Below are 114,347 nucleotides of genomic sequence, written 5' to 3'. Positions count from 1 at the left end.
AAGAGGCCGGCCCCAGCGAGATCGATCTGCTGACCGAGATTCGCGTTTCTCTGAAGAAGTGAGCCCCGCGGCGGTCTAACTTGGGCGCTCCGCCACCGCAGGAGAGCCCCGTGCAGATCGCCGTATTCGGATTCGCTCCGACCATCGAAGCCCTGACCCATGAGCTGAAAACGACTCGCGGTCAGGGCTTTGCTTCTTACTGGATGCCCCAGATCTTTGGCCTGGATGCCCTGACGGCCCTGGCGGTGGCCGCGCGCGAGGTGCCCGACATCGAGGTGGGCACCTCGGTGATTCCCACCTATCCGCGGCATCCGATGATGCTGGCCCAGCAGGCTCTGACCACCCAGCAGGCCATCGGTGGACGGCTGGCACTGGGCATCGGCTTGTCTCACAAGCCCGTGGTCGAGGGTATGTGGGGCTATCCGTTCGACAAGCCGGTGCGGCACATGCGTGAGTACCTGAGCGCCCTGGTTCCACTGCTGCGCGACAAGCGAACGTCATTCGGGGGCGAGACCATCGTCAGCCGCGGCCAGATCGAGGTCGAAGCGCCCGCCCCGCCAGTGCTGGTGGCCGCGTTGGGGCCCCAGATGCTGAAGCTCACCGGCCAGATGGCCGACGGCACCATCACCTGGATGGTCGGGCCGCGCACCCTGGCCGAACTGACCGTGCCGACGATCTGCGAGGCGGCCCAGGCTGCCGGTCGGTCTGCGCCCCGTATCGTCGCAGGGGTGCCAATTTGTGTGACCGAACAGCCCGACGCGGCCCGCGAGCGGGCCGCGCGCGACTATGCGGACTACGGTCAGCTGCCCTCGTACCGTGCGATGCTGGACCACGAGGGTTTGGGCGGGCCCCAAGACCTGGCCCTGATCGGAACTGCCGACGAGGTCGCGTCCCGAATCGAGACCTTCCGAGAGGCCGGCGTCACCACACTTGCGGCGTCGGAGTTCGGTTCGCCGGACGAGCGAGCGGCGACCAGACAGTTGCTGGTCTCACTTCTATGACCCGACCTGCGCGCCTCATATCGACCACCGAAGGCCGCAGCGACGAGGCCTTCGCTTCCGTCGACTGGCTCTTGTTGGTGGGCATCAGCCTCACCTGGGGTTCGTCGTTCCTGTTCATCTCGATGGGGCTCGACGCATTCGACCCCGGCGTGATCACCCTTGCAAGGGTGGCATTTGGAGCCGCCACGCTGGCTCTGCTGCCCAGGTCGCGAGTGCCGATCGATCGCGAAGACATGCCAAGGGTGGCCCTGTTGTCGGCGACGTGGATAGGCATACCGCTGACGCTGTTTCCGATAGCCCAGCAGTGGATCGCCAGTTCGGTTGCGGGAATGCTGAACGCGTTCATGCCCGCGTTGACGGCCGTTGTCGCTTCGGTGTTGTTGAGGCGCCCGCCAGGGCCCCGCCAGCGCATGGGGATAACGGCGGGGTTCGCCGGCGTGGCCTGCATCAGCCTGCCGACCATCGGCGAGGGCGACACCGCCTGGCTGGGGGTTTTGCTGGTGCTCGCCGCTACCGCCTGCTACGCAGTTTCGGCCAACATAGTCACACCCCTGCAGCACAAATACGGGTCTTTGCCGGTGCTGGCACGGGTGCAAGCCCTGGCCGCTCTGCTGGTGCTGCCCTACGGCATCTACGGACTGCCCAGATCGAACTTCGAATGGCCTTCGATGCTGGCCGTGGCAGCCCTTGGGGTCATCGGAACCGGCCTGGCCTACAGCGCATTCGGAACCCTGATCGGCAACGTCGGCGCAACGAGGGCGTCGGTGGTGACCTACCTGATTCCTGTCGTGGCGGTGGTACTGGGCGTGCTCGTTCGCGATGAGAGCATTGCCGCTCTTGCCATAGTGGGATGCTGCCTGGTGTTGACCGGTGCCTGGCTGAGCAGCCGGCAGGGTCACTGACCGGGCTTACCCCACTCCTGCGGATCAGTGCAGGTCTTGCTGTGAGATCTTCACGCAGTTGCGGCCGGCCGACTTGGCCTCGTACAAGGCTGCGTCGGCTGCCGCCATGAGCTTCTCGGCGTCTGCCATGTCGGTGGGTGCCGACATCACGGCACAACCGAATGAGGCCGTGATGGTGAGAATGCCCTGTTCGGTCTCGACCTCGATCAATTCGACCAGCTTGCGAAGACGCTCTGCCGCTTTGGCCAGCTCCTCTGAAGTCGCCAGCGGTGCCAGCATCACGAACTCTTCGCCGCCGTAGCGGGCGATGGTCTCCTCGGTGCGAGATGCGGCCTTGAGCACCGAACCCATCTCGCGCAACACCTCGTCGCCGATCCCATGGCCGTAGGTGTCGTTGACGTTCTTGAAGTGGTCGACATCGATCATCACGACGCCCATCGGCTTGGCCAGGCTGTCGGCGGCACGAATGCGAAGCCGCATCTGCTGCTCGAGGATCTCGTCGAAGGCCCTGCGATTGGGAAGGCCGGTGAGCGAATCACGCAGTGCAGCCTGCTCGAGCTCGCGGTTGACGGCTTCGAGGCTTTCGCGGCGATCACGCTCGTGGCGCAGTTCGACATCGGCCGCCAGGGTCAACTCGATCAGTTGCGTCCTGGCGCCCGCCACGATCGCGGCCTGGTCGGTCTCGCTGACCTCGAGCTGCAGCTGGCTCGCCAGCTCGAGGATGGGCTCCTGCAGCTCGTCCAGCAGCTCGTCGGCCTGGTCACCCGTCAGCCCCACCGCGTTCGCGTCTGCCAAGACCTCGCGTAGCACGTAGCCACTGTCTTCGCCGGCCTGGAACATCTCGGCGATCTTGACAGCGAACTGGACGATGCAGCCGATCTGGGCCTCCTCGTCCGAGCTCAGATCGGACGCCTCGACGGCTGACAGTGCGTTCGTGAACAACTCGGGCAGCTCCCACTTGCGAAGGAGCTCCTCGGTGACGTCTCGAGAGTTGACCCCGAAGCTGCGGTCTTCTGCATCGTTGGTGGGCCAGCCGTGTGCCTGCTCGACCAGTGCCTCATATTGCTCGGAAGCCGATCGGGCCAGCAGGACTCGACCCAGGTCCGAGACCAACCCGGCAAAGAATGCCTCTTCCTGTAGCTCGGGCAGGACGCGGGCTGCGACGGCCTTGGCCGCAACCGCCGCTGTTACCGAGCGAACCCAAAAGACCCCCAGCCTGAGGCCGCCGATCTGGCCGGTAGTGGGCATCGTTCGAGTGATCGAAAAAGCCAGTGCGAGGGTGACGACGCTGCGGACGCCTACCTGAGCCACCGCGCGGTCGAGCGAGGTCACCTCACGCGCGCGGCGATACATCGGGCTGTTGGCGGCTGCGATGACCTTTGCCGTCAAAGCCGGGTCCATCGACACCGCATCGACGAGTTCGCTGAGACCCGCCTCGGGGTTGCGGTTGACCTCGAGGATGTGCAGCAAAACCGTGGGAGGCGTCGGGACGTCCTTGGAATTGACGATCTTGTGTATGTCGACGGCTGCGACCACAGCGCACTCTCCCTTCCACAAACGGGTCGGCACTATGGGTTCAGAGTTGAATGCCCCGATGAAGATTTAGGAAATCGGCTTCGGGCAACTCAGACCGTGACCGGAACCCGCTCGACCAGAGCTGACTCGACCACCACGTACTCGCCGTCGTCATCGGCCGACGCAAAGGGAGCGAACAAGGCGTCCCATCGCTGGCTCCAGAGTGCCGTTGACCGGACGGTGTCTGCCGCAGCCTCGCCCATCTCGCGCAGACCCTGCTGATCGGCCAACAACATCGGCACCAGTTGAACGACGTCGGCGTCACTGACGAAGGTGGCGATGTCGGATCCCGGTGAGAAGACCGAGCTGATTCCGCCGCGCTCGAGCGTCAGCGTCGGGGTCGCGACGGCGGCGGCGTCGAGAGTGCACTGAGACACCGGCGCTTCCCAAGCCGAGATCTGGGCGAGCGCCTGGCTCGACACGTGGGCAGGCAACTCGAGATGCAGCGCTGCGCCCGCCAAGACGTTCCCCAACTCAGAGTGGGCAACCCGACCAAACGAGTGCTCGACCAGGTCGGGGTGGAGGCTCCAGCCAGATCCGTAAAGCCGCACGGAGACGCCGGCCTCGAGGACCATGCGGGCGATGTCGGCGCCGCGATCATCGGGTTCACCGATGATCACCACACCGTCGCGCCGCTCGGGTTCGATCGCCCGATCGAGCATCGAGGGTTCGACGGCCGGCGCCAGCATCGAAAGGCGATAGCTGCCGTAGGGGGCAAGGCGTTGATAGACGGACGGATCGCACACCGTCGTGAGGTCGTACTCGGCCAACGCCTCTTCGACGTCATGGTGACGGGTGACGGCATCGGCGAACACGGTCGACGTGTGGACAGCTACGGCCACGGTGCCCGTCTCGGCGGTGGCCAAGCGAACCTGGCGAGCAGACAGATCGCCCGGGGTGGGAACGTGCACCAGGATGTGCGGTCCATAGGTGTGGAGGAGATGGCGCAGCGCGCCCTCGGCATCAGACCTGATGAACCCGGATTGGCCAACAGCCACCGGATCGAAGGTGATGACCTCGTGGCCCAGTTCGCGAAGCGACCCGACGACATGTGCCGACACGGCGCTTCTCGGATCTGCGGCCCCGCGGCCGCACACCAAAACACGCATTAGTTTCCTCCCAACAGGCTGTGATCTCGAAACGAGGCCTGGCTGGTGGCGCCGAATCGAGCGCCACCAATGAGTACCGCGTTCCAAGTCATGACGGGGTGACCAATCGAGAACTTTTCTCGCCTACCGTGCCCGGGCCCGCACCGAGGGTGACGAGTTCGGTCCGAACGAAGATCTGCTCGACCCCGTTCTGGTCGGGTCGACGGACTAGACCGCCTTCGGTGGATCGCAGGGCGGTCAGCGCCTCCGACCAGGCCGCAGGCTCGGGGCGACACGCATCGGGCAGCAGCACCGACTCGCTTCCCCAGCACCAACGCAAGCCGTCGGCCAGCGGATCGGGTTCCGAGCCGGGGCTCATCGGAACCCTCAACACCAGGCCGCCCAGGGTGTCCAAGAGGTCGGCCAGGTCGGGGTCGTGTCCGGTGTCGATCACTATCAGCTGCGGCGCCTCGCGATCGGGCGCTGCGTCGAGCACCCGATGCAGGCACTCGAGCGTCGAGGCCCCCTCTCGACCGACGACCACCACACTGAGCGACGGACGGTCAGGCCTTTCGAGGAGCCTGCCCGACCGGGCCCAAGATGCTGCCAAGCCGTCGGAACGACCCGCAACCCGCTGCCACTGGGCTATCTCGAGATCTTTCGGAAATGCCGGGGCCGGCAGACACGCCTGGGGCAGCCACGCCGGGTGCATGGCCCGCACGATGCGGTCGACATCTTCGACCCATCCTCGCCAGATGTCGGGCGACACATCGCGGCCGGGAAGCAGCCGCGACCGAGCCGGGCTGACGAATCGGCGGTCTACCCCCAGCGCTCGCCCGGAGGCGGTGTGAGACACCAATACATCTGCAACGCCGACCCCAGTCCAGAAGACGGTTTCGTGATGATTGACGACCACAACCGGCGGTCGCGATCGCCAACCGGCAAGGGCGAGGGTCATCTCGACCGCCTGGGGTTCGGTGTGCAAGAACACCACCTCGGCCTCGTCGATCTTGCGCCTCAGCTCAGCGGCCCGAGCCAGTGGGTTGGTCGAGGGTTCGACGATGACCACCTCGGAGTGGTCAGCGGCCACCAGTTGCATCTTTTCGGCAATGTCGAAGACCGGCCCAGGCGCAGCGACGTCTACCAGGTGTATGTGACCACATCTGGGAACCTCGCTGGTGGCGACGGAGATGGTGCCTCCGAGCTGAATCAGCATGCGCTCGAGGTCGGGGTGAGCGAACCAGCCTGGATGGTGGCGCGAGGCGAAGTCGGCGGCCATGGCACCAAGCGCTGCTGCCGCTTCGTGGCGACCCCTGACGATGGCTGTTTCCATGCGGACCAGCAGATCGCCGAAGGCCTCTCGGTGGAGTTCGATGCTCGCAAGCTCGCCGGTGGGCACGGTCACCGTTGAGAAGTCGACCCGAGGGGCTCCGACTTCAGTGGCCGAGCCCGGTTGAAGCGGGGGTTTGGGGCACAGCGGCCACCAGCGGCCGAGATGTGTCGACGAGACCGCCGGACAGAAAAGCGATCACTCGACATTTCTCCTCACAATCGCGCAGAGGGTGACCGATGGAAGGAGGGCCGACACGGATGTCGGTGCGAATCGCAGTACAGGAGGTCACAAGAAGTGACGCGAATCAATCAGAACATTTCGGCGTTCAACGCCTTCCGCAACCTCTCGACGACCAACAGCAGCATGGGTAAGTCGCTCGAGAAGTTGTCGTCGGGCTTCCGGATCAACCGGGCCGCCGATGACGCAGCAGGACTCGTCAAGTCCGAGCGTCTGCGCTCTGAGATCAACGGCACTCGTCAGGCCATCTCCAACGCTCAGGACGGCATCAGCTTCGTCCAGACCGCTGAAGGTGCACTCAGCGAGGTCCACTCGATCCTTCAGCGCATGCGCACCCTGGCGGTTGACGCGGCCAACACCGCGACCTCCGACGGCAGCGCCCAGCAGGCTGAAATGGACGAGCTCCTCGCCGAGCTCGACGCCATTGGCTCCCGCTCGACGTTCGCCGGCAACCAGGTGTTCCAGGACTATGGCACCACCTCGCTGACCTTCCATGTTGGCGCCAACAACGGCGCCACCAACCGGATGGCCATCAGCGACGACCTGACGCTTACCTCGGCTGACGTCTTCAGCACCGACATCTCTGGTGTCGATCTGACGTCGGACGCCGACGGCGCCATCTCCACTCTGGACAATGCCATCGATTCGGTCTCCGACATCCGGTCGACCCTCGGTGCTACCCAGAACCGTATGGAGCACACCATCGCGAACCTCCAGGTCGCACAGGAGAACCTGTCGGCCTCCGAGAGCCGCATCCGTGATACGGACATGGCCATGGAGATGGTGTCGTTCACACGCCACCAGATCATGGCTCAGGCCGGTACCTCGATGCTCGCCCAGGCGAACGCATCGCACCAGTCGATCCTGTCACTGCTCTGACGTAGTCTCGCATCGCGTCTCAAACGGCGGATCGCCCTTCTGGGCGGTCCGCCGTTTGTGCTTTTTGCACCGCCACGAGAAATTTCTGGATTTGTTTGGCACAAATGCTTGCCTGATATCGACCCCCGTCGACGAACTCCCTCGGAGCCGGACGGAATCGGCTCGAACACGTCACACGGAGGTGTGTGTTGAGAATCAACCAGAACATCGCGGCGTTCAACGCCTACCGGAACTTGTCCGGCACCAACATCTCGATGGGCAAGACCCTCGAGAAGTTGTCGTCAGGCTTCCGGATCAACCGTGCCGCAGACGATGCGGCCGGCCTCGTCAAGTCCGAGCGGTTGCGCTCTGAGATCAATGGCAGCCGCCAAGCGATCCAGAACGCCCAGGACGGCATCAGCTTCGTGCAGAACGCCGAAGGCGCCCTCAGCGAGGTCCACGCAATGCTGCAGCGCATGCGGACCCTGGCAATCGATGCCGCCAACACCGCTACCTCTGACGGCGTTCCGCAGCAGGCAGAGATCGACGAGCTCCTCGCCGAGCTCGACGCCATCGGTGCCCGCTCGACGTTCGCCGGCAACCAGGTGTTCCAGGACTACGGCACCAGCTCGCTCACGTTCCACGTGGGCCCCAACGCCGGCGCCATCAACAAGATGGAGATCACCGACGACCTGACCATGGCTTCGAACACCGTGTTCAGCGTCGACATCTCAGCGATCGACGTCACCACAGACGCCGACTCGGCCATCACCACGATCGACAACGCCATCTCGGCTGTGTCGGACATCAGGTCTGTTCTGGGCGCCACCCAGAACCGCATGGAACACACCATTGCCAACTTGCAGGTCGCACAGGAGAACCTGTCGGCCTCCGAGAGCCGCATCAGGGACGCCGACATGGCCCTCGAGATGGTTGCGTTCACCCGCCACCAGATCATGGTCCAGGCCGGCACGTCGATGCTTGCCCAGGCAAACGCCCAGCCACAGTCGATCCTGTCGCTGTTGGGCTAGGCGAAGCTCGCTCGCCGGAACGATCCCCTTGAATAGGGGCGCGCTCCGCCGACGGGAGACCAGCGGCTCGACCGGGTCCTGCACCCACCGGCGCGTGAACACGACGCCGGAGTGCGGAAAGCAACGAAGCATGATCGGACAAGCGAGGCAGAGTGCGCGCTGAGTACGTACGACAATCGGTGACAACGGCGAGCCCTGCTCGTCTCATCACGATGCTGTATGACCGGCTACTGCTCGGCCTCGACAGATCGCTGGCAGCACTGGACACGGGCAAAGACCCGTCGACGGTTCACGCCGAACTCGTGAGAGGACAATTGATCCTCGACGAGCTCCGATTCTCACTCGATCACGAGGCTGGAGGCGAGATAGCTGCCAACCTGCGTGACTTGTACGACTACTGCTACGAGACCATGGTCAAAGCCAATGTCGAGAAGTCGGGCGATGGTCTGGTGACCGTCCGCCAGATCATCGGCGAGCTTCGCGACGCCTGGTACCAGGGGGTCGAGCAGGCTCAGGCCTGACGACCCTTAATCAACTGCGACTCCGGTCGACCATCCCACCGAATTCGGATTGCACCGACCACCAAGAGGGTGTCGGGCCGAATCTAGGGAGGGAACCCGGATGCGCATCAACCAGAACATCTCGGCATTCAACGCCTTTCGCAACCTGACCACCAGCAACGCGACCCTCGAGCGCTCGTTCGAGCGTTTGTCGTCTGGTGAGAAGATCAACCGAGCAACCGACGATGCCGCAGGCCTCGTGCGCTCGGAAGGTCTGCGATCGGCGATCAGCGGCACCAAGCAGGCCACCGTCAATGCCCAGGACGCTGTCAGCTTCCTGCAGACGACCGAAGGTGCCCTGGGCGAGGTGCACTCGGTGCTTCAGCGGATGCGAACCCTCGCAATCGATGCCGCGAACACCGCTGGGACAGACGGAACCCCCCAGCAGACCGAGTTGGATGCCCTTCGCGACGAGATCTTGTCGATCGAACAGCGAACCCGGTTTGCCAACGTGCAGGTGTTTCGCGACCTGTCGGCCGATCCGCTGGTGTTCCACATCGGCGTCGGATCCACCACAGGCGACGAACTGTCGATCTCTCGCGACCTCCGGCTCGACCCGACCATCCTGGCGGGTGGTGGTCTCGACGCCGTCGACCTCTCGGTCGATGCTGACGGCGCTATCGGTGTCATCGACCTGGCCATCGAAGAAGTCTCATCGATGCGAAGCGACCTGGGCGCAGCCACCGGTCGTCTGGAACACGTCATCGACAACCTGCTGGTGGCCCAGGAGAATCTGACCGCGTCCGACAGCCGGATCCGCGATACCGACATGGCGCTAGAGATGGTCAAGATGACCAGCAGCCAGATCTTGTCCGAGGCCGGCACCGCAATGCTGGCTCAGGCCAACGTAATGCCCCGCACCGTCGCACAGCTGCTCCAGCAGTGACCACGATGAGTGATTTCGATCCGGTGAAATACCACAAAAGCGGTCAAGGCGGCCCTGACGCCTGCCGATTGGAACTTCACCTCTAGTAGAAGACCTCAACGGCGATGGTTTCACCAACGGTTTCGTTCAGTGGAATAGCGTCTGGGCTTGACACAGGCGCATTGATCGACAGTCTCATGACGGTCGAGCGCGCCCCGATCTCACGGATGCAAGCTCGGCGTCAGGAGTACGACCAGAAGCTTGCTGCCTGGACCTCTATCACCAGCAAGGTCTCAGAACTGCGAACCAGCACCGATGCTCTGCGCTCGGTCAGCGACTTCAACAGCTTCGTCAAGGTCAAGAGCGGAAACGAGGACGCACTCAGCGTCTCGATCACCGGTACTCCCCCCGCGTCGGGCGTGAACGTGACCGTCAACCAGTTGGCCGCCAACCACCAGGTCGCCACCGGCGCCGGATTCGGGGCGCGCGACACCCTCGTGGGAGCGGGGTCGTTCTCGATATCCACCTCCGAAGGTGACATCGACATCACGACCGATTCCAGCACCACACTGGAGGGACTGGCTCAGCAGATCAACAGCGCCAACGGCAAGGTCACCGCCTCGGTCATAGAGGTGGGCATGAACGACCACCGGCTGCTGCTGACCGCCAAGGACAGTGGGCTCGATTCGCAGTTCACCATGACGAGCGACCTGGGCGGGTTTGCCTCGTCGGAGGTGCTGACGACCGGAGCCGACGCGAAGATCCGTATCGGAGATCCGGTCACGGGGCTCGAGGTCACCAGGTCCTCCAACACCTTCGACAACGTCATGGACGGTGTGAGCTTCGAGGCCAAGCAGGTAACCACCGAGCCGGTGCGCATCGAGGTCACCCGCGATACCGAGTCGACGGCCGATGCCATCAAGTCGATGGTCACGGCCACCAACGCTCTGCTGAAAGAACTCGAGCGCCAGACCAACTACAACGCCGAGTCGAACACCTCTTCGCCACTGACCAACGACTCGACCGCACGCGACATGATCCTGTCGATTCGCGACGCCATGAGCGAGGTCGTCTCCAACTCGGGCAACTTCCGCACCATCGGCGACATCGGCATCGAGTTCGAGCGCGATGGCAGCTACTCGGTCGACGAGACCAAGCTGAACGACGCGCTCAGCTCGGACTTCGAGAGCGTGGTGGCCCTGTTCGCCCGCAACGGCTCTTCCGACTCAGGCAAGGTGTCGTACGCCAACGCCACCTCGGCAACCCAGCCAGGAACCTACGGTGTGGTCGTCGACACCGCCGCGACGGCTCCGACGGCGGTGGGCAGCGTCTTCCAGTCGCCAGCTCAACTGCAGGAATTCAACATCCAATACGGCGGAGTCAACGCCCTGGTGACCGTGGCCAACGGCTCGACCCTGCAGCAGGCCATCGACTCGATCAACTCCGATCTCGCCTCGTACGGTCTCGAAGAGGTGTTGGCCGACAGCGTCGCCATCTCGGGCGGCGACGCGCTGCGGATCAGCGTGCCCGATGCGTTCGGGTCACAGTACGAGCTGGCCATCTGGAACGACTCGGCGTTCGGCCTGAACGCCACGGCCGCCGGAACCGACGTCGCCGGAACCATCGGCGGGCAGGCCGCAACGGGCAGTGGCCGCATTCTGAAAGCCGACGAAGGCGACCCGGCGGGCCTGTCGGTGCAGGTCACAGCCAGCTCGGACGATGTGGGCGCCGGCAACTACACAGCCGGCAGCGTCACCATCTCCCAGGGTCTCAGCGGCCGACTGGACGCCTGGCTCGACTCGTACGAAGGCGTCGACGGCGAGATCGCCCGGGCCCGCTCGGAGTGGGACACCCGAATCACCGACGTCAACGAGTCCATCACAGCGATGGAACAACGAATGGCGCTGCGCGAGGCACAACTGCGGCGCGAGTTCACGGCAATGGAAAGCGCCCTGGGTCAGCTTCAGGGGCAAGGCAACTACCTCGCCAGCCTGCTGCCCACGCTGAACCGATAGAGCGGACTCTGCATGACGACGTGGGATGACCTTCTCGACGACTACGAGCGCCGGATAGAGGCGATCTCGTTGGCGTTGGCCACCGACTCACAGGTGCCCACGCACGCGTTCATTCCGCCACGATCTTCGATCGCCGACCCGACCCCGCAGCAACTGCAGCGCTTCCAGGCCCTTCAGGCCAAGGCCGCCATAGCGGCGGGCTCTCTGCTGGAGAAGCTAGAAGCGACCCGAGGCGAGGTCGAGCACAGCCGAAAGGCCACCGTCGCTCATCGCGCCTACATGGTTGCCGACAGCCTGACGTGAGCGCTTGATTGGTCCCCGGCGCGGCCGACGAACCATCGGGAACTGAACAGCTCACGGACGAGCCTCACGCCGGCAGACTCACTCTGCCGAGGTCTGGTGCATGGCCGATACATCCGCAAGCCCGAGAGATCGCCTGATTGCCGTAGGCAAGGCGATGCCCATCGCCCACAGGTTCATGGTGGGTGCTGCCATTGCCGTTTTCGGATTGGCCGCTGTGCTGTTCTTCAACTGGATCTCCAGCCCCTCCTATTCGGTGCTGGCCGCCGACGTTCCGGCTTCGGAGCTGGCCGACATCACCAACGAGCTCGACCGCCTCGGCGTCGACTATCGGGTCGAGGCAGCGGGCACCAGGGTCATGGTCAACAGAGCCGACCTGAACTCGGCGCGGGTCGGGCTCAGCGCCGCAGGTCTCGACACCAGCGAAGACATGACCCGCGATGGGTATGAACTGCTCGACAACCAGGGCCTGGCTGTCAGCAGCAATCTGGAACGCATCAACGTTCAACGCGCCCTCGAGGGCGAGTTGGCCCGAACCCTTTCCGAGTTCGACCGGATCAACTCAGCGACCGTTCACCTGGTGATACCCGACGCCGGTCTGTTCGGCGATGGGGCGGCTGCCGAAGCCTCGGTGATAGTCGACGTGCCATCGGACTTCTCGTTGTCGGAGACCGACGCTGTCGCCCAGTTGGTGGCAGGCGCAGTCGAGAACCTCGACATCGGCTCGGTGAGCGTCATCGATTTGCAGGGCCGCACACTGAAAGCCGCAGACGATGGAGCAGACCCAGCAACCGCCAACGGACGCGACGTACTTCGCACCGTCGAGTTCGAGCAACGCCTCGAGCAGGACATCACCCGACTGCTGGTGACCGCGGGAGCGGGCGACCGCGCATCGGTGATGGTCCGCGCCGACCTGAGCTTCGACCAGGTCGAGTCACGCCAGGAGACCTACGACCCCGAAACTGCAGTCGCCATCCGCGAGAGCAGCGTCACCGAGACCTTCACCGGACCCGGTTCGGCTGCCCCTGGAGGCGTGACAGGCGTCGACGGCGTAAACCCCGACGGCACTGACGACACCAGCACGATCGACTACGAGAAGCAGGAACTGGCCACCGAGTACGGGATCAACAACGTCATCACCAACACGGTAAAGGCGCCAGGTGATGTCGAAGCTCTGCACGTCGGCATCGTGGTGGATGACGGCTCGCTGACCGGCAACCCTGTTCCAAGCCCCGAGGCCCTCCAATCCCTGATCGCGGCCAGCATCGGCATCGTTCCAGAGCGCGGCGACACCATCGTGGTGACGGCCGCACCGTTCGCCGTGCCAGAAGAAGGCACCGCCGACCCGCTCACCACAGCCCAGGCCCCGGCCTCGAGCATGTTCGACCTGATACCCCAGGTGGCGGGCGCGCTGGCCCTGCTGATCGCGGCCGTGGGGCTGATATTGGTGGGTCGCAAGCGCACGAAGCCTTCCGAGGATGCCATCGAACTGGCTGAGGGAACGCCGGCACCGGCGTTGGCAGCTGCGGTCGCCGGCGAACTGGGCGAGACCAGCATCGATCGCGACAGCGATGACACCTCGGTGCGCACCGAGGTTCTGGACCTGGTGCAGCGCCAACCCGAAGACATCGCCACCCTGCTGCGTGGCTGGCTGGCTGAGGGCTAGACGAGATGACCGAACTGGCCGAGATGACGGCGCGTCAGAAGGTGGCCGCCTTCCTGATAGCCGTCGGACCCGAGCGGGCCGCGACGATCCTGGCGTTCATGGACGAGACCGAGGTGGAGGCCGTCGCCCAGGAGATATCGCGCCTTGGTCGGGTACCTTCCACCACCCTCGACGGCGTGCTCGACCAGTTCTACAGCGATGCGATAAGCGGCAACGTGAACTCGGTCGGCGGCATCGACTACGCACGAACCCTTCTCGAGAGTTGGAGGGGCGGTCGCAGCGAAGAGATGATCCAGAGGCTGCTCGACGCAGCCCAGAACCGGCCGTTCGGATTCCTCGCCCAGTTCGAGGCCGACCACATCCTGCAGTTCATCATCGACGAGCACCCGCAGACCGTGTCGCTTGTGATCAGTCATCTGCCCACATCGCTGGGTGCGAAGATCCTGACCTCTTTGCCCAAGGACCTGCAGTGCGACGTGGCACTGCGCATCGCCAGGCTGGAACCGGCCAGCCCCGACATCATCCGCGCCGTTGAGATCAGCCTGAGAACGCGGCTGGGCAACGTGACGGGTGCAGACCTCTCGTCTGGGTCGGCGGGCGCGGAAGGCCTTGCCGGCCTGTTGAACACCACCGACCGCACGACCGAGAAGAACATCCTGGGACATCTGGCCGAAGCCGAACCCGAACTGGCCGAAGAGGTCCGCACCCTCATGTTCATCTTCGAGGACATCGTCGGCATGTCGGACAAGGACCTCCAAGAGGTCATGCGCACCGTCGACACCAAGGAGCTGGCCTTGGCGTTGAAGGGCGTCAAGGACGAGGTCAAAGACGCTGTGTTCCGCAACCTGTCCGAGCGCGCCAAGGCCTCGCTGCAGGATGAAATCGAATTCCTCGGTCCGGTGAAGGTCAGCGAGGTCGAGGGAGCTCAGACCTCGATCGTGGCCGTCATCCGCAGGCTCGAAGAAGAGGGCAGGGTCACCATGCGAGCCGGCGCAGACGGCGGGTTCATCGAATGAACCGCCGATCTGGAGGCGTCGTGCGCCAGGGCGCATTTGCGATCCCACAGCCGAACAAGCCAAACGACGTGCCGCAGGCCCCATCGGGGCCGCGCACCGTCACCCAACCGGGCATCGACGAGCTGTCGAGGCTGGACCCGAGGTTTGCAGCCCAGCTCGACGAACGGCTCGACCAGGCCCGGCGCGAGGGCTACGACCGCGGATTCGCCGAGGGCATGACCCGCGCGTCGGACCGCATCGAGTCGCTGTCGAACAGCATCTCGTCTTCGGCTACCGCTCTGGCGAACCTCGACGACCGTTCACGCCGACAGGCCACCGAAGCCCTGATCGATCTCGCCATCGAGATAGCCACCAGGGTGATGGATCGCACACCACACGATGGCGGTCAGGCGCTGGCCAACCGCCTTCAGCTAGAGCTCGAGTCGCTGCCCTCGGGGCCTGTGACCATCGACGCCAACCCAGAAGACATCGCCTTGCTGGCAAAGGCCCTACCCGGCGACGCCATCGTTGTGGCAGCCGACCCGACGCTGAAGCCGGGCGAGGCCAAGCTGAGAGGCGAATGGGTCATGGCCGACATGACCCGCGAGGCGGGCTGGAAGGCCGTCAGGCGAATCATCGAGGACGCCTGTCAGCAGGGCTGACAGCGCCCGGACCTGGGTCAGAAGACGACCAACGAGGTCTCGCCCGACGACAGGTGCTCGGAGATCGTCTCCAGCAAGACCATCGCGTTCGTCTGGTGAGCCGGATCGACCACCGAGATCGCACAAAGGCCAGGCTCCAGCGAAGACTCGGGCAGGCCGGCGACCTCGACCAGCGCCCCAAGCGTGCCGCGGGTGCGGTCTGTAACCGTGGAGACGTGGTCGGTTGGAATGTTGGCCAACACTGCGACGAACGTGGTGTCGTCGATGCGACCAACCCGGTCGACGTTGCGCAACCCGGCGGCCAGCAGCGCGCCCAGATCACGAACGGCGTCGATGCGAAGGTCGTCGTCGTTCAGTTCGTTGAGCTGCGGGAACCGCACGCCGACGACGGCAAAGGGCTCGCTCATCCGGGGCAGCCGGTTGATCGCCACCTCGATCGAATCGACGATGCCAGCCCTGTTGGCAAGGCCCGTGACCGGATCGGTCGAGGACATGATCGCGAGCTGCAAACGCAGGTGCGCATTCTCTGATTCGAGATCGCGGATGCGCTCTTGCAGCCGTTCCTCGACGTTGGTCAATTCGATCGTGTCGTCGTTCATGGTCCCTCCCTGGGTCGACGATCGACGCAATTGGCGCCGGGTGTCTCATCGACAGTGGGTCACTGTCGACCGCAAGTTCTGTTTCTGAAGCGATTCCGGAAGAAAATTTTCGCACCGGGCCGGGCCCGCTAAACCGATGGGGCCCTGCGGTCGACAACCCCATTGTGACACCGCAGGTCCATCCCGGTGAGGCATCTCATCGCGACATCGACGTCGCTGGACCTGGCGCGCCCGGGCCGGCGACCGAATCGACCCAGCCCTTCGACGTGCTGGCGTCGCAGGTCGATGCCGTGAGAGAGGCGCTCGACGAGCTCAACTATCGCTCGACGGTACTGGCGCTACACGCGGCCAGCGACGACCGCAGCCATCTGGATCTCCTGAGCAACGAGATGACCTCGTCGCTGGCGCGGTTTCGCATTGCGGCCGAACGGGCGATAGACACCTCGCGCCGCGTTTCGACCGCCTACAACCTGCCGCCTGACTCGCAGACCCTCGTCGGTCTGGTCAGCCGATCACCCAACGATCGCCGCGACGAGCTGGTCGAACAACTCATCGAACTCGACTCGCTGGTGGCCAAGACCCGCGATCGCTTGGCACGGGCCGGGGGCGTCGTCTCATCGAATCACCTCCTGGTGATGAGGACCCTCGACTCGCTCATAGGTGCGGGCAAAGACAAGGTCACCTACTCCGAACCCGTGGGCTCGAGTCCCCGACTCCTAGACCACAGAGCCTGAGGAATCATGCCCATTCAGTCTCTGCACACCGGCTACTCCGGCCTGAATGTCGCCCAGATCGGCATCGATACGACGTCCAACAACGTCGCCAACGCCAACACCGAGGGTTACGCCAGGCAGCGCATCGACCAAAGGGCGCTACCCAACATCGACAAGATCGTCGGGCGTCTGGGCACCGGCGTGAAGGTCGACGACATCACCGCTGCCCGCGATCTCTTCTTGGACGCGAGGGTGCGCGACGCGCGGGCCCAGACCGCCGGCTACAGCGCCAACGCCGAACTGCTCGCCAGGGCCGAGGGCCTGTTGGGCGAACCGGACTTTGGCATCGCCTCTGCCCTGGACGACCTGTGGAATGGCCTCGAGGACTTGTCGCTCGACCCGAGCGATGCGGGCAAGCGAACCACCGTCAAGAACCAGCTGGAGGTGATCGCCGGTCGTTTCAACGCGATCGCCGAGGGCATGGACGACCTGGTCGCCGACACCGGAACACAGCTGACCAGCGAGCTGAAGGACATAAACCTCGTCATCGACGAGATTGCCGAGCTGAACGGTTCCATCCAGCAGGTGATCGCCTCGCGATCGACACCGAACGACCTGATCGACAGACGCAACCTGTTGCTGGACGAGCTGTCCGAGAAGCTCGGCGTGCACGTCACCCACCTGGACAACGCGTCGGTGAGAGTCAGCCTGAACGGTTTGGCCTTGGTCGACGGGCAGAGCGCCAAACACGTCAGCTGGGACGCCAGCTCGCTTCAACTGCTGCACGCGAACGGAAGCGCACTGCGCGCCGGGGGTTCTGTGGGTGGGTTCCAGAGCTTCATCGTCGATGATGCCGCATCGATCAACACACAGCTCGACCAGTTGGCCATCGACATCCACGACGCCATGAACACCCGTCACGCTGCGGGCTTCGTCGACAGCGGTGTGGCGGGCGGAGCCTTGTTCAGCTACGACATCACCGACCCGGCGCGGACGCTGACTTCGGTGCTGGCCAGCATCGACGATCTCGCCGTGTCCGGAGTGGACGGCACACCATTCCCGATCCACGACGGCGACAACGCCAGGTTCATGGCCGAGTTGCGCAACGAAGCGCTCGGACCCGGCTCGCCGATACTGCTCGAGTCGGCACGAGGCCTGGTCACCGACATCGGCAGCCGCACGGCCCAGGCGCTGGCGTCAGCCGATGCCAACGCCGATCTGCAGCTCTCGGCCGAACTTCAGCGCTCGGGGGCCACGGGCGTGAACATCGACGAGGAGATGGTCGCCCTGATCCAGTACCAGAGGGCCTACGAGGCCGCCGCTCGCGTGATCACGGCCGCAGACGAGGCGTTGAACACGCTGATCAACCGCACCGGCCTGGTCGGCCGATGATCGGAGGTAGACGATGAGAGTCAGCTCAGAGACGATGGTCGCCCAGACCCTGAATCGTCTGCAGAGCCGTTTGGCTTCCTTCGACAGGGCACAGAACCAGCTGGCCAGCGGAAAGAACTTCCTCAACTCATCCGAGGACGTATCGGGAATGAACACCTCGCTGGCCCTTCGGTCGGAACGCCGGTCGGTAGAGCAGGCCAGCCGCAACGCCGAAGACGCGATGACCAGGATCAACCTGGCCGACTCGAAGCTTCAGTCGATGCTGTCGACGATGCGTCGTGCTCGCGATCTGGCGATCCGCGGAGCCAGCACACTGCAACCGTCCGAACGCAACGCGATCGCCGAGGAGATCACCTCGATCCGAGACGAGATGGTCGAACTCTCCAACAGCAGCTTCTTGGGCCACGGCCTGTTTGCCGGCACCGCCGCCGGAGACGCTGTGGCCGACGTCGCCGGAACGTGGACCTACACCGGTGACTCAGGCACCCTGCAGCGCCGCATCAGCACAACCGAGACCATCTCGGTGAACCTGCTGGGCAGCGAGGTGCTGGGCTTCGATGCCGGCGAATCGGCGTTCGATGTTCTCGATCAGTTGGCCGCCGACGTGACTGCAGGCGACACTTCCGCTGTGGCGTCGGGACTCGACGCCATCGACCGCGTGACAGGGCGAATAGAAACCGGTCTTGCAAGACTCGGTGCCGCGGGCAACCGCATCGAAACCGCGCTGGGCCGCAACCTCGAAATCGACGAGACCCTGCAGCGGCAGATTTCACAGGTCGAAGACGTAGACCTGGCCGAAGCGATCATGAAGGTCAATACCGAGGAGGTCGCACTTCAGACCACGCTCGGCGCCATCGGTCGTGCTCTTCAGCCTTCACTGCTCAACTACCTCAGGTGAGGATTACTCGGTGATCACCCAACTAGCAGAAGTTTCGCGAGACAATGGCGAGACCGTGAACTCCCCGAACCCAACGATCCTCACCTTCGAAGACGGCATCATCGGCCTGCCCGCTGTGACACAGTTCGTGCTCACCGAGGTCTCGCCCGACGCGCCCGAAGACGCACTGTTCCAACTGTTGCGCTCGCTCGACGGCGAGCTGTCGATGGTGGTGACCCAGCCGTGGATCCTGTTCCCCGACTACGCACCCGACGTTCCCGACTCTGAACTCGAGCGCATCGGCGCCACCAGCGAGGACGACGTCACCATCTTCAATCCGGTGACATTGAACGCCGAAGAGGGTTGCGTGTACGTGAACTTGCTCGGGCCGTTCATCGTCAACCTGAAGACCTTCCAGGCCCGCCAGGTCGTACTGGCCGAGTCCGAATACCCTGTTCGGGCGCGGGTCGACCTGACGGAAAGCTGATCGATGCTCGTTCTCTCACGCCGCAAGGGCGAAGCGGTGATCATCGGTCATTCGGTGACCGTCACCATCATCGATATCCGAGGAGATCAGGTGCGGGTCGGAATCGACGCCCCTCGCTCGGTTCCCGTTCACCGTGAAGAGATCTATCGCCAGGTGGTCGAAGAGAACGCCGCCGCGGCCCGCTCGGCCGACATCGCATCTCCCCTGCTGAACCGCACCGCACCCAAGCGCCCCAAACAGGGCTGACAGCGCCAAGGGTGGCGTCTTGCGATACCTGCGAGGTCGGGGCGCAGTGGCGCTCGCCTCACTCATCTTTTTGGCGTCCGGTTGCGCCCCCTCCGAACCCAGCGACGTTGCACTACTCGCCGGAACCGAAGTTGAAATCGTCGTGCACACGGAGTGGGAGTCACAGTTCGAGGACGCCGGCGTAGTAGGCACGTTCGTTCTTCACAGGCTCGAGTCAGACGTGGTTGACGTTGGCGGGAGCAATCGCTGGAGCGAACGATTCACCCCGGCGTCCACCTTCAAGATCATCAACTCGCTGATCGCTCTCGACACGGGGGTGATCAGCACCGTCGACGAGATAGTGACGTGGGACGGTGTCGAGCGCGACGTCGATGTGTGGAACCAGGATCATTCCCTGCGCACTGCGATCGAGTTCTCGGCGGTTTGGGTCTATCAGGATCTCGCTCGCAGGGTGGGAAGTGAGCGGATGCAGCGACTTGTGTCCGAGGTCGACTACGGGAACTCCGACATCGGCGGACCCATCGATTCGTTCTGGCTGCGAGGCGACCTGCGAATCTCGGCGATCGAACAGGTCGACGTGTTGGCAAGACTCATGGTCGACGGGCTCCCGTTTGACCCAGCCGATCAGGCTTCGGTGCGAGAGATATTGGTACGAGAAGCGGGTCCGGATTGGGTCTGGGGCCACAAGACTGGCACCGCACTGGCCGAAGAACCCGTGATCGGGTGGTTGGTCGGCTTCACCGAATTCGACGGCGCGAGCTGGGTGTTTGCACTCAACGTCGACCTACCGGTCGACCCGGACCTCGCCGCCCAGATCAACCCTGATTACAGGGTCAGCATCGCCCGCGAGATTCTGGCCTCGGCCGGAGCTCTACCTCGCCATCAGCGTGCTCGGTAGGTGACCTCGCCCCGCTGGGCGCGTTCGAGTTCGCTGCGGCGGCGGGCAACCGACTCTGATCGGGTCGCGACCAGTTCCTTGATCGTCTCGCTGACGGCCATGTACTCGTCGAGCAGGTCGCGTGCGCGGTCGAAACGTTCGCCTATCAACGACGACACCTCAGCCGGAGCGGTGGCGACCAGTTCGGATGCCGTCTGGGGCTCGATGTCCCACTCGACCTTCGCTGCGTCGATGGCGTTGGATCGCTCTATCGAACAGCGGTCCAGCAGTACCGAGGCCTGATCCAGCTCCGAGCTGGCACGGCCGACGAAGTCGATGGAGCCGGTGGCGTGTAGCAGCATCAGGGTTCGCGAGCGCAAGACAACCAGGTCGAGCGCCTCGGTCTCTCGGTCGAGCGCACCCAGAAGATCTGCGGCCGCCTGACTGGAACGATCTACGAACTCAACCATCAGCTCCCCAACCACTCGACCGGATCAATCGCCTCACCATCGACCCTCACCTCGAAATGCAGGTGCGGTCCTGTCGAACGGCCGGTGGATCCGACAGCCCCAATCGCCTGGCCTGCCTCGACCCGATCGCCGGCCGCGACCCCTACCTGGCTCTGGTGCGCATAGCGGGTCTCGACGCCGTCACCATGATCGATGATCACGATGTTTCCGTAACTACCCCACTCGCCTGCGAACGTGACGGTTCCGGCCTGGGCCGCGACTATCGGAGTGCCCATCGGGGCCCCGACGTCGACGCCCTTGTGCATGCGGGGTTCGCCAGTGAACGGATCAGACCGAATACCGAACGGAGAGCCTGCCGATTCGCCGGGCACAGGAAAGACGCGATCGGCAACCGGCGTAGCAGGCTGTGAGATCCGAGCATCGGCTCGTTGAACTGCCAGCAACTCCAGCAACTCGGCCGGATCGACACCTGCGTTCGACGCAGCCTGATTGATGTCGTCGAGTAGGCCCGACTCGATCAACAGCGCTTCGTCGGCCAGCGGCGCATAGTCCGCGACCGATGGGGCCGCGTAGAAGCTCATCGGCGACAGACCGAACCGTGTCTGGATCGACGAGATCCGTGACATCACGTCTGACACACTCACTATCGATTCTCCGATGCGGGCGTGGACATGCAGTTTCTGTCGACCGCAGCCCACTCTGGTGAAGCTCGGGCACAACGCACGCTCCACCAATATGTGGACATATTCGGGCACACTGTCTGGTCGATCATCCGATCTGACGAAATGTGGCAGAACGCCTCAACTCTGTGCCCCATCGTCCGACAGACACCACGCATCAGTTGCCGGGGCGGGCCCCGGAAACCTGGAGGGAGGGCGGCTGCAGTGCCTAGACGCTCGAATGACACCACCGAGCTAGACGATCCGAATTCACTGGCGGCTCAACACATCGATTTGATCCATCCGATAGTCACCCAGGTGGCATCACGGTTCCCGCGTCACGTCGACCGCAGCGAGCTGTGGAGCGCCGGTGCGATCGGGTTGGTAGAGGCCTCGCGGTCGTACAACCCCGAGACCGGCGTGCCATTCAACCGCTACGCCTCCATTCGAATCCGTGGCGCGATGATCGACTCGACGCGCAAGCGCGACTGGGCGGTGCGTTCGCTGCGCCGCCAGATGCGCGAACTGCACGAGGCCGAACAACACATCGAGACGACCAAGGGGCGTCACGCCACCGATCTCGAGATCGCCGATGCACTGAAGATCACCCCAGAAGAGGTCGAGCAAAGGCGCGCCGCTTCGGCGGTTTCTTCGCTGCTTCACCTCGACCAGGAAGACCCCGACCGCGTCTCGCTCGGCGAACGCATCGTCGAGGAAGAATCCGAGCGCCTTCCAGAAGAACACCTAGCAAGTCGCGAGATGGTCGGAACCCTACGCACAGCCATCGAGGGATTGCCGGAACTGCAGCGCGATGTCGTTCGCCGCTATTACCTCGATGGCGAGATGCTGCAGACCATCGCCACCAGCCTCGGTGTCACCGAGGCCAGGGTGTCTCAGATCCGCGCCGAGGCTGTGAACGCCATGCGCAGCTACTTCACCACCCTCTACCAGGGTGTTGCCGAGGTTCCAGAAGATGCCCCCGGCCGCAGGGGCAGGGCCTCTTACCTGGCCACCATGGCGACCCGCTCGACATGGCTGACCCGCCTCGAAGCTGCCGAGCCCTCACAGACAAAGGGTCAACGAGCGGCAGGTTGAGCCGATAGGAGCAGATGACCGAAGAGTCATCCGCGCCTCAGCGACCATCCGGCGGCAAGCCCGCCACCATCGCAGCCCTGTGGTTGTCGCCAGCGTCGCGCGAACGCGTCGAGGCCGCCATGGCGTGCAAGATCAGCGACGGTGTAGAAGCGGCCAGCGGAGCCGACATCGTGTTGATCTCGACCCGGCTGCCGCGCGTGCGTATGGCCTCGGTGATGCAGCGCCTGGTCGAGATCGTCGAATGCCCCATCGTCGCCGTATGTCATGCCGGTGGCGAGGAGACCGCGTCAGACCTGGTCAGGTTGGGCGCAACCATGATCCTGGCCGAGGGCAACGAGGCGACGATCAGCCGTTACCTGCAGGCCCCACCAGGCAAGGCACCCGTCGACGAAGACGGCGCCGAGATTCCGATGCGCGAGCCCGATGCAGAACCGCTCGTCAGTGGGTTCACGCTGGCCATCGATTCGTCCAGCAGCGGAGGTCGGCTGGCCAGCAGCATCGATCCGGTCACCCGCCTTCCGCTCAGCGCGGCCTTCACGCTGCGCTTCGCCGACATGATCCAGTCCGAGAGCCTGCCGAGAATCGGGTTCATACGGGTCGCCAACCGTCGCGAAGCGTTCGGCCGTCTCGACCGACACGCCCTCGATCTGGTGCGGCGCCGGCTGGTGATGCAGTTCCAGAACGTGCTCGCCGGCCTGCCCATCGAGTTGTTCCAGATGGAGGATCTCGAGTTTGCGTTCATCTCACAGTCGATGTCATTGAAGGATGCGGAGCATGTGGGCAAGGCTCTGATTCAGATCGCCCGGGGTTTTGCTCCATCGGGAGCAGCGCCGCTCGAGCTGGCGATAGGCCACGCCGGACCCGAGGTTGCCAACGAACCGCGGACATTGCGCGAACTCGCGACGCGCGCTGTCGAGGCGGCCCAGACCCACGGCGGGGCGATCGTCAGCGGCGATGAACTGGCTCTGTCCGAGGCGAACTCGACCGAGAACGACGCCGTAAACGCCATGGCCCGCTGGGTGGATGAGCATCGCCATGGCGGCTCCAACCACCACGGCCGCGTGGCTCAGATTGCCGTGGCCGTCGGCCGCGAGCTGGGAATCGATGGCATCGAGATGATCCGTCTGAGATTGGCGGCCAGTATCCACGACATCGGCATGATCTCGCTGGGCGAGGAGCTGGTTGCCAAGGACCCAGCCGAGCTGGCAGGAGAGGAACTGGAGCGCTATCGCTCTCACCCGACTCTGGGGGCCAACTTCGTCGCTTTGTCGGCTGGCGAAGAGGTGGTGGGCGCCATCAAGCATCATCACGAGAACTGGGATGGCAGCGGCTACCCAGAGGGCATCGAGGGCGAAGACATCCCCCTGATGGCCAGGGTGGTGGCGATGGCAGAACACATCGAGGAACTGATCGAGCAGGGGATGACCCCAGACCAGATGGTCGCAGAGCTCGAGGTCAGCTCGGGCTCACGCCACGACCCCGCTGTGGTGTGGACCGGCGTCACAATCATCCGCGACGGCGTGCTCCACGAGCTGTTGTCGGCGGTCTGAGGCACCGACCACGGGCCGGGACACGGTCACGATTCGACCGACGACTCCAGCGACTCGGCCAACATCTTGAGACCCGAACCGGCGAGCTTCATCACGACGATGACGCCAACCAGCACCCCGATGGCGCGAACGCCCGCATCGGGAAGCGACATGTCCCCTGTGACCAACGCGTAGCCGATCAGGGCGATGGCCGCCATGCCGAGCAGCGTCACGAAACGCCTGATCTGAGCCACGCGCTACTCCCTTGGCAGTAGGGCGCGTACGGCCAGCGCCAGCTCGAACGGGGTCACGCGGGTAACCGATTCGCCGTCGATGTGGAACCCGAGCGTCGAACCGGTCGAGATGGCCACGTGCATGGCCTCACATACCGAGGTGTCGGCCCACGAAACCACCGATATGGCACCCCTGACCGACAGAGGGCCATCGTCGACGACGAGGTGCACCTCGCGCCCGGCAGCGATGCGTTGTACATAGTCAAAGGCCGCGGCGTCGAAATCGCCAGCGACAGCCAGGTCGCCCTCGAACGGGGGCACCTCGTTGGTGGCGAACACTCCGAACCCGAGGGATTCGGCCAGGCGGACAGCGGCCCGTCCAACCAGCACAGAACCGGAGGCTGGAAGTGGCCCACAAAGGGGCGCAGCCGCCTCGGCGAAGCGGTAAACCCAGGCCAGCTCATCGTCTGGATCGAGATCGCCGAGTGGGGCTATCAGGCGGTACGGAACGCCCAGGCGCGACAGCGAATCGACCGACCACATCACCCTGCCGGTGCCCGCGGGGCAGCCCTCGGCCGGGCGGGCCAACGGTGCTCGCGTCGCCTGGGAAGCGATGGGTACGGCATCGGCGGCGGCGGCGCCGACCTCCCGAGCAGGAGCGGCGACGGCGCCAGACGAGACGGGAGTGCTGTCGACAACATCGGCCCACGACATCGCGGGGACCATCACCGAGTCGCGAAGATCGATGACGGGCTCAGGGGCCATAGATGTGGCCGTGGCCTCGGGTGCGGGTGCGGGTGCCGGCTGCTTGGGGCGGTTCTGGAGCTGAGCGCGCAACACATCGCCGAAGGTTCGGCCATCGTCAGAGTCGCCCTGCTCGATCTGTTCGAGCACGTGGTCCACGGCAGCCAACTCGTCACTGATGCCCGAATCGTCTGGCATCGACGCAAGATCTGACGCAACAGCGGTTGCTGCTTGGGCCATCTGAGTGGGCGCGGCGGGAGTCGCGTCGGCCTTCACCGTCACCCTGTAGCTCTGCTTGGAGAAGAACCCTCCCACTCCGCGCGTGTTGAGGCGTTCGGCGTCGATGATCGTTGCATTGGGGCCGAACCTGCGCTCGACGGCCTCGAGGGCCGCTTCGACGCTTGGAGCCTCGACGACGACCGTGCCGTCCGAGCGCTCTTCGACTTCTTCTCGTGTTGCCATTTGTCTTCTCCCCCGTCATCGGCTCCGTCGCCGTCAACCGACCTCGAGCATCGGAGACTGCGGCGCCGTGCCGATCACGGCAATACCCGTCATGTTCACTGTCGACGGAATCTCCGGATAGGCAAGCACCGGCAGGCTCAGGCCGTGCGCGGCCAGGAACCGCTGGAGCGGACGTCTCAGGCCGGGTGCACAGATGACCGCAGGCGCAGGATCACCCGAGATGCGGCTGGCCACGGCGGAGTTGATCTGGGCGACTATCTGGTTTCCTCGTTCTGGGTCCAGGACCAACCGGCGCTCGCCGTCGATGTCGCGCAGGGCCTCGTGCAAAGAGACCTCGGTCATCGGATCGATGGTTATCGACGCCAAGCGGCTCTGCGGGTCGATCGACCTGACAATGGCGCCACCCAGAGCCACGCGGCCGGCCGAAACCATGTCGTCGAGCGGCTTGTCGGCGGTGCCAGAGACCGCGTCGACGATGCGTGCGAGCTGACGTATCGACACACCTTCTTGCAGCAGCGCTTGCAGTACCCGATGCAACGTTCCGAGCGGGACGACATCGTTGTCGATGTCTTTCACCAAGATCGGGTGGTCATAGCGAAGACCATCGACCAGCATCTGAACATCCTGGCGAGTCAACAGTCGGTCGGCGGTGGCCCTCACGACTTCGGCCAGGTGTGTGACGACCGCCGTCGAACGATCGACCACGGTGCCACCCAGCGCCGAGGCCTGCCCCGAGGCCGATTCGGGAACCCACCACGCCTTGAGCCCGAAGGCCGGCTCGACGGTCTCGATGCCGCCCAGATGGCGCAGGTCGTCGGAGTCAGATGCCGGCAGCACCAGCACCTGGCCCCTCGGCGCGCTGCCGGTGGCGATCTCTGCACCGTCGACCTCGATGGCGTAGGTCGACGTCGCCAGTCCGACATCGTCGCGGGTGCGCACCAGCGGCATGACTATGCCCAGTTCCATCGCAATCTGACGACGAAGCGCCTTGACCCGGTCGAGCAGGTCGCCACCCATGGACGGGTCGACAAGGTCGAGGACGTCGTACGACAGGCGCAACTCGAGCGGCTCGACCCGCATGTCGTCGATGATGGCCTCGGTCGAACCGGGTTCGACCACGATTTCTTCCTCTGGTTCGGGGACGACCTCGGTCGGGACCCTGCCGCTCAAGATCCACAGGGTCACCGCAACGGTGACGAAGGGGATCCACGGAAGGCCGGGCAGCAAGGCGATGGCACCGATGACGTAGGAGGCCATCCGCATGGCCTTCCTGGCGGTCAGCAACTGCTGGGCCAAGGCCGCGCCCAGATCTTCGTCACCACCGACCCTGGTGACCAGAAGGCCTGCCGAGATCGACGTCATGATCGCAGGTATCTGGCTGACCAGGCCATCGCCCACCGTCAAGAGGGTGTAGGTCGAGATGGCTTCGCCGACGCTGAGACCCTGGGCCAACATGCCCATGGCCAGGCCGCCGAACAGGTTGATCAACACGATGATCACACCGGCCAGGACGTCACCCTTGACGAACTTGGAAGCACCGTCCATGGCTCCGTAGAAGTCGGCCTCCTTGGCGATGCGCTCGCGCTTCTCGCGGGCCTGAGCCTCGTCGATCAGGCCGGAGCTGAGGTCGGCGTCGATGGCCATCTGCTTGCCCGGCATGGCGTCGAGGGTGAACCTGGCGGCGACCTCGGCTACGCGGCCCGCACCGTTTGTGACCACTGCGAACTGGATGACGATCAAGATCAAGAACACGACCAGGCCCACGATCACCGAGCCACCCACGACGAAGCTGCCGAATGTGGCGATGACCTTGCCGGCGTAGCCGTCGAGCAGGATCAGTCGGGTCGAAGAGACGTTCAGGGCCAGTCGAACCAGGGTCATCACCAACAACAGCGCCGGGAAGATCGACAGGTCGAGGGTGTCGGACAGGTTGATCACCGTCAGCATCAGCAGCACGCCGAGTGCGATGTTCAACGCCAGGAAGAGGTCCAGCACCAACGGCGACACCGGGATGATCATCATCACGATGGCGCCGAGCACAAACATCGGCAACATCAGGTTGGCTGTACGAGAGTTCATGTCAACTCACCTCAGGAAGCGACCATGGCGGGCCGACGGCGACGGTTGCGGGCTCGAAGCACTGCAGCCAACACCACTGCAACGGCTTCGTAGAGTTCGGGTGGAATCATCTGACCGACTTGGCAGCGGCGATAGATCGCTCGGGCAAGCGGCTTGTCCTGGCGCACGGCCACGCCGTGGCGATACGCCTCACTCCTGATGCGGCGGGCCATGACGCCCATACCCTTGGCCACGACGATCGGTGCGAGATCACCGTCTCGATAGCGAAGAGCCACGGCAAGGCGTACCGGGTTCACAAGCACCACGTCGGCTTCGGCGACCGAGGCGATCATGCGGTTGCGGCTCAGCTCGCGAGCCTTGGACCTGCGCATGCCCCTGATCAGCGGATCACCTTCTTGCTGCTTGCTCTCGTCCTTGATTTCCTGCTTGGTCATCTTCATGCCGGACATGAGCTCGCGCTTGTTGTACGCGTAGTCGGCCACAGCGATGATGACGGCCAGAGCGGCGGCACGGGTCAGCAACGTCTTCAGCGAATCGATGGTGACCACGAGCCATTGGTCGAGGCCTCTGGTGGTGTCGATGTGGTGGGTGGCATCTCGAACGGGCCCAATCAGCACCAACAGCAACAAACCCAGCTTCAAGAGCATGTGCCCGGTCTCCCAGGCCATCTTCTTGGGTGCGAAGCGTGAGAACCCGTTCTTGGGACTGATCTTCGACCACTTGGGTTTGATCGCTTGGGGCGAGTACACGAAACCGACCTGGCCCACGTTGGCGACCAATCCCATCACCAGCGCCAAGATCAGCATCGGGCCGATACCGAAGGCCAGCATTCTGGGCAGTTCCTGGGTGAGGGCGGGTGCGCTGAGCCCTTGTTGCGACCCGATCAGCAACGCCTGCATGCCGTGCCTGAAGGTCTCGAACATCATCGGCGCGACCGTTCGTACCAGGATCAGGGCCGCGACCAGAGAAAGCGCCGCAGGAACGTCCTTACTGCGTGCGACTCGACCCTCGCGGCGATACTGGCGCTTGCGCCTGCCCGTGGGCTTCTCGGTCTTCTGATCCTTCTGTGGACCGGCCATTCACCCCTCGAATGGGGCCGTGCCGTCCTGGCGAGCTGGACCGAGCTTCCGTGCGCGGTTCGGACAAAGACACAAGTCGACTGGCGACAGGGTCGATCAAGGTCGGCGACACATCGCCGAGGCGGCGTCAGGCGTTTGACGTGTTGCGCCTGGCAGCGCTTTCGACCTCGTCGAGGCGCAGGTCGATGATGTCGACGCTGGCAGCCAAGTCGTGCCACGCGGCGAGCAGTTCGTTCACCGGGTTGCGCAGGCGCTCGAAGCCAGTGGTGGATGCCAGCAGATCCAGAGCCTGCAGACACTGGCGTCCGGTCGATCTGGCCACACCGTCGCGCAGAACCACCGCCGAATAGCTCGAGTCACGCAGCAGGCGTGACAGACCTTCCACCTCGCGCACGAGCTGGCTGTCGATATCGAAGGGGGTCGTAGACATCACCCGTTCAGTCGACGCGCGGCCTGTTCGATTCAGCGACGTCGGGCGATTTCGCGCAGAGATTCGCAGATGGCCTGGCGCCGCCGGCTCACAACGAGTTGATCAGGCCGACGAGCATGCGTTCCATCTCGTCGATTCCGCCGCTGACATAGGTCGGAAACGTCAACAACACAACCCCAGCACCAACGATGGCCACCAGCACACGGGCGGGCAGGCCCAAAAGGAACAGGTTTGCCTCGGGCATCATCCTGGCCGCGATGCCAAAAACGATCTCGGTGAGGAACAGGGCGGCCATGGCCGGCATGGCGATCTCGAGGCCGGCCACGAAGAACCGACCCACCATCTCCACCACGGCATCGGCAACCGAGCTGTCGATCTGAGGAGCTTCTGCCAGCGGTACGGCAGCAACCGATCCGGCGATGCCGGCAACCAGCAGATGGGGGCCTCCGAGGATGAAGAACATGGTGACCGCGGTCAGGTCGAACATGCGCTCGAAGACCGTCGAAGGCCTGCCGGTCAGGGGATCGAAGATCGACGACAGGGCCAGACCCGACGACAGGTCCAGCAGGCCACCGGCAACGATGAACATCTGCAAGATCAGGGTCGACGCGAATCCGAGCAACAACCCCACGACCAGGTTGACCACGATCGCCGAGATCATCCTGGCCAGGGTCATGGCCTCGACGGGCAGAGGTACGGCTAGGAAGAGTCCAACCGCTGTCGCCAGCGCCACACGGCCTGTCGTCGGCAACCGTCGCGAGAACTGGGGCGCGCCGAGAAGCACGCCGGCCACCCGCGTGATGGCCATGAGAATTCCAGCGATCGACTCGGCGTCGACGGTGAGTTCGGTCACCGTCTCGGATCAGGTGAGCTTGGGGATCGAGGTCCAGAGATCCTCGACCCAGCTGGTGAGCTCGGCCAGCATCCAGCCGCCGCCGAGAACGATGATCAACGCCACGCCGACGAGCTTGGGCACGAACGTCAGGGTCATCTCCTGGATGGAGGTGACCGTCTGGATGAGGCTGACGAACACGCCGACCACCAGGGTCACCAACAGAGCCGGCCCGGCAAGCTTGGCGGCTACGACGAGTGCGTCTGTTGCTATCTGGACTGCGGCTGCATCTGTCACTGCAATAGACCTCCGGTTATGTCGTGTTCACCGACGAGACGAGCGATACGACGATCAGGCCCCATCCGTCGACCAGCACGAACATCAACAACTTCACGGGCAACGAGACGAACACCGGCGGCAACATCACCATGCCGAGCGACATCAGCACCGACGAGATGACGATGTCGATCACCAGGAACGGGATGAAGATCACGAATCCGATGGTGAAGGCGGTGCGCAGTTCGCTCAGCACGAACGCCGGAATCAGCACCGACGCGCTGACATCCTCGATGTTTTCGAGCTCCTCGTTGCGGATGTCGAGGAACAATCTCAGGTCGTCTTCACTGGTCTGCTTGAGCATGAAGTCGCGCATCGGCGCATAGCCGGCCTCGAAGGCCTCGCCCTGCTCGATCTCGCCGTTCAACAGTGGCTGGATTGCAGCGTCGTTGACCTCGGAGAAGGTCGGCGCCATGACGAAGAAGGTCAGTATCAGCGCCAGGCCGATCAACACCTGCGTGGGCGGCACCGACTGGGTGCCCAAGGCATTGCGGGTAAGCGACAGCACTATCGCGAACCGGGTGAACGAGGTGGCCAGCAACAAGATCGAAGGCGCGATCGAACCAATCGTCAGCAACAAGATGATGACGACGGTCTGCGTGAGGCCGGTGCTCTGGGTGTCGATTGTTATGGCGACGTCGGGCTCGGTGGGCTCGGTCGGCTGGGTGGGCTGAATGGAGCTCTCGCCGTCTGGACCGGTCGGCTGGGCCCTGACCACAGGCTCGACGGGCTCTGTGTTGGGAACGGGCTGCTCGTCTGGCAGCGGTGGGTTCACGACCGTGCTGTCGGGCGCGGTACCGGGCTCGACCTCCTGGGCGGCAACACCCGACGTGAAGGCGATCGTGGCCACGAACACGGCAACGAACACAAGGGCGCGCACCGCTATCAACGCAACACGGCGGCCGGTTGTCGCCCGTCGCTCGGCTGCCGATGGAATCTCGCTCGGGTGGTCAGTCGTCGAGACCATGGATCCGGACACCTTGCGGCACGCGCGTCGTCATACGACGCAGCTGAGCAAGGACACCGATCCGTGGTGTCTCTCCTCTGTTGGACATCGGGGTGCGTCTCGTTCGAGAGAGCACACCCGTGGGCTCCCCGATTCCGTTCGGGGCTCCTTGGTCTTGGGTCGGCCCGGTCGCCACCACGGCGCCCAGTTCTGCACCGGCGTCGAGTTCGGCGATCAGGTTGACCGACTGTTCGGCCGTACCGAGCAGATAGCGCTTGCCCGCCACGTCGACCACGACCACCGAGGTCGAGCGGCCCAGCTGAGCCCGCGCCACGACATCGATGCCGCGTCCGCGCGGCCCGCCGCGCAGGCTCCACCAGCGAACGAGCAGCAGGCCACCCACGACAACCGCCAGGGCGATCACCAGTCGCAGGACGACCTCGAGGGTCAGCATCAGACGATGCCACCTTCCACGTCGTGAACCGAGGTGATACGCACCCCGAGGACGTCGTCGATGACCACGACCTCGCCGGCGGCCACGAGGCTGCCGTTGACCAACACGTCGACGTAGGCGCCTACTTGGCGGTCGAGTTCGACAACGCTGCCCTCGGACAGCTCGAGAACGTCCTTCAGCCGCATGGTGGTGCGGCCCAGTTCGACCGTGACCTCCAGCGCCACGTCCGACAGGAACGAGATCGGCGACGCCGGAGCCGATCCGACGCCCTTGCCCAGTTCGGGGTACTCGACGGGCTGTGCAACCTCAGCTGGTTCGGCGGCTTCGGCTTCGGGAATGATCCACACGACCGAGCCCGTTGTTTCGTCCGACGACGTGACGCTGGTGATGACGCCGTCCAGGCGATGGGTCTGGGCCAGCTCGCCCAGTCCTTCCAGCGGGGTTGCCCGGTCGACAGGGCCGACCAGGGCTCCACCGGCCGACATCGAGGCGACGAAGGCGCGTGCAGAACCGAGACAGAGGTCAGAGACGTAGCGCCATGAAGCGTCGGCATCCTCGGGGTCGTTCCCTGCTCCGACGACCCAGGCCTGCGCCAGGCTCTCTGATACGCCAACTATCAGCTTGCCCGTGGGGCCGCTGGTCTGAACGAAGATCATGTTGGCGAGCGACGGGTCGTCGAGATCGAGTTCACGCCCGTCGTCGCCGGCCAGAGCCAGACCGGTGAAAACGGCGATCGCCTCGAGCGCATCGCTCAGCGATCCGAGCATCAGCCGCAGCTTCAAGCCCGATGTCGAAGCAGTCTTCACGGAGTCCTCCAACTAGAGATCTGGACGGCCATTCGCCGACCGTTTCGGCCGAGCCGACCCAAGAGCACGGGGTCACCACCGACCACACCAATGGCGGGCTCGTCGACGCGGTGGTCTGTCTTTATGACATCGCCGGGGGCCAGGGTGGCCAGCTCGCCCGCTGCGATCGATGCCGACCTCAGCTGGAACGAGATGGGAACCATGACCTCGGGCACCAAGGGTTCGATGCTGGGTGCGCCCTCGCTGACGGGCACGCCCTGGATACGGACCTTGCGGTCGAGACGGTCGAGAACCGGCTCGATGGTCTCGAACGGATAACAAACGCTGACCAGCCCCTCGGCGCCGCCGTTCAGCACCACCGAATAGGTCAACAACAGAACCATGTCGTTGGGCTGAATCGCCTGAACCAGCCGGGGGTTGAACTCGATCGACTCCAGCTCGGGCTCGACGGCCTTGACCGGCTCGAGGGTTTCTTCGAAGGCGTCGACGATGGGAGCCATCAGCTGGCGAACCAGGGCGGCCTCTATCTCGGTGGGCCCGCGCAGAGGAACCGACGCGCCGGTGCCACCGAGCACCCGGTCGACGAAGGCCAGGGCCAACTGCAGGCTCATCTCGATGATGATGACGCCCGGAAGGGTCTTGGGATCGACGGTCGCGACCACGGACGGCGTGGGCATCGAACGCTGGAAGTCTTCATAGGTGATCTGGTCTGTCGAGAAGTGCGACACGGTCACGACGGTGCGCAACCGATGGCTGAGGCCACTGGAGACCCGTCTGGCGAACACCTCGTGCACGGCCTCGAAGCCGCGCATGTGCTCGCGCGAGAACTTGCTGGGCCGCCTGAAGTCGAACGGCTCGATAGCGGTGCCCGATCGGGCCGCGGGGCTCAGTGCTCGAGCCATGTCACTGCACGAGCAGATCGGTGAGCACCACTCGCTTCACGACCCGCGTCATTTCGTCGTTCAACAACTCGATCGCGTCGGCTGTCAGCTCGCTGCGCAGGCGTTCTTGACCTGCGCTGGTGCGCAGTTCGGCTGCGGTGTAGTTGGAGAGCCGCTTCAGGGCCGCGTCCAGCAACAAGGGCAGCTTGGGCTCGATGGTTGTCGGGTCGGTGCCCTCGACCAGTACTACCGAGAATGCAACGCGACCGAAGTGCGGTTGCTCGTCGGTGAGGTTCACGGTGAGGCTGCCCACCGGCAGGATCGCCCCGTCGGCCAGGTCGGCCAGTGCGATGGTGGTGGTCGGTGCGGCCGAGGTCTCACCGCCGCCCCCGCCGAAGAGGAAGTAGCCAGCGCCGAGGGCAACGACGCCAACGATGACGAACTTGAGCTTGCCCATCAGGCCGCCCTTGCCGCCCTCCTCCTTCTCCTTCTCATCGGCCATGCGCGTCTCCTGCGATGTATTGCTACGAACATCGGAAGAGTCGACCGAATCGGATGCGAGTTCAGCTCTTTGGCCTCATCCGACGATTCGCGACAGGTCGCCGCCCAGATCGACCCTGATGCCGTCGATGGCATCGGCAGGCGGACCGGTTTGGGTTGGAACCTGGGTTGGGTCCTGCTGGTCGGGCTCGATCGAGTCGATCATCGAGTCATCCAGCGGATCTATCGACACCACTATCTCGACACGACGGTTCTTGGCCCGATTCTCATCAGAGTTGTTCTCGACCAGCGGCCTGGTGTCGGCGTGTCCGACCACCTCCATGCGGGTGGGCGAGATGCCGAACTGCTCTATCAACAGATCGCTGACCGCAATGGCGCGAGACGCTGACAGATCCCAGTTCGAGTAGCCGGGCTGATCGAGGGGCACGTCGTCTGTGTGACCGTGGACTTTTATGGGGTTGTCGAAGTCGGCGAGCACGCCGGCGACAACTCCTACGAACTCTTGGCCCATTCCCGCTTCGAGGTCGGAGCTGCCGCTTCGAAACAAGATGTCATCGGTCGACAACACGATGGTGAGACCTTCGGCGCTTATGCGTGTTGTGACCGAGTCTTCGATTCCCAGTCGGGTGGTGGCCTCGAGAAGGGCAGCCTCGACCTCGACCAACTCTGACAGGTCGAGCACCCTAGGGTTGTCGACCTCGTCTGGGTCTTCGGTACTTGAAGACGGCTCGGACTCGGTGGCGTTGCGAACGGCCTCGGCGATCTCTGACAGGTCGCGGTCGATGGCCACCACGGTGATGGCCCCACCGGCTGTGGGGCTGGGCGATCCGTTGGGCTGGTTTGCCCCGATGAGCGAAGGCCCACCCTGGAGGATGAACTGTTGATAGGCCGAATTGCCGAAGGCCTCCTCGAGGCCCTTCAGCATGGTCAAGAACTTGGCATCGTCCACCGAAGACATGGCGAACAACATGACGAAGAACGCCATGAGCAGGGTGACCATGTCGGCATAGGTGGTCAGGAACCCCTCGCCGGCATCTTCGGCCTTCTTCTTTCGTTTCGCCACGCGGCCCCCTTAGGCCGACTTCTCGAGGCGGGCCTTCGAGCCGATGCGCAGCTCTGGCTGCAGGTAGGCCTCGAGCCGCTCGACCAGGTGTCGTGGAGTGGCTCCCTCGCGGATCGCCAGGATTCCCTCGACGGTCAGCTCCTTTGATGCCAGCTCCAGTTCGTTCAGCACCGACAGCTTCTGGGCCACAGGACCGAAGATGACGTTGGCGAAGAACACGCCGTAGAGGGTCGTCAACAGGGCCAAGGCCATGCCGGTACCCAGAGCCGACGGGTCCGACAGGTTGCCGAGAATGTTGATGAGGCCGATGACGGTGCCGATCATGCCCAGGGTCGGGCAGTACTCGACGATCTTCTTGAACAGACCGATCATCGACTCGTGCCTGGCTTCCATGGCGATGATCTCGGCCTCCATCACCTGGCGGACCTCCTCGCCTTCGAGGCCGTCCACTACCATCTGCAGGCCCGACCGCAAGAACTGGTTCTCCAGATCGTCGAGGCCTTCTTCGAGGGCGAGGATTCCCTCGCGCCTGGCAGCCTCGGCATAGTTCATCAACTGGGTCACCAGATCGTCTGGATTGTCAGGCGATCCCGTGAAGGCCACGATGAAACCCTTGGGCAAACGCTTTGCGTCGTCCATTCGATAGCCGGACAGCGCAGCACCGAGGGCGCCGAACAACACCAGCACGAACGAGGACGGGCCTATCAGGGGGCCGAACGAGTTGCCGTCCATGATCGTCGAGACGATGATGGCGACGAATACGAGGCCCAGCCCGATTAGCGTGAGTGGATCCATCAGGAATCACTCCTCGTCTGATCGCAGCAGGCTCAACGCCGGCGCCGATTCCTGCCTCAGCTGATCCGTCACAGCGATTACCGAAGCCCTGAACATCTTGGAACGCTCGACGATCTCGTGCGGGGCCTCGGCAACAACCATCTTGCGGCCATCGGCCAGCGTGATGACGGTGTCGGGCGTGGCCTCGATGAACTCGATCAGATCGGCGTTGATGTACATGGGCTCACCCTTAAGCCGATGCACGAGAATCATCTGTCACCTCCGTGTTGACGAGGACCATCCATGTCCCAGGGGTTCGTCGACTCCCAGGACCCGGGCATAAGTGGTTAGGTCCGAACACAATCACTGATACGACCACTAAGAGTGCTAACTCAACCGGCTTCTACTACCGCTTGATGTTCACGAGATCAGACAACAGCTCGTCAGTAGTCGTGATCACACGAGAGTTCGCCTGGAAGCCGCGCTGGGCGATGATGAGGTTGGTGAACTCGCGCGACAGGTCGACGTTCGACATCTCGAGCGTGCCGCTCGACATGAGCCCGCGATTGCCGGTGCCTGGCATGCCCACCAGAGGCTCACCCGAGTTGACCGACACCTGATATGTCGAGTCGGTGGCCCTCAACAAGCCGGCAGGGTTCGAGAACGAGGCGGTGGCAATCTGGCCCAGGGTCTTGCTCTCGCCGTTCGAGAACTGGCCGTCGATGACGCCGGTGTCCGAAATCGAGAATCCCGTCAGGTGACCGATGGCCTGGCCGTCCTTGTTCTTGGCCTCCATAGTCGACTCGCCACCGAACTGAACGAGAGGAAGGCTCGAGCCCAGTTCGATGTCGAAGGTCAACGCCGCAGCGCCGGGAGGGGTATAGCCGGACAGGGCCAACGTTGGGGCGCTGGTGAGCTGGCCGGAGGTGTCGAACTGCACGACGGCGGGGGCGAGCGTTGCCGCGTTGCCGTCGATGGTGCCTGCGACGCTCCAATCGTTCAGCGCCGTCTTGGTGAAGGTGAGCATCAGCTCGTGGGCCACGCCCAGCGAGTCGAAGATCTCGATCGAAGTTGTCGCCACCCCACCGATGGCGGTATCCGACGAAAGGCTGCCGCCCACCGAAACCTCGCTGGTCGGAATCGGGTCGATCACCTGACCCAGCGGAACCTGCAGGTTCTGCACCGGTCCATTCGTGTCGATAGCTCCACTGGCGTCTGCCTGCCAGCCCTGCACGAAGGCTCCGGCACCGGTGGCCAGCATGCCCAACTCGTCGAATGTGAAAGAACCGAGCCTGGTATAGGCGCGGCCTCCGGCACCGTCATCGACGATGAAGAACCCGTCGCCCTGGATGGCGAGGTCGGTGTTGCGGCCGGTCGCCTGGCTGGCGCCCTGTGTGAACACACCTTCGATCTGGGCCACCTTGACACCCAGACCGATCTGGGCCGGGTTGATTCCGGCGCGGTCGGCCGATGTGCCCGAAGCGCCTCTCAGTACCTGAGAGATCGACTCCGCAAAGGTCACGGTGCTGGCTTTGAAGCCGGCCGTGTTGACGTTCGCGATGTTGTTGCCGACAACGTCCATGACCGTCTGATGGCTCCGAAGGCCGCTGACTCCGGCAAACATTGATCGCAGCATTTTGTCGTTCCTTCTGTGGTGGGGTTTGGGTTCTTGGTTTGAGTGGGTGACTGGCTGGTGGATGATCGAGGGCTAGGCGTCGGCCCGCACTTCGAGGACTTCGTCGATGGACACCTCGTAGCCGTCGACGCTGAGAATCGGCCCGCTTGGTGACGCCCTCACAGCGGACACCACGCCGGTTATCTCGCCGGCAGCCGGGTGGTCGGCCACGACGGTTCGCCCGATCATGGCCGAGGCGGTACTGAACTGGCCGATGCCGACGATGTGCGACTGGAGGCTCGCAAGTTGTTGCACAGCCTCGACGTTGGCCAACTGGCTGGTCTGCTGCAGCAGCGCCGAACCATCCATGGGTTCCATTGGGTTCTGATGCCTGAGCTGGGCAACCAGCAGCTCCATGAACAGGTCTGTGCTCATGGAGCCGAGACCGGTTGATCCTTCGGCCGATTTGAGACTGGGCGTTATCGAGCTGATCATGTTGTGCTCCTCTAGAGCCTTCCGTCGAACGAGCCCGGGCCCGTCGACTGCGCAACCAACGAGCTGATCGACGCAGATCTGTTCATGAAACGGGCCGAGTTGTCGGGCCCGGCGGCGCGCACGCCAGCCGTTGCCCCCGCGGCGACTGCCGCGCTTTCGAACCCGGCGCTGTTGTTCTGGCGCCGTTTGTCGAGCATGTCCGACAGGTCGCGCTGCCACCGGTTGGCATCGGCCGTGCCGGCGCCGGCATCGTCGACCGTCACGCTGACCCCGCCAGGCTCCGACACGACCCGAATCTTGATGCCGTGCTGCTCCTCGAGATCCAGCGTCACGGCGCGGGGTGGCGGCAACGACGCTGCTCTGTCCACCGCGTCGAGCACACGCTCGACCAACATGGCCGCGCTGCGGGAGATCCCCGAGCTGGCCAGTTCGAACCCAGAGCGCAGTATGTGGGCAGGGCTCTGCGGGGGCCTGGATGCAGCTGCAAAGTCGGCAGCCAACTCGGCGGCCTGATCCATCGCGGCCTGCGAGGTGACCGGTGCCGCATCGAGTTGGGCGGTCTCGGTCGAACCGTCTCCCGAGGCGAGTTCGTCGGCGGCGGTGTCGCCCGCCATCTCGTTGGAAACTGCTTCGGTGGCGACCGCTTCGTCGGGAACTGCTTCGTCGGAGACTGCTTCGTCGGAGACTGGGGTGCGGAGTTCGTCGGTCGAGTTGATCGCCGACCCGGCGGCAGTGGTTACGGCCTCCGCGGCACCTACCCCAGGCGTTGCATCTGCTGCAGAGCTCTGGTCGGTTGCGACCGGCGGATCGGAGGGTCCCGATTCGAGAAGCTGGCCAGCCGCAATTGCCGTCGTCGAAGCAGCTTGCTGAGCCTCGGATCGAGCTGCAGCCGCATCGCCGGCCGCGAGGTCGTTGTTGTCCTCGCCGTCGGCTGACGAAACCCCGCCGACCGCAGCAGCGGGCTCGTCCGAAGCATCGCTACCCTTCGCGGCCTTGCGCGCCTCGGCCAGGGCCCTGTGGACCAGCGCCATGGTCGGGTTGGCTGGGTCTGGGTCGATCGGTTCACCAATCGATTTCGCTTCGACAGACGCGAGCTCGTCGAGGCCAACGTCGGAGGCCCCAACCTCGACGGGTCCAGCGTTGTCGACCCCAACCGCGGACCCACTCGTGGGCACGTCAGTGTCGAGGGGTTCGGCGCCAGCCGCAGACGAAGCTGTGGCGGTCGGCTCGTCCGCAGCATCCACGTCCTGAGCGGCGGGGGTGTCCTGGCGCGACCACATCGAGGCCGCCACTTCGCCCGCCTCGGCGGCGTCTGGGTCGGCTTTCGCCTCGTTGTCATCTCGGCCGTCACTGCTCGGGGTTCGCTCACCCGAGCGCTGCGCCTCGTGTGCGTGCGGGCGATCGACCGGTCGATCCTGGTCGCGCGACGGGTCGACGTTGGTGTGGTGAGACCAATAGGGCACGTCGCCCATGAGGTCACCGAACGATTCGGCGACGCGCGAGCGCGAAGATGCGCCAAGGCCGGGCCGAGGCAACGTTGCCAACGCAGGGGAAATGGCCGATGTCATGCTTCTCCTGTCGCCGGTTGCCCGGGCTGGGTGCTGTCGGCGATCGCTCCGTCGGCCCGACCCTTGAGGGTCTCGAACCGAGACGAGACGATGCGCACGTAGGCCTGTGTTTCGGCGATGTTGGGGATGCCACCCGAACGCTCGACCCTGCCCGGCCCGGCGTTGTAGGCCGCCAGGGCCAGATCGACAGAACCGAACCGATCGAGTTGTTGGCGCAGATACCTGGCAGCTCCGTCGAGGTTGGCCACCGGATCGTTGGGATCGACACCCAGGCCGGCCGCGGTTCCCGGCATCAGCTGACCCAGGCCGATCGCACCCGCGGGGGATACGGCATCGGGCCTGAAGGCCGACTCGGTCCACACCAGGGCAGTCAGCAGGTTTGGGTCGAGCCCGTAGCGTGCGGCTGCGGATTCGATGTGGGAGATCCACTGACCGGCTCGCTCTGGCAGCGCCCCGACCGCCCCACTAGACAGTGTCGAACCGCCGACGATGCCAGGAATGGATCCGGCGTTGGGAGCCCAGGCAGGAGCCAGCGCGGTCGGCTCGAGTTGATCGGGAAGGTTCAGCTCTGGGCCCATCGGCTGCGCGGTGGCCAGCAGGTCGGCAAACCGAACCAGCCCGGTCATCCGCGAGATGGTCGGCAGTGCTGCCTGCGACGAGATGCGGGAGATCTCAGTCATCCATCCAGCTCCTGTCCTTCATGGCTTCCCTCATGATCACGAGCTCGTCCAAAGCGGCTTGGGACGCACGGGCCGCCACCGCAGCGGACGCGAGCCGCCTGCGCTCTGCCAGGTTCTCGACCGCCTTGCGACGGCTGGTGGCGTGGCGCACCGCCTCCATCGCCTCGGCGACTTCGGCGTTGGTGTGGCGAAGCTCTTCGGCCGCCAGCTCGAACTCTTCAGCGCTGCGGATGCCCTGGATGCGCAGGGCCATCAGCTTCACGACGTCGAGGTGGTCGTCAGCTTCGAGAGCAGGCTTGCGCAGCTCTTCGATCTTCTCGTGGGCGCGCTGGTAGCGCAGCTGGGCGTCGGCCAACTGTCGCTGGGCGCTGCGTTCGCGGAGCCGCCGAATGCGGGCCACGACATCGAGGCGAGATTCCCGGCCGCTCATCGGACCCTCTCGACGATCGCCTTGGCCCGTTCACGCGACTCATCGGCGTGTACCAGATCATCGGGGGCCTGACCGAGCAAAGCCCTGATGTCGGCCTCGATCAGCAGGCCCTGGTCGGCGGTGGGGTTCGAACCGGGTGCGTACGCGCCCACTTCGACGAGGTCGCGCACCTCTTCGACCGCCGCCATCATGGCCCGCAGAGATGTGGCCGCAGCGGCGTCTTCGGGTTCGCTGATGGCCGAAGCCAGGCGACTGATCGATGCCAAAGGATCGACCGCGGGGTAGCGACCCTGGTGGGCCAGACGTCGATCCAGCACGATGTGGCCGTCCAGAATCGACCGGGCGCTGTCGGCGATGGGGTCGTTCATGTCGTCGCCGTCGACCAGCACTGTGAACAGGCCGGTGATCGAGCCCCGCTCGCGCGGGCCGGTTCGCTCCAGCAAGGCGGGCAGCAGTGCGAACACCGAAGGGGTGTAGCCACGCGCGGTCGGTGGCTCACCTGCGGCCAGACCCAATTCGCGCTCGGCCATGGCCAGCCGGGTCAGAGAGTCGAAGAACAATGTCACGTCCGAACCGGCATCGGCGAAGTACTCGGCCAGTCGCACAGCCAGCTCGCCGGCGCGTCGACGCATGATGGCAGGCTCGTCGGAGGTCGCGACCACGACAACACTGCGCGCCATACCCTCTGGGCCCAGCTCGTCTTCGATCATCTCGCGGACCTCTCGGCCGCGCTCGCCGATCAGGGCGACGACGTTCAGATCCGAGTCGACACCGCGGGCCATCATGCCCAGCAAGGTCGACTTGCCCACACCTGAGCCACCGAACAGGCCCATGCGCTGGCCCTTGGCCAGCGGAGTCATCACATCGATCACACGAACACCGGTCGACAGCGGCTTGTCGATTCGCGTACGGCGCAGCGGGTTGGGCCGTTCGTTGCGAAGCTCGACCCGCTCGCCGACCAGCGGGCCCTTGTCGTCGAGCGGCCGGCCAAGCGCGTCGATGACCCGACCCAACAGGGCAGCACTGGCCCGCACGGGTGGATCGTCGATGAGGCGCACCTGGTCGCCCTGGCCCAAGCCGTCGCTGACATCGAACAGGGCCGCTATCGCCCCATGGGGTGTCACCGCGATCGTTTGGGCGAGAACCTCGTGGCCCTGGCCCGATATGGCCAGCATGTCCCCATGCCTGACCTGAAGACCTCTGACCTCGACCCTGCCCTCTGTGACCCGGGCCAGGCGACCGCGCCTGTCGACGGTTTCGACGGCTGCGACACTGCGCGTCAGATCGCTCACCACCTCGATGGGGTGGCGAGAAACCGCAGTGGATTCGCGGGCGCGGTCGGTCAACATCACAGCTGCAGGCTCGCAATCTGCTGGTACGCCGAAACCGCCTGGTCTCTCACCGTCACCAGCAACTCGACCGCCAACGCGGCCTCGGTGGTGGCCACCGCCACATCGCTCAACTCGACGTCTTCGCCGGCGGCCAGCGCGGTGACCATAGAGTCTGCGGCTCGTTCCTTGTCCGACACCGACTGGAGTGCGCCCTGAAGCGCGTCTCCGAAGCCCGCACCCGCGGCCTGCGGAGAAGCCATGCGACCGACGGCTGCGCCGCCGATGCCTGAAACGGACGGAATCATCACGGCCTCCCGATACCCAGCGCCGCCTGGTACGCCTCTTCGGCGGCCCTGACGACCTGCAGGTTCAGCTGGTAGTGCCGGCTGGCGAGGATCATGTCCGACATCTGGCCGGCCACGTCGATCAGAGGTCCTTGGACCAATCCATCCTCGTCGGCCAGCGGATTGTCGGGGTCGTATCGCAGTGGGGCATCGCCGGCTACAGACACGATGTCGGCCATGTCGACGCCCTCGCGGCGCGAGTTCTCCTTGACAATCAGATACTTGGCCCTGAAGGGCTCTTCGCCGGTGCGGGTGGTCGTGTTGACGTTGGCCAGGTTGTGGCCCAGAACGTCCATCCATGTGCTCGCCATAGACGCACCCGTCGCGGCGAACTCGATCGCATCAAAGGGCCCGCTCATGCGTTGTTACCCATCGCTCGGCGCAGGATTCCGACCTTGTAGTTGAACCCGTTGATGACCGCCTGGAACAGCAGGTTGTCCTGCACCAGATTGGTCGTCTCCATCTCGAGATCGACGCTGTTGCCGCGCTCGTCGATGAAGCCATCGGCCAGGTGAACCGAATGGCTGCGCTCGGCCATTGCGTCGAAATCTCGGTCGGCGATCTTTTCCCGCAGGGACGTCTCGAAATCGACCGTGGACGCGAGGAAGTTCGGCGTGGCGCTGTTGGCCACGTTGTTGGCCCGAACCTCAGCGCGCCGGGTCAGACCGTTCAGAGCGTATGAGGTGATGTCGAGCAGACCATCGCCAAGTGCGATTCCAGCCATGTCGAATCCCATCGATTCGTCTGCTCTTGCGAGCAGACACGAACTTGTTTGCCTTTCGGCATCCGTGCCGATGTCATCGATCCATGGCAGACCGGGGTGGGCCCTCAGAGCCGACCTCGTCTGTGTGGTACAGACCCCGTCGACCGTCCGTAGGGCCGGTTTAGCTCCGACGATGGTTTAGGTCACCGATTCCGCGGAAGCCTCGGGCAGGCGGCTTCGACTGCGGTTGCCGTACCAGATCAGCCCCGCTGCGACGGAGCCGACGATGATGCTGGTCCACACATTCAGCCGAACGCCGAGAACCTTGTTGGCCGAGTCGATTCGCATCAGCTCTATCCAGAGCCGGCCGATCGTGTACAGGAACACGTAGGCGGCGAAGTGAAACCCACGCCTCAGGTTGGGCAACACTCGTGGCACCACCCAGATGACCGCCGCAACCACCGCCAGATTCCACAGGGCCTCGTACAGGAAAGTCGGGTGGAACGTCTCGAAGGCCTCGTATCCGGTCGGGCGGTGTGCGGGGTCTATCTCGAGCGCCCAGGGAACGTCGGTAGGACGCCCGAACAGCTCCTGATTGAAATAGTTGCCGAACCGGCCGATGGCCTGGGCCAAAGGAATCGCCGGCGCGGTGGCATAAAAGAGGTCTCCGAGGTCGTAGCCGCGACGCTTGGCGACCACGTAGGCACCGACGGCTCCACCAGCAACGGCCCCCCACACGCCAAGGCCGCCTTCCCAGATCTTGAAAGCATCGAGCCACTGGCCTCGAAACCGCTGGTTGTCGGTGATCACGTGATACAGCCGACCACCCACGACACCCGCCGGGACGGCCCAGGTAGCCACGGTGGCGATGTCGTCGGGGTCGTGGCCGCAGCTGGCCCACCGACGCTGAGACAACAGCACTGCGGCGATGACGCCAAGCCCGATACAAATGCCTTAGGCGCGCAGCGGAATCGGGCCGATGTCCAAAACCCCCGACGAAGGGCTCGGAATCGACGAGAGCAACGCGCTTGAGATCGACAGGGTCATCACCGCAGAAACCCTACAAAGTCGCTCGGTTCTTCCTTCGGCCGCCAGCCGCCTTTCGACCGGCACGGGCTTCTAGGATCAACTGATGTCCTCGGCCAGAACCCCCGCCTCATCGGGCCTCACTGCCCAAGAGGTCGAACAGCGCAAGCGCGAGGGGCGAGTGAACGTCGCACTCGACGGCCCCAGCCGAACCATCGCCCAGATCTACCGGGCCAACATCTTCACCACGGTCAACATGATCATGGGCACCTTGTTGGTGCTGATCCTGGTGGCGGGCAAGCCCGGCGACGCCCTGTTTGCCGGCGTCATCGTGTCGAACTCGGTCATCGGCATCGTGCAAGAGATTCGCGCCAAGCGCACACTCGACGAGCTCGCCCTGCTGAACGCGCCCGTGGCCCGGGTCGTACGCGACGGCCAGGAACTGCACGTCGCGGTAGACGAGGTGGTCGAGGACGATCTGCTCGTAGTGGGCCCGGGCGACCAAGTCGTTGTCGACGGCACGGTCATAGAGGCAGTGGGGCTCGACATGGACGAGAGCCTGCTGACCGGCGAATCCGATGCCGTCTCCAAGTCGGAGGGCGACGAGGTCCTGTCAGGAAGCTTCGTGGCCTCCGGATCGGGCCGCTTCGTGGCCACCCGAATCGGAGCCGGCAGCTACGCCAACAGCCTGGCCCAGGAAGCCAAACGGTTCACTCTGGTAAACAGCGAGCTGCGCAACGGGATCTCTCTGATCCTCAAGTGGCTCACCGTGATCATCCCACCGGTGGGCATCTTGTTGTTGTGGCGCCTGCTGGACGCCGAACCAACGTGGCAGCTGGCGCTTCAGGGCACCGTGGCGGCGGCAGTGGCGATGGTGCCGGACGGTCTGGTTTTGCTTACCAGCATCACCTTCATCGTGGGCATCCTCGCCCTTGCCAAACGACAGGCGTTGGCCAAGGAGTTGGCATCGGTCGAATTGTTGGCCCGTGTAGATGTGTTGTGCCTGGACAAGACCGGCACCATCACAACCGGCGAGATCGCCTATGGCGCGCTGGACATAGTCGAGGGCGACGAGCCCACCATCGAAAGCGCGCTGGCTTCGCTGGCGGCGGCCGACCCAAACCCCAACGCAACGCTGGCCGCCATAGCCAGGGCGCATCCCGACGCGCCGACCTGGGACGCCACTGCCGTCGTTCCGTTCAGCTCGGCCCGCAAGTGGGCTGCAACCTCGTTCGGAACCCACGGCACCTGGGTGCTCGGCGCTCCTGAGATGGTCATGACGACCTTCGACGAAGATCGTCTGGCCCAGCACACGCAAGCGGGCCGCCGGGTGGTGATGCTGGCGTCCAGCGCCCAGCCTCTCGACCCCGACGCACCCGAGCTCCCATCCGACCTGACCGCACGCGCTCTCGTCCTGCTCGAAGACGAGGTCAGGCCCGATGCGCCCGAGATCCTGAGGTTCCTCGTCGAGCAAGGAATCTCTCTTCGGGTCATATCCGGAGACCATCCCGCCACGGTCGCAGCCGTTGCGGCTCGAGCCGGAGTTCCCCAGACCGAGTCCGGTTTCGACGCCCGCGACCTGCCAGACGACGAAGACCAGCTGGCAACGATCCTGACCACGTCCGCAGTATTTGGTCGCGTAACCCCTCACCAGAAGCGAGCCATGGTCAAGGCGCTGCAAAGTCAGGGACACGTGGTTGCCATGACCGGCGACGGCGTCAACGACGTATTGGCCCTGAAAGACGCCGACATGGGCATCGCCATGGGCTCGGGCTCGGCAGCCAGTCGGTCGGTCGCCCAGTTGACCCTGCTGGACAATCGGTTCTCTACGCTGCCGCTGGTGTTGTCCGAGGGCCGCAAGGTGATCAACAACATCGAGCGGGTTGCGACCCTGTTCGTAGCCAAGGCCGCGTACGCGGTCTTGCTGGCGCTGGGCTCGGGCCTGTTCGGTTCACCGTTTCCGTTCCTGCCGCGTCATCTGACCCTGATAGGCACGTTCTCGATCGGTGTGCCCGGTTTCTTTCTGGCGTTGGCTCCCAACGACACCCGCGCCCGATCCGGGTTCATCAAGCGCATCGTCTCGGTTGCTGTTCCGACCGGTGCCGTGGCCGCAGTGGCAACTTTCACTGCATACGAAATCGTGCGGCGCAGCGACGCGACACTGACCGAGGCCCGTACCGCCGCCACCGTGGTGTTGCTGTCGGTGGGTCTAGCGATTCTGGCCGCGGCAGCCAGGCCCATCAACAAGCGTCGCGCCCTGCTGGTCTCGTCGATGGCCGCCGCCTACACCCTCATCAGTGCGATCGGGCCGCTCAACACGTTCTTCGAACTCGACGCCCCGCCCGCCATCCATTGGCTGACGATGCTCGTTGCATCGAGCGTCGGAGCTGTGTTGGTCTTGTTGATAGCCCACCGTGTAGACCCGCGTCCGTTCCGAACAAGGTGATCCCATGACCGTCGACTATCCAACGATCATCGAATCCGAGACCGCAAGGCTGGTCGATCTGGCACAGACAGCTCCGCTCGACGCCAACGTTGCGACCTGCGGTAGCTGGTCTCTTTCGGACCTTATCTCGCACACCTCGCGCGTTCATCGCATGGCGGCTGCGGCTCTTCGAGGCGACGAACTAGTCAACGGATCTCCCCAGACCCACAGCTTCGACCCCGCTTCGCAAAGCCTCGCCGACTACGTCCGCTCTGGTCTCGACGAACTTCGCAGCGCAATCGCCCAAACCGACCCCCAAGCCCAGACCTGGACCTTCGCAGGGCCGCGGCCGGCTCGCTTTTGGCCCAGACGCATGGCGGCCGAAACAGCCGTGCACCGCTGGGATGCCGAGAACGCCATCGGTGTGGCCGCCGGCTTCGATCCCCAGCACGCCGTCGACATGATCGACGAGTTCTTCGATGTGTATGTTCCCCGCAAGCCGCCCGAAGCCTTCGCCGACGAGCGCGGTCGCACGCTTCACCTTCACGCCAACGACGCCGACGGCGAATGGGTCATCACGCGTCACCCCGACCACATCGACATCGAGAAGGCACACGCGAAAAGCACCACCGCTGTTCGCGGTGGTGCTTCATCACTGGTTCTATTCGTCTGGAACAGGCCCATTCAGCCCGACATCGAGATATTCGGTGACACCGAACAACTCGACGACTGGGCCAGGGCCTTCAGCTTCTGACGTCGACTTCTAGCGTCTCGTGGCTCGGAAGATCGACCACTCGATCCTTCCAACTGCTGGCCTCGCTGATCGCAGTCGCGTATTTGGCCTTTCGGCGTGCAACCCGACCCTTGACCTCGTCGGGTGACTGCACCGTCCCGTCGTACTGGGCCTCGATGCCTTCACGCAACATGATCAAGGCCTCGGATCTCAACTGACTGATCCGGCTCTCGGTCACGCCCAGATAGCGAGCCAACTCGAGCGACGTCGCACCTTCCAGGAAGTATCCGACGATCACCGCCCTGTGACGCTCTGGCAGCAACTTCACCGCATCGCGCAGATACCCGCGCATCTCTCTCAGCTCGACATCTGCATCTGGCTCCAGGGTCACCGAGTCGGCCAACACGTCGACGAGAGTCAACTCTTCGTCGTCGTCCGGAGCGACATAGTGGTCCAACGCCAGAACAACAGACCGATGAACACGGTCCTGTAGCCGATCGAGCCTCTCTCGATCCATGTCCAGCTCTTCGGCCAACTCATCTGCGTTGGGTAGTCGACCCAACCTGTTGGCCATTCGCTGTTCAGCAAGTTCCAGCTTTCGGGCCAGATTTCGTACCGAACGAGGCGCCCAGTCGGCTGCACGCACCGAATCGAGGATGGCTCCTCTGATTCGCTGAGCTGCAAACCGCTCGAAGGGCACACCCCGGGACGCGTCGTAGCGTTGAGCCGCCTCGACCAGTCCCAGTGCGCCCGCACGAGCGAGCTCTTCGCGTTCTACATGCCGGGGAAAGTGCACCGCCACTTGAAACACAACGTGCTTCACAAGTTGCAGGTTCGCCTCTATCCGGGCCACGACATCCTTGTCCTCGCCCATTCAGCAACAGCTCCCTCTGTTTCTGTATGTCACGGGCCGAACAGGCCCGCACGACACCATCGGCACGCGCGGGTGTTGTCTTTACCTTTTGTGTTGATACAGAGGGAGATAAATCGCGGGTCAGGCGAGCCCGCTGAACGTGGCGGCGCGAACCCCGCGGCGATACAGCTCGTCGAGCCAAACCTTGGGCTCGTCGACCGAGGCCAAGCCGCGGGCCCCGGGACGGCCCCAGGTGCCTGCGACGACATGGTCGACGGCCACTGCAGCCACGATTGCAGCAGCAACAGAAGGATGGTCGACCGCGCCCAACACCTCGACGGCGTACTGGTCGTCTCTGCGGCCACGAAGCTCGACACGAATGGCGCCAGGGCCACCATCGGGGTGCGGCCTTCGCATCATCGGCAGCAGTGCGGTCAGGCGATCTCGGCGAGTTGCAGACATACGCCCGGTAACCCGTGACACTCCGGAGAACTCGGGTGCGATCAACAGAGCATCGGGCAGGGCGGCCCGATAGCAGTCGCGCCCGCCGATCGGCTCGGGGAAGAACACCAACTCGCGGCCGCTGCGGCCCCGCCTGTCGACGAATACTCCGTCGCGCCAGTCGACCGCATCACCGCTGAGCGCCTTGTGATGCTGCCGGGCACAGGCTGGTCCGCCGGTTCCGGCCTTGGCGACGTGGATCTCGTCGACATGGTCGAACCCCGACGCCGCATACTTGGCAAGCAGGTCCGAGAAGCCAGGAGCCATTCCGGCCCCGACCACCACGTGGCGGCCCAGTTCGCGCGCCTCGGCGTCTAGTCCCCGCAAACCTCGGGCGTCGCCAACCGAATCACAAACCGACACCACGTCGGCCCCGAAGTCGAGGGCCCGCCTGGCCACCTGAAGATGGTCTCCGGGAGCCGATGCGATCACTACGAGGTCGGCATCATCGGGCGAGCCTGGCGTTACCGGCTCGCCGATCGCGTCAGCCACCTCGGAGGCGCGGCCTGCTCGGGTATCTGAGATCAAGATCTGGTCGATGGCGTCGTTGGACGACAACTGCCGGGCGATGCGGGTGCCGACGTTGCCGACGCCGATGATGGCTACCTGCACGCCTTCAGTCCGAATCCGAGGGCTTGAGCTCGCGCCAAGCGCCCTGACGAGGAGGCACGCCGCCACTTCCGCGAAGGCGCAGGATCGCTGCCACGATAGATCCGACACCCATCGCGAGCAGCGCTCTGCGAACGAGTCTGATCACCGTTACCACTCCTGTCGGCGAATCCGGCTGCGGCAGGACTCGCGATTCTGCGGAACGTGGGGCTAGCTGGAATCGAACCAGCGACCTCACCCTTATCAGGGGTGCGCTCTAACCGACTGAGCTATAGCCCCGCAGAAGCGAAGATGGTACTCGCCGCACCGGACGAGTGAAACCCCGAATCCGCGTCTTTTGGAGCCGAGCGGCACCCGGGCGCAAGCGTCAACGACGAGCGGGACGCCCCAGATCTTCCTCGAGAATCGTCACCCGCACTCCGCCGGTGAGGTCGCTTATGAGGTTGAACAGGATCGTCAGGACCACGCTGAGCGCAGCGCCGGCGGCCACCATGACGACACCGATTATGGATGCAGCACGAAACAGTGTGTCGCCCTCGATGACGAAGGTCTCGAACACGCCCACGTCCTCGACGAAGGACTGGAACCGTTCGATGATGCCCGAGTCGACCGCGGCGTTCCAAAGCAATACGCCGGCGGCCATCGCCGCCACATAGACGCACGCAAACAAGATCAGCGAGACCTTGAACACCGACCAGGGATCGATGTGACGAATGGTTCGCCGGACCCGACGCACCCGCATCCGACGGCGCCGCCACCAGGCCAAGGGACTCGATTCGTTGGTAGGCGCCGGGCTGACACCCACGATGGGCCGTTGGGTCGGAGCGGCAACCTGGGGTGAACGAGCCGGCGCTTGTGCGGGAGTGGGGCCCGTGTGTTGAGGAGTGATCGTCGGTATCGGACCGGTGGCCTCGTCGACGCGCGCCGAGCTGGCGCCGACCTGGGTGGCAGCGGTGGCAGAAACACCGGCGTCAAAAGCCGCTCCGCTGCCGATCGCCGCGGCCGCGGCGTCAGCGGTTTCGGCAGTGACCAGCGGACGTCCGGTGGTGTCGGGCCGAGGCTTTCGGCGCAGCGACCACTTCGAGCCGCCATCACCGTCGGGCGTCGATAATCCGATGGCCGCGGCGAACTTCGCGTCGTCGCCACCGGGGGAGTTAGAGGCGCCACCGTGAGCCGCCTGAGTGGCGGTGTGGGCGCTATCTGTGTTCACCGGGGATTCGGGCACACGATGAAGTGTACGGGATCATCCACTGGGAGTGGGTGGCACAAGCCCGAGGCGCTCGCGACCGCAGCAAGAGTGGGTACAAACGACAACGGCACATCGATGGCCAGGCCAAGCTCGTGGCGACTGGTACCTGGCCGCGCGACCGGGTAGGGATTGGTGTCGCGGTTGTCCCAAAGCCGCTGCTGGTCGGCCGGGCTTCGATAGCCCGACACGATCGGAACCGGCGAGCCGATCAGCTCCTCGGCCCGGGACAGAGCGGCCAGCATCGCTGGGGACAACCCCGAACGCGCACCATCTCCATAGGACACGCGCCTGGCCGTGGCCCTTGCAACCTGTCCCTGAACCACCACAGAAGCCGTGTGATCTGTGCCGCCCACCGCCAACGACCCAAGCGTCGCAGCGTTGGTGCGGGCCAAGGCGGAAGCGCCAGATTGCCCATCGAGCGCAGCCGCCAAAGCGGCAGCGTCGGCCGCAGTGCGCGCCTGGGCAGCGTCGAGCGCTTGCCGGCCCAAAGTGGCCATTGCCGCCAACACAATCGAGGCCGCACCCAGCACGATCATGATCGTCAAAGGCGCCGAGCCCGTTTCGGGCCGCGTGTACATGAGCTCCCCCTAACAGGAGTTGTGACTTTCTGTTACGGGGGAAGTGGCTGAGCTCTACTGATCGGCGCTTTCAGCGCCGGGCTGATCGGCACCCCCGACGCCGGGCTGATCGGCACCCTCGGCGATGGGCTGCTCTGCAGGCGGTTCGTCGACATCTGGTTCGGGAGCCGGGGTTGGGGCCACCGCTGCGACCACTTCACCAGCTGGCACGTTCATGACCCTGACACCAGAGGCGTCTCGACCTTGAACCGAGATGTCGCCGACGCGGGTCTTGATCAATGTGCCGCCGGATGCGACGAGAACCACCTCGTCGTCCTCGGCCACCATGTGCGCACCAACCACGCGCGCGCCGTCATTGCGAAGGCGGATACCGATGACGCCCATGGTGCCGCGTCCCTTGCGGGGGTAGCGATCGAGAGGTGTCCGCTTGCCCAAGCCGTCGTCGCTGATGATCAACAACGATGTATCGGGGCGAGCGACGTCGCAGGCCACGACGTAGTCGTCGCCACGCAATCGCATTCCTCGAACACCTGCGGCGGCCCGACCCATGGCCCTGACCTCGTTCTCGTCGAAGCGGATGGTCTGGCCCGTGCTCGCGACCATGAAGACATCATCGTCGCCTGTGGTGCGCACCACGCTGACCAACTCGTCTCCGTCGCGCAGATTCACCGCTATCAGGCCATCGGCACGCGACTTGTCGTACTCGGTGAGGAGTGTCTTCTTGACGACACCGTCCCGGGTGGCAAACAACAGGTGCTTGTGGGTTTCGTAATCGCGGGTGTCGATGATGGCTTGAACACGCTCGTCGGGGTCCAGTTGCAGCAGGTTCACCACAGCAGTGCCACGAGCGGTGCGGTCCATCATCGGGATCTGATGGGCCTTGAGGCGATAGACCTTGCCCTTGTTCGAGAAGAACAACAAGTAGGCGTGGGCGGTGGTGGCGACCACGTGGGTCAAGACATCTTCGTCCTTCAGCCTTGCGCTTTGGACACCACGTCCCCCCCGGGCCTGGGTGCGGAAGGCATCGATCGAGACCGTTTTGATGTAGCCGCGGTCTGACATCGTCACGACCAAAGGCTCGTCGTCGATGAGATCCTCGTCCTCCATGTCGCCCGGGTCGAACGTGATCTCCGAACGGCGAGCGATGGCGTGAGCCTGCTTGACCGCCTGGAGTTCGTCCTTGATGACGGTCCGCAGCAGCTGGTCGTCACCCAAGATCGCCTCCAGTTCGGCGATCTTGGTGGTGAGCTTCTCGAGCTCTTCCTCGAGCTGCGACCGACCGAGCCTGGTCAGACGCCCCAACTGCATGTCGAGGATGTGGTTGGCCTGACGTTCGCTGAACTCGAAGGGCTCCACCTGCAGCGCCGCTAGGGCTGACGAACGATCGTCGCTGGCGCGGATTGTGGCGATGATCTCGTCGATCAGGTCGAGCGCCTTCAAGAGGCCTTCGACAATGTGGGCACGATCCCTGGCCTGCCTGAGCCGGTACTCGGTGCGGCGTGTAACCACCTCGATCTGGTGGTTCACATAAGCGACCAACGCCGATCGCAGGTTCAGGGTTCGGGGGACACCATCGACGAGGGCCACCATGTTGACGGCGAAGCTGCTCTGCAGTGGCGTGTGCTTGTAGAGGTTGTTGAGAACCACCAGGGCCGGGGCATCGCGCTTCAGCTCGATCACGAAACGTGTCTTGCCCTTGGCTGATTCGTTTCGAAGCGCCCGAATGCCGTCGATGATCTTGCGGTCGACCGCCTCGGCGATCTTGGTCTCGATGTTCTCGACCGACTGCTGGTAGGGAATCTCGGTCACAACGATCTGCGACGAGTTGCGCACCTCGACAATTTCGGCCCTGGCGCGAATCCGAACCGAACCCCGGCCGGTCGTGTAGGCGTGGTAGATGCCCGAGCGGCCCATGATCAGACCGCCGGTGGGGAAGTCGGGCCCGTGGACGAACTCCATCAGATCGGCAACGGTGGCATCGGGGTTGTCGATGAGGTGTGTGGTGGCGTCGATGACCTCGCCGAGGTTGTGGGTGGGAATGTTGGTGGCCATGCCCACCGCGATTCCCTGACTGCCGTTGACCAGCAGGTTCGGAAAACGCGACGGAAGAACTTCGGGCTCGTCGCGTTCGGAGTTGAAGTTGGGCGCAAAGTCGACGGTGTCCTCGTCGATGTCGGCGACCATGTGCATGGCCAGTTGTTCGAGCTTGCACTCGGTGTAGCGGTATGCGGCAGGTGGATCGCTGGGGCTGCCGAAGTTGCCCTGGCCGTTGATCAGCGGATGACCCAGGCTGAACGACTGGGCCATTCGAACCAGGGCGTCGTAGATGGCACCATCGCCGTGAGGGTGATAGTTGGCGATCACGTCGCCCACCACGGTGGCGCTCTTCTTGTGAGGCCGCTCGGGCCGCAGCCCCGAGTCGTACATCGACCACAGGATCCTGCGGTGCACCGGCTTGAGGCCATCGCGCGCATCGGGAAGCGCGCGTGATGTGATCACCGACATCGCATAGGAGAGGAAGGATTGCTCCATCTCCTGCTGGATCTCGATGTCGCTCACCGAGATGCGGATCTCTTCTTCGGTCTCCTCGACCGTGTCTTCGGGCGGGTTGTTTTCTTCGCTCACGTTCGGATCGTTTCCGGTTCTGCTCAGATGTCGAGGAAGCGCACGTCGCGTGCGTTGGTCTGGATGAATTCCTTGCGCCGCTCGACGTCGTCGCCCATGAGGGTGCTGAACACCTCATCGGCGATGGCCGCTTGCTCCATGGTGACCCTCAAGAAGGTGCGGGTGTCGGGGTCCATCGTGGTGTCCCAGAGTTGGTCGGCGTTCATCTCGCCCAGGCCCTTCAGGCGCTGGAACTCGTTCTTGTGGTTGGGGCGCTCGACCAGGAAGGCGTTCTTTGCGGGATCGTCTTTGAGGTAGACGGTCTCACTGCCGACCTTGGTCGAGTAGAGAGGCGGCTGGGCGATGTAGACGTAGCCACGTTCGATCATCTCGCGCATCTGACGGAAGAAGAACGTGAGCAGCAGGGTTCTGATGTGGCTGCCGTCGACGTCGGCGTCGCACAACAGAACGACCTTGTGATACCGGATCTTGTCCGCGTCGAAGTACTCGCCGACACCGGCACCGATGGCGGAGATGAGTGCCTGGACCTCGGTGTTCTTGAACATCCGGTCGATGCGGGCCCGCTCGACGTTGATGATCTTTCCGCGGATGGGAAGGATGGCCATGATGCGCGGATCTCGCGCTTCTTTGGCCGACCCGCCGGCCGAGTCGCCCTCGACGATGTACAGCTCGGACTCTTCGGGATCGCGAGACGAACAGTCTGTGAGCTTGCCGGGTAGGCCGGCGCCGTCCAGGGCGGACTTGCGGATGGTGTTCTTGGCCTTCTGGGCCGCCAGGCGCGCTCGGCGAGCGTCGGTGGCCTTGCCGACCATTCGTTTGGCCTCTGCGGGATGCTCCTCGAGCCAGTCGGCGAGAGCTTCGTTGGTGGTCTTTTGAACCAGCGACCTCATGGAGGTGTTGCCGAGCTTGCCCTTGGTCTGACCCTCGAACTGAGGTTCTTGCAGACGCACGCTGACGATGGCCGTGAGACCCTCGCGTATGTCGTCGCCCTGGAGGTTTTCGTCCTTTTCCTTCAGCAGATTCTTGGCGCGCGCGTACTTGTTGACGGTGGCGGTCAGGGCTGTGCGAAAGCCCTCTTCATGCATGCCACCCTCGATGGTGTTGATGCCGTTGGCGAAGCTGTGGATGCCGTCGAGGTTGTAGCCGGTGTTCCATTGGAACGCGATCTCGACCTCGTCGCCTTCTTCTGAACCCGAGTACCAGCCGACAGCGTCGAACAGGGCTTCTTTGGAGTCGTTGAGGTGGCGGACGAAATCGCGAATGCCTCCCTCGTACTGGTACGAGATCTGCGACTCCTGACCCTCGCGCTCGTCGCGGAACTCGATCCTCAAACCGGCATTCAGGAACGCCATCATCTGGAAACGATCGGTGAGGGTCTTGGCACGAAACTCGACGGTCTCGAAGATGGTCGGGTCTGGGGCGAACGTAACGGTGGTGCCGGTTCGCCCACCCGGGGCTTCGCCCACAACCTCCATGGGCCCAACGGGGTCGCCTCCGTCGCGGAACTCCTGGCGATGCCTCTTGCCGTCGCGATCGACCTCGAGCACTACAGAACTCGACAGTGCATTGACCACCGAAACGCCAACACCGTGCAGGCCGCCAGAGACCTTGTACCCCCCACCACCGAACTTGCCGCCGGCGTGAAGCACGGTCAAAACGACCTCGGCCGCGGACTTGTCTGGGTACTTGGGGTGTGGGCCAACCGGTATGCCGCGCCCGTCATCGACAACACGGCATCTGCCGTCGGGCAGGATCGTGACCTCGATGGTGGTGCAGTGCCCGGCCATTGCCTCGTCTACCGAGTTGTCGACGACCTCGTACACCATGTGATGCAGACCCGTGGGGCCCGTCGATCCGATGTACATGCCCGGGCGTTTGCGTACCGCCTCGAGTCCTTCGAGGACCTGGATGTTGCTCGCCTCGTAGCTAGCTGATGCAACGTCGGTCACTGATGCTTGCCCCTTGTAGATCGTTACGGACCGACCCATGGTCGCAACAGGGTGTGACAGCGGATCGACCCGATCGGTTTGACTCGCTGTTCAGCTCTGCGCTGGTTCGGTGCCGCCAGGCTCAGAGCCTGTAAGACCGTTTGATTGTATCAGTGTGGAGGGGGGTATTGGTCGACGTTGTATGCACTCAGAGGGGCTTTCAGCGCCCCGACTGGCGTTTCGACACCCGCACTTCGACTTTTTGGATGCCAACCCCGAGCGTCTGTGAGGCCGAGGAGACGATAGTCGATTCGAGGAATCTCATCTGGGTGGCCCAACGCGGATCGTCGACTTCGACGACCAGATGTCCGTCCACGAACCTGACGGGGTGGGAGTGTTTGGCAACCGCCTCCCCGACGATTTCCTGCCAGCGGTCGTGAAGGTCTACCAAACTCGAGGTGGTGGGCCCGAGGCCACCGAGCAGACGGTCTAGGGCAGAGCCCAGCGGCCGCGGCTCGCTCATGTGGACGGGTCCGGTGCGAGCAGGGTCACCACCCCATCGGAGATCGAATAAGACCGGGCGGCCGCCACACCCGACGGAACACTTCCCGTGGCCGTGGTCAGGATCGTCTGCGTAGCCGGCAGTTGGTTCATCAGTGCCTTCGTCCGCCGGTCGTCGAGCTCGGAGAAGACATCGTCGAGCAACACGATCGGCTCGGTTCCGACGGCGGTCGCGATCACCCGTTGTGATGCCAACCGCAGGGCCAATGCGATGGTTCGTTGCTCGCCTTGCGACGAGTGGGTCCGCGACAACAACCCGTCGAGCCAGATCTCGAGTTCGTCTCGGTGAGGGCCGACCGTGGTGACCTTGCGCTTGAGGTCGTCGGTTCGCGCAGCTGCCAGAGCTGCGGCCAGGTCGTCACTCCACGACCGCTGATAACACATCTCGACGCGCGACCCCGAGCCCCCCAGCGTTCGATAGACCTCATCGACCAACGGGTTCAGCATCTCGACCAGGCGTTCGCGGGCTGTTGCGACACGTTCTCCCGTTTCGGCGAGCTTCGTGTCCCAGACATCGAGGGTGGCATCGACGTCTGACCCTCCTCTGGGACCGGCCTGCTTCAACACGGTGTTTCGTTGTTTGAGAATGCGGTCGAGGTCGGCGCGGTCAGACATCGCGCGCAGGTGGGTCGACGCCAAACACTCGTCGAGGAATCGTCGCCGCTCGGACGGACCCGCTTTGACGATTTCCAGGTCGTCGGGCGAGAAGACAACAACCCTCATGGTGCCGAACATGTCGCGGGCCCTGCGCAAGGGCTGCTTGTTGACCTGTATCCGATTGCGTCCGCGGCGGCTCAGCTCAGCTTCGATCAACCGTTCGCGCCGACCGACCTCGACGGTCATTCGTATGACGGCAGACTCGGCTCCGACCGCCACGAGGGTGTCGGTGCTGGCACCACGAAAGCTCGACTGTGTGGCCATCCAGCCGATGGCTTCCAGCAGATTGGTCTTTCCCTGACCGTTGTCGCCTGTGATGACGGTGAGTCCTGGAGAGAACGTGACCCTGGTCGAGCGGTGATTGCGGAAGTTGTCGAGACTGATCTCGCGCAGCACGACCTCGTCGGCGCGCTCTTCCTCATGCATGTCAGGCCGATTCAGGACACCCGCACAGGCATCAGCAGGTACAGGTAGTCGGCTCCCTCGGTGGAACGCAGCACAGCAGGCTTCAAGGCGTCGAGAGTCTGCAACACGACCTCGTCTCCGGTGGCCGCCTCTACACCCGCGATGAGGAAATCGGGGTTGAATGCAACGGTCAGCTCTGTGCCGTTGTAGGTGGCATCGACCTCTTCGTGGGCCTGGCCGACGTCTTGGGTGACAGCCATGAGCTCGAGAGAACCGTCTCGCTGGGTGAGTCGCAGGGGAGTGGCCTCGCGAGCCATCAGCTTCACCCGCCTGACGGCATCGAGCAGTTGTTCGCGGCCGACGCGCAGCTCGTTTGGGTACGAGGCTGGAATCAACTGCCTGTAGTTGGGGAACTCTCCCTCGATCAGACGGGTGGTCAGCTCGATGCTGACGCCATCTTCGGGTTCAACGTAGAAGGTCACGTCGCGTTCTCCGAGTCGCACGTTGACCTCCTTGGCGTGGCCGAGAACGCGCACGAGTTCGCCGAGAGCGCGCGACGGCACCAACACCTTTTGACCCTCACCCAACACCGTCGCGTCGGGCAGGTCACGAACCGCCAGACGGTACGAGTCGGTGGCGACCAGGCGCAGGCCTCCCTCCTCGGCTGTCATCAACACACCGGTCAGGATGGGCCTGGCGTCATCGGAACTGGCTGCCAGAACCACCTGCTTGAGACCCGACGCAAGCTGATCGGCCGCAACGCTGACCTGATTACCGGATGGCTCGTCGAGATGAGGAAAGTCGTCCACGGGAAGGGTTCGGACCGAGAACTGGCTGCGACCGGACGAGATGCGTGCCTCGTCTCCCTCGATCTCGACGTCGACAGCTCCGTGATCGAGCGATCGAACGATGTCGTTGAGCAGCCGAGACGGAAGCACGGCCGTGCCCGCTTCTGAGACATTGACCGTTACCGATGAGCGGATGGTCAGATCGAGGTCGCTACCCGTCACCTCGATGCGGTCGTCGGATGCGTTGATCCGAACACCGGAAAGAACGGGTAGCGCGCCACCGCGACCGGTGACCGCACGTCCAGCGGTCGACAGGGCGTCGACCAGCAGGTCTCGTTCGCATCGGAATTTCACAACAAGTCCTCGTTTGGAGATTGAATCAGGCAGTAGGGGTAGTAGGCGTGTGGATTGTGGACAAGCAGTCGTCTTCCCAGGTCGGAGGCTGTTTCGCTGTCCGACCTGTTTCCCCAGCCTTCCACACCCGTGGGACGTTTGACACGCCCCTCGTGGTTTGCCTGTGGATTGATGGCTTGTGTCCACAGGACAATCCGGAAGGAGTGCTGGGTGTTTTCCACAGGTTGTTCGCGCGCTGTGTAAAAACCGCGGCACGGTTCGTGGTCGTAGCGGTCATGCCGCCTTGATGTCCTGGATGAGTGCGGTGACCTGGTCGTAGATCTGGCGACGCTCGGCCATCTGTTTGGAGATCTTGTCGACGGCGTGGATCACGGTGGTGTGGTCACGGTTGCCGAACTCACGAGCTATCGACGGATAGCTGAGGTCGGTGAGCTCTCGACAGACGTACATACAGATCTGGCGGGCGGTCACCAGCGCCCGATGGCGTCGCTTGCCCAACAATTCTTCGCGGTTGAACCCGAACATGATGACGGTCGCGTCGATGATGCGATCGATGGTGATGGGACGTGACTCGCCGTCGGTGACGATGTCGGCCAGAACCTTGGTCGCCAGCTCGATGTCGAGTGGTTCGTGGGTCAACGATGCGAACGCGGCGACGCGGATCAGCGCCCCCTCGAGCTCGCGGATGTTGTTCTTGATGTTGGTGGCGATGAACTCGAGAACGTCGTCGGGCACCCGACTGCCTTCGGCCTCGGTCTTCTTGCGAAGGATGGCCAGGCGGGTCTCTAGGTCGGGGGGCTGAATATCGGTGATGAGGCCCCACTCGAAGCGGCTGCGAAGACGGTCTTCCAGCGTGGCGATAGACCGGGGAGGCCGGTCGGACGAGAGCACGACTTGGCGACCTGCGCCGTGCAGGCTGTTGAAGGTGTGGAAGAACTCTTCCTGCAACCCTTCCTTACCCTCCATGAACTGGATGTCGTCGACGAGCAGCACGTCGACGTCTCGGTAGCGACGCTTGAAGGCGGCTTGGCCCGTCGTGCGGATGGCCTCGATGAACTCGTTCATGAACGACTCGGTCGAGACGTACCTGACGCGGTGGCCGGGATAGTTGCGTCGGATGTAGTGAACGATCGCCTGAAGAAGGTGGGTTTTGCCCAGCCCGGCTCCGCCATGGATGAACAGAGGGTTGTAGCTGCGGCCCGGTGTCTCGGCGACCGCGAGCGCGGCGGCGTGGGCGAAACGATTGGAGGTTCCGGTTACGAAGGTCTCGAAGGTGTAGCGCTCGCTGAGGCTGTCTCCGTGACCGGGTGCAGGCTGGGGTTCGGGTGTGGGACGACGTATGGCGTTCTTGTGGTCGCGATGAACCTGTTCTTCCAGCAGCGTCTCGGTATCGACCATGTCGTGAGCGAACGGAATCTTCGCGTCGGGTTCGTCGACGACGATTCGAACCGATGAGGTGCTGCCTGCGTCTCGAACGGCGGCCTCGACCATCGAGCGATAGCGATCCTCGATGCGCTCTCGGGTCAAAGAGCTGGTGACTGCCAGCAAGAGCTCGCCGGCTTCGGAGCCCAGCGGTTTGACCTCGGCGAAGGTCGAGTGCCATACCGCCTCGGAGACCTGTGAACGAAGGGCGGCCGACACACGGAACCAGAGCTCGTCATCGATGGGGGAGGGCGTGTTCATTCGGTTGTTCCCTCGACCCTCCGACGGCCCGGTTTCCACAGTTGTGGATAACTCTGTGGGAAGAGTATGGCCAATTTGTGGGTCCGGTGCTCGATGACGTCGTGAACTCGGCGGTCCGATTCGGAGGTGGTGACCCACCGTGGTGTGCTTTGGCGGCGTCAGAGCGGCGATTCGGACTTGTCCAGACCGGGCAACCTATCACCAGCGCGTGGGTTGAACGCAAGGGCTTGGCCGAGCCGCTCGAAACCGGGCGGGTCTGTGGATTCAAAGCGTTGTGACCCTGGCATTGCCGAATCGTGTTTGGGGCTCTACCCTGATGCGCCGTCGGTCGAGAGCCGACAACGCGGTCGCGCCCTTTCCGCCGACCGTGCCCACGTCGGGCGGCCCAACACCCCTTGGCTGCCCTGGAGGTTCTCCGTGAAGCGTACGTTCCAGCCCAACAATCGTCGGCGTGCTCGCCGGCACGGCTTTCGTCACCGGATGTCGGATCGCGCCGGTCGCGCCGTCATCCAGGCCCGCCGCCGCAAGGGACGCAAGCGTCTGAGCGCTTGATCGAGCGGTGTCGGCATCGAAGCGACTTTCGTCGTGTCGATGCCGAGGGACGTCGCCGAAGTGGCCGCTACATCTGGGTCCGTGGCGTCGTCGACGAGTCGCTTCGCGCCCCGCGTGTCGCATTTGCCATCGGTCGTCGCAATGGAAACGCCGTCACCCGCAACCGAATCAGACGCCGTCTGCGGGCGGCGCTTTCGGCGCGCTCTGCCGCTATTGCGCCTGGTATCTACCTCATCGGATGGCGTTCTTCGGGGTCTCAGGAGCCCGATTTCCCCGAGTTGCTCGAAGACGTCGATCAGACGTTCGGCGCGTTGTCAACGCCTGCTCGTCGTGGATGAATCGCGGTGAGCCCCGTCGGACGCGGACTGGTGTGGATGGTGCGTGCGTATCAGAAGCTGCCGCGTCTGCGTCCTCCGGTTTGTCGCTTCGACCCGACCTGCTCGAGTTTTGCTGTCGAGGCGATCGAGGTGCACGGTGCCTTTCGGGGTACGTGGTTGGCGCTGCGTCGCGTCGGAAAGTGTCACCCGTGGGGTCCGACCGGTTGGGATCCGGTTCCCCCGAGGAGGGGTTCTGTCGAACCCCCCGAAGCCCAACAGAAACTCGGCGTAGGCGCCGAGGGAAAGGCCGTGTGAGCCGATGGGAGTGATCTTCGACCCCATCTTCAAGGGAATAGCCACGCTGCTGGCTGCCTGCTACTCGTTCACGCACAACTACGCGCTGGCGATTGCGGTGTTCACCTTGATCATCATGGTGGCGTTCACGCCGCTGACCTTGAAGAGCACCCGCTCGATGATGGCGATGCAGCGCTTGCAGCCCGAGATCAAGCGATTGCAGGCCAAACACAAGGACGATCGCCAGACCCTCAACACCGAGATGATGGCGCTGTACCAGGCCGAGGGGGTCAACCCGCTGGGTGGCTGCCTGCCGATGCTGGTGCAGATTCCGATCTTCTTCATCTTGTTCCGTGTGCTGCGTGGTTTGACGACTATCGGCGACGACGGGCTGTTCGATCCCGACTATCTGGATCAGGGCACCGAGCTCTACAAGGATCTGCACCGCACCGACGAGATGTTGTCGTTCGGTATCGACCTGGCCCGCCACGCCAACGACGTGGTGCAGGAAAGCATCACAAAGTCGATTCCTTTCCTGGTGCTGGTCGCCATCACGGCCGTCACCTCTTGGTATCAGCAGCGCCAGATGGCCGCGCGCCGCACCGGCGAGATCCCGGCCCAGCAGCAGATGTTGATGAAGATCATGCCGTGGATGCTTCCGGTGTTCTCGTTTTTCATGCCCGCAGGCCTGGTGGTGTACTTCATTGTCTCGAACCTGTACCGGGTTGGGCAGCAGGCCTACATTCACAAGAAGATGCCGCCGCTCGACGTTTCGTCGGCCGTCGTCGAGGTCGAAGAGACCTCGACCAAGAAGGACAAGCCCCGCCGCGAAGACAGCGCGGCAGAAGCCCCCAAACGTGCTCCTCGGCCTGCCGACAAGCGCGCCGGACGTGAGCCGTCGCGGCCGCGCCCCCAGCCTCGACCTCGCACGCGCAGGCCTGCGGCTCCGAGCGACTCGGATGGTTCTTCGAAGCGTGGCCAGCGCCAGCGTCCCCAAACCAGTGGCGGCAGCAGGCCGCGACCGACGTCTCGCACAGGCGGAGCCGACGGCATGAATCGCCCCTCGAAGAAGAAGCGGAAGCGCTGATTCCTATGGAGTGGGTCGAGATTGCAGCCGCCTCGGTAGATGAAGCCAGGGAGATCGCCCTGGATCGCCTCGGAGTTACAGCTTCTGAATTGGAACTAGAGATTGTTCAGGAGGCGTCGTCGAGCCTGTTTGGGCTGAGGCGCACCGACGCCCGTATTCGTGCCCGTGTGAAACCGACCAAGCCACCGTCAAAGGTCGGCGAGGCGAGGCGGGACAACGATCGGCGCCGCTCGGGGCGTCGTGGGCAGAAGGATTCTCGCCAGGCAAAGCGCGGTGGTGGCAAGACACCGGCCGGGGACGCAGGCGCGCCTGCGCGCACTGGTGGGTCCAAGCCCGCTGCCGAACCGGCCACTGCCAAATCGAGCACTGCCAAATCGACCACTGGGGGCAAGCCGGTCACTGGCAAACCGACGGCTGCTGCTCCGGCCTCGCAAACCGCCGACGCCGGCCAGGGCACACGCCGTCGCAGGCGCAGAGGAGCGTCTTCGCGCCCGTCTTCGTCAGAGGACGTTGGTCGCAAGTCACCGAGCAGTGGCAATGCTTCGGCCCCGGTTACCGAAGCGCCAGGCGACTCGCCTGCGGCGTCATCGCCGAAACGTATCCGTCGCCTCGCGGACAGCCGTCCGGGCGGCAACACCGACAACACCAAGAACAAGGATCAAGACATGAGCGAAGAACTCAGCCTCGAGGAACAGGGCGGTCTGGTTGTGGAGTTTCTCGACGGCGTCGTCGAGTCTTTCGGCCTCACCGGCAAGGCATCGATAACCGCAGTCGACGAAGACTGGATCGATGTGTCGATCGAGGGCGACGATCTGGGCCTGCTCATCGGTCCCGGGGGACGCACCCTTTCGGCTCTGGCTGAGGTTGCCAAGACGGCCCTGCAGCGCCACGTGGGCGACGGCCGTCGCGGGCGAGTTCGTGTCGACGTCGCGGGCTACCGCGAGTTCAGGCGCGAAGCCCTCGGACAATTCGCTCGCGAGCAGGCAGCTGCGGTCGCGGGCGATGGCAAGTCGCGTGTCCTCGAGCCCATGGGCTCCGCCGATCGCAAGATCGTGCACGATGCAATCATCGACGTCGAGGGTGTCTCATCCACCAGCGAAGGCGACGAGCCTCGTCGTCGGGTGGTCCTGGTACCTGCAGACTGATCGAAGTGAGACCATCCCTCGGGGAGGTTCTTGATCAACTCGAGCGCTCTAGGCACTTGGGGTTTCTCGGAGACGGTCCCGTCGGCGATCACGCAGCACACGCTCTCGAACTACTGGGGGCAGCACTGCGGGTCGGGGGCGGGACCGTTCTGGATCTCGGTTCTGGTGGTGGGGTGCCGGGACTGCTGGCTCTTCTCGAGCCGGCATGGACTCGTGTTGTGCTGGTCGACCGTTCACAACGAAGATGTGCCTTTCTGCGATCCTGTGTGGCCGAGCTCGGCGTCGGCGATCTTGTCGACGTGGTGGTGGGGGAGGCCGAGATAGTGGCCAGACGTGATGAATTGCGCGAGCGGGCAGATTGTGTGGTGGCCCGCAGCTTTGGTCCTGCGGCAGCGACTGTCGAGTGTGCGGCGCCGTTGGTGCGCGTGGGAGGTCTTGTGATCGTGTCGGACCCTCCGACCGGCCGGTCCTGGCCCGAGGACGGCCTCACAGCGCTGGGTCTGTCGGAACTCGAGCACGATGGTCATACCAAACTCTCGATCTTCGAGAAGACCACGCCCACCGACGAACGCTTCCCTCGGCGTGCCGGGGTTCCGGCTCGTAAGCCCCTCTGGAGCTGATGTGCCGCTCCTCGGGTGGCGGCCAGAACCGACGATGTTTCACGTGAAACTTTCACTTGAGGGCCTGGGAGCCCGGCCTGGCATGTTTCACGTGAAACTCGGCCAACTCGATTCCTTGACCTGACGCCGCCGCTTCGGCACCCTTTGTCGGTACGGTGCTGATCTTCAGTGCACCAATGTTCGCCGGAAGGAATCGCCTTATGGCAGCTCGCGTCATCGCGATCGCCAACCAGAAGGGTGGCGTCGGGAAGACGACCACATCGGTCAACTTGTCTGCGGCGTTGGCCGAGATCGGGTATCGGGTACTTCTGGTCGACCTCGATCCGCAGGGAAATGCCACAACGGGAGTCGGCGTAGACCCTCGAACACTCGACGGGTCGATGTACGAGGTCTTGATGGGTTCGGTCGACTTGGAGGACTGCATCGAAGGAACGTCGGTTCGTCACCTGTTCGTCGCGCCCGCATCCCTTGACCTCGCAGGCGCGGAGATCGAGCTGGTGCCGATGTTCTCTCGCGAGCTCCGTCTCAAGCAGGCTATCGATGGGGCCGCAGACGAATTCGACTTTGTGTTCATCGACTGCCCCCCGTCACTGGGCCTCCTAACGGTGAACGCTTTGGTCGCCGCAACTGAGATCCTCATACCAATCCAGTGCGAGTACTACGCGCTCGAAGGACTGGGCCAGTTGCTGGGCAACGTGAGTCTCATACAACAAAGTCTCAATCCCGACCTGGTCATTTCGGCGATCGTTCTGGTCATGTACGACGCGCGCACGAAGCTGGCCGAGCAGGTGGCAACTGAAGTCAGGAACCACTTCGCCGACAAGGTGTGTAGAACGGTTGTCCCCCGAACCGTGCGATTGTCCGAGGCGCCGTCCTTTGGGCAGCCAATCACCGTGTTCGACCCGGTCAGCCGAGGCGCTATCGCATATCGCGAACTCGCCAAGGAGGTTGTTGATGCAGCACCGTGATGGTCGAGTGAACGCGGTCGAAGCTGGAGGTTTGTGCCAATGGTGAGGCAGGGAGGGCTGGGGAAGGGCCTCGGTGCGTTGATTCCCGGAGCAGACGTAGTCTCGGCCACGGCAGAGGCAGCAGGAGCGTACAGAGAGATCCCGCTCCGCAACATAGTTCCGAATCAGTATCAGCCGCGCGAACACTTCGATGAGGATGCGCTCGAGGCCCTCACCGCATCGGTTCGCGAGCTCGGGGTGCTGCAACCGATCCTGGTGCGCGAGCGACAGGGCGGATACGAGCTCATTGCCGGCGAGCGACGTTGGCGCGCGGCCCAGAGGGCGGGCCTCGATGTCATCCCGGCGATCGTCCGCGAGGTCGACGACCTGTCTTCGCTCGCCCAGGCGGTAGTCGAGAACATCCATCGCCACGATCTTCATCCGTTGGAAGAGGCCGCTGCTTACAAGCAACTCCTCGAAGATTTCGGGCTGACTCATGAAGAACTCGGCCTTCGTATGGGCAAGTCCAGGGCTGCCATCACCAACAGCCTGCGCCTTCTTCAGTTGCCCGCAAGTGTCCAGAGCCACGTCGCGTCCGGATCGCTGAGTGCGGGCCATGCGCGCGCGATCCTGGGTTGTGAAGGTGTCGCTGCTCAAGAGTTGCTCGCCAGCCGCATCATCGAAGAAGACCTGTCCGTCCGTGCGACCGAGGCCCTGGCACGTGAGATGAACGACGCGGCCGCTCGTCAGGCGGACGAGTCGTCCGATGGCTCAGGCGAAGACGACCACGAAACGCTGCCACCGGGCAGCACCCGACCGGCCGCATTCCTCGAACTCGAGGAACTGATGGCCGAGCGCCTGTCTACCAAGGTGCGGATACAGACCGGCAGCCGCAAGGGCCGCATCACCATCGACTTCGCCGACCTCGACGACCTCGAACGAATCTACCGAATCGTCCAGGGGTCATAGTCTCAACTAGACCCTCGCGCGCCGTATGCAACCCTCATGTTCGGCTTCACTAGTCCACATCTGTGGACTAGCCTGTGGATAACTGTTGATATCCATCATGACTCGCGCCCTGTGTGGTGCCTTAGGCCTACTCGACCACCGAGGGATGCGATAGCCACGTGTCCAATCCCTCAACCACAGCTCGAGCCACGGCCGCACCACGGGGCACGAATTCGGCCACGGGACCCAGCCTGCACACGACCGCCGGCATCCGCGTCTCGCGAAGAATCGGCAGCCTCATTGCCCTGAGGTCCATGGGCCCCAGCACCGGTTGGAGGCTCGATGCCACTTGTCCGGCCAACTCGCGACCGGCGGCAGACTCGATTCCTGCCGACCCGAAGTAGCACACGGAGCGTTCGTCGCCCTTCGACACAAGTCCGACAAAGGCGTCGGCATCGAGACGATTGGCTTGGTCGGCTTGTGCGGACCAATCGGGGTGGTGCGTCGTGAGCACGGCGGCACCGCGGTCGATCAGCACGCGTCGTACTGCAGCGGTGACCGCGTCGAGACCGCCTGGCTCGCCGACGACGATGCTGCGCCCGGCGAGGCTCCGAGGGCCAAGTCTGACCCTTTCGCGTTGGCGAATGCTGGACACGATCGATCCCGCCGTGCCCGCACGCGGCGTGAGGTGCTGAAAAACCCTCAACGTCTCGTGCCCGCAGATTCCGTCGCTCGCCAGGCCGGCGTTGGCCTGAAAGTCCATCAAAGCAGCGGTGGTATCGGGACCCATCACGCCGTCGATGCGCACCGGGTCGAATCCCAACTGTGCGAGCCGGCTTTGGAGTTCGGCGACATCGTCGCCGCGAAGCATCGGAGATGTGAGATAGATCAGGCGGTCACCGAGGCGATAACCAGCGTCGACCAGCGAGTTCCACGTGTCGCGGCCACAGATGCCGTCTATGTCGAGGCCCTTGTCGGCCTGGAACGCCTCGACGGCCTGCTTGGTGACCAGGCCAAAAACACCATCGGCGGGCCCAGGGGAGTACCCCAGGCCCGCGAGTCGACGCTGAAGGTCGCGAACGTGGTCGCCGCGACTACCTACTCCGAAAGCACGGACTAGAGAAATTCTCCGATCTCCTGCAACAGGGCGCCCTTGGGGCGGGCACCTACAAGGCGCTTGGCGGCCTCGCCCTCGGAGAACAGAATCATCGTCGGGATGCTCATCACCTGGAATCGCATCGCGACATCGGGATTCTCGTCGACGTTGAGCTTTGCGATCGTTATGCCGTCGTTTTCGGCTGCGATCTCTTCGAGAATCGGCGCGATCATCTTGCAGGGACCACACCACTCGGCCCAAAAATCGACCAATACGGGCTTGTCAGACCCCGAAATAGTCATGTCGAAGGTGGCGTCGTCGAGGTTGACGATGGATTCGGCCATCTGTAGCTCCTTGTATGCGGGCACGAACTGTCCCGGATGTGTGAACCCGACACCAGCGAGGACTATTCCTGCCCACAGGTGGCCCTAGGGCGTGCCGGTCGGCGTGGCGAGCTGGCGACAAACTAGGGGGTCCGCATGCGCCAGAGCACCATCCCGACGATACAGAAGAGTACCCCCAGCAGCAGGTGTGCCGACCAAACCTGGCCAGGCACCAACACGTCGACCAGCCTCACCAGGCCAACAACCAGGAGCACCAGCGCCACTATGGCGACAACCAAGATCACGAGTCCGTAGACGATTGCACGCGCAACGGTGATGAGTCTGCCGGTGGTGTTGACCCGGACCTTGTCGACGAGATCGACGAGCTTGTCGGTCGCCTGAACGCTCAGTTCGGAGGTGCGGGACGTGGTCTCGCTAGACATGCAGGCCAGACTAGCCAGCGCGAGCACCCGATGTTGACCCTGCGCCAGTCGGCAACCAGCTCACAACCCTGGGATCACCCGGGGGGCTCGACGAATACCGGCGGCTCGATCAACTCACACGACTCGGCGACGAATCCGACCGAAAAGGCCACGCCCGTGTCATCGACGACCGTCACGAACACATAGTCGGCGCCGGTGCCGTCGACCCGGGGTTCGACGGCGCCACCGATCCACGGCCTCACCGGTATGTCCAAGGCTTCGATGCAGCGCTCGAACTGATCGGGGACCGGGCCCAGCGGCACCAGCGCCGCGGTCGTTGCGGTGCCCCCCGCCCGCTCTGGCGCATCTTCGGAGTCGCCATCGGCCGACTCGACCTTGGCGACTTCGCCGGTGTCGTCGGCGGTCGTAGCCATCTGTGCATCGGCTCCGGCCGCGCCGGCCTCGTCCAAAGCAAGGCCTTGTTCTGGGGCCAGGGCGTCATCGGCGGACCCAGCGGGTGCGCTGGATGCCGCATCTGACAGCTCGGTTGTGCTGGCGTCGGTCGCGGAGTCGCTGGCAGTGTCGAGAGCGTCGCCACCTCGCAGCATCGAGAATCCGACAACGGCAGCGACCACGACCGCCGCGGCGGAGCCAATTGCGAACGGAGCCCTGCTGGTGCGTTTGGCGCTTCGGGCACGCGATATCGGAGTCACCGCTGCGGCCTCGTCACCCTGATAGCCGGCCTCTATAGAGGTGACGCCCAATTGCTCATCGAAGGCTGCGAGCGCCGCCGAGACGTTGGCTTCGCGAACCTCGTCTGGCACCTCGAACCGATGTCCGCGCACCAACTGCCTGGCCTGGTCCATGTCTTCGAGACGGGCGCGAAGATCTGAGCGACTCTCGATCGCCCTCAGGGCGTCGGGCTCGCCATCGAGCGCCGCGCTCAGAATCTCGTCGTCGTGCAATTCAGCCATGATCACCAGGTTGGACGTCGGTGGGGGGTGCAGCGGTTCCGAGCTTGTTGGCCAACATCGCCCGACCTCTTGAAATCCGTGACTTGATGGTTCCGACAGGGACGCCGAGCAGTTCCGCGATCTCCGCGTAGTCGAGGTCGTCGATGTCTCGCATCACCACCGGCAAACGGAAGTCTTCGGGAATCGAATCGAGGGCTCGGCCGATCTCGTCGGACATCGCATGGCGCGAAACAAAGTCATCGCCAATGGCAGGAGAGTCGCGGTCGTCGAATTCGGTCGGATCGGGGCGGCGCCTGCGTCTCCTGAGCTCGTCGAGGCAGGCGTTTGTCGCAACCCGGTAGGACCACGTCGAGAACTTCGACCTGCCGTCGAACGAGTCGAGTCGACGAACGATGGTTATGAGCGCATCCTGAGTGGCATCGGCTGCATCTGCGTCGTTGCCGGCTATGCGCCGACAGATTGCGTACAGCCGATCATGGTGTCGACGAAGCAGGGTCTCGAGGGCGCGGCGGTCACCACCACGCGCCTGTCGCACCAGCTCCTCGTCGTCGACCATCGGCGTCAGGGTACAGCGCGCAGCAACGTCGCTCGATTGGCGATCACCTGTTGGCAGAACACGATCTCAGGCGCCGACCGGAACGCCGGCAACCTCGATGTCTGTCACTACGACACGGTGTTCGGGCTCGGCGTCGAGTCGAGTGATCCAGATCAACAACGAACGTCCTCCCTGCTCTAGGTCGTCGAAGACCACGTCGCCCGTGATGTTTGTAGCCGTCGCAACCGGCTCACCCCAGTCGTCTACGACCGCCGAAGGCTCGTCGGAGATGTACAACTCCATCGCCCATCCCCTCGATGGGCTTCGAACTGCGATCTCCTCGAACCTCAACACTGGCTCGACGTCGACTATCAGTCCTACCCCTGTCTTCAGATTGCCGAACTCGGGTGAGTTGTAGCGCTCGGTCTGCCAACCTCTCGACGGATCTCCGTCGTTTATCAGCACCAATCGCCGCGGGCTCTCTTGTCTGTCATCGCCTTCGGGATCGAAATCGACGACCTGCACTATGGCGACATCGGCTGGGGGAAGGGTGGTGGTGGTTATCAGCGGCAGATCCGAGGTCGTGGAGGGGGTGGTCGTGGTGGCCGCAGGCAGGCCGACGACGTCGCGTGCGCCTTCGATGATGTTGCGTCCGGCCTCGGTGCGGCTCAGCAGTGATCCCACGGTGGCCAACAAAATGCCTATGCCAACGATCATCATGGCAGGCACCAGCCACCGCCTCTCGGTGGTGCGAAGTGTGACCGGCCGAGCATCGTCGCTCTTTGCCGTGCCAAGCGCTTCGGCCAACGCCGTCGGGCTGGCGAACCCGGGGCCCGACAGGGCATCGTGCAAACAGCCGGCAAGTTCAACGGGTACCGAGGGGTCGCACTCGAGACGGCCGCCGCTGCGGTGGGGTGCTTTGCCAGTGACCATCTCGTGCACGACCGACGCAAGCGCGATCACATCGCCGTTGACGGTTTCGTCTCCGACCGCATCAGCCTCGCCCCCGGTGCCGAGGTCGGTGATCATCAGGCGGCCGTCGGCTCCCCATGCGACACCGGCGGACGTCATTCCACCGTGAGACACGCCGCGTGAATGCAGCTCTTCCAGTGTTGCTGCCAGGTCGCGGGCATAACCCACAGCGATCTCGGGCGTGACGGGGCCGTCGGCCACGATGCGGCTTCGCAGGTCCGGCCCGTCGGCAGGTTCGGTGACCACCGCCACCAGCTCGCCGTCGATCATGTCGTAGATGCGCGCCAGGCCCGCCAGTTCCAGACGTGAGGCTTCGCGCAATCGAGACGCCAGTCGCGCCACCAGCTCGCGGTCAGAGTTCAGATCTGGTCTGACGATTCGGATGGTTACGTCGCGGTCAAGCCGGGTGTCGTAGCCACTCCAAGACTCGGTGAGCCGTCCGATGCCGACTCTCGCATCGAGCCGGTATCGGTCGCCGAGCAGCGATCGATCAGACCCAGTGGGCATGCGTTCAGGCCGGTACCTGGTAGGTGAAACCGATCGCACCAATACCGGCGTGGGCTCCGATGACCGCGCCGATCTCACCGACCACGATTTCGCCGTCGTAGCTCTCCCGCAGCTTCGACAAGAAACTTTCGAGATCGTCGCACTGGGCGTGCATGACCGCCAGGTTCTCGACCTCGCCGGCTTTGGCGACCGAGTCGACCAGGAACTGCAGAGCCTTGGCCCGGGTGCGCTGCTTCGAGTTCGACTCGACCTTGCCGTCGATGACCTCGATTATCGGCTTGATCGACAGCAGGCTTCCCAGCATCGAGGCCGCGCCCCCGATGCGGCCACCCTTCTTCAGGTTCTCGAGGGTGTCCAGGGCGGCGACCATGCGGGTTCGCGCCGCCGCGTCCCTGATCTGTGCTGCGATGTCGGAGGCATCGGCCCCGCCCTTGGCCAGCCGAGCGGCGCGAAGAACCAGAGATCCCAAGCCCATGCTGACCGTACGACTGTCCACCACCTCGACCGTTATGTCGTCGGCTACGGCTCGGGCCGCAGCGTCGGCAGCCTGGATGGTCGCCGACAGCTCGCCGGACAGGTTGATGACCACAACAGCGTCGTAGCCGTTGGCCTTGGCGCCGCGGTAAGCGGTCTCGAAGGCACCCGGCGACGGCGCGGCCGTCTCGGGAAGCACGCTCGACGCCTTCGACCGCCGCCAGAACTCGTCGGTCTTCAACTCGACGCGGTCGACGAACTCCTCATCGCCGAACCGCACCGTCAGGGGAACGATCGAAATATCCAGTTCTTCGAGGAGGTCGTCTGGGAGATCACACGAGCTGTCTGTGACGATTTTGACGGGCATTGTTCCTCGTTGGGTGAGTGGGTGGCCGACGCGGCTGCACCGACGGTACCGCCACGAGAACGCTAGTTGCTCAGCTTCTCGACAGTCGATCGATCATCGACCTGGCGACAGGGACACGTGTGGTGGACGCCGTGAACACGTAGATCAACCCCGCGGGCCCCACGACGACAACGCCGGAAATCAAGCTGTTCCAGGTTTGTGTGACAGGCAACGACACCAGCATCCACAGCGTCGCCGACAGCGCGGGGAACACCAGCGCCCGCCACTTTCCCCTGGTCAGCGATGATCGTTCGAGACGGTCGAGAAGTCGTATTCGCAGGGCGACCAACTCGAACCAGGCGCCGGCTGCCGCGCCGAGCGCAAGCCCGGCGGCCCCCAGGCGCAATGGCAGGTCGTCGCGCGATCTGATCGCTTGGGGCAGCGGTTCGAACGGTGCCATCAACTGGTCGAAGCCCGTTATCACGCCGTCGTACACGAACAGCCGGTCGAACTGCAGCATCAACACCAAGCCCAGCAACGCCGAAACGCCATAGCGGACGACGGCGATCTGGGCAGGGGTAGTGGCGTCGCCCAAGGCGTAGAAGGTGTTCTGCAGCAGTCGTGATGCGCCGATAGCCAGCAGTCCCAGCGAGTAGGCGCCCAACACCAGAGCGATCAGCAGCAAACCATCTGACTGGAAGCTATCGCCCGGAATGATCCCGAAGGCCGCGTCGATGACCCGCCGACCGGCAAGCACGAACACCAGGGTGGTGAAGACCATGAAGAACCCGATGGTCACGAGCCCGGCCGCCAGCCGATCGGCAACGGCGTCGGGGTCGTTGTTCATTCGCGACAGCTCGGGCAACTCGGCTGCGGCGACGCTCATGGCGAACAATGAGATGGGCAACAGGTAGAACACCTGTGCAGCGCCCAAGGCGGTGAGTGCACCAGACGCCAGAAAGCCGGCCAGGAACAGGTCGACGAACGCCGACAGCTGAGCCGATCCACGGCCGATGACCACCGCGCCGAGCCTTCTCAGAACACTTCGGAACTCGGCACTGGCGAAGTCCACAGCTCGGCCGATGTGCGGGTTAGACCGCCGCACGGCAGGTAGCTGGATCACGAACTGCAACACAGCGCCGACGGTCGAAGCCCACGCAACCCTGACCGCCAGCGTTCGGGTGGAGGCGGTGTCCGGACCGAATACCACGGCTATCTGGGCGAGGCTCCATACGACCGGCGCCGCGTAGGGCAGGAAGAACCGGCGATGGCTGTTCAGTACGCCGAGGCTCCACGCCGACAAGACCAGTACGCCTATGCCCGGGGCCATGATCTGGGTCAGTTGGGTAGCAGTGTCGATGGTCTCCTCATTGGCGTTGCCGATCAGGAACAGCTCGGTCAGCGGCCGAGCGAATACCACCAGGGCCACTACCACGGGTGAACACACCACGACCAAGAACGCGAACATCGTCGACGCCAAACGGGCTGCGCGCTTCGAGTCGGAGTCGACCATCTCGGAATACACCGGGATGAACGAGGCCGAAAGTACGCCCTCGCCCAGCAGGTTCTGAAGCAGGTTGGGTATCCGTAGCGCCGCTGTGTAGGCGTCGCCGATTGCAGAAACCCCATAGCTGCGCCGCACCACTATCTCTCGAAGCAGTCCGGTGACCCTCGACAACAAAATGCCCGCGGACACGGCCACGCTGCCGGCCAGTTTCTTCTTCACGCAGGCAGCTCCACGAGGTCTTCTTCGGCCTGTTGGTCACCGGCATCGTTGCCCTGTGACTTGCGCCTCGACCGCAACAGCTCGCGACCCCACCAAAGGACCAGGACCGAACCAGCGAGCACCGAGATCAGCACTCCGATGCCCGAAGGTGCCGTAGATCGAACCTCGAGATCCACAGAACCGAGCAGGAGGCTGCCGTCGGGCGCCCACAACTCGATCCTCATCGGGAACGAACCCGATGCCAGCGCCTCGACGTTGATCTCGCGTGAACTGACGCCGGGCTCGAGCACCAGGTTCAAGCTCTCGCCGTCTTCGAGCTCGTTGAACCTGGCCTTGTCTGCGATGAACCGTGCTTCGATTCGCACCGGATACTCGGCGTTGTTCTGGAACGCGAACGGATATGTAGCCGTGCGTGATGTCAGGTTCACCTGCTCGAGTGGTGGAGGACGGATCGACAAGATCTCGATGCGCACGGCGTCGACGATCTCCTCGGCTGCCTGTGCCCGCTGGTCGCCCGTAACGCCACTTCCCAGCAGTGAAACCAACTTGTCCAGTTGTTCGTCGTAGAGATAGCCGGTGTCTTCGTCGCGGATCATCGATCGGTACGCCGTAAGCATCTGCTCGGCCTCCCGGTACTCGACCACGCCGCCGTCGAGTCTGGGGGTTTCGGTGTTCTGCTCGAGCGAGATCGACATCCGCTGGCCGCTCGGAGTCGTCAGATGGTTGGTGGCAAAAGCATCTGCCACCGTGGCCGGAGTTATCAGCGGTGTCATCTCGGCCAGACCGTCCAGGAGATCCTCTACGAAGCGCGACGAGGTCGGCTGGCCCGTCGAGAACAACAGCACAGAAGACGTCGGGTGATCGGCGGTGACGGCGATCACGGCCAGCTCTGACAGGATCCTGTTCGCTGCCGCGGTCGGGTTCTCGGGGTTGGGGTCGGCGAAGCGTTCAGGTATGACCATCATCGAGACCGTTCCGGAGCTGGTTTCGGCGTCGATTGGCGCGTCGAAGGGCGAGCTGCCAACCGACACGATGCTCCTGACGCCCCGGTCGCGCCAGATCGCCGCTCGGTCGGCATCTGGCCAGGCGGGCGACAGCTTCAGGGTCGCGTCGGGGGCTCTGCCCGCAAAGTTCGTCAATGCGTCGACACCGCGAGCCAACAGCAGAGCCGCATCCTCACCGAAACCCTCGGCCTCCAGGGCTCGCTCGTCGACCGGTAGGTAGGGGCCAGCCACCAAAGCCTCATCGGCCAGGCGGGTGCGCAGCGCTCGGATGCGGCTGTCGAACGCATAGTTCTCGAACAGCAGGGGAGTTGCCTGCAGTGTCACGGGCAGGTCGGGTCGCGCAATCAGTGCATCTATCCACGTCGCCAGCGGATCATCGTCGTCGATGTTGCCCGCAGCGTTCTCGCCAGGCCTGACCTCGATCATCAGAGCCAGTGCGGTGCGCGACGGTGTTGGGATGACGGGCGGTATCACCAGATAGGTCAACAACGAGCCCACCTTGGCTCCCGCGCCCGTGTCCATTTCGACCACCACCGGATAGACGCCCTCCGTCGACCCGTCCAGACCCATGGCGGCGAAGTCGACCGGAATTTCGACCAATCCGGTCAGTGTCGGCTCGAGGTCTGCGACTTCGAAGGTGGCCGCAAAGATCGATTCTCCGGCCGTCGAGCGGTCTGTGGTGATCAGGAAGTCGGCTCGGCTGCTGATGGCTTCATGAACGGTTATGTCGAGCACGTCGGTGGGCGACACCAGCCCAGGCAGCCGCATGCGCAGAAACTGGGCGTCGCGTGACAGTGGTGCGGCGTCTACCAACTGAAGGCCGCCCGAGTTCTGCCGCGCAGAGGCGACGGCGTCCGTCGGGGCCGCGACCGCGATCGCCAGCATGAACAAGACGACCAGTGTCCTCCTCACGATGTAGCACCGAGGTCGAGTTCCAGTACGGCCAGGCCATGGGGTTCTGGCACGAAGCCGAGCCGCAGGTACAGCTGGTGAGCGCGTTCGTTGACGACCTGGGTGTTGACCAGCGCTCGCCTGGCTCCCCACCTGCGCATCCAACGCAGGCCGTCGACCACCAGGCTGCGCCCGATACCGCGACCTTGCTGGTCGGGGGCCACGGCCAGTCTCTGGAGGTAACCCGACTTGCCCGCTCTTCCGCTGACGGCGAATCCGACGACTCGGGGATCGGAGGCAACCCTCACCCTGCTCGCCGGGGTTGCTCCGACAGCCTCGTCCAGGGCCTCCTCGTCCATAGCCCAGAAGGGGTCGAACGCCGCATTGTCGGTCACGAGTATCTGGTCGCGGTCGGAGGGTCGTGCCCGTCTGAGCTTCACCCCCGATTCGGGATGACCGTCGAGGCCGGTCAGATCGTGGCGCAGGAGGTGGAGACGTTCCCGCAGCTCGAAGCCGGCGTCGAGGAGGATCCTCTCCTCGGGTGGTGGAACCGCCGCCGTGAATACGCGGGCTACGCCGCGGGCCTTCAACACGGCGACCGAACGGTGAACGGAGTCGAGAGACACAGGGGTGTGCCCCGGGACGGGAGACAAGTACGCGACCGACGATTCACCGCGCCATGGCCGAACGCGGATCTTGTCGTCACCCCAACGGTGGATTTCGGCTCGAGCCATCATCCGAACCGGTCGGGAAGGGTCCAATCACGCACGCCAGGGTAGTACCGCTGCTTCGGCCGGTCGGTTCAGAACCTCACGTGAGGCGAGCGCTGACGGCCTCCATGGCCTCGTCTTCGGTGACATCCATCGAGATGGACAGCTCCGACACCAGGATCTGGCGCGACTTCTCGAGCATGGTCTTCTCGCCTGCCGAGAGCCCCTTGGATGCTTCGCGCAGCGCGAGGTTCCTGACGACCTCGGCGACCTGGTAGATGTCGCCGGACTTGAGCTTCTCCTGGTGGTTCTTGAACCGCCGACTCCAGTTGGCCGGTTCGCGAATGTCCTTCTTCGACAACAGCTCGAAGAGGTCCTCGACGTCGTCTTCGTCGATTGGAGGACGCATGCCCACCTCGTCGACCTTGTCGACGGGAACCGACAGGCTCAGGTCGCCGTGTGCCGTCTTGAGATTCAGGTATTCACGGGTCTCGCCGAACGCCTCGCGGACGTCGCGGCTGATGATGACCGCTGCACCGTGGTGGGGGTAGATGACGTTGTCACCGACCTCGAAACCCATGGACAATCCTCACTCGTACGCCGACGTATGGGCCCGTTTGGGCCGACGCCGAACTGAATTGGCGTTCTAGCTTGCCAGAAACCGACACCATTCCACCAGTGTCAGTCTTACTCTGGCCTGCAATGTCAGACCCAGCGCCCGGCGCAGACGCACCCCAGCCCACGACCAGGCTCGACCAGACCGCTGTTTCGCGGGTGCTCGAGATGGCCAGGCCCGTCGCCGAGCGACTGACCGACGCGGGCCACCGCGCCTACGTGGTTGGTGGGCTGGTACGAGATCTGCACCTGGGGGGTCAGCCACCCCACGACATCGACATCACCACCGATGCTCAGCCGGCCGACATCAAGGCCGCCGTGGCACCCATCGCCGACGACGTTTGGAGTCAGGGCGAGCGTTTCGGAACCATCGGTTGCCGACTCGATGGAATCGACTTCGAGATCACCACCCATCGATCGGAGGCTTACGACCCATCGTCTCGCAAACCCGCCGTGACCTTCTCGACGGCCATCAGCAGCGATCTGTCCAGGCGTGACTTCACGGTCAACGCCATGGCGATCGACGTGGTGACGGGTCTATTGGTCGATCCCTTCAATGGCGCAGCCGACCTAGAACGGCGGGTGCTGCGCACTCCCGTCGACGCCAGAATCTCCTTCTCAGACGATCCGCTGAGGGTGCTGAGAGCGGCGCGCTTCATGGCTCGGCTTGGTTTGGTGCCCGATCCGGGGCTCGAAACCGCGGCCACCGATCTGGCCCATCGTCTGTCGATCGTGTCGTCCGAGAGGGTCCGCGACGAGTTCGAGAAACTACTGGCAGCCGAGCGCCCTGGTGTAGGCATCGGGTTCCTGGCCAGGGTGGGGGCGCTCGACCGGTTGTTCGAGGGGGTGGACCACGAGGGTCTCGATGTAGCTGTCCTGGCCGACTCGATCGATGCAGTGCCCGCAGCATTCGGAGCAGACCGCGTCCTCGCCCGCCGGTGTGTGTTCTTCGGTCGAGGCGTGGGCTTCGGCGACGCCGAAGCCATAGTCGAGTGCCTGAGGCGCTTGCGTTACTCACGCTCTGATCAGCGTCGAACTGCATCGCTTGGACTGGCCACGGCGATCTGGGTAAGCGCGTCTCGGCCTCGGGATGCGGAGGCGCGCAGGGTTGTTGCACAAGCCGGCGACGACTGGCCCAGTGCTGCCGCTTGCGTGGCTGCTGTGGCCGATGATCAAAGCGCCAAGTCGCTCGTCGACGCCGTCGAACGCCTCGCCCGCCGCGAAGATCTGACGCGGCTGGGACCAGAGCTCTCCGGTGCCCAGGTCATGAAGCTCCTGGGACTGCCTGGTGGTCCCGAGGTGGGCGCGGTCCTGGACGAGTTGCGCAGGTGGAGGCTCGACGAGGGCGAACACGAGGTCGCCGAACTCGAGCGACGGGTCCTGGCCTGGTTCGAAGCTGCCGAAACCGATCTGTGAGGCATGCAGGCGGGCGGCCTGGCGTTCGGGGCGCAGGCCGCTACCCTGCTCGCCGTGGTCTTCCACCCCGGCATCGCAGCTACCGACGCCGCCTCGGGCACCGGCGACGTCGACTATCGATTGCAAAGACGCGCCTTGCTGGCGGACCTCGAGGCCGGCCGCATCGCGCGCCACGAGGTCTGCGACGCACATCCAGAGCTGGTTCGTGTAGCCCGCAACTGTGAGACCCCCGACGGTGGCGCCTGCCCGGTTTGCGACTTCGATGGTCTCGCCTGGATCCACTACGTGTTCGGCCCCAGGCTGCCCGCCAGCGGCAAGCTCGCCCTCACCGATACCGAGCTGGATAGATACCGCCAACGGTCTGGCGATTTCGCTGCGTATCGGGTCGAGGTCTGCGCATCCTGCGGCTGGCACCACCTGCTGCGTCGGATCGTGCTCGGATAGCCCGATGGCCAAGAGCAAGCTGGGCGCGCCGCGTTCTGGCCGCGGCGGGTCGGCGATGGCCAGGCGTGTACGACGGCTCTTCTACTACGGCCTTTTGGTCTTCATCGCCGCCGTCGCCGGCTTCGTCCACATCCTCGGGCGCATCGAGCTGCCCGACGCGTCGGCCGTTTCGGATCAGACCACGATCGTGGTCGATCGCGACGGCGAGGAGATCGCCCGTTTCCACGGCGAGCAGAACCGGGTGCCCCTCACCATCGAGGAGATCTCGCCGATCTTGGTCGACGCTGTCATCTCTGCCGAGGACAGGGGGTTTCTCGACCATCCGGGGGTCGACCCGGTTGCAATTGCCAGAGCCCTGTGGGCCGACATCCGCAGCTCGGGTTCGCTGCAGGGCGGTTCGACCATCACCCAGCAGTACGTCAAGAACGCCTTCTTGTCGCCCGAGCGCACATTGATCCGCAAGCTCAAGGAGGCGGCACTTGCCATCAAACTCGAGCGCGAAACCGACAAGTACGAGATCCTCGAGGGCTACCTCAACACGATCTATTTCGGGCGCGGTGCCTATGGCGTCGGTGCTGCCGCCCGTGTGTGGTTCGGGGTAAACGCCTCAGAGCTGAACATCGCGCAGGCCAGCTACCTCGCAGGCCTGATCCGAGGTCCCGAGGCGGCCGACATCAGCCGGGAGAGCCAGGTCGACGAGGCGTACCGCCGCCGCAGCACCGTGCTCGACGCGATGTTGGAGGAGGGCTACATCACCGCGGCCGAGCGAGTGCAGGCCGAGGACACCCCGATCGAGTCGTACACGCTCGAGAGGCGACCCAATTCGTCGGTCGAACTGTCGCCCAAGGCCGATGCAGCTGGCGCTGGCTACGTGGTCGAGATGATCAGGCGCGAGTTGACCGATCGACACGGCTCAGCCGCCCTGTTTCAGGGTGGCTTGAGGGTGACTGCGACCATCGACCTCGACCTGCAAGCCCAAGCCTTCGAGGCCGCGACCGCCGTGCTCGACTCTGCAGATGAGCCGACGGCTGCGGTGGTGGTGTTGGACGACACCGGCGCCATACGCGCCCTCGTTGGCGGTCGCGACTTTGAGACCTCGCAGGTCAACCTCGCGCTAGGCGTCGACGGTGGCGGCGGCGGCAGACAACCGGGATCGTCGTTCAAGCCCATCGTTCTGGCCAGGGCACTCGAGGCCGGCATCTCTGCGCGTTCGCAGTTCGACTCTCCTTCGGTGCTCGAGTTCCCGGGCCTCGACAATGGCCAGCCATGGGTCGTGCACAACTATGCCGATGCCTCACACGGTGTGATCGACCTGTTCAGGGCTACCGCCGTGTCGTCCAATACGGCATACGCCCAGCTGATGCTCGAGGTAGGGCCCAGTCCCGTCGCAGAGCTGGCCCACCAGATGGGCATCCAGGCAGACCTCGATCCTGTGCATTCGTTGGTGCTCGGGACACAGGAGGTGTCGGTGCTCGACATGGCCACCGCATATTCGACGTTTGCCTCGCGAGGCGAGCGCCACGACCCCGAGATCCTGCTGGAGGTCGTCGATTCCGAGGGAGTCACCATCAGCAGGTTCGAAACCACCGGGCACCGGGTGATGTCGCGCCAGACCGCCGACATCGTCGTGGAGGTGTTGCAGGGGGTCGTCGCCGCCGGAACAGGCGCCAGGGCACAGATCGAGGGGGTGCCCACAGCTGGCAAGACCGGTACCACGCAGGACTATCGCGACGCCTGGTTCGTCGGTTTCTCGCCGCGGTTCACCACTGCGGTGTGGGTCGGTTTCCCCGACTCGAACCGTTCGATGACCGGGGTCGCCGGATCCGATCCGATCACTGGAGGATCGTGGCCCGCCGAGATCTGGCGCCAGGTGATGGTGGATGCGCATCGCGACGTCGAGCCCGGCTCGTTCGTGGCCCCCGAGGGCTATCCGGGCGAGGTCATCAGCCCCTCGACCACAACCACTTCGACCAGCACCACCGTCACCAGCACCACCGTGGCAACCGATGTCACGTCCGGCACCGAACAGGACCCGACCACCACCGTGCCCGACTCGACGCCCGTCGATGTATCGACCACGGTCACGACCGCACAGGAGCAGGGATGAGTGCGCTTCGGTGGACAATGCCGACGCTGTTGGCTGTGGTCTCGCTCGTGTCGGCCTGTACAGGCAGCGACTCCGCCGACTCGGCACGCGCCACCACCGCCGAAACTGCGACCAGCGTCGTCGCGTCCACAGCGGCCCCGCAGACCACGGTCGTCGAGTCGGCTCCCGCCGCCATCGTCGATCCTCTGGTGCCCTTCGATGGCTTCGGATGGGGGACCGTTCGGGTTGCTGCCCAGGCCGAGCTCTTGGATGTCCTGGTGGCCTCAACATCAGACCAGCGCAGGCAGGGCCTCATGTTCGTCGATGACATGCAGGGCTGGGACGGAATGTGGTTCGTGTTCGACCAACCGACCGACGGCGGCTTCTGGATGAAGAACACCGTGATGCCACTGTCCATCGCCTGGGTTTCGCCCGATGGGGTCGTGGTCGCCACGGCCGACATGGAGCCCTGTCCAGCCGAGCCCTGCCCGATCTACCGCGCCGACGCGCTCTATTCGGCGGCCCTCGAAGTGCCCAAGGGCAACCTCGCAGGCCTGGGCGTGGAGGTCGGGACTCAGCTCGATCTCGTCAGCCGTTCTGGCTGACGCGCAGCGTGCTCGGGCTGGCTGTCCCACCCCGTTTGCATACTGGGGGTGGGAGTTGGGAACGATGTGCTCTACGCTGATGCGCTGACAACTCATCAACCCCTGCTCCGCTACTAGACGGGGCCCCGGCCGCCGGTCGGGTCCGAAGGAGGTGTGTGCCATCGTGCGCGCATACGAACTAATGGTCATCCACGACGGCGATCTCGACGATGTCGCAGTGCAAGACGCGCTGAAGGACGTTCGCGCCAAGGTCGAAGCCGCTGGCGAGATCAAGAACGTCGACTTCTGGGGTCGGCGCAAGTTCGCCTACGAGATCAACCACAAGACCGAGGGCTACTACTCGGTCATAGAGGTGCTCGCCGAGGGCGGTGCCCTCGATGAGGTCGAGCGCAACCTCCGTCTCGCGGACGACGTCGTCCGCCACAAGCTGATCCGCCTTCCCGATTCCGAGGCAGAACGCCGCGGTCTGATTGGGCAGGCTGACTGAGTCAGGAGGCTCGAACCATGGCGAGCGATAATTCCGTGACCCTCGTGGGCAATCTCACCAGAGATCCCGAACTTCGATACACCCAGTCCGGGCAGGCCCGGGCGACCCTCGGCATTGCCGTCAACCGGCGCTGGCAGAACCGCCAGACCGGTGCTTGGGACGAACAGGTCAGCTTCTTCAACGTCGTTTGTTGGAGAGAGATGGCCGAGAACGTCGGCGAGACCCTGTCTCGGGGCATGAGGGTGATGGTCACCGGGCGCCTCGAGCAGAGGTCCTGGGACACACCCGAGGGCGAAAAGCGATCGGTGGTCGAAGTGGTCGCCGACGAGATCGGACCGAGCCTTCGTTGGGCTGCGGCCGAGGTCAAGAGAAACGAACGAGGCACCGACCAGCAGGGCGGTGGCAGTTATCAGGGCGGCGGTGGATACCAGGGCGGCGGCCGTCAGCAGTCGTCCCCCGCGTATCAGGCACCTTCCGCCGACTACTACCCAGAAGAGGAGCCGTTCTAGATGGCTGTGAAGAAGAAGGGCCGGGTCAAGGGCAAGGACCCGAAGAAGCTCAAGCCCCGCAAGAAGAAGATCAGCCCGATCGTCAAAGAGGGCATCGACTACATCGACTACAAGGACGTCACGCTTCTTCGGGCCTTCATGTCCGATCGTGCCAAGATCCGCGCCCGCCGCGTCACCGGAAACGATGTCCAGCAGCAGCGCGAGGTAGCCCGGGCCGTCAAGAACGCACGCGAGATGGCGCTGCTGCCATACGCATCGCGGGTTGTGACGCAGCGCAAGGGTGACAAGCGTCGCCGCTCCGATCGCGACGATCGCGACGACCGTGACGACGTCAACGACGACGACGACATCGTCGACGACGAGGAAGACGTGACCGAGGAGGACAGCGAGTGAACGTCATCTTGCGTACCGACGTCAGTGGCCTCGGCAAAACCGGCGACATGATCGACGTGGCCGACGGCTACGCCCGGAACTTCCTGATCCCCTCGGGCAAGGCCATGATGGCTTCGCAAGGAGCTGTCGCCCAGGCTGCCGCCATGCGCCGGTCGCGGGATCAGCGCGACGAGCGCGATCGCAGTGCCGCCGAAGACATCGCGCGCCAGCTGGTGGGTCAGACCGTGCCGGTATCGGCCAAGGCCGGATCTGGCGGCCAGCTTTATGGCTCGGTCACAACCTCCGATGTCGCCGAGGCTGTCAAGGCGGCGACCGGGCTCGAGCTCGACCGCCGCGACTTGTCCATCGACGGTTCGATCCGCACGGTGGGTGGTCACGAGGTTCAGGCCAAGCTTCACGCCGACGTCCAGTTTGTCATCAACATCGACGTCGTCGCCGCCGACTGATTCGGCTCGTCAGACCCACAGTTCAAGGGGCTCGAGGGCCGGCGCCGTCTCGCTCGGTGTCGGCCCTCACCCTTTGGTGGAGCCCGTTTCCCACACTTTGTCCACAGGGGAAACCCTTTATTCCCCATGGTCTGGTGACCTTTAACCACAGGTTTTGGGTCTAGCCGACCACAGGCCGCGCGAGGGAGGATCGTCAGTGATGATCGACGACGCAGCACCAAGGAGCCCTATCTCCGATTCGGTACGTCGCGCCCCGCACAATCTCGAGGCCGAGAGGTCCTTGTTGGGCGCGATGCTGCTGTCGCGCGATGCGATCGGCCCGGCGGTTGAAGCCCTCGACGCGGGCGACTTCTATCTGCCCGCTCACCAGCACATCTTCGACGCGATCGCCAGCTTGTACAGCTCGGGGCACCCGGCCGATCCGGTCACGGTCGCCGAGGAACTCGAGCGTTCGGGTCTGCTCGAGGCCGCAGGTGGCCTGCAGACACTGGTCGATCTCGAATCGACGACACCCGCCACCTCCAACGCTGCCCGCTACGCAACCATCATCGAGGAACGGGCGCTCCTGCGTCGTCTGATTGCGGCCGCGGGCGAGATCATCGAAGTCGGCTATTCGTTGCCAGACGACGTGACCAAGGCCATCGACGAGGCCGAGGCCAAGATGTTCCAGGTGGCGCAACGGCGCGTCACCGACACGACCAGACCCATTCGCGACCTGCTTTCAGACAACCTCGATCGACTCGAGGACCTGTACGAGCGTGGTGATGCCATCACGGGCATACCCACCGGCTATCACGATCTCGACGAGGTTCTGTCGGGTCTGCAGCCCAGCGCGTTGATAGTGGTGGGTGCCCGCCCAGCCATGGGCAAGACCGCGTTTTCACTGGGGCTCACAACCCACGCTGCGATGGTCGCCCAAAAGCCGGTGTTGTTCTTCTCCCTCGAGATGGGCCACCTCGAGCTGACCCAGCGCATTCTGTCCTCGCAGGCCAAGGTCGATTCATCGAGACTGCGCAACGGCAATCTCAGCGACGACGACTGGCCCAAGATCAGCCGAGCGGTGGGGCAGCTGGCGGAGGCGCCGATCTGGATCGACGACAACCCGAACCTGTCGGTGATGGAGATACGGGCCAAGGCACGACGCCTGAAGAGTCGATTGGGTGATCTAGGCCTGGTTGTCGTCGACTATCTGCAGCTGATGCAGGGATCGAGTCGAGCCGAGAGCCGCCAGGTCGAGATCTCGGAGATATCGCGAGGTCTCAAGATCCTGGCCCGCGAGCTCGAAACCCCCGTCGTCGCTCTTTCTCAGCTGTCGAGAACCCTCGAGTCTCGAGCAGACAAGCGCCCGATGCTTGCGGATCTTCGCGAGTCTGGTGCCATCGAGCAGGACGCAGACGTCGTCATGTTCTTGTACCGCGACGAGATGTACAACCCCGAGTCATCAGACATCGGCACTGCCGAGATCATCATCGCCAAGCACCGCAGCGGCCCGACAGCCACCGTCCGCTTGGCCTTCCTGGGCCACTTCACCAGGTTCGCGAACATGGCCAAGGCCTGACCGCCGCACTGCTACGACACCTCACACCAGGTCGCCACCAGCAGCGAAGAACACCACCACCAACAGCACCAGAGCAGCCACCCCGCCGATGATGCCGAACCATCCGATGAGGCGGCCGGCCAAGGTTCCGATGCCCACGGCCAGGGCCAGCTGAGGAATAGGTCCGGTGTTGCGGTCTGTCTCCTGGGCCGCCACGCGTGTCACCAGTGCGACCAGCAGCGCTACGGCTATGACCAGCATGGTGAAAACCAACGAACTGAGCAGGCCAATCGCAATACCAATCGCGGCCGCGGTCGCCACTCGAGGGATCTGCTTCACGCCAACAGAGTGCCACGCCCAGGGCCGATGGCATCGCCGGGGCCTTTCCCCGGCGATAGCGTTGGCGCAGGTCATAGGCCAAGCTCTGCAACCGGGAGAGACTCAACGTGTACGACGACATTCTTCCATTGACCGTTCTGGCCCTCGGTGCGGCGATGTTGATCGGCAACGTGTTGGCCATCGTTCGGCCTCCCGACGAGCCGTTTCGTGATGGCGATCTGGCCCGCGCCCCACTCGGGCGGAGCCTCGTCATGGGCGCCGTAGGGCTGGTTGCGGCCATCTGGGGCCTCGCATCGCTCATCGGAGGGTGAATCTTTCGTCTATCTGTACCGGAAGCCGAGACGCGAAAGTCGTCTCGTGATAACTTGGAAGAAGTCGCTCGCAGCCGGGCGGCTTTCTTCGTTTTGAATCTCACCCGAACGATTCTGTCGATTGGTCGGGTCGGAGGGCTCCAATCGCCAGATGTTGCTGCCGATGGAGCGCCTATGCGGGCGAAGGTTCACCACGACTACTTCGACGAGTACGCCCGTCGCCGGGTCAACCATCGGGTTCTCCTGAGAGCGGTCGGGCTGTTCGGGCTGGCGGCGGTTTGTGCCCTGGTGCCCGAGGTTGGGCCGAATCGGTTCGTGTTGGCTCCGATATTGCTTGCCATGACTGTGGTTCCGGTGGCGATCTCCACGCTGCTGCCGCCCCATCTGGTCATGAAGGCCCAGCCGAGCTTCGACGTCTTTGCCACTGTGGCGCTGATCTGGCTGGCTCCCGATGTTTGGACTGCGGGCCTGGTGATCATCGTGGGATCCCCGGCAGCATCTGCGGTGTTCTTGGGCCGTCGGGGCTATGTGTTGCTCGAGGCGTTGGGCCTCACCGGACTGGCCATCGGTGGCGTCATCGTCGGTGCCGAGGGTTTGCTCGTGCCCATTGCGGCCGCCGCAGTGCTGGTGCCTTTGGTAGGCAGCTACGTCGACGTATTCCTCGCCAACGATCACGGCGCGGCCGCAAGACTGGCCGACATCGCCGCTTCGGCAGACGTGATCTTGTGGGAGGCCGATCCACAAACTGGAAGGCTGCTATCGGTGAGCGGCCGTACCGACGACATCTTGGGTTACTCACGGGGTGAGGTGCCGCCCGACATGGCCCAGTTGGTACACCCGGACGACTTGGAGTCTCTCAGCCGAGCTCCCCGCGACGACGCGGGCTGGACTGAGGGCCGTTGCCGGTTGCGACGCGCCAACGGTTCGTGGGCCGCGTTCCAACTGTCCTTTCGGATCATCGGGAAGGGTTCGGCCGCGTTGGCCAGGGGAGTGGCCGTCGACGTGACCGAGCTGGTGACCCTGGCCGAGACCGACGAGCTGACCGGTCTGGCCAACCGCGCTGTGCTCAACCGGGTGCTCGAGGAACATCTCGATGAGGGCGACGAGACCGTCCTGATGATGATGGACCTCGATCGCTTCAAAGAGGTGAACGACACTCTCGGCCACCACAGCGGCGACGTGTTCTTGCGTGAGATCGCCTGTCGGCTGGCCGGTGAGACCGACGATCGCAGCCTTGTCGCTCGAATCGGGGGCGACGAGTTCGCATTCGCAGTGTGGGGCCCTGGCGCTGTCGAGCGTTCGGTGGACCTTGCCAGACGAGCCGCTGCTGCGTGCGAGAGGCCGGTGACCCTCGACGGGCTCGAGTTCGCGGGCTCGTCTTCGATCGGAATCGCTGCCGCACCAGAACACGCCGCGCTGGCCAACGAGCTGATGCGCCTGGCGGACCTGGCCATGTACTCGGCCAAGCGGGCCGGTCAGGCATATCGGGTATACTCGCGCGACCACCGGGCCACAACGATCGATCGCTTGTCGCTCAGCGCCGACATAGCGGGTGCTCTCGAACGCGACGAGCTGAGGTTGTGGTTCCAGCCCAAGATCGACCTGGCCACTTCCGAACTGGTCGGCGCAGAGGGCCTGTTGCGCTGGCATCACCCCCAAAGGGGAGTTCTCGAGCCTCGCGACTTCTTGGACGTCGTCGAGATATCTCGCCACTTCACCGCCCTGACGGTCGAACTGGTCGAACAGGCCGCCCGCATGTTGGCGCGCACCGAGGCCAGCGGCATCCACGCGTCGGTGAACGTCTCGATGAAGAACCTGTCAGACAGGGCCTTCGGTCACCAGGTCATAGACCGGCTGCTTACCAACGGCGTTGATCCCAGCCGCCTGATCCTCGAGATGACCGAGCGCGAGATCACAACCGACAGGGCAGACGTGGTGGCCGCCCTAGCCGAGCTGAGACAAGCCGGAGTCGGCTTGTCTATCGATGACTTCGGAACCGGGCATTCATCGCTATTGCGTCTTCATGAGCTGCCGGTGACGGAGGTGAAGATAGACAGGCGCTTCGTGAGCGAGCTGAGGCCCACCGGTGAGTCCGCCATCATCGTCAGAGGCATCGTCGAACTCGGCAAACGACTGGGCCACTGCATCGTTGCCGAAGGCGTCGAAGACTTGGCCCAGTTGGGTCTGCTGCGCGAGCTCGGTTGTGATCTTGGTCAGGGGTACCTGTGGTCGAAGGCAGTCGAGGTCGACGAGTTCGTGGCCACTGCCATGTCGAATCTGACGCCCGTACTCGACGCGGCTGACGTCACCGGCTGAGCCAGACCGGGCCTTGCCGTCGGGTCAGGCCAGCGCAGCCGCGATGGCGTCGACGCCTTGGACGAACGCCGCCTTCTGGTCGTCGTCGAGCACCTCGAAGAAGCGGGTGACGATGGCGTCGGTGCGGTGTTCGGCAGCATCGAGAGCGGCGCGCGCCTCATCGGTCACCTCGGGAGGCTCTGCGTAACCGAACGTCGACACGTCGCCGGGGCGCTTGATGGCATGTGCCACGTCGGTGGTCAGACCCTCGGCCACCACCGCAACCAGGTGGGCACTTCCGCGAAGCTCACGCAGCAGCACGACGCAGCGATATGCCCTGGCTGCGATGTCGTCTGGCATCGGCTCCGCCGCGATGGCGGCAAACAGGGTCAGTCCGGACGCATCTGTCGAGGTGATCACCTTCTCGGCGGCAGCCACGAAGGCATCGAGGCCCTCGACCCCTGCCAGTTTCGAGCGTCCGAAATCGTCGGCGCATGCGAGATGTACACCAGCCGCCTCTCGCGGGGCGACCTTCTCTTTGGCCGAGTTCCACATGTTCGCAACCAAACCGGCGTTGAAGTAGCCGAATGCAGAAACGACTACAGCTGGCTCGACATCACCCAACACACCACCGCGGCCGAGGAAATAGAATCGGAAGCCGTCGAGGCCGATCTCCTTGCCTTTTGCCAGGGTGTCGGGGTGGAAGTAGTAGCCGGAGCCGGCTGAGTTGATCAGCGGCGAGGTGTGCTTGACGAGATCGAGCGTGTCCATCGACGCAGTCTGGCGGCACTGGCAACGCGGCACAAATCTGCGGGTTCAGCCGGTGCCGAGGGCTGATGCCAGCGTGTTCACGAGACGTCTGACGCGAACGTTCTGCCAGCGTTTGCCAGGTCGATTCGTGAGGTAGCCGAACGCAACATCAGCACCGGGGTCGGCGAAACCCAGTGAGCCGCCATATCCGAAGTGACCGAAGGCCGAGTCGGTGAGTCCGATCGGCCGGTCGTCCATGTGCAGCTGAAATCCAAGCCCGAAACGTATGGGACGTTCGAGTATCACATCGGTGCCCGCCGAGGCCTCGGTGCGGGCTTCTGCCAGCAATTCGGTAGGAAGCGGGCACCTGTGGGCGCCCGGCAGCAAGGTGCTGTAGAACCGGGCCAAACCGCGGGCCGTTGTGTGGCCGTTGGTAGAAGGCACGCAGCACATCCGCCATTCCTGGCTGTTCAATACGCCGACCCCGGAGATGTTCGGCGGGTTGGCGTACGCGTGCCTGAGCAGCACCGAACGTTCGTCTGATACCGGATAGGCCGAATCGAGGTCGATCGGCAGCGATGCGTGAGCGACGTCGACGTCGGCTACGCGTGGCAATTCCGAGACACCCAAGCCGCAGTGCATGTCGAGTTCGAAAGCGTCGGACAGGCGCCGAACAGCCGTGCTGAAATCCAGCCCGGTGAGCCTGCGCACCGGCTCGCCTATCAAGAAGCCGAACGTATTCGTGTGATAGCCGGGAGCTGTTCCGGGTGGCCACCACGGAGGTGTCGACGCCAGAGCCGCCGTCATCGTGTCCCATCTGTACAGATCTGGCACGTGCAGAACAGGGCCCACTGCCGCCAGCCCGGCGGTGTGGCACAAGGCCTGTCGAAGGGTGATGGTCTCCTTGCCGTGTGCTGCGAACTCGGGCCAGCAAGAGGCGATCGGATCATCGAGGCCCATCAGGCCCTCGGCGACGACCCGAAGGGCCAGAACTGCGGCCACCGGCTTCATCGTGGAATAGGCGTTCACCAGGGTGTCGGGTGTCCACGCGGTGTCGCGGCTGTCGCTCGTCCAGCCCGACACAAGGTCGGCGACCTTGCGCCCACCCACGTAGACGGTCAAGGCTGCGCCCAGGTCGCCCGGATCGTCGCCCTCGGCGCGAAGGTTGTCGACCATGGCGTCGCGAAGCTCGTCGAAGGCCGGATCTGCGAACCCCGACACGAATCCCATACCCTCACCTCCGAAGACGTGGAGGGATTGTGGTCGACAAGAGCAAGTGGGTCGAAATCACCGAGGAGAACCCGAACCACTCGAGCTGGTACGTGGAGCGCTTTCGCGCCATGGCAGCCGAGGGTAAGGACCTGGCCGGTGAGGCCCGACTGGTCGATGCGATGGTGCCCAGGAGCGCCCGCATCCTCGACGCCGGCTGCGGGCCGGGCCGGGTTGGCGGGCATCTGCACCTGCAGGGTCACGAGGTTGTTGGGGTCGACGTCGATCCCGTGCTGATCGAAGCAGCACGCCAGGATCATCCAGGCCCTACGTGGGTCGTCGCCGATCTGGCCGAGTTGGACCTTCCCTCGATGGGCATCGACGCCGACTTCGACGCCATCGTGGCTGCGGGAAATGTGATGGCCTTCCTGGCAGCGAGCACCCGGCAGATGGTTTTGCAGCGCCTCGGTGCCCATCTGGCGCCTGATGGTCGTCTCGTCACCGGTTTCGGTGCGGGGCGCGACTATGAGTTCGCCGAGTTCGAAGCCGACGTGGAGGCGGCGGGGCTGCGATTCGACTCGCGCCATTCGACCTGGGATCTGAGGCCCTTCGAGACCGGGTCGGAGTTCATCGTCGCCGTGCTGAGCCGTTCCACAGACCGGGCCGACAGCTGATGACGGGCTGGACGCTGGCAATCGACGTAGGAACGTCGCGCACCGCCGGCGCCGCGGCCGAAGGTGACAGGGTGGTGCCCCTCGAGATCGAGGGCAATCGTTGGATGAGCAGCACCGTCGCGGTGGCCGACGACGACTCGATCGTGGTGGGGCGCGCCGCTCTGGCGGTTGCTTCGGCTCGTCCCGACCGAGCCGAGCGGTCGCCAAAGCGCAATGTCGGCTCGCCGGTGCCGATGGTGCTGGGCGAGCGCGCGGTCAGCACGGCCGAGGCCTTCGCTGCACTGATGACTGCGGTGGCCGACGAAGCAAAGCGACGCTTCGACGGCGCCCAGCCCAGCCGGCTGGCTCTGACCCACCCTGTGAGGTGGGAGGAGGCGCGACAAGAGGTCCTGATAGAGGCAGCGGCGTTGGCCGGGCTTCCCGAACCCGTTCTGGTCCCAGAGCCGGTCGCCGCAGCGCTGCATTATGCGGCCGGCGACCTGTCCCCCGGTGACCAGATCGCCGTCTACGACCTGGGCGGAGGCACCTTCGACACCGTCGTGATGCGCCGCACTGACGACGGCTTCGAGGTGATGGGGCCGCCTGGTGGCGACGAGAGCATCGGCGGCGACCACTTCGACCACCTGGTCTTCTTGCACCTGGGCTCGATGCTGGCCGCCCACGATGCCGAGTTGTGGCAGAACATGCTGGTCGGCACCGACCGCAAATGGATGCGTGCCGCCTTCGATCTGTTGACCGAGGCGCGCAACGTCAAGGAGAACCTGTCTCTTTACCCATCGACGCAGATCTACGTTCCCGCCGCCGACCGCGAACTGCTGATGACCCGCGCCGAGCTCGAGGCACTGATCGAGAATCCGATCGAACGCTCGGTCGAAGAGCTGGCCGACACGATCCTCGACGCCGACGTAGACGAAGACGACATCAAGGCCATCTACCTGGTCGGTGGATCCAGCCGGATACCCATGGTCTATGACCGACTGGTCGCCCGCTTCGGCGACAAGGTCCGAACACGCGACGAGCCCAAGTCTGTGGTGGTCGAAGGAGCAGCGCGTCTGGCCGCCGGCCACCTGGTTGGTCCCGGGGCGTCGCGCCAAGCGACGGCCACCGACGACGGCTCGACTCCATTGCCTGCGGGCGGCGAGCTGACCGGTCCTCCGCAGGTCTGCGGCGGCGGTGAGAACCTGGTGCTTTGGGACGATCGCAGTGTCTGGATAGTGGCCGAAGGCCACAGCACGCGATTGGAGTCGTCACATCCGGTTGTATCCGCGCTTCCGACCCGTGCAGGGGCGGTCACGTTGACGACCGATGGCATGCTGAGCTCCTACGACGGCGAAGTGCAGCGATGGTCGACCGCACCACCCTTCGAGGTCGCTGTCGGTCCGGTGTCGGCCGGCGATGCAACCTTGGTGGCCGACCGCGCCGGCCAGCTCGCGTCGTTCGACCATCGTGGCTCGATGAGTTGGATGCTTCCGGTTGGGCACTCGGTGTCGGCCATCGCGGCTTCGGCCTCGGTAGTGGTCTTGTCGACTCTCGAGGGGCGGGCCATCTGCATCGACGCCATGACCGGACGGGTTCGTTGGATCTACCCCACCCGCGACCGGATCGAAGGTCCGGCACTGTTGGGTGGGCGTCTGCTGCATGTCACTTCGGCCGACTCGATCCTGTACTCCCTCGACGTCGACACAGGACGCCCGGCGTGGGCCTACCGGCTCGACGCACCATCTCCGGCTCCCGTACTGGCCGGTGATCTGGTTGTCGTATCGGGCGCAGCAGACGTCGTGGGCCTGGATCGATCGTCCGGTGCCGAGCGATGGCGCCTGCCGATCGCAGGGTGTGTGGGTCTTCGGGGTGGTTCCCGGGCGGCGTTGGCGACCCTGCACGACGGACGGATCATGTGGGTTGATCAACGCGGTTCGGCCACCGACTTGGGCAGTCACTCCGATGCTGTCGGGTTCGGCGACGCGATCGCTCTGATCGACGGCCAGCGGGTCGAGTTCGTGGCGGCTCCGCCAGCGCTGTGACAACCACAACGTCGGGTGCCCCGGCCGAAGCCGGGGCACCCCATGAAATGCTGTGGCGAACGATTCGCCGGCACTGCTCACGGATCAGCGGTCGAGGACGAAGTTGATCGGGATCAGCAGGCGCTCGATGATGCCCATTCCTTCGGTGCTGTCGCCGCTTCCGACGATCTCGATCATCAGGTTGTCCGAGTCGGCCCATGCATCCTCGAAGGTCTCGATCGAGATGGCCACGCCGGCCCCATCGGGGAAGCCGGGATCGTTGATGTACACCAGGCCGGCCTCGTCGTCGATGCCGGTGATGACCACTGCGTGACCCGCTTCCATGCCCTCGTCGAAGGGCCCGCCGCCGTTCGAGTACAGGTCGGCCGAGTCGAGCCCGATTATCACCCCGGTGCCTGAGTCGAGCTGGTCGCGCAGGCCGTCGAGCGTTCCGGAGGTCAACTCGGCCTCGATGCCGTACTCCTCGAGCAGGCGCACACCGTCTTCGGCTGCCATACCCGTTGAGGTCATCATGTCCATCTCGTTGGCCAAGGCAACCACGTCGTCCGCGGGAACCAGTTCGCCGGTCACCTCTGTCAGCACCATCGCGACCGACGTCGGCAAGCAGTCGACTGGCCCGGGCTGTGCCTGGTGGTAGGTGATCTCGGCCATCGGTTCGCCGTGAATCGAGTCGGAGAGTTCGACCGGATCGTCTGTGATCGTGGTGATGTCGGCGTCGAACACCGCTGTGTCGGTGACGTCGTCGGAGGCGTCGAGCACGTCGAATCCGTTGTCGACGAACGAGCCGTTGGGGTCTTCGCCGTAGGCCTCGTACTCGGCGATTCCGTCGCCGTCCTGATCGACGATGTGGACATCGATGACGCCGTTGCCGTCGGTGTCGGCGACGAGGGTGTCGAAGTAGCCATCGCCGTCGGTGTCGATGACGGCCTCGCTGTAGCCGGCCTCCTCGTAGATCATCACGTCGGCGTACTGGTCGCCGTCGGTGTCGATCATCGTGGTGTCGGCGTAGCCGTCGCCGTCGGAGTCGAACGACATGGTGTTGTTCGAGTACTGGTCGTAGCCAGTGTCGTCGGTGTAGGCAGTGTCGTCGGTGTAGGTGATGCAGTCCATCGTGGGTTCTCCTTGTGGGGAAGGTGTGTTGGTGCTTTGACTGATGCACCCCACGACGAAGAAGTTCTGCGAGATCGAGAAATTTCTCGATCGGCTGTGTTCCCAGGAGCCTCCGGCCGTGTGCTTCAGGAGCCTCCGGCTGCGCCTCCTGCGATGTCTCGGTGCTGCTTCGACAGCTCCGCCACCTGCTTCATGTGTGCCGCGACCTGGGCTTTTGCCTCATTGCGCTGTTTGGCTTCGGTGCGCGCCATGTTCTCCAGTTCGGCTTTGGACGTCTCGACGGCTCGACGTTTGGACGCCAGGGCTTGGTCGATAGCGGCCTCCAGCTCGACCCGTGCCTCGATCATCCTGAGTCCCAGAGCAGCGTTCAGCTCGCGCGACACGCCCTCATGGCCGAAGAGGGCGTCGTTGAGCGAACGCGACAGCTCTGAAACTGCCGCCTTCTTTTGCTGACGCTCGATCCGCATGCGGTTTATCGGGATGGCCACCGCGGCGCCGATGCCATAGGCGGCAACGCCGAGGCCGCCGGTGGCAACGCCCAGGATTCCGGCGCCCACGTTCACCAGGTTTCCGAACATGAACGATTGGCCCAGCACGGGCAGGGCTTGCTCGAGCTGGTTCGACTCGTCTGCTCGACTTGCGGCCAGAATCAGGCTCGAAGGCGACTCGAGATCGCCGAGGACCACCTCGAGATCGTCTATTTCCAGGCCTGAAGCCAGCGAAGCGACCTCGCGGGCGAACTCTGCGTTCAGCTGGTCGACGAGATCTATCCAGGCCGCTTGGACCGAACGCTCGAGCTCGGACACCAATTCGTCGACACCTTCGCCGGCTCGCTCCTCGATCATCTCGGTGTAGCGAGTGCGCAAACCGTTGAGGTGCCGTGTGATCGTTCGTCCCGCCTGGGTTTGCATTCTCTGCATTGCCACGGCCATCTGGCTGCGCCACTTGGCCTGGTCGCCAGACACCGCCTCCAGCCGGGCCAGAACGTCTCGAAGTTCGTCGGCCACCGCCAGATCGCCGTCGGTGGCCCTCATACGACGGTCGAGGTCGGCCCTGGTGGTGGCCAGCTGTGAGCCGATCAGTCGCATCAGGTTCGCGTGGCGGATCTGGGTGCGTCGCTTGCCCCAGACGCTGATCTGTCTGGCGATCTCGCCTATCCCTGAGCGCGCCCGCAGTTCGGCGGCTCGTTCGGCCTGGCCGCGCTCGGCGCGACGTCGGGCCTGGCGGGCCAGGTGGGCACTGGTCAGCACGATCGGCTGTTCGGCCAACGATGTCAACCGTTGCGCTCGCCCCGCCAAGACGGGGTCGGGAGCTTCAGAATCATCTTCACCTGCGTGCTGGGTCGGAGGGGTGGACGCGGCCCAGCGCTTCAAGTGGTCGGTCAGCTCTGCGACTATTGCCGCGTTGCGCTCGTCTGGATGCAGGTCGGCTCTGGTTGCCACCAGCATCACCCGGTCGATGCGGTCACTGACCTCGGCCAGAAAATCGAGTTCAGAACGTGTCGGAGGCTCTATCGAAGACAGGGCCATCACCACCGCGTCGGCGCCCGACACCGCCGACATCGTCAGATCGCGGTGCCCCGGGGCCAAACCCCCGACTCCGGGCGTGTCGATGACCGTTATGCCAGGCGGCACCAGGTTGCTGGCGAGGGTCACGGAGATGACGTCTTCGAAGCCCGCCGCGGCCGTGACGGCGTTGGTGAACTGGGCCGGGTCTATCTGCTCGCGCACCGCCTCACCGTTGGCGAACCGGGTCACGACTATCGCCCGCTGTTCGTCGGCCCGTACCAGAGCCACCGGAACCGCTGTGGCTATGTCGATGTCGACCGGCAGCACATCGGCACCGATGAGAGCGTTTACCAGGCTGCTCTTGCCACGTTTCACCTCGCCGGCGACCACCACGGTTGTCGTCTCGTCCTGCCATCGGGCGGCCTCGCGCTCGAGGGTCTTGGCGTTCTCCGAGCCCAGTTCGGTCAACAAGCGATGCAGCGAGTTGGCCAAACCAAGGGTCTGTCTCACCACCTGCTGGGGATCGCGCCGAGATGTGTCGGTCATCCTTGGGGCTCCTCGCTGGTCGACGCGCTGGTGGTCCAGATCACTTCCAGGACCTTCTTCACCGCGTTGGCGGCACGGGCCTCGTCGGGCGAGCGTCTCGGGTCGTTGGCCCAGCCGGCCCAGGCGGCAATCGAACGCAGAGCCACGTCTGGCAGGTCTTCGGCCGATGCGTCGAGTCGTTGTGTCGGCACTGTGCTGGTCGTCATGGTGTCCAGCTGACGCGCCAGATCGGTGGGCAGGATCGAGCGCTTGTCGGCGAATTCGCTCACGGCGTCGATCAATCCCAGTTCGGTCATCGCAGGGTCTAGTTCGATTCGTTCCAGCTGGCGACGAAGGCGCCTGCCCTCGGTTCCGGCCGAGTATGAGATATCGCGCAGTTCCTGTATTGCGCTGTGGGCCTTCAGGATCTGCGAGCGCGTCTCGAATCGCTGCAGCAGCAGGTTGCGCAAAGCCGAAAAGCCGCTGCGCTCGAGCAGTCTCGATGACAGAGCCGCGGCACCGGCAACACCTGCATCGAACAGGTCGACCGCTGTCTTGATCCCGTACATACCCAGAAGCTCTACGAGGTGCTTGCGCGCTTGGGGCGAAGCCGCCAGATCGGGCCATTCGATGAGGTCTTGCGCTGTCAGCAGCATGTCTTCGCGGTCGAGCTCGTCCTCGACGGCCGCTATGGCGGCAACGGTCGATGCGTCGGCTTCGGTGAAGCGGCCGGCTTCGATCGTTTCGGCCAACAGACCGACCAGCGGAACCACATCGCTGACCCGCCCGTGCAGGCGCTCACCGGTGGTGGCAACCAACCGCTCAGCACTGACCAGAGCGTCTATTCCGTCGGATAGAAGATCGACCTTCGACAACACGGCGATGCAGTTGGCCGACGTGAGGCCAGAGTCGCGCCCCAGCTCGATGACCCTGTCGAGGATCGCAGCGTCGGCTTCACGGGCATGGGGTGTGAGGAAGACGACCGCATCGGCAGCGGCCATGGCGTCTGTGGTGGCCAATCCCAGCGCCCGCTCGGCCGCGGTCTGGTTTGAGCCTGTGACCGTGTTGACGCCTGGTGTGTCGACGATGATCATCCGTTCGAGCAGGGCGTTGCTGAGGTAAACGACGACCCGTTCTATGCGTTCGGATGCGATAGGCAGCTCGGACGGAAGGGCCTTGCCGACCAGCGACACGGGGTGCTTTGTTCCGTCGTGTTCGATGGCTTCTGCCCTCTCGGGGTGCCCGTACCGGAACTCGGTCACCACCCTGGTGCACTCGCCGGCATCCACCGCTGCCACCCGGTGGCCTATCAGCGCATTCACCAGCGTCGACTTGCCCGAGCTGACCCCGCCGGCAACGACGACTCGGAGCGGTTCTGTCAGCCTGCGGGCTATCGACGCAAGGGAGTCGGCGACCTCGCCAGTCGCCGACTCCAGGGTGGTGGCACAGAGCTCGGCGAGGCGTTCGGCCGGTGAGGTCTTGTCCTCGCCGTGTTGGCTCTTTGCTGTGTTCACGATGCCATTGTTGCCCATCGGTTCTAGAAGAAGCACGAGGGGGCCATCGAGACCATGGTCTCGTCGAGGGCGTTGATGTCCATGTAGAGGGTGATCCCGACCCACTCGTACCAGGTGTTCGAGTCGAAGGTCTGGAACACGCCCGTCAGGCACTCGGCGGCGTAGCTCTGGCCGTACATCGTGGTCACCAGCCCGCTGGCCTCGACGGTGAGGGTTCCTGCAGGCACGCAACCCGAGACGGCATCGGCCATGGTCCACTCGTCGATGCGGCCGTTCAACAGGTCGTCGGAGTCGAAGCCTGCGTCGCCGATGACGCCGGCCATGCAGTCGAAGTTCGAGCTCGAAGGATTGCTGTAGGCGAACAGGGCCTGCTCGAGGGTTCCGGCCAGCGAGTCGTCGGTGTTCGAGGCCGCCTGCACCGAGCTGCTGCTGCGGCTGTTGTTGCTGTTGTTGCTGTTGGCGAAGCTGCTCGAACCTTCGTCACCTCCACCCAACAGTCCGGCAAGAACTGCCAGCAGCACCACCGCCGCCACGGCGATCAGAGTTTCCTTGCGCTTGGCCAGTGCGGCGATGTCGATCGAGCCGCTCTTGGCCTTGGGGGCGGCCACCGATGGTGTCGGCGTGGCCGCCTCAGCAGGAATGCTCGTTCCTGCGGGCTTGGCGTTGGTGTCGTCGTTCTTCTGGTTGGGGTAGATGGGCTGGGGCAGTTCGTTGATGTCGATCAGGCTCATTTTCTTGGCTCCTTGTCGTCGTTGTTCTGATCGATGCACCAGAGGCCGACAAAGTTCTCGGAGTTTCAGATTTTTTCGTCAGGGCCCGTCAAGGCAGCCTTCGACGAACATTCCGGCCACGAGTTGAAGGTCGACGCCACCGTCAAAGACCATGGCGAGCCACACGTTGACGGTGGCTTCGTCTTCGTCGGCCATGCCGGCGACCAGGCATTCGGCCGCCTCTTCGTCGCCGAGACCGTTCGAGAGCCTGGCCATGATCTCCTCATCGACGATCTCTGGGTCGATGCAGCGATCCATCGCGGCGAGCATGTCGATGTTGACCCCTGGGTTCATGTAGAGGTCCGCCGACGTGTAGCCGGCTCCGTCGAGTAGAGCGACCATGCAGTCGAGCCCCTCGTCCGATGGCGTGGCGTGATCGAAGATCAGGCCCTCGAGCTGGCTGGCCGACGGCGGCGGTAGGGCCTGGGCTCCTGCCGGTCTGGGCGGGTCTGTGGTCGCAGCACCTGCCAGCCTCGCCAGCGAGATGCCGACGAACAGCAGCACGCACATCCAGCGCGTCGCTCTTGTCTTCGCTTCGTCCTTTGCATCGGTGCCCGCATCGAGATCTGTTGTTGCGTTGGACTGTGCGTTCATTGTCTTTCCTGTCTTGGTTGGTTGGGCTCGCCTGCGACTCAGTCGCAGTCAACGAGAACCAGGTCGGTGGGCGGGCCGAAGTCTCCTGAGGAGTGCGGGCCGAGCCCTACGTTCGACGGAGCGATGTCTTGGGCTTGCAGGGTCACCGAAACGCAGTCGGGCTCTTCGTCCGACGGCCACCTGAGGTCGACCTGGACATAGAGCAGTGCTGCCTGAACCACGATGACGGCCAGGTAGAACAACTTGCGGGGTGTCGGGTAGGACTTCATGGTCAACTCCATCTGCTTGCTGCCATATGGATGCGCCGGCGCCTCGTCGAGTTTTTGACACTTCGGGAAATCGAGCCGCGGGCCTCAAAAACCAAAGATCCCGAGGCGTTGGCCCCGGGATCTCTGCAGCGGTTGATGTGTCGTTTGGGTCTGGTCACACGGCGGGCTCGGTGAGCCACTCGTTCCAGGCCTCGTCTGCGACGGCGTTCGCCTCGAGCGAGATGACGTTCCACTCGTAGGCCGAGTAGTCGTCGCCCATCAGGGATGCGTCGACGCTGGTGTTCCATGCCGCCCACGACACATCGCTCATCGTCTCGTAGGTGTCGTAGCTTTCCTGCCAGCTGTTGTTGAGGTCCCAGGTGTCCCAGCTGGAGTCGTAGCTCGAGTCCCAGCTGTTGTCGTAGCTGGTGTCCCAGGTGTCCCAGCTGGAGTCGTAGGACGTGTCCCAGCTGTTGTCGTAGCTGGTGTCCCAGGTGTCCCAGCTGGAGTCGTAGGACGTGTCCCAGCTGGAATCGAAGGTCGTGTCGTAGCTGGTGTCCCAGCTGCTGTCGTAGCTCGTGTCGTAGCTGAAGTCATCCATCGGTCTGTTCCTTTTCTCGGGGGCGATTTGCCCTGTTCGCATCGATGGATGCAGCCCGGCCCGAGATAGTTCTCGAAGATCGGGGATTTCTCGAAAAAGGCGCTCAGTCGACGACGATGAATCCGTGGGTGGCTCTCGCCTGGGCTCCGTCGGTGCCGTTGACCACCACGGTGATGGTGAAGCGCTGCCCGATCGAGTCGGCTTTGGGATTGACCCGAATCGTGTTGGGGCCGTTGATCGTCTGGAGTATCACCGGCGTGGTGGTGAAGCCGGGAATCTCCCACTCGCCGCCTACGGTTCGGTTGGTCGACACAGTGCAGAAGTTGTCCTGCTCGGCGACGAACTCCTCGGGGCAGTCGATGAACTCGATGGTCGCCGGCGGACCGGCCGTGGCGTGTGGAACGGGAATGGGCACGCCTTCCAGCGACTGGTCGTCGAACAGGGCGAGCAGGCTCTCGACGGCGCCGATCTGGGTTACGGCCGGCCCGATCCCGCTGCGGATCGTCTCGACCTCGAGCCCTCCGGTGCCCGCTCCGGCCAGCAGCAACAGTCGCTCGACTCCCGAGTTGTTGACGCCCACCACCGAACCGCACGCCACCACCGGCGAACCGTCAGAGGTGCCCGTGGCGCCTTCGTAGGAGAACACGACCTCTCCGGTGAGGGTGACCTCTACTGGTGTGGGTGCCGGTGCGGTTTGCCCCGGGATCACGGGCACCAGATCGCCGCCCGAGCCGCGACCAAACCCGACGATCCACACGTCTTGGCCGGCGGCCAGTTCTTCACTCTCGGGGCCGGGCAGAGCCAGCACCGTCTCAACGGGTTCGAGGGTGGCCAGGAGCCCCAGGTCGGTAGCCCTTGCAGGGTCCTGGCCGGGCCGCACGAACGCCCTTGCCACCTCGACCACGCCAACTCCATCCGCTCCGATGGCGTAGACGTTGGTCAGCTGGGCTTCGGAATCGAGGAGGCCCCTGACGAGATGACCGTTGGTGACCAGGAGACGTTCGCGGACGGCGAAGGCGGTGCCCAGCGTCGCAAACGACGAACGCTCGACCCCGTCGATCTGACCCAGGGACGACTCGGCCACGATCAGAAATGTCGACGCAGATGCGATCTCCAGGTAGGGGGCCGGGTCGGGGCAGACGCCCGCAGAGCCTCCGGGCAGCGGCACAGATGCCACTTCGCCTGCTTCGACCGATTCGACCAGCTTCATCACTTCAGCCGCACCAACCTGGTCGTCTGCCTCATGACCAGACACCGGCCCCATTGCAATCGCCACTACGAAGCCACATTCGAACAGCGGCTCGCCGGTGAGCAGGCTCGACTCGACTCTGGCCCTGGCGGCGGTCTGCGTGCTGTCGGGGTCGACAGGCAAGGGTGCGGGCAGCGCAGACTCCGGCCTCACCAAGACGATGTCGTTTGCCGGGTCGATGAACGCTTCGACTATGCGCGACTCTTCGCCAGTCGACGACCTTGCGTAGGCCGCTGCGCCCGACTCCAAGCGGGTTCTCAGCTCGGATCCTGCCGTTGCGATCAGGTCGTCGCTGACGACCCAACCTGCAGTTGCCGTTGGCTCGGGCCCATTGCCCCCCTCGGCCACGATCACGAAACGGCCCCAGCCAGGACCGTCGCCGAGGCGAACCGACGAATCACAGTCATCGGCCTGCGGCCCACCGGATGCACCGTCGCCTGCCCCTTCGCTCGCGCAGGCGCCCGCAAGCAGGATCGTCGCCGCTATCACAAGGCCGACCACTGTTCGGGGTGTCGCCATCGGCACTCCTTCGAGCATGATGTTGCAGAGTCTTCCCCAGCTCAGTGTCGTCCGCACGTGCCGGGTTGGACACCGATCACCACGGGACGCCACAGGCATGAGCGAAACCGAAGAACCAGCGGGCCCGCCCGTTCCGGATCGAATCGGGCGCTACAGGGTCAGCCGCGCCCTGGGGTCTGGTGCCTTCGCCACCGTTTACCTGGCGTGGGATGACGCCCTCGATGTGCCCGTCGCGGTGAAGGTGTTGGGCCAGAACTGGAGCTACGAACCAGAGATCCGCCGCAGGTTCATCCAGGAAGCGCAGCTGTTGCGCCGCGTGGACGGCACCAGGGTGGTGAGGGTTCACGACATCGGCGAGACGCCCGATGGGCAGCCGTTCTTCGTAATGGACTTTGCGTCCAGGGGTACGGCAGAAGACCGTCTGATCGAGCTTGCGGCCGATGGTGTCGAACTGGAAACCGCAGACCTGCTCAGGTTCTGCCGCCAGTTGGCGGCCGGTGTTCAGGAGGTCCACCGCCTCGAGGTAGCTCACCGCGACCTCAAGCCGTCGAACCTGTTGTTGAGGCGCGTCGAGGTGGCAGACGGGGCTGGGGCGCCCGATGTTGGAACTGCCCTGATAGCGGCAGACGAGAGGTTGGTCGTAAGCGACCTGGGCTTGGCCAAGGATCTGCTGGGGGCCACCAGGTTGACCATGGCGGTTGGAACGCCGGGCTACATGGCTCCCGAGCAGGGAGACCCGTCGGCTTCGATCGACGAGCGGTCTGATATCTATGCCTGCACGGCGATCCTGCAACGGGTTGTCACCGGGGCACACCCTGCGCCCGACGGCCCCAGCCTCGACCCGGCGATCTTGGCGCAGCTGCCCGGTCCGGCGGCCCAGCTGTTGACCAAGGGTCTGGCACACGACCCCGAAGATCGCTTCGCCGACCTGGGTGAGTGGCTGGTGGCAGTCGAGTCGGCCGTCGACGCGCTGGCAGCCATCGAGTCTGTTCCGGCCGACGCAGGCGAGCTTTTGTCCGGGCTGTCGCGGGTTGTGTCGCGTTCGTCCGAGGCATCGTCGGGACCGAGAGATCGCGCGGTCGACGTCGTCGCCCCCGCCGTTGCCCGGTCGTCGCTCGCGTCCGAACCGTCCAGGTCAAGGCTTCCTCTGCTGTTGGGTGTCGGCGTCGTCGTGGCGGTCTTGTTGGGTGCCCTCATCTGGGCCATCTCGACGATGGGCCGCGACACAGCCGAGTCGGCCCCATCGACGTCGACCCAGCCCCCCGAGACCACGACCACCACAACGGCCAGCACCACCGCACCGGTCGGCGCAACTCCAGACGGCGCAGACGCAGAACCGGCTGACGCAGCGGTGCTGGTCGACCCGATCGGGCTGGCGCTGTCCGACGACGGCTCACTGGCCATCGTCGAACAGAGCGCAAACCGGGTCCGCCTGTTGAGCGACGGCACCCTGTCGGCTTTGGCCGGCACGGGAACGCTGGGCTTCAGTGGCGACACCGGACCAGCAGCAGACGCCGAGCTGGCCGGCCCACGTTCTGCGGCCTATGGGCCAGACGGCAGCCTGTACGTGGTCGACGCCGACAACTATGTGATCAGGAGGGTCTCGGTCGATGGTCGCATCGAGGTTGTCGCCGGCTCGGGTCAGGCAGGGTTTGGTGGTGACCAGGGCCTTGCCACCGCCGCCGCGTTGTCGCCCACCGATGTGGCCGTCAAGGCCGACGGCACGCTGGTCGTGGCCGACATGGCCAACGGTGTGGTGCGCGAGGTCGCACCCAACGGAACCATCTCGACGCTGCTGGGCCCCGACTCGCAGCCGCGGGCTCCTGCGTCGATCGCCATCGGCACCGACGGGGCTGTGTTCTACGCCGATCTGACCGGTCAGCAGATCCTCCGGATAGACCCAGCCACCTTCGGCGTGTCGGTGGTGGCCGGCACTGGAACACCGGGCTTTGGTGGTGATGGGGGGCCCGCAGTGCAGGCCCAGTTGGCGTTCCCGTCGGGAATCGACATAGGGGACGACGGTTCGATCTACGTCGCCGACCGCCTCAACCACCGTGTCAGGCGAATCGACGCAGATGGCATCATCACCACCGTCGCCGGGTCGGGCAATGAGGGGTTCGATGGTGACGGCGGACAAGCGTCCGAAGCCAGCCTCTGGCACCCGGTGGCGGTCGAGGTGGCGCCCGACGGCAGCCTCTACATCGCCGACGGGTTCAACAATCGGGTCCGAAAGGTCGACCCCGACGGCACCATCGAGACCGTGGCCGGCTCGGGTCCTCAGGGCGAGGTCGGTGATGGGGGGCCTGCCACTGCGGCGCCCTTGGGCGATCCTTTCGGGTTGGCGTTGCTCGACGGTGATCTGTTGATCGCCGGCAACTGGTCGGGGCGCGTGCGAATAGTCGATGCCCAGGGTCAGATCGACACCCTCATCGGATCGTTGCTGAGTCGAGCCGGCTACAGAGAGCAGTTGGTGACAGCTTCTGGCATCTCGGTCTCGTCCCAGGGGCTCATCGCTGTGGCCGAGTCGGCGTTGCATCGGGTGTCTGTGTTCGACCAAGCGGGCAAGGTCGCCACCATCGGCTCGGGCAGTTCGGGGTTCTCGGGCGACGGCGGCCCGGCCGAGGCCGCTTCGCTGTCGACGCCCACCGGCGTCGCGTGGACGGCGGACGGCGACCTGATCATCGCCGACAGCGGCAACCACCGGGTACGACGGGTCGTGTTCGACGATCAGACCACCCAGATCCAGACCATCGCCGGAACCGGAGACATCGTCGCCACCCCCGACGGGCTCGATCCCACAGCAACCGCGCTGTTGTTCCCGTTTGCGGTCGCTGTCGAGGCCGACGGGTCGATCCTGGTCAGCGAGGCAGCGGGCAGCCGGGTTCGGCGCATTGGCGTCGACGGGTCTGTTGCGACGATCCTCGGCACGGGTGTGGCTGGTTCGGGGGGCGATGGCGGCCCGGCAGTGGCCGCCCAGGTCGACACGCCGGCGGGTATTGCAGTGGCAGCCGACGGAACCATCTACGTTGCCGACCTCGGCGCCAATCGGGTTCGCTCGGTCTCGCCCGATGGCTCGACATCGACGGTGGCGGGCGTAGGGGCACCGGGCCTCGGCGGCGACGGGGGGCCGGCTTCGTCGGCCGCGCTCAACTCGCCGACCTTTCTGGTGCTCGACGGCCAGTTGCTGCATATTGCCGATACGGGCAATCGTCGCGTCAGAACGGTAAATCTCGTCGACGAAACCATTTCCACCAGCGCGGGGGCCTTCTAGGCATGGCGCGGCCGCGGTGATGTTTTGATGCTGATCCCAGATCGCATCGGGCGCTATCGCATCATCAGGCTCAAGGGCACGGGCGCGGCCAGCTCGGTGTTCGAGGCCCACGACCCGCTGCTCGATGTCACCGTCGCCGTGAAGGTCCTAGCCGATCACCTCATCAGGCGCGAGGACATGGTCAGCGCCTTCTTGCGCGAGGCACGGCTGTTGCGCAGCATCGAGGACCCCAGAGTTGTTGCGGTCCACGACATCGGGGTGCTCGACACGGGCCAGCCGTTCATGGTGATGGACCTGCTCGATCAATCGCTGGCAGATGGCCTCGTCGGTGCGGCTGGCGATGTCGACTCGGCCGTGCGCGTGGCTCGCGAGCTGGGGGCCGCGCTGCAGGCCGTTCACTCGCGCGGCCTCGTTCACCTGGACGTGAAGCCCGCGAACGTGTTCGTACAGCGCTGCGACGACGACGATTCGATCTTTCCCGAGGGTGCGTCGCTGGTCCTGGGCGATTTCGGGCTCGCGTCGCAAGCGGGTGAGGCAGCCGCCGGCTTGGGCACCAGGGGATACATGAGTCCCGAGCAGGGTCGAGGCGAATCGGTCGACGCCCGGGCCGATCTCTACGCGCTGGCCGCGGTGGTGCGCAGGGTTGCGTGCGGTGCCGATGACGACCCGCCGAGGCTGCCCAAGAAGCTCGAGATGGCGTTGCAACGCGCCAGAGCTGACGATCCGGGCGGTCGGCCGAATACGGTCGCGGAGTTCTTGAGCCTCATCGACGGCGCATCGGACGGCGGCAGCGGAACAAGGCGTCGCCGGGTTGCCGCAGCCGCGGTCGCGGCGGTTGTGCTGGTCGCCTTGGTCGGCATCCTGCTTGCGGTCTTGCCGGGCGACCCCCCAACCCGGGAGGCAGTGCTAGTGCCGGATCCGCCGCTGTTCGGCCCCAACGGCATCTCGTCGTTCGGGTCGACAGTCGCAGTCGCCGACACCGAGAATCATCGGGTCGTGTTGTTCGATGGCGACGGCCTTTCGTACATCGATGGGTTCAGGTCACCAACGGATGTCGCGTTCGAACCGTCGGGACGCTTGCTGGTGGCCGACACGGGCAACCACCGCATAGTCGCTGTCGAACAGGGTGCGGTGGTGGCCGTCGCCGGGGGTTCGGGATCTGGCTTCGGCGGTGATGGAGGGCCTGCCGAACAAGCCATGCTCGACTCGCCCCGCGGCATCGATGTTGCCCCCGATGGTTCGTTGCTGATCGCCGACACCGGCAATCGCAGAGTGCGCGCAGTCGATCCTCGAACCGGCCAGATCTCGACCATCGCCGGCACCGGCCTGGCCGCCGACTCTGGCGACGGGTCGGCTGCGGTCGGCGCGGGCTTCCTGCAACCCGTCGACGTGGCCGCCTGGCGAGGGGGAGTTGCGGTCGCCGACAACCAGGCCAACCGGGTTCGCTGGATCGATCCTGGCGGCGTCATCGAGCCGCTGGCGGGCAACGGGTCTCCTACATCTGGTGGCGACGGCGGCTTGGCTACCGAGGCCGCGATCGCTGCGCCCTCTGCGCTCGGGGCAGGCGCCGGCGGATCACTCTTGGTAGTCGACAGTTCCGGAGCTATCCGGTCGATCGAACCCTCGGGAGTCATAAGCACCGTGGCCGAGGAGATCGACGGAGTGAATGGGTTGACACAAGCCGCCGACGGAGCGCTCTTTGTGACGCTCGGCAGTTCAGGTGACGTAGTCGAGCTGAGCGGTCCGACCGATCGTCGTGTGGTGCTCGAAGGCGACCCCTCGGGCCCCATCGGTGATGGCGCGGCTGCACAGCTGGCGTCGCTGTCGTCGCCTTCAGCAGCGGCGGTTACGGCCCAAGGCGCGCTGCTGATCGCCGACAGCGGGCATTGGGCCATTCGGTCCATAGAACCGACCGACACCACGATCTCGACAGTGGCGCGCGTGGTCGGCCTCGGACTCATCGCCGACCTCGACATCTGGAACGGCCGCGCCGTCGTAGCGCTCCCAGATGCCCATCAGGTGGCCGTGGTCGACCTGGCCATCGGAATTCGCAGTCCACTCGCAGGGTCTGGACGGTCGGGCGATCGCGGGGATGGCGCCTTGGCTCCCGAAGCGCTCTTGCGGCGACCGGTTGCGGTTGCAGTCGGAGCCGCCGGCGAGATCTATGTGGTCGATGCCGAATCTCACCGGGTCAGGGTCGTCGACCCCAGTGGGGTCATCTCTGCCTTCGTCGGCACCGGCCAGCCCGGGTCGGCTATCGCGACCGACGATCCGCAGTCCAGTGAGCTCCTTGGCCCCACCGATGTGGCTGTGGGACCAGATGGCACCGTTTGGGTCGCAGACGCCGGCAATGACCGGGTGCTGAGGGTCTCCGGCGGCTCGGTCGAGGTCTACCTCGCAGACGTCGAGGGCATTGTCTCGTTGGCCGCAGACTCGTCGGCTCTCTACGTTGCGACTTCCGGCGAGGTGTTGCGCGTCGACCAGGCCGGGCCTCCCATCACCGTGGTCGATACCGGGCGCCCGGTGTCTTTGGCCATTTCACCCGACGGTCTGTTGGTCGTCGACCCCTGCGCAGGCACGGTCTCGTTGCTGGAGGCGGCCGCATCGACCGAGCAGCTCAGGCCTCTTGCGGGCCGGGCGATCCGGTCGTGTTCATGATCGCCTCAGCAACCAGTTGGCGACCTCGACGAATACGCGTCCGAACCGTGTTCAGGGGAACGTCGAGCCTTTCTGCGATGGCCGCATAGTCGAGACCGTCGACATCGCGCATCACCACCGGATCGCGCAGCTTCGGATCCAACTCCTCGAGCGCCTTTCGGAGGGCCTCGTGACTGGCGATGATGCTGCTCATGCGCCTGACCTCTTCGGCCAGTGCGCTCATGTCCTCACCATCGGGGGTGGGCACACGCTTGTTCTTGCGAATTATCTGGAGCGCCTCGCGCTCGGCGACCCGGTACAGCCACGTCGTGAATCTGGCCCGGCCTTCGAACGACGAGATCGCCCGGTTGAGACTCATCAGTGTGGCCTGGACCGCGTTCTCGACATCGTCTTCGTCGATCAGCAACTTGCGGATTGCCCCATCGGCCAAGCGGTGTTTGAGAACCAGCCCGAGCAGTTGGTCGAGGGCTGCGGCGTCGCCCGCGGCCGCACTGGTGGCCAGAGGCACGATCAGTTCGTCGATGCGCTTGAAGTCGCCGTCGGCCCTGGCCACGCCGATCTCGGAGTCGAGGTCGCGTTCACCGCGCCGTCGCGAAGGTCCTCTGTCGGTCATGCTCAAAGGTAGGCCGCACCGAACCCCCCAATGCAAGGCCTCAGCCTCTTGCGGCCTCACCCGCAGCGGACCTCGGAGTGGCTGTCGTCTTGGTTTCGACCGCCATCTGCGACACCGGCAGCGGCAACCCGTACAGGTATCCCTGCATGTCGTCTGTACCCAATCGGGTGAGGGTTTCGGCCTGGGTTCGCGTTTCGACACCCTCGGCGGTGACCCGAGCGCCCATCATGTGGCCCGTGTCGATGATGAGCTTCAGCAACGAGGAGGCCGATTCGTCTGCGGTATAGGTGCGGTCGATCTTCAGGATGTCTATCGGCAGCTGTCGAAGGTGGGCCAGCGACGTGTAGCCCGTCCCGAAGTCGTCGATCGCCGTCCTGATGCCTCGGGCCCGCAGCTGCTCGAGTTTGATGCTGGCCGACGCCAGATCGTTCAGCAGTGAACTCTCGGTGACCTCGATGATGATCCGGCTTGGATCTATGCCGAACTCGTCCAGGGGCCCCAGAACGTTTTCGACGAAGCTGGGAGATGTCAGATGACGGCCCGAGACGTTGATGCTCATCGAGAGATCTCGGTACAGCCCTTGGGCTTCCCACAGCACCATCTGTTTCGCGACATTGCCCACGACCCAACGGTCGATGGCCACTATCAGGTCGCTGCGCTCGGCGATGGGGATGAATTGGTCGGGCGCAACCAACCCGTGTCCGGGTCGCTGCCAGCGGATCAGCGCTTCGTATCCGACGGTGTGTTCGGTCACGGGTTCGACGATCGGGTGATAGTGAAGCTCGAACTCACCAGCGGAGAGCGCCTCGCGCAGCGCCTGTTCGAGGTTGGTGCGCTCCTGCGAGTCGTGGCGCAAGTCGTCGTCGCACACCGCGATCTGGCCCTTGCCCAGCTCCTTCGCCCGATACACCGCCAGATCGGCCTCGTGCAACAGCTCGGTGGCGTCGTCCTCGCCCCGGTGGCTGACGGCCACGCCGATGCTGGCTCCGATGGTCACCGTCGAGCCGTCGACGGTCATGGGCTGCTCCAGAGAGCGTCTGATTCGCTCGGCCAGGCTCAGGGCCTCGGCCAGGTCGACAACCTGCTCTGCGACGACCACGAACTCGTCGCCACCCAGGCGGCCCACCAGGTCGCCGGCGCGGGTTGCAGCTGCCAACGACTCGCCGGCCCGCTGCAGCACAGCGTCCCCGGCGTTGTGTCCACAACGATCGTTGACTTCTTTGAAGCCGTCGAGGTCTATGAACAGCAGAGCCACGCTGGTGCCAGAGCGCCTGGCCCGCGCCAGGGCGCGGTCGAGTTGCTCCAGCGCGGCGCGCCTGTTCGCCAGTTGAGTCAGGGCGTCGTGGGACGCGTCGTGCTGTATCTGGGCGCGCATGCGCTCGCGCTCTTGCATCGAGGCGGCCAGGGTCTGAACCGCTGTCTGAAGTGATGCGCCGATGGCTCCGGGCGCCTGTTCGCTCAGCGCCTCGTGATCGAGGATGCCGTCGCGCAACGCCAAGGCCTGGGCTTCGGCCAGGGCCAGGTGGCCCGCGGCTTCGTTTATCGCTCGGGCAGCAATCCGAATCTCGATCGGCCCGGTTTCGGGGAATGGGCCGATCTCGGTGTCGCCGTCTCGGATCTTGCGGGCGGCTCTGGCCAGGTTGCGCACCGGTCGAGCGATCGCCCGCGTGGCTGCCACCGCCGTGAGCGCCGACAGAACCAAGACGGCCAGCAGAGCCGCCACGGCCTGGGTGTTGCGGCCAGATGCTGCGTTCTGAGCGGCGGCGACCGACCTCGAAGCGTCGATTCCCGCTGCGGCGACCAGCTCCGAGTAGCGGTCCGACGACACGGTGTGTGCCTCGACCGTACCTCCGATGGTGTCCAGTTCGAGCATTACGTTGTTCAGCGATCCGCTCTGTCTGGTGCCGTCGACCGAGCTCGTCAACAGCCTCAGAACGTCGCTCTCGACCTGCGCCACTGCAGCAGAGTTCTTGATGACCTCAATCGCCGCGGCCGCCTCAGTGTCCTCGTCGGCCAAGACTTCGAGCCGCTCCAAGGCCCAGGTCCGCCGACCTTCGTCCATGTTCAGCGCCATCACCTGCTCGACGCCGTTCTGGGTGGCAAATCTCGCACCGAAGTACTCAGAGAAACTGCCCGAAGCAGCCTGACGGGCCAGGGTCGCCTGTTCGAGCACCCGCAGCCGGTTGACCAGGGTGCCCCCGTCGCCGATTCCGGCCGCCTGACCAAGCGCCCGGTTCAGCTCGCCGTCGGCACGCGTCGCCAACGTGCGTTCGATGTCGAGGATGGCCTGCAGCTCTTTACCCAGGTCTATGTCGGGATCGTCTCGTACGGCGGCTATCGACAGGGCGACGTCGTCATAGCCAAGACTGCCGGTCCTGGCGTCAACATCGGCGCGGGCCATATCCAGGCGGGCGCTTATGTCGACACCGGTCAGGCCGTTCACGAGCTCGATCGGCAGCCCCAGTTCGGTCACGCCCTCGACTACGGCGGTCCAGTTGTGCTCGTCGGTCAGGGCAGCGCGCAGTTCCGAAACCACGACGAGTTCCTCGATCGTCATGCCTACGGCGGTTGCAGCCTCGCGTTCGGCGCGGGCAGACATCACCTCATGCACGGCGAAGAAGGTTGCTCCGACCAGTGGGGTCAGCGCGATCAGAGCAAGCACGACACCGAGGCGATACCCCCTTGTCGATGCGCGGCCCAACTGCATGAATTGCCAATCGGAACTTGCGCCCCTCGCTGTTAGGCATCCGTTCATCTGCCCTCGGTGCAAATTCCGCTGCCGTCCGATAGACATACAAATCGATGCAAATGACTGGATTGTCCAGTCACGCGGCACAGCTATCAGGAGAACCACAGATGTCACTGCGACTCGGCGACGAAGCCCCCGATTTCACTGCAGACACCACAGAAGGCGAGCTCGCCTTTCATGAGTGGAAGGCCGGCTCATGGGCGGTCCTGTTCAGCCACCCGGCCGACTTCACCCCGGTGTGCACCACCGAGCTGGGTCGCACAGCGGCGTTGGCCGGCGGTTTCGCCGAGCGCAATACCAAGGCCATCGCCGTGTCCGTCGACTCGATCGACGACCATCGGGGCTGGGCGCCCGACATTGGCGAGGTCACCGGATCAGAGCTGAACTTCCCGATCATCGCCGACCCCGAGCGCAAGGTGTCGGAGCTGTACGACATGATCCACCCAGGCGAGGGCGACACCTCCACGGTTCGCTCGGTCTTCGTCATCGATCCGGCCAACAAGATCCGGCTCATCTTGACCTACCCCAAGTCCACCGGACGCAACTTCGACGAGATCATGCGCGTCATCGACAGCCTCCAGCTGACCGACGCCTACCAGGTCGCCACACCTGTCGACTGGAAGAAGGGCGACAGGGTCATAGCGTCGCCCGCCATGTCCACCGACGACGCTCGACAGCGATTCACAAACCTCGAAGAGGTCAAGCCATACCTGCGCTGGGTCGACGACCCCAGCCTCTGAGGGCCTCACCGTCTTCGAGCGACCTCAGCTCGTGGCTCGGCCTCGGACGGGATGGTTAGCATCGCGGACTTCGCGCGAGACTCTGCCGATGAGCGCCGAGAACCCGATTCCTGACAGCTACTCGATCGAGGATCACGATGTGGCCACGGCACCCAACGGTGGGCGCGCACACAAGAGCCTCATAGATCAGACTCGACGGCTCGAGCTGAAGCTGTGGAGCGTCTGCGATCGGGTTTGGACCGTTGTCGGCAACGGGTTGTCGAACCAGTCGTTCGTCGAGGGTCCCGAGGGCCTGATCGTCATCGACACCGGCGAGTGCGTCGAAGAGATGGCGGCGGCGCTGCAGATGGTGCGCGAACACACCAGCGCACCGGTCGCTGGTGTGATCTATACGCACTATCACTACGTGTCGGGCACCAAGGCCCTGTTCGACACCGCGGAAGTACCCATCTGGGGTCACGCGAAGATCGCGACCAATCTGTCGAAGGTCGGCACCGAACTCTCGGCCGCCGCAGGTCGGGGGATCATCCACCAGTTCGGTGTCTGGTTGCCAGACACCGGCGAGGACGCGTTGGTCAACGCCGGTCTGGGGCTCGGTTATCGAAACAAGGCCCATGCTCCGTACACGTCGGGTTTCATCGCCCCCACCCACACCTTCGACCAGCCGACCAGCACCACCATCGCCGGGCTGAAGGTCGAGTTCACACCCGCGCCGTCAGATTCCGACGACTCGGTCACTGTCTGGTTCCCAGAGCTTGGCGTCGCGGCCCACAACATCTTGTGGCCCGCTCTGTTCAACGTCTTTGCGATCAGGGGTGAGGAATACCGAGACCCCAGGGTGCTGCTGACCGGGCTCGACCATCTGGCCTCGTTGGGCGCCCAACACCTGATCGCCACCCACGGGCCTCCGCTGTCGGGGGCCGAAGCGATTCTGGCCGAGACCACTACTTTTCGCGACAGCATCCAGTTCATGTGGGACCAGACCGTTCGGGGAATCAACAAGGGCCTGTCCGTCGACGAGCTGAGCCAGTTCGTGCAGCTTCCCGACTGTTATGGCCAGTCCTTCTTCACGCAGCAGCACTATGGCCTGGTCGAGCACCACGTCAAGCAGATCCACGCCGGGCTACGCGGCTGGTTCGACGGCGACGAAGCTCGGCTGTTTCCGGTGCCTCCCGCCGAAAAGGCCAAGCGCCTCATCGCCGGGTTCGGCGGTCGAGATGTCGTGCGGGCTCAAGTGCGCCGAGCGCTCGACGAGCTTGACCTCCGTTGGGCCTTGGAGCTCGCATCTTGGCTGGTTCACTGCGACACCGACGACTCCGGCCGTGCCGACGGCGGTTCATCCGCGGACAGGCAACTTCTGGCGTTCGTGCTGCGCGAGGCCGCCCAACGCACCACCAGCGCGAACGTTCGCAACTGGGCCCTCACCCGTGCCCTCGAACTCGAAGGCCATCTCGACATGACTCGCCATCGCCAGCACCGATTCGGTGCCGCAGCCGTGGCCGCTAATCCCGTCGGTGCCTTCCACGCGCTGCGCGTGCTGGTCGAGCCCAGCAAGGTGCCCTCGGCCCCAGTGCATCTCTCGATCGAGCTCGAAGACGAAAGAGCCGGTCTCGTTTTGCGCAACGGGGTCGCGGTTCCCACCGATGGGGTCGGCGCCGATATCGGCATCTCGACCGATGTTGCGACCTTGGCAGCGCTGATGGCGGGAAGGGCGACGTTGTCGGAGTTGATCGCCTCGGGGGCGATTCGCACCGACAACAGCGAAGGGGTTGTCGAGTTCTTCGCGGCGTTCGACCACCAGGGTCTCACCGGCTGATCCCAGCACCGGTGGTGGTCCGCCGGTTCAGGCCAGATCTACGCGGGCGATGACGCGCTCGGCGGTGCCCTCGTCCAGCTCGCTCAGGTCGACGGTGACTATCGCCAAATCGGCCGCGTCCACCCGCGAGATCGACCGGTTGATCGGGAGCCGCCAGTACAAGGCCATCAGCAGTCCGGCCACGGCACCGACGATTCCTGTGATGGCCACGGTCACTGTCGTCGCACTCGACACTGCGACCACGATCAGCCCCACTGCCAATCCGACCAGACCACCGATGGCGATCCCCAAACCGACGCGGGCGATGGGTCTACGCAGCGCAGGCCCATCGATCCTTGCGGTTGTCGGGTCCGGTCGCTGCGCTGGGGTCTCAACGACTATTCGGTCGGTGTTCACGCCCTGGTGTTCGATGCGGATGACCAGGTCGCGTGCAACGTCGGGGTCGAGTGGCTTGGACGAGTAGCGGCCGTGGGTGTTCATGGGTCGGGCCATACCCACCCTGGATCATCCCCAAACACCGCCGGGCCCGGCGAACGATTGGTTTCGCCACGTCCAGTTTGCATACGGTGCAAACCGTTGAAGGGGGATTCCATGGCCACCAGTGCAAAGGTCGCGGTTTCGGGTGAGGCAGCAGACAGCCCGGTCGAACTCATCGATGTCGAGCTGCCCGACCCTGTCGGTCACGAGGTGCTCGTCGAGATCGGCATAACGGCCTTGTGTCACTCTCAACTTCACCACTTGGCATCACCCAGGCGAATGGCGATGGGCCATGAGGCGACTGGCGTGGTCGCCCAGGTCGGGCCCGACGTTCGGTCCGTGTCACCCGGCGACACCGTCTTGGTCACATGGGTGCCCAAAGACGCAGGCCATGCAGACCGGGCCGCCGCCCCCGCCGCCGTCGCATTGCCCGACGGTGACGTGGCCTTCAGCCCAAACGTCTACACGTGGGGATCCCATGTCGTGGTCGACGAGATGTATGTCGTGCCCCTTCCTGACGATGTCGACCTGGACATCGCTTCGGTTCTCGGGTGTGCCGTGATCACCGGGGCCGGCGCAGTCCTGCACACAGCACAGGTGCAGGCGGGCCAGTCGGTGGCCATCATCGGGGTCGGCGGCGTTGGTCTTTGTGCGGTAGCTGCTGCCGCCAAGCTGGGCGCAAGCCCGATAATTGCCGTCGATCTGTCGGACGACAAGCTCGACATGGCCATGCGATTCGGTGCTACGCACGGGGTCAATGCCGCCGCGGTCGACGATCCGATTGCGGCCGTGCGGGCGCTGACCCCGGGGGAGGGGCTCGACTTCGCACGCCAGCCCGTCTTTGGTCCCGATTACGTCTTCGACTGCATCGGTAAGCCTGCGACCGTCGCGCAGGCCCTGCAGATGGTCAGGCCTGGCAGATACACCATCAACCGCGGCGGCATGGCGGTTGTCGTAGGTGTCCCGACGGCCCAGCTCGAACTGCCGCCGGCGCCGTTGTTGGTTGGCGAGCGCACCCTGATCGGATCGATCGGAGGTTCATGCTCGCCCAGCATCGATGTTCCCCGCTTCATCGAGTGGTGGAAGGCCGGAGAGCTCGATCTCGATCATCTGGTGACGGTTCGTTATCCGCTCGAGCGAATCAACGACGCCGTGGCCGACCTGAAGGCGGGCCGCATCGAGGGAAGGGCCCTTCTGGAGGTATGACCAAGCGACGTCTCGATGCGGAATGCGCCTAGAAGTGTGGGTGCAGTTCGACCCGGGGGTCGATCGGTTTGCTCGATTCGAGGCCATGCGTCCGGCGCTCGAGGCGTGGGAATCGCTCTGTTCAGACCTGGGCCACTCGCCGGCCACCGTCGCCACCGCCTGGCTCGTGCAAGCGCCCGGGGTCACTGCGCCCATCGTCGGTCCGCGCACCGAAGCCCAGCTCGATGCCGCCCTCGAAGCGGTCGACCTCGAACTCGATGCCGACATGCTCGACCGCATCGATCAGATCTTTCCCGGCCCAGGCGCGGCCCCGGAGGCCTATGCATGGTGATCCGTACCCCTGAACTGGCTCGCTCACA

At 64.4% G+C, this 114,347-nt stretch carries 114 protein-coding genes, 1 tRNA gene and 1 pseudogene (1 of these 116 cut by a window edge); 49 read left to right on the top strand and 67 right to left on the bottom strand.

All coding sequences use genetic code 11. The features are described 5' to 3' along the window. The 3 genes in view from mscL to R2770_12195 are tightly spaced (at most 48 nt apart) and all read left to right on the top strand, a layout consistent with a single transcriptional unit that may run on beyond the window. Window positions 1-62, top strand: the 3' end of a protein-coding gene (gene mscL, locus R2770_12205) for a large conductance mechanosensitive channel protein MscL (GenBank protein MEZ5281223.1). The gene continues 358 nt to the left of window position 1, outside the view; 62 of the gene's 420 nt are visible here — the last part of the coding sequence; its start codon lies beyond the left edge, outside the window; it ends in the stop codon at window positions 60-62. A gap of 48 nt (window positions 63-110) precedes the next feature. Next, the gene (locus tag R2770_12200) at window positions 111-1,001 is read left to right on the top strand and encodes an LLM class F420-dependent oxidoreductase (GenBank protein MEZ5281222.1); all 891 of its coding nucleotides are present in this window, start codon (window positions 111-113) and stop codon (window positions 999-1,001) included. After that, on the top strand, window positions 998-1,903 hold the full coding sequence (locus R2770_12195; protein ID MEZ5281221.1) for a DMT family transporter: 906 nt from the start codon (window positions 998-1,000) through the stop codon (window positions 1,901-1,903). Before R2770_12200 ends, R2770_12195 begins: the two co-directional genes overlap by 4 nt. Window positions 1,904-1,927: 24 nt before the next feature. On the opposite strand, the gene R2770_12190 is transcribed toward R2770_12195, so the two are convergent. From R2770_12190 to R2770_12180, 3 genes are all read right to left on the bottom strand, one after another. Then, window positions 1,928-3,439: a diguanylate cyclase gene (locus R2770_12190; protein MEZ5281220.1), complete on the bottom strand. Its 1,512-nt coding sequence runs from the start codon at window positions 3,437-3,439 to the stop codon at window positions 1,928-1,930. A gap of 89 nt (window positions 3,440-3,528) precedes the next feature. Continuing rightward, window positions 3,529-4,539, bottom strand: coding sequence for a glycosyltransferase (locus tag R2770_12185; protein ID MEZ5281219.1), 1,011 nt, complete (start codon window positions 4,537-4,539; stop codon window positions 3,529-3,531). Between the two features lie 136 nt (window positions 4,540-4,675). After that, entirely contained in the window at window positions 4,676-5,971 is a 1,296-nt protein-coding gene (locus tag R2770_12180) for a hypothetical protein (GenBank protein MEZ5281218.1), read from the bottom strand. A gap of 222 nt (window positions 5,972-6,193) precedes the next feature. Between R2770_12180 and R2770_12175 the strand changes: the two genes are divergently transcribed. From R2770_12175 to R2770_12135, 9 genes are all read left to right on the top strand, one after another. After that, window positions 6,194-7,015, top strand: a complete 822-nt coding sequence (locus tag R2770_12175) for a flagellin (protein ID MEZ5281217.1) — start codon at window positions 6,194-6,196, stop codon at window positions 7,013-7,015. A 188-nt stretch (window positions 7,016-7,203) separates the two neighbouring features. Continuing rightward, window positions 7,204-8,025 carry a flagellin gene (locus R2770_12170; protein MEZ5281216.1) on the top strand — a complete coding sequence of 274 codons (822 nt, stop codon included), beginning with the start codon at window positions 7,204-7,206 and terminating at the stop codon, window positions 8,023-8,025. Window positions 8,026-8,177: 152 nt separating this feature from the next. Further along, window positions 8,178-8,546, top strand: a complete 369-nt coding sequence (gene fliS, locus R2770_12165) for a flagellar export chaperone FliS (GenBank protein MEZ5281215.1) — start codon at window positions 8,178-8,180, stop codon at window positions 8,544-8,546. Between the two features lie 100 nt (window positions 8,547-8,646). Further along, window positions 8,647-9,471 (top strand): flagellin, encoded by an 825-nt coding sequence (locus tag R2770_12160; protein MEZ5281214.1) that lies wholly within the window; start codon window positions 8,647-8,649, stop codon window positions 9,469-9,471. Window positions 9,472-9,575: 104 nt separating this feature from the next. Beyond that, complete coding sequence (gene fliD / locus R2770_12155; GenBank protein ID MEZ5281213.1) at window positions 9,576-11,465, top strand: flagellar filament capping protein FliD; 1,890 nt, start codon at window positions 9,576-9,578, stop codon at window positions 11,463-11,465. A 12-nt stretch (window positions 11,466-11,477) separates the two neighbouring features. After that, window positions 11,478-11,768, top strand: coding sequence for a hypothetical protein (locus R2770_12150; protein ID MEZ5281212.1), 291 nt, complete (start codon window positions 11,478-11,480; stop codon window positions 11,766-11,768). 100 nt (window positions 11,769-11,868) lie between these two features. Further along, a complete protein-coding gene (fliF, locus tag R2770_12145) occupies window positions 11,869-13,431 on the top strand; it encodes a flagellar basal-body MS-ring/collar protein FliF (protein ID MEZ5281211.1) in 1,563 nt (520 codons plus the stop codon). Between the two features lie 5 nt (window positions 13,432-13,436). Beyond that, a complete protein-coding gene (gene fliG, locus R2770_12140) occupies window positions 13,437-14,447 on the top strand; it encodes a flagellar motor switch protein FliG (GenBank protein ID MEZ5281210.1) in 1,011 nt (336 codons plus the stop codon). Next, window positions 14,444-15,088 carry a FliH/SctL family protein gene (locus R2770_12135; GenBank protein MEZ5281209.1) on the top strand — a complete coding sequence of 215 codons (645 nt, stop codon included), beginning with the start codon at window positions 14,444-14,446 and terminating at the stop codon, window positions 15,086-15,088. Before fliG ends, R2770_12135 begins: the two co-directional genes overlap by 4 nt. Window positions 15,089-15,105: 17 nt before the next feature. On the opposite strand, the gene R2770_12130 is transcribed toward R2770_12135, so the two are convergent. Further along, complete coding sequence (locus R2770_12130) at window positions 15,106-15,687, bottom strand: GGDEF domain-containing protein (protein ID MEZ5281208.1); 582 nt, start codon at window positions 15,685-15,687, stop codon at window positions 15,106-15,108. A 164-nt stretch (window positions 15,688-15,851) separates the two neighbouring features. On the opposite strand from R2770_12130, the gene R2770_12125 reads away from it, so the two are divergent. The 6 genes from R2770_12125 to R2770_12100 all read left to right on the top strand — a co-directional run bounded on the left by R2770_12125 (window position 15,852) and on the right by R2770_12100 (window position 20,300). Next, window positions 15,852-16,421, top strand: a complete 570-nt coding sequence (locus R2770_12125) for a hypothetical protein (protein MEZ5281207.1) — start codon at window positions 15,852-15,854, stop codon at window positions 16,419-16,421. Between the two features lie 6 nt (window positions 16,422-16,427). Then, window positions 16,428-17,792 carry a flagellar hook-associated protein FlgK gene (gene flgK, locus R2770_12120; protein ID MEZ5281206.1) on the top strand — a complete coding sequence of 455 codons (1,365 nt, stop codon included), beginning with the start codon at window positions 16,428-16,430 and terminating at the stop codon, window positions 17,790-17,792. A gap of 13 nt (window positions 17,793-17,805) precedes the next feature. Next, window positions 17,806-18,690: a flagellin gene (locus tag R2770_12115; GenBank protein MEZ5281205.1), complete on the top strand. Its 885-nt coding sequence runs from the start codon at window positions 17,806-17,808 to the stop codon at window positions 18,688-18,690. A 55-nt stretch (window positions 18,691-18,745) separates the two neighbouring features. Then, window positions 18,746-19,156, top strand: coding sequence for a flagellar assembly protein FliW (locus tag R2770_12110; GenBank protein MEZ5281204.1), 411 nt, complete (start codon window positions 18,746-18,748; stop codon window positions 19,154-19,156). Window positions 19,157-19,159: 3 nt separating this feature from the next. After that, the gene (gene csrA, locus R2770_12105) at window positions 19,160-19,402 is read left to right on the top strand and encodes a carbon storage regulator CsrA (protein MEZ5281203.1); all 243 of its coding nucleotides are present in this window, start codon (window positions 19,160-19,162) and stop codon (window positions 19,400-19,402) included. A gap of 142 nt (window positions 19,403-19,544) precedes the next feature. Beyond that, complete coding sequence (locus tag R2770_12100; GenBank protein ID MEZ5281202.1) at window positions 19,545-20,300, top strand: penicillin-binding transpeptidase domain-containing protein; 756 nt, start codon at window positions 19,545-19,547, stop codon at window positions 20,298-20,300. Here R2770_12100 and R2770_12095 read toward each other — a convergent pair. Continuing rightward, complete coding sequence (locus R2770_12095) at window positions 20,285-20,749, bottom strand: hypothetical protein (GenBank protein MEZ5281201.1); 465 nt, start codon at window positions 20,747-20,749, stop codon at window positions 20,285-20,287. The two genes, R2770_12100 and R2770_12095, sit on opposite strands and share 16 nt — an antisense overlap. Further along, window positions 20,749-21,393: a M23 family metallopeptidase gene (locus R2770_12090; protein MEZ5281200.1), complete on the bottom strand. Its 645-nt coding sequence runs from the start codon at window positions 21,391-21,393 to the stop codon at window positions 20,749-20,751. The genes R2770_12095 and R2770_12090 overlap by 1 nt, the downstream gene beginning before the upstream one ends. 27 nt (window positions 21,394-21,420) lie before the next feature. Between R2770_12090 and R2770_12085 the strand changes: the two genes are divergently transcribed. Both R2770_12085 and R2770_12080 read left to right on the top strand, forming a co-directional pair. Then, window positions 21,421-22,503 (top strand): sigma-70 family RNA polymerase sigma factor, encoded by a 1,083-nt coding sequence (locus R2770_12085; GenBank protein ID MEZ5281199.1) that lies wholly within the window; start codon window positions 21,421-21,423, stop codon window positions 22,501-22,503. A 14-nt stretch (window positions 22,504-22,517) separates the two neighbouring features. Continuing rightward, window positions 22,518-24,053 (top strand): HD domain-containing phosphohydrolase, encoded by a 1,536-nt coding sequence (locus tag R2770_12080; GenBank protein MEZ5281198.1) that lies wholly within the window; start codon window positions 22,518-22,520, stop codon window positions 24,051-24,053. A 26-nt stretch (window positions 24,054-24,079) separates the two neighbouring features. Here R2770_12080 and R2770_12075 read toward each other — a convergent pair whose 3' ends face one another. The 25 genes from R2770_12075 to lgt form a co-directional block, all read right to left on the bottom strand. After that, window positions 24,080-24,286 (bottom strand): hypothetical protein, encoded by a 207-nt coding sequence (locus tag R2770_12075; protein MEZ5281197.1) that lies wholly within the window; start codon window positions 24,284-24,286, stop codon window positions 24,080-24,082. A gap of 3 nt (window positions 24,287-24,289) precedes the next feature. Beyond that, complete coding sequence (locus tag R2770_12070; GenBank protein ID MEZ5281196.1) at window positions 24,290-25,471, bottom strand: hypothetical protein; 1,182 nt, start codon at window positions 25,469-25,471, stop codon at window positions 24,290-24,292. A gap of 33 nt (window positions 25,472-25,504) precedes the next feature. Beyond that, window positions 25,505-27,550, bottom strand: coding sequence for a flagellar biosynthesis protein FlhA (locus tag R2770_12065; protein MEZ5281195.1), 2,046 nt, complete (start codon window positions 27,548-27,550; stop codon window positions 25,505-25,507). A gap of 11 nt (window positions 27,551-27,561) precedes the next feature. After that, window positions 27,562-28,629, bottom strand: coding sequence for an EscU/YscU/HrcU family type III secretion system export apparatus switch protein (locus tag R2770_12060; protein MEZ5281194.1), 1,068 nt, complete (start codon window positions 28,627-28,629; stop codon window positions 27,562-27,564). A gap of 127 nt (window positions 28,630-28,756) precedes the next feature. Next, on the bottom strand, window positions 28,757-29,059 hold the full coding sequence (locus R2770_12055) for a hypothetical protein (protein ID MEZ5281193.1): 303 nt from the start codon (window positions 29,057-29,059) through the stop codon (window positions 28,757-28,759). Between the two features lie 88 nt (window positions 29,060-29,147). After that, window positions 29,148-29,912 (bottom strand): flagellar biosynthetic protein FliR, encoded by a 765-nt coding sequence (locus tag R2770_12050; GenBank protein MEZ5281192.1) that lies wholly within the window; start codon window positions 29,910-29,912, stop codon window positions 29,148-29,150. A gap of 9 nt (window positions 29,913-29,921) precedes the next feature. Continuing rightward, window positions 29,922-30,188 carry a flagellar biosynthetic protein FliQ gene (locus tag R2770_12045; protein ID MEZ5281191.1) on the bottom strand — a complete coding sequence of 89 codons (267 nt, stop codon included), beginning with the start codon at window positions 30,186-30,188 and terminating at the stop codon, window positions 29,922-29,924. 16 nt (window positions 30,189-30,204) lie between these two features. Further along, window positions 30,205-31,194, bottom strand: a complete 990-nt coding sequence (gene fliP / locus R2770_12040; protein ID MEZ5281190.1) for a flagellar type III secretion system pore protein FliP — start codon at window positions 31,192-31,194, stop codon at window positions 30,205-30,207. Further along, complete coding sequence (locus tag R2770_12035) at window positions 31,178-31,627, bottom strand: flagellar biosynthetic protein FliO (protein MEZ5281189.1); 450 nt, start codon at window positions 31,625-31,627, stop codon at window positions 31,178-31,180. The genes fliP and R2770_12035 overlap by 17 nt, the downstream gene beginning before the upstream one ends. Continuing rightward, window positions 31,627-32,433, bottom strand: coding sequence for a flagellar motor switch protein FliN (gene fliN, locus R2770_12030; GenBank protein ID MEZ5281188.1), 807 nt, complete (start codon window positions 32,431-32,433; stop codon window positions 31,627-31,629). The genes R2770_12035 and fliN overlap by 1 nt, the downstream gene beginning before the upstream one ends. Further along, window positions 32,430-33,335, bottom strand: coding sequence for a FliM/FliN family flagellar motor switch protein (locus R2770_12025; GenBank protein MEZ5281187.1), 906 nt, complete (start codon window positions 33,333-33,335; stop codon window positions 32,430-32,432). Before R2770_12025 ends, fliN begins: the two co-directional genes overlap by 4 nt. A gap of 1 nt (window position 33,336) precedes the next feature. Then, complete coding sequence (locus R2770_12020; GenBank protein MEZ5281186.1) at window positions 33,337-33,816, bottom strand: flagellar basal body-associated FliL family protein; 480 nt, start codon at window positions 33,814-33,816, stop codon at window positions 33,337-33,339. A 75-nt stretch (window positions 33,817-33,891) separates the two neighbouring features. Beyond that, entirely contained in the window at window positions 33,892-34,878 is a 987-nt protein-coding gene (locus R2770_12015; protein ID MEZ5281185.1) for a flagellar motor protein MotB, read from the bottom strand. Between the two features lie 9 nt (window positions 34,879-34,887). After that, window positions 34,888-35,673 carry a motility protein A gene (locus R2770_12010; protein MEZ5281184.1) on the bottom strand — a complete coding sequence of 262 codons (786 nt, stop codon included), beginning with the start codon at window positions 35,671-35,673 and terminating at the stop codon, window positions 34,888-34,890. 6 nt (window positions 35,674-35,679) lie between these two features. Then, window positions 35,680-35,925: a flagellar FlbD family protein gene (locus R2770_12005; protein ID MEZ5281183.1), complete on the bottom strand. Its 246-nt coding sequence runs from the start codon at window positions 35,923-35,925 to the stop codon at window positions 35,680-35,682. Between the two features lie 133 nt (window positions 35,926-36,058). Beyond that, window positions 36,059-37,288, bottom strand: a complete 1,230-nt coding sequence (locus tag R2770_12000; protein ID MEZ5281182.1) for a flagellar hook protein FlgE — start codon at window positions 37,286-37,288, stop codon at window positions 36,059-36,061. Between the two features lie 72 nt (window positions 37,289-37,360). Then, window positions 37,361-37,762, bottom strand: a complete 402-nt coding sequence (locus R2770_11995) for a flagellar hook capping FlgD N-terminal domain-containing protein (GenBank protein MEZ5281181.1) — start codon at window positions 37,760-37,762, stop codon at window positions 37,361-37,363. A gap of 11 nt (window positions 37,763-37,773) precedes the next feature. Then, window positions 37,774-39,330, bottom strand: coding sequence for a hypothetical protein (locus R2770_11990; protein ID MEZ5281180.1), 1,557 nt, complete (start codon window positions 39,328-39,330; stop codon window positions 37,774-37,776). Beyond that, the gene (locus R2770_11985; GenBank protein ID MEZ5281179.1) at window positions 39,327-40,010 is read right to left on the bottom strand and encodes a lytic transglycosylase domain-containing protein; all 684 of its coding nucleotides are present in this window, start codon (window positions 40,008-40,010) and stop codon (window positions 39,327-39,329) included. The genes R2770_11990 and R2770_11985 overlap by 4 nt, the downstream gene beginning before the upstream one ends. Continuing rightward, window positions 40,003-40,440, bottom strand: a complete 438-nt coding sequence (locus R2770_11980) for a flagellar FliJ family protein (protein ID MEZ5281178.1) — start codon at window positions 40,438-40,440, stop codon at window positions 40,003-40,005. Before R2770_11980 ends, R2770_11985 begins: the two co-directional genes overlap by 8 nt. Next, entirely contained in the window at window positions 40,437-41,789 is a 1,353-nt protein-coding gene (locus tag R2770_11975; protein MEZ5281177.1) for a FliI/YscN family ATPase, read from the bottom strand. The genes R2770_11980 and R2770_11975 overlap by 4 nt, the downstream gene beginning before the upstream one ends. Further along, a complete protein-coding gene (gene fliE, locus R2770_11970) occupies window positions 41,789-42,076 on the bottom strand; it encodes a flagellar hook-basal body complex protein FliE (protein ID MEZ5281176.1) in 288 nt (95 codons plus the stop codon). The genes R2770_11975 and fliE overlap by 1 nt, the downstream gene beginning before the upstream one ends. Beyond that, a complete protein-coding gene (locus tag R2770_11965; protein ID MEZ5281175.1) occupies window positions 42,076-42,474 on the bottom strand; it encodes a flagellar basal body rod C-terminal domain-containing protein in 399 nt (132 codons plus the stop codon). Before R2770_11965 ends, fliE begins: the two co-directional genes overlap by 1 nt. After that, window positions 42,471-42,851, bottom strand: coding sequence for a hypothetical protein (locus tag R2770_11960; protein ID MEZ5281174.1), 381 nt, complete (start codon window positions 42,849-42,851; stop codon window positions 42,471-42,473). The genes R2770_11965 and R2770_11960 overlap by 4 nt, the downstream gene beginning before the upstream one ends. A 165-nt stretch (window positions 42,852-43,016) precedes the next feature. Beyond that, window positions 43,017-43,763, bottom strand: a complete 747-nt coding sequence (gene lgt, locus R2770_11955; GenBank protein ID MEZ5281173.1) for a prolipoprotein diacylglyceryl transferase — start codon at window positions 43,761-43,763, stop codon at window positions 43,017-43,019. A 187-nt stretch (window positions 43,764-43,950) separates the two neighbouring features. On the opposite strand from lgt, the gene R2770_11950 reads away from it, so the two are divergent. Then, the gene (locus tag R2770_11950; protein ID MEZ5281172.1) at window positions 43,951-46,290 is read left to right on the top strand and encodes an HAD-IC family P-type ATPase; all 2,340 of its coding nucleotides are present in this window, start codon (window positions 43,951-43,953) and stop codon (window positions 46,288-46,290) included. Window positions 46,291-46,294: 4 nt separating this feature from the next. After that, window positions 46,295-47,023: a maleylpyruvate isomerase family mycothiol-dependent enzyme gene (locus R2770_11945; protein ID MEZ5281171.1), complete on the top strand. Its 729-nt coding sequence runs from the start codon at window positions 46,295-46,297 to the stop codon at window positions 47,021-47,023. Here the strand turns inward: R2770_11945 and R2770_11940 are convergent. The 11 genes from R2770_11940 to dnaA all read right to left on the bottom strand — a co-directional run bounded on the left by R2770_11940 (window position 47,013) and on the right by dnaA (window position 59,793). Further along, window positions 47,013-47,876, bottom strand: coding sequence for a FliA/WhiG family RNA polymerase sigma factor (locus R2770_11940; GenBank protein ID MEZ5281170.1), 864 nt, complete (start codon window positions 47,874-47,876; stop codon window positions 47,013-47,015). The two genes, R2770_11945 and R2770_11940, sit on opposite strands and share 11 nt — an antisense overlap. Window positions 47,877-47,996: 120 nt before the next feature. Continuing rightward, the gene (locus tag R2770_11935; protein MEZ5281169.1) at window positions 47,997-48,968 is read right to left on the bottom strand and encodes an NAD(P)-binding domain-containing protein; all 972 of its coding nucleotides are present in this window, start codon (window positions 48,966-48,968) and stop codon (window positions 47,997-47,999) included. Between the two features lie 202 nt (window positions 48,969-49,170). Beyond that, window positions 49,171-49,244 (bottom strand) — tRNA-Ile (locus R2770_11930). 88 nt (window positions 49,245-49,332) lie between these two features. Then, a complete protein-coding gene (locus tag R2770_11925; GenBank protein MEZ5281168.1) occupies window positions 49,333-50,175 on the bottom strand; it encodes a DUF3566 domain-containing protein in 843 nt (280 codons plus the stop codon). Then, window positions 50,172-50,792, bottom strand: a complete 621-nt coding sequence (locus R2770_11920) for a M15 family metallopeptidase (GenBank protein MEZ5281167.1) — start codon at window positions 50,790-50,792, stop codon at window positions 50,172-50,174. The genes R2770_11925 and R2770_11920 overlap by 4 nt, the downstream gene beginning before the upstream one ends. Window positions 50,793-50,846: 54 nt before the next feature. Then, window positions 50,847-53,417: a DNA gyrase subunit A gene (gyrA, locus tag R2770_11915; protein ID MEZ5281166.1), complete on the bottom strand. Its 2,571-nt coding sequence runs from the start codon at window positions 53,415-53,417 to the stop codon at window positions 50,847-50,849. A gap of 23 nt (window positions 53,418-53,440) precedes the next feature. After that, the gene (gyrB, locus tag R2770_11910; protein MEZ5281165.1) at window positions 53,441-55,366 is read right to left on the bottom strand and encodes a DNA topoisomerase (ATP-hydrolyzing) subunit B; all 1,926 of its coding nucleotides are present in this window, start codon (window positions 55,364-55,366) and stop codon (window positions 53,441-53,443) included. 199 nt (window positions 55,367-55,565) lie between these two features. Continuing rightward, window positions 55,566-55,868, bottom strand: a complete 303-nt coding sequence (locus tag R2770_11905) for a DUF721 domain-containing protein (GenBank protein ID MEZ5281164.1) — start codon at window positions 55,866-55,868, stop codon at window positions 55,566-55,568. After that, on the bottom strand, window positions 55,865-56,989 hold the full coding sequence (locus R2770_11900) for a DNA replication/repair protein RecF (GenBank protein ID MEZ5281163.1): 1,125 nt from the start codon (window positions 56,987-56,989) through the stop codon (window positions 55,865-55,867). The genes R2770_11905 and R2770_11900 overlap by 4 nt, the downstream gene beginning before the upstream one ends. Window positions 56,990-57,000: 11 nt before the next feature. Further along, on the bottom strand, window positions 57,001-58,110 hold the full coding sequence (gene dnaN / locus R2770_11895; GenBank protein ID MEZ5281162.1) for a DNA polymerase III subunit beta: 1,110 nt from the start codon (window positions 58,108-58,110) through the stop codon (window positions 57,001-57,003). Between the two features lie 273 nt (window positions 58,111-58,383). Further along, on the bottom strand, window positions 58,384-59,793 hold the full coding sequence (dnaA, locus tag R2770_11890) for a chromosomal replication initiator protein DnaA (GenBank protein MEZ5281161.1): 1,410 nt from the start codon (window positions 59,791-59,793) through the stop codon (window positions 58,384-58,386). Between the two features lie 417 nt (window positions 59,794-60,210). Here dnaA and rpmH point away from each other — a divergent pair, with 417 nt between their 5' ends. The 7 genes from rpmH to R2770_11855 all read left to right on the top strand — a co-directional run bounded on the left by rpmH (window position 60,211) and on the right by R2770_11855 (window position 65,724). After that, the gene (gene rpmH / locus R2770_11885) at window positions 60,211-60,345 is read left to right on the top strand and encodes a 50S ribosomal protein L34 (GenBank protein ID MEZ5281160.1); all 135 of its coding nucleotides are present in this window, start codon (window positions 60,211-60,213) and stop codon (window positions 60,343-60,345) included. Between the two features lie 374 nt (window positions 60,346-60,719). After that, a complete protein-coding gene (yidD, locus tag R2770_11880; protein MEZ5281159.1) occupies window positions 60,720-60,977 on the top strand; it encodes a membrane protein insertion efficiency factor YidD in 258 nt (85 codons plus the stop codon). 4 nt (window positions 60,978-60,981) lie between these two features. Then, complete coding sequence (locus R2770_11875) at window positions 60,982-62,043, top strand: YidC/Oxa1 family membrane protein insertase (GenBank protein ID MEZ5281158.1); 1,062 nt, start codon at window positions 60,982-60,984, stop codon at window positions 62,041-62,043. Between the two features lie 665 nt (window positions 62,044-62,708). Then, window positions 62,709-63,188, top strand: coding sequence for a R3H domain-containing nucleic acid-binding protein (locus R2770_11870; GenBank protein MEZ5281157.1), 480 nt, complete (start codon window positions 62,709-62,711; stop codon window positions 63,186-63,188). A 5-nt stretch (window positions 63,189-63,193) separates the two neighbouring features. Then, complete coding sequence (locus tag R2770_11865; GenBank protein MEZ5281156.1) at window positions 63,194-63,808, top strand: RsmG family class I SAM-dependent methyltransferase; 615 nt, start codon at window positions 63,194-63,196, stop codon at window positions 63,806-63,808. 200 nt (window positions 63,809-64,008) lie between these two features. After that, the gene (locus R2770_11860; GenBank protein MEZ5281155.1) at window positions 64,009-64,776 is read left to right on the top strand and encodes an AAA family ATPase; all 768 of its coding nucleotides are present in this window, start codon (window positions 64,009-64,011) and stop codon (window positions 64,774-64,776) included. A gap of 39 nt (window positions 64,777-64,815) precedes the next feature. Then, entirely contained in the window at window positions 64,816-65,724 is a 909-nt protein-coding gene (locus tag R2770_11855; GenBank protein MEZ5281154.1) for a ParB/RepB/Spo0J family partition protein, read from the top strand. Window positions 65,725-65,851: 127 nt separating this feature from the next. On the opposite strand, the gene R2770_11850 is transcribed toward R2770_11855, so the two are convergent. Continuing rightward, entirely contained in the window at window positions 65,852-66,526 is a 675-nt protein-coding gene (locus R2770_11850) for a peptidoglycan-binding protein (GenBank protein ID MEZ5281153.1), read from the bottom strand. Window positions 66,527-66,541: 15 nt separating this feature from the next. On the opposite strand from R2770_11850, the gene R2770_11845 reads away from it, so the two are divergent. After that, window positions 66,542-66,823 (top strand): hypothetical protein, encoded by a 282-nt coding sequence (locus R2770_11845; protein ID MEZ5281152.1) that lies wholly within the window; start codon window positions 66,542-66,544, stop codon window positions 66,821-66,823. Here the strand turns inward: R2770_11845 and trxA are convergent. From trxA to R2770_11795, 10 genes are all read right to left on the bottom strand, one after another. Further along, entirely contained in the window at window positions 66,820-67,143 is a 324-nt protein-coding gene (gene trxA / locus R2770_11840; protein ID MEZ5281151.1) for a thioredoxin, read from the bottom strand. The two genes, R2770_11845 and trxA, sit on opposite strands and share 4 nt — an antisense overlap. Before the next feature lie 122 nt (window positions 67,144-67,265). Beyond that, entirely contained in the window at window positions 67,266-67,565 is a 300-nt protein-coding gene (locus tag R2770_11835) for a hypothetical protein (protein ID MEZ5281150.1), read from the bottom strand. A 74-nt stretch (window positions 67,566-67,639) separates the two neighbouring features. Next, window positions 67,640-68,518: a hypothetical protein gene (locus R2770_11830; protein ID MEZ5281149.1), complete on the bottom strand. Its 879-nt coding sequence runs from the start codon at window positions 68,516-68,518 to the stop codon at window positions 67,640-67,642. Continuing rightward, entirely contained in the window at window positions 68,511-69,074 is a 564-nt protein-coding gene (locus tag R2770_11825; protein ID MEZ5281148.1) for a sigma-70 family RNA polymerase sigma factor, read from the bottom strand. Before R2770_11825 ends, R2770_11830 begins: the two co-directional genes overlap by 8 nt. Before the next feature lie 66 nt (window positions 69,075-69,140). Further along, a complete protein-coding gene (locus R2770_11820) occupies window positions 69,141-70,532 on the bottom strand; it encodes a hypothetical protein (GenBank protein ID MEZ5281147.1) in 1,392 nt (463 codons plus the stop codon). A 4-nt stretch (window positions 70,533-70,536) separates the two neighbouring features. Beyond that, window positions 70,537-71,373 carry a DegV family protein gene (locus R2770_11815; protein ID MEZ5281146.1) on the bottom strand — a complete coding sequence of 279 codons (837 nt, stop codon included), beginning with the start codon at window positions 71,371-71,373 and terminating at the stop codon, window positions 70,537-70,539. 70 nt (window positions 71,374-71,443) lie between these two features. Continuing rightward, complete coding sequence (murJ, locus tag R2770_11810; GenBank protein MEZ5281145.1) at window positions 71,444-73,078, bottom strand: murein biosynthesis integral membrane protein MurJ; 1,635 nt, start codon at window positions 73,076-73,078, stop codon at window positions 71,444-71,446. Continuing rightward, window positions 73,075-74,994: a DUF6049 family protein gene (locus R2770_11805; protein ID MEZ5281144.1), complete on the bottom strand. Its 1,920-nt coding sequence runs from the start codon at window positions 74,992-74,994 to the stop codon at window positions 73,075-73,077. Before R2770_11805 ends, murJ begins: the two co-directional genes overlap by 4 nt. Beyond that, complete coding sequence (locus R2770_11800) at window positions 74,991-75,599, bottom strand: GNAT family N-acetyltransferase (protein MEZ5281143.1); 609 nt, start codon at window positions 75,597-75,599, stop codon at window positions 74,991-74,993. Before R2770_11800 ends, R2770_11805 begins: the two co-directional genes overlap by 4 nt. A gap of 184 nt (window positions 75,600-75,783) precedes the next feature. Continuing rightward, window positions 75,784-76,263, bottom strand: coding sequence for a CarD family transcriptional regulator (locus R2770_11795; GenBank protein ID MEZ5281142.1), 480 nt, complete (start codon window positions 76,261-76,263; stop codon window positions 75,784-75,786). Between the two features lie 122 nt (window positions 76,264-76,385). On the opposite strand from R2770_11795, the gene R2770_11790 reads away from it, so the two are divergent. The 9 genes and pseudogenes from R2770_11790 to dnaB all read left to right on the top strand — a co-directional run bounded on the left by R2770_11790 (window position 76,386) and on the right by dnaB (window position 84,242). Further along, window positions 76,386-77,714 carry a CCA tRNA nucleotidyltransferase gene (locus tag R2770_11790; protein ID MEZ5281141.1) on the top strand — a complete coding sequence of 443 codons (1,329 nt, stop codon included), beginning with the start codon at window positions 76,386-76,388 and terminating at the stop codon, window positions 77,712-77,714. Between the two features lie 54 nt (window positions 77,715-77,768). Beyond that, complete coding sequence (locus R2770_11785; protein MEZ5281140.1) at window positions 77,769-78,158, top strand: DUF5318 family protein; 390 nt, start codon at window positions 77,769-77,771, stop codon at window positions 78,156-78,158. 4 nt (window positions 78,159-78,162) lie between these two features. Then, entirely contained in the window at window positions 78,163-80,265 is a 2,103-nt protein-coding gene (locus tag R2770_11780; protein MEZ5281139.1) for a transglycosylase domain-containing protein, read from the top strand. Then, window positions 80,262-80,849 carry a DUF192 domain-containing protein gene (locus R2770_11775; protein MEZ5281138.1) on the top strand — a complete coding sequence of 196 codons (588 nt, stop codon included), beginning with the start codon at window positions 80,262-80,264 and terminating at the stop codon, window positions 80,847-80,849. The genes R2770_11780 and R2770_11775 overlap by 4 nt, the downstream gene beginning before the upstream one ends. Before the next feature lie 163 nt (window positions 80,850-81,012). Then, window positions 81,013-81,336 carry a 30S ribosomal protein S6 gene (gene rpsF, locus R2770_11770; protein MEZ5281137.1) on the top strand — a complete coding sequence of 108 codons (324 nt, stop codon included), beginning with the start codon at window positions 81,013-81,015 and terminating at the stop codon, window positions 81,334-81,336. A gap of 17 nt (window positions 81,337-81,353) precedes the next feature. Beyond that, window positions 81,354-81,845, top strand: coding sequence for a single-stranded DNA-binding protein (gene ssb / locus R2770_11765; protein ID MEZ5281136.1), 492 nt, complete (start codon window positions 81,354-81,356; stop codon window positions 81,843-81,845). After that, window positions 81,846-82,103 (top strand): annotated as a pseudogene (gene rpsR, locus R2770_11760) (30S ribosomal protein S18). Window positions 82,104-82,234: 131 nt separating this feature from the next. After that, a complete protein-coding gene (gene rplI / locus R2770_11755) occupies window positions 82,235-82,684 on the top strand; it encodes a 50S ribosomal protein L9 (protein MEZ5281135.1) in 450 nt (149 codons plus the stop codon). Between the two features lie 199 nt (window positions 82,685-82,883). Continuing rightward, on the top strand, window positions 82,884-84,242 hold the full coding sequence (dnaB, locus tag R2770_11750) for a replicative DNA helicase (protein MEZ5281134.1): 1,359 nt from the start codon (window positions 82,884-82,886) through the stop codon (window positions 84,240-84,242). A 21-nt stretch (window positions 84,243-84,263) separates the two neighbouring features. Here dnaB and R2770_11745 read toward each other — a convergent pair whose 3' ends face one another. After that, window positions 84,264-84,560 carry a hypothetical protein gene (locus R2770_11745; GenBank protein ID MEZ5281133.1) on the bottom strand — a complete coding sequence of 99 codons (297 nt, stop codon included), beginning with the start codon at window positions 84,558-84,560 and terminating at the stop codon, window positions 84,264-84,266. 107 nt (window positions 84,561-84,667) lie between these two features. Between R2770_11745 and R2770_11740 the strand changes: the two genes are divergently transcribed. Further along, complete coding sequence (locus R2770_11740; protein MEZ5281132.1) at window positions 84,668-84,871, top strand: hypothetical protein; 204 nt, start codon at window positions 84,668-84,670, stop codon at window positions 84,869-84,871. 174 nt (window positions 84,872-85,045) lie between these two features. Beyond that, complete coding sequence (locus R2770_11735) at window positions 85,046-87,187, top strand: GGDEF and EAL domain-containing protein (GenBank protein ID MEZ5281131.1); 2,142 nt, start codon at window positions 85,046-85,048, stop codon at window positions 87,185-87,187. Between the two features lie 24 nt (window positions 87,188-87,211). Here R2770_11735 and R2770_11730 read toward each other — a convergent pair whose 3' ends face one another. Continuing rightward, entirely contained in the window at window positions 87,212-87,937 is a 726-nt protein-coding gene (locus tag R2770_11730; protein ID MEZ5281130.1) for a hypothetical protein, read from the bottom strand. Between the two features lie 45 nt (window positions 87,938-87,982). Further along, on the bottom strand, window positions 87,983-89,146 hold the full coding sequence (locus tag R2770_11725) for a serine hydrolase domain-containing protein (protein ID MEZ5281129.1): 1,164 nt from the start codon (window positions 89,144-89,146) through the stop codon (window positions 87,983-87,985). 29 nt (window positions 89,147-89,175) lie between these two features. On the opposite strand from R2770_11725, the gene R2770_11720 reads away from it, so the two are divergent. Together R2770_11720 and R2770_11715 are read left to right on the top strand one after the other, a co-directional pair. Beyond that, window positions 89,176-89,799 (top strand): class I SAM-dependent methyltransferase, encoded by a 624-nt coding sequence (locus R2770_11720; GenBank protein ID MEZ5281128.1) that lies wholly within the window; start codon window positions 89,176-89,178, stop codon window positions 89,797-89,799. Next, window positions 89,799-91,820 carry an Hsp70 family protein gene (locus R2770_11715; protein ID MEZ5281127.1) on the top strand — a complete coding sequence of 674 codons (2,022 nt, stop codon included), beginning with the start codon at window positions 89,799-89,801 and terminating at the stop codon, window positions 91,818-91,820. Before R2770_11720 ends, R2770_11715 begins: the two co-directional genes overlap by 1 nt. An 84-nt stretch (window positions 91,821-91,904) precedes the next feature. Here R2770_11715 and R2770_11710 read toward each other — a convergent pair whose 3' ends face one another. The 8 genes from R2770_11710 to R2770_11675 form a co-directional block, all read right to left on the bottom strand. Further along, on the bottom strand, window positions 91,905-92,930 hold the full coding sequence (locus R2770_11710; GenBank protein MEZ5281126.1) for a C39 family peptidase: 1,026 nt from the start codon (window positions 92,928-92,930) through the stop codon (window positions 91,905-91,907). A 125-nt stretch (window positions 92,931-93,055) separates the two neighbouring features. After that, entirely contained in the window at window positions 93,056-94,984 is a 1,929-nt protein-coding gene (locus tag R2770_11705; GenBank protein ID MEZ5281125.1) for a dynamin family protein, read from the bottom strand. Beyond that, a complete protein-coding gene (locus R2770_11700) occupies window positions 94,981-96,477 on the bottom strand; it encodes a dynamin family protein (protein ID MEZ5281124.1) in 1,497 nt (498 codons plus the stop codon). Before R2770_11700 ends, R2770_11705 begins: the two co-directional genes overlap by 4 nt. A gap of 23 nt (window positions 96,478-96,500) precedes the next feature. Further along, window positions 96,501-97,208 (bottom strand): hypothetical protein, encoded by a 708-nt coding sequence (locus R2770_11695; protein MEZ5281123.1) that lies wholly within the window; start codon window positions 97,206-97,208, stop codon window positions 96,501-96,503. A 78-nt stretch (window positions 97,209-97,286) separates the two neighbouring features. Then, entirely contained in the window at window positions 97,287-97,841 is a 555-nt protein-coding gene (locus R2770_11690; GenBank protein MEZ5281122.1) for a hypothetical protein, read from the bottom strand. 38 nt (window positions 97,842-97,879) lie between these two features. Then, complete coding sequence (locus R2770_11685) at window positions 97,880-98,110, bottom strand: hypothetical protein (protein MEZ5281121.1); 231 nt, start codon at window positions 98,108-98,110, stop codon at window positions 97,880-97,882. Window positions 98,111-98,264: 154 nt separating this feature from the next. Continuing rightward, window positions 98,265-98,690 (bottom strand): hypothetical protein, encoded by a 426-nt coding sequence (locus tag R2770_11680; GenBank protein ID MEZ5281120.1) that lies wholly within the window; start codon window positions 98,688-98,690, stop codon window positions 98,265-98,267. Between the two features lie 103 nt (window positions 98,691-98,793). Then, on the bottom strand, window positions 98,794-100,458 hold the full coding sequence (locus tag R2770_11675; protein MEZ5281119.1) for a trypsin-like serine protease: 1,665 nt from the start codon (window positions 100,456-100,458) through the stop codon (window positions 98,794-98,796). Between the two features lie 97 nt (window positions 100,459-100,555). On the opposite strand from R2770_11675, the gene R2770_11670 reads away from it, so the two are divergent. Further along, the gene (locus R2770_11670) at window positions 100,556-103,729 is read left to right on the top strand and encodes a serine/threonine-protein kinase (protein ID MEZ5281118.1); all 3,174 of its coding nucleotides are present in this window, start codon (window positions 100,556-100,558) and stop codon (window positions 103,727-103,729) included. A 27-nt stretch (window positions 103,730-103,756) separates the two neighbouring features. Further along, window positions 103,757-106,387, top strand: coding sequence for a serine/threonine-protein kinase (locus tag R2770_11665; protein MEZ5281117.1), 2,631 nt, complete (start codon window positions 103,757-103,759; stop codon window positions 106,385-106,387). On the opposite strand, the gene R2770_11660 is transcribed toward R2770_11665, so the two are convergent. Next, window positions 106,347-107,000 (bottom strand): sigma-70 family RNA polymerase sigma factor, encoded by a 654-nt coding sequence (locus tag R2770_11660; protein MEZ5281116.1) that lies wholly within the window; start codon window positions 106,998-107,000, stop codon window positions 106,347-106,349. The genes R2770_11665 and R2770_11660 overlap by 41 nt on opposite strands. A gap of 40 nt (window positions 107,001-107,040) precedes the next feature. Continuing rightward, entirely contained in the window at window positions 107,041-109,662 is a 2,622-nt protein-coding gene (locus tag R2770_11655) for an EAL domain-containing protein (protein ID MEZ5281115.1), read from the bottom strand. Window positions 109,663-109,856: 194 nt separating this feature from the next. Here R2770_11655 and R2770_11650 point away from each other — a divergent pair, with 194 nt between their 5' ends. Together R2770_11650 and R2770_11645 are read left to right on the top strand one after the other, a co-directional pair. Continuing rightward, window positions 109,857-110,489 (top strand): peroxiredoxin, encoded by a 633-nt coding sequence (locus R2770_11650; GenBank protein MEZ5281114.1) that lies wholly within the window; start codon window positions 109,857-109,859, stop codon window positions 110,487-110,489. Between the two features lie 88 nt (window positions 110,490-110,577). Beyond that, window positions 110,578-112,305 carry an alkyl sulfatase dimerization domain-containing protein gene (locus tag R2770_11645; GenBank protein ID MEZ5281113.1) on the top strand — a complete coding sequence of 576 codons (1,728 nt, stop codon included), beginning with the start codon at window positions 110,578-110,580 and terminating at the stop codon, window positions 112,303-112,305. A gap of 27 nt (window positions 112,306-112,332) precedes the next feature. On the opposite strand, the gene R2770_11640 is transcribed toward R2770_11645, so the two are convergent. Further along, window positions 112,333-112,785 (bottom strand): hypothetical protein, encoded by a 453-nt coding sequence (locus R2770_11640; protein MEZ5281112.1) that lies wholly within the window; start codon window positions 112,783-112,785, stop codon window positions 112,333-112,335. A 111-nt stretch (window positions 112,786-112,896) separates the two neighbouring features. Between R2770_11640 and R2770_11635 the strand changes: the two genes are divergently transcribed. Beyond that, window positions 112,897-113,988 (top strand): zinc-binding dehydrogenase, encoded by a 1,092-nt coding sequence (locus R2770_11635; GenBank protein MEZ5281111.1) that lies wholly within the window; start codon window positions 112,897-112,899, stop codon window positions 113,986-113,988. Window positions 113,989-114,028: 40 nt separating this feature from the next. Beyond that, window positions 114,029-114,319, top strand: coding sequence for an aldo/keto reductase (locus R2770_11630; protein ID MEZ5281110.1), 291 nt, complete (start codon window positions 114,029-114,031; stop codon window positions 114,317-114,319). Window positions 114,320-114,347 lie beyond the last annotated feature (28 nt).

The sequence above is a fragment of the Acidimicrobiales bacterium genome (assembly GCA_041394185.1).
GTDB lineage: Bacteria > Actinomycetota > Acidimicrobiia > Acidimicrobiales > Poriferisodalaceae > JAAETH01.
This window is presented reverse-complemented; position numbering and strand designations above follow the sequence as displayed.

Excerpts from the sequence above, each read along its gene's own strand:
- R2770_12195 (MEZ5281221.1), top strand. The coding sequence starts at position 998 with ATGACCCGACCTGCGCGCCTCATATCGACCACCGAAGGCCGCAGCGAC.
- R2770_12160 (MEZ5281214.1), top strand. The coding sequence starts at position 8,647 with ATGCGCATCAACCAGAACATCTCGGCATTCAACGCCTTTCGCAACCTG.
- fliD (MEZ5281213.1), top strand. The coding sequence starts at position 9,576 with ATGGTTTCACCAACGGTTTCGTTCAGTGGAATAGCGTCTGGGCTTGAC.
- R2770_12150 (MEZ5281212.1), top strand. The coding sequence starts at position 11,478 with ATGACGACGTGGGATGACCTTCTCGACGACTACGAGCGCCGGATAGAG.
- fliF (MEZ5281211.1), top strand. The coding sequence starts at position 11,869 with ATGGCCGATACATCCGCAAGCCCGAGAGATCGCCTGATTGCCGTAGGC.
- fliG (MEZ5281210.1), top strand. The coding sequence starts at position 13,437 with ATGACCGAACTGGCCGAGATGACGGCGCGTCAGAAGGTGGCCGCCTTC.
- R2770_12135 (MEZ5281209.1), top strand. The coding sequence starts at position 14,444 with ATGAACCGCCGATCTGGAGGCGTCGTGCGCCAGGGCGCATTTGCGATC.
- R2770_12130 (MEZ5281208.1), bottom strand. The coding sequence starts at position 15,687 with ATGAACGACGACACGATCGAATTGACCAACGTCGAGGAACGGCTGCAA.
- flgK (MEZ5281206.1), top strand. The coding sequence starts at position 16,428 with ATGCCCATTCAGTCTCTGCACACCGGCTACTCCGGCCTGAATGTCGCC.
- R2770_12115 (MEZ5281205.1), top strand. The coding sequence starts at position 17,806 with ATGAGAGTCAGCTCAGAGACGATGGTCGCCCAGACCCTGAATCGTCTG.
- csrA (MEZ5281203.1), top strand. The coding sequence starts at position 19,160 with ATGCTCGTTCTCTCACGCCGCAAGGGCGAAGCGGTGATCATCGGTCAT.
- R2770_12095 (MEZ5281201.1), bottom strand. The coding sequence starts at position 20,749 with ATGGTTGAGTTCGTAGATCGTTCCAGTCAGGCGGCCGCAGATCTTCTG.
- R2770_12085 (MEZ5281199.1), top strand. The coding sequence starts at position 21,421 with ATGCAGTTTCTGTCGACCGCAGCCCACTCTGGTGAAGCTCGGGCACAA.
- R2770_12080 (MEZ5281198.1), top strand. The coding sequence starts at position 22,518 with ATGACCGAAGAGTCATCCGCGCCTCAGCGACCATCCGGCGGCAAGCCC.
- R2770_12070 (MEZ5281196.1), bottom strand. The coding sequence starts at position 25,471 with ATGGCAACACGAGAAGAAGTCGAAGAGCGCTCGGACGGCACGGTCGTC.
- R2770_12065 (MEZ5281195.1), bottom strand. The coding sequence starts at position 27,550 with ATGAACTCTCGTACAGCCAACCTGATGTTGCCGATGTTTGTGCTCGGC.
- R2770_12060 (MEZ5281194.1), bottom strand. The coding sequence starts at position 28,629 with ATGGCCGGTCCACAGAAGGATCAGAAGACCGAGAAGCCCACGGGCAGG.
- R2770_12055 (MEZ5281193.1), bottom strand. The coding sequence starts at position 29,059 with ATGTCTACGACCCCCTTCGATATCGACAGCCAGCTCGTGCGCGAGGTG.
- fliP (MEZ5281190.1), bottom strand. The coding sequence starts at position 31,194 with ATGGTCTCGACGACTGACCACCCGAGCGAGATTCCATCGGCAGCCGAG.
- R2770_12035 (MEZ5281189.1), bottom strand. The coding sequence starts at position 31,627 with ATGCTGACCCTCGAGGTCGTCCTGCGACTGGTGATCGCCCTGGCGGTT.
- R2770_12025 (MEZ5281187.1), bottom strand. The coding sequence starts at position 33,335 with ATGGCTCGAGCACTGAGCCCCGCGGCCCGATCGGGCACCGCTATCGAG.
- R2770_12020 (MEZ5281186.1), bottom strand. The coding sequence starts at position 33,816 with ATGGCCGATGAGAAGGAGAAGGAGGAGGGCGGCAAGGGCGGCCTGATG.
- R2770_12010 (MEZ5281184.1), bottom strand. The coding sequence starts at position 35,673 with ATGGATCCACTCACGCTAATCGGGCTGGGCCTCGTATTCGTCGCCATC.
- R2770_12005 (MEZ5281183.1), bottom strand. The coding sequence starts at position 35,925 with ATGATTCTCGTGCATCGGCTTAAGGGTGAGCCCATGTACATCAACGCC.
- R2770_12000 (MEZ5281182.1), bottom strand. The coding sequence starts at position 37,288 with ATGCTGCGATCAATGTTTGCCGGAGTCAGCGGCCTTCGGAGCCATCAG.
- R2770_11995 (MEZ5281181.1), bottom strand. The coding sequence starts at position 37,762 with ATGATCAGCTCGATAACGCCCAGTCTCAAATCGGCCGAAGGATCAACC.
- R2770_11990 (MEZ5281180.1), bottom strand. The coding sequence starts at position 39,330 with ATGACATCGGCCATTTCCCCTGCGTTGGCAACGTTGCCTCGGCCCGGC.
- R2770_11985 (MEZ5281179.1), bottom strand. The coding sequence starts at position 40,010 with ATGACTGAGATCTCCCGCATCTCGTCGCAGGCAGCACTGCCGACCATC.
- R2770_11980 (MEZ5281178.1), bottom strand. The coding sequence starts at position 40,440 with ATGAGCGGCCGGGAATCTCGCCTCGATGTCGTGGCCCGCATTCGGCGG.
- R2770_11975 (MEZ5281177.1), bottom strand. The coding sequence starts at position 41,789 with ATGTTGACCGACCGCGCCCGCGAATCCACTGCGGTTTCTCGCCACCCC.
- fliE (MEZ5281176.1), bottom strand. The coding sequence starts at position 42,076 with ATGATTCCGTCCGTTTCAGGCATCGGCGGCGCAGCCGTCGGTCGCATG.
- R2770_11965 (MEZ5281175.1), bottom strand. The coding sequence starts at position 42,474 with ATGAGCGGGCCCTTTGATGCGATCGAGTTCGCCGCGACGGGTGCGTCT.
- R2770_11960 (MEZ5281174.1), bottom strand. The coding sequence starts at position 42,851 with ATGGGATTCGACATGGCTGGAATCGCACTTGGCGATGGTCTGCTCGAC.
- R2770_11950 (MEZ5281172.1), top strand. The coding sequence starts at position 43,951 with ATGTCCTCGGCCAGAACCCCCGCCTCATCGGGCCTCACTGCCCAAGAG.
- R2770_11945 (MEZ5281171.1), top strand. The coding sequence starts at position 46,295 with ATGACCGTCGACTATCCAACGATCATCGAATCCGAGACCGCAAGGCTG.
- R2770_11940 (MEZ5281170.1), bottom strand. The coding sequence starts at position 47,876 with ATGGGCGAGGACAAGGATGTCGTGGCCCGGATAGAGGCGAACCTGCAA.
- R2770_11920 (MEZ5281167.1), bottom strand. The coding sequence starts at position 50,792 with ATGTACACGCGGCCCGAAACGGGCTCGGCGCCTTTGACGATCATGATC.
- R2770_11905 (MEZ5281164.1), bottom strand. The coding sequence starts at position 55,868 with ATGAGCGAGCCGCGGCCGCTGGGCTCTGCCCTAGACCGTCTGCTCGGT.
- R2770_11900 (MEZ5281163.1), bottom strand. The coding sequence starts at position 56,989 with ATGCATGAGGAAGAGCGCGCCGACGAGGTCGTGCTGCGCGAGATCAGT.
- dnaA (MEZ5281161.1), bottom strand. The coding sequence starts at position 59,793 with ATGAACACGCCCTCCCCCATCGATGACGAGCTCTGGTTCCGTGTGTCG.
- yidD (MEZ5281159.1), top strand. The coding sequence starts at position 60,720 with ATGGTGCGTGCGTATCAGAAGCTGCCGCGTCTGCGTCCTCCGGTTTGT.
- R2770_11875 (MEZ5281158.1), top strand. The coding sequence starts at position 60,982 with ATGGGAGTGATCTTCGACCCCATCTTCAAGGGAATAGCCACGCTGCTG.
- R2770_11870 (MEZ5281157.1), top strand. The coding sequence starts at position 62,709 with ATGAGCGAAGAACTCAGCCTCGAGGAACAGGGCGGTCTGGTTGTGGAG.
- R2770_11860 (MEZ5281155.1), top strand. The coding sequence starts at position 64,009 with ATGGCAGCTCGCGTCATCGCGATCGCCAACCAGAAGGGTGGCGTCGGG.
- R2770_11855 (MEZ5281154.1), top strand. The coding sequence starts at position 64,816 with ATGGTGAGGCAGGGAGGGCTGGGGAAGGGCCTCGGTGCGTTGATTCCC.
- trxA (MEZ5281151.1), bottom strand. The coding sequence starts at position 67,143 with ATGGCCGAATCCATCGTCAACCTCGACGACGCCACCTTCGACATGACT.
- R2770_11835 (MEZ5281150.1), bottom strand. The coding sequence starts at position 67,565 with ATGTCTAGCGAGACCACGTCCCGCACCTCCGAACTGAGCGTTCAGGCG.
- R2770_11830 (MEZ5281149.1), bottom strand. The coding sequence starts at position 68,518 with ATGGCTGAATTGCACGACGACGAGATTCTGAGCGCGGCGCTCGATGGC.
- R2770_11825 (MEZ5281148.1), bottom strand. The coding sequence starts at position 69,074 with ATGGTCGACGACGAGGAGCTGGTGCGACAGGCGCGTGGTGGTGACCGC.
- R2770_11820 (MEZ5281147.1), bottom strand. The coding sequence starts at position 70,532 with ATGCCCACTGGGTCTGATCGATCGCTGCTCGGCGACCGATACCGGCTC.
- R2770_11815 (MEZ5281146.1), bottom strand. The coding sequence starts at position 71,373 with ATGCCCGTCAAAATCGTCACAGACAGCTCGTGTGATCTCCCAGACGAC.
- R2770_11795 (MEZ5281142.1), bottom strand. The coding sequence starts at position 76,263 with ATGGGTTTCGAGGTCGGTGACAACGTCATCTACCCCCACCACGGTGCA.
- R2770_11790 (MEZ5281141.1), top strand. The coding sequence starts at position 76,386 with ATGTCAGACCCAGCGCCCGGCGCAGACGCACCCCAGCCCACGACCAGG.
- R2770_11780 (MEZ5281139.1), top strand. The coding sequence starts at position 78,163 with ATGGCCAAGAGCAAGCTGGGCGCGCCGCGTTCTGGCCGCGGCGGGTCG.
- R2770_11775 (MEZ5281138.1), top strand. The coding sequence starts at position 80,262 with ATGAGTGCGCTTCGGTGGACAATGCCGACGCTGTTGGCTGTGGTCTCG.
- ssb (MEZ5281136.1), top strand. The coding sequence starts at position 81,354 with ATGGCGAGCGATAATTCCGTGACCCTCGTGGGCAATCTCACCAGAGAT.
- dnaB (MEZ5281134.1), top strand. The coding sequence starts at position 82,884 with ATGATCGACGACGCAGCACCAAGGAGCCCTATCTCCGATTCGGTACGT.
- R2770_11735 (MEZ5281131.1), top strand. The coding sequence starts at position 85,046 with ATGCGGGCGAAGGTTCACCACGACTACTTCGACGAGTACGCCCGTCGC.
- R2770_11730 (MEZ5281130.1), bottom strand. The coding sequence starts at position 87,937 with ATGGACACGCTCGATCTCGTCAAGCACACCTCGCCGCTGATCAACTCA.
- R2770_11725 (MEZ5281129.1), bottom strand. The coding sequence starts at position 89,146 with ATGGGATTCGTGTCGGGGTTCGCAGATCCGGCCTTCGACGAGCTTCGC.
- R2770_11715 (MEZ5281127.1), top strand. The coding sequence starts at position 89,799 with ATGACGGGCTGGACGCTGGCAATCGACGTAGGAACGTCGCGCACCGCC.
- R2770_11710 (MEZ5281126.1), bottom strand. The coding sequence starts at position 92,930 with ATGGACTGCATCACCTACACCGACGACACTGCCTACACCGACGACACT.
- R2770_11705 (MEZ5281125.1), bottom strand. The coding sequence starts at position 94,984 with ATGACCGACACATCTCGGCGCGATCCCCAGCAGGTGGTGAGACAGACC.
- R2770_11695 (MEZ5281123.1), bottom strand. The coding sequence starts at position 97,208 with ATGAGCCTGATCGACATCAACGAACTGCCCCAGCCCATCTACCCCAAC.
- R2770_11690 (MEZ5281122.1), bottom strand. The coding sequence starts at position 97,841 with ATGAACGCACAGTCCAACGCAACAACAGATCTCGATGCGGGCACCGAT.
- R2770_11685 (MEZ5281121.1), bottom strand. The coding sequence starts at position 98,110 with ATGAAGTCCTACCCGACACCCCGCAAGTTGTTCTACCTGGCCGTCATC.
- R2770_11680 (MEZ5281120.1), bottom strand. The coding sequence starts at position 98,690 with ATGGATGACTTCAGCTACGACACGAGCTACGACAGCAGCTGGGACACC.
- R2770_11675 (MEZ5281119.1), bottom strand. The coding sequence starts at position 100,458 with ATGGCGACACCCCGAACAGTGGTCGGCCTTGTGATAGCGGCGACGATC.
- R2770_11670 (MEZ5281118.1), top strand. The coding sequence starts at position 100,556 with ATGAGCGAAACCGAAGAACCAGCGGGCCCGCCCGTTCCGGATCGAATC.
- R2770_11665 (MEZ5281117.1), top strand. The coding sequence starts at position 103,757 with ATGCTGATCCCAGATCGCATCGGGCGCTATCGCATCATCAGGCTCAAG.
- R2770_11660 (MEZ5281116.1), bottom strand. The coding sequence starts at position 107,000 with ATGACCGACAGAGGACCTTCGCGACGGCGCGGTGAACGCGACCTCGAC.
- R2770_11650 (MEZ5281114.1), top strand. The coding sequence starts at position 109,857 with ATGTCACTGCGACTCGGCGACGAAGCCCCCGATTTCACTGCAGACACC.
- R2770_11645 (MEZ5281113.1), top strand. The coding sequence starts at position 110,578 with ATGAGCGCCGAGAACCCGATTCCTGACAGCTACTCGATCGAGGATCAC.
- R2770_11640 (MEZ5281112.1), bottom strand. The coding sequence starts at position 112,785 with ATGAACACCCACGGCCGCTACTCGTCCAAGCCACTCGACCCCGACGTT.
- R2770_11635 (MEZ5281111.1), top strand. The coding sequence starts at position 112,897 with ATGGCCACCAGTGCAAAGGTCGCGGTTTCGGGTGAGGCAGCAGACAGC.